The following is a 115,343-nucleotide window of genomic DNA, read 5'->3' on the forward strand; positions in this document are numbered from 1 at the left end:
CTGCTGTTTTCTAATCTTGTCGCAAGAAGTCTGATGAACTGAACGATCAGATCCTCATACAGTTCCTTAAAAAGACCTCCGTGTCCTATCCCCTCTCTTAAAACAATTTCAGCAGCTTCCGAATCCCTTGCAAAGACCTCAAGTGCACCCTTGATTATGGATTTAATTTTGGATTCAAGTTCTTCCTTGGAAGAAGCCTCAAAAAGATCACTATCAGCATCAAGAAGTCCCTGGAATTTAACCATGAAGCCTTTGCATATCTGGCGTGCAATTTCGTCCTTGGAAGGAAAATACAGATAGAAAGTACCCTGGGCAACTCCGGCAGCAGAAACAATATCCGATACCCTGGTTTTCTGGAATCCTTTCTCCCTGAAAACCTTTATGGCGGCATCGAATATCGCCTGTCTGGTGTTTGATTTATCCGATGTATTGACTGACATATCAGTCATATAAAATTATAAGAGTCATGCTGTCAAGAACTATATTTTTTATAATGGGAATGCAATTCAGGGCATAAGCTAAAAAGCATACTTCACATCGCCATAGTTTGAATGTTTCGAGATCACGCCCAGCTTTGTTTCTGAAACGACCCGCGAGTTGCCAAAAAATATTTTTTTACTACGAATCCATAAAGTTTTTGCGGAGCTTTTTCCAAAAAGCGACCCGCCGGAGGCACTCGCCATAATAGAGGTGTCATTAAATGTCCTTATGATTCCTGTTTATCTTTGGTTTATAAGGGTTACATTGCCTCCCCTGAGGCATCATGATCAATGTCGGAACGGACACAAAGGGCATCCAATCCGACCTTCGCATCTGGTATTTATGGCCAATACAGCCAGGTAATAAAGGACACATAGCCTTAGGCTTTAAGGTGTTCCGGCACAATAACCATTTTAAGAAGAAGGGGTTTCAGAAAGCTCCATCTTATCCCGATTTTATAGATTTCCTCCATATCACGGATGGCATCCCAGCAGTTATGGCAGGGGGCGATCACAAATTTTGCACCAGTTGCAAGGATCTGATCACGTTTTACGGTCAACGCTATATTTCGTTCCTTTCTATATTTACCTATGCCGTTGAATCCACCGCCTCCGCCGCAGCAGAAATTATGTTCCCTGCACGGCTTCATTTCCCTGAAATCCTCTGCGATATGGCTCATGATGATTCTTGCGTGGTCAGAAAGCCCCCCGTTTCGGATATAATTACATGAATCCTGATATGTTACAGGCTCCTTGATTTTTTTGGACGGATCGAGCTTCAGTTTGCCGGACTCGAGAGCGTCCGCCACCCATTCCACATAGTGGAAAGACTCCACTGGGGGTTCCCCTGTTTCGTATCCGGCCCAATATGGCCCTTCAATTACCGTGGCGCGGTAGGCATGACCGCATTCGGTTACGACCATTTTTTTGGGACTAAGGCGTTTCATGGCGGCATAGATAGTATCAACCTGAAGCTTGCAGGCGGCCCAGTCGCCCGCGAACATGGCGAGACTGGTTTCCTCCCATCCTACGCTCGGCACTGTCCAGTTTTCACCTGCGATGTGAAACAAAATGGCGGCCTCGGCGATATCTTCTGGATAATGCTTTGGCTCCCTGGCATTGACCGTGTACATGATGTCCGTGCCTTCCTTGTCGATAGGGATTTCCAGTCCTGGCCATTCTTCCTCGTTTTCCTCAACCATCCACTGACAGCTGTCCACCCAGTCCTCGGACGTGACATCCATCTGCGCCTGATATATCCTGTGCATGCCAGCGCCGATCTTCATTTCCCAAGGCACAAAACCCTGGGAAAAGCATAGCCCCCTCAAATATCCGTTCATGACCCCTGTGTCTATGCCAAACGGGCAATACATGGCGCAACGGTTGCAGTTGGTGCATTTTGACCATGCGGTATCCATCACCATACGCATGAAGTCGTTATCCACTTTCCCTTTCCGTCTGATGATTTCGCCTAGTGTGGATTGAATCTTGTAAGAAGGAACCTGTTTGGGATCTCTGTTGTTGGCAAGGTACAAAAAACATGATTCTGCGCAAAGCCCGCAGTGAGAGCATATTTTCAGCCAGGTTTTCATCCTGGATCTGCATGTTTTCCGGATTGTTTCCCATAATGCTTCATGATCAACATCGAGGTTTTTCATCTCCTCGTAATATTGTTTCCCGCTCTTGTCGGCCAGCAAGGCCTGAAGTTCCCCAAGAGTTTCCACAGGCTTTTTATTGCAAAGTTTTCCTTCAGGCATAATTTATATTTTCCCCGAACTTATCTAAGTTGACGACACGGCCAAAGCAGGTATCGTTTTGAAGGCGAATTGAATTACCAGGACAGATTCTTCTTCATCCCCCCACGCTTTATTCCGAAATCCATGCCTATCTGAGCCCTGGACATAAAAAACAGAACAAAATGGGACAGTTTGGTGAATGGTATTGCAATCAGCATGATTTCCCCGGAAAGGACATGGGCAACTATCCAGAACCTGTAATTTGAAACCTGATGATAGGCAAGCATTCCGGTTATGAAAGGCGCTGCCGAAATTGCTATCAGAAGATAATCATATGCGCTGGTTATGAATCTGACATGTTCAAGGGCAATTCTTCTGATAATAAGGAAAACGGCCGAAACAATCACGGCAAGAGTCAGAATATCTGCGTAGAAATCTGAAATGGTGAACAGACTGAATCCCCACCTTTCCCTCAGAATAAGATTATGGGCCTGCAAAAAAATCGGTGTGATCACCAGACCTATATGAAAAACAAATATAAAACAGGTAAAAACAGGGTTATTTCTCCAGCTTCGTGTGCCGTAAGGGAACAGCCAGAATAAAACTGAGCGCAAAGCTCCTTTTAAACCAAATGGGATATGCTGGGTATAGGCGACCCTGTCCTGTTTCCAGTCAAGTCCCTTGATATATTGCACAATATGAAAAATCACGCCTATAAGGAAAACTGAAAAAGAAAGCCATAAAAGAGGGCCGGTGACAAATTGATACATATTTTTTCCTTTAGTAATGACCTTTATAGTGTTCGTGATGCTCGTCCGAATGAGCATCTGGATGAAAATGGTGATCGCCCGTTTTTTCGTCTTCCCTTCCGTTCAAGAATCTCCAGAAAAGAACAAAACCAACCAGAAATAAAGGTATCAGCAGATACGTGATGCCTTCTGTTCTCGCCATATATTCCTGCAAAGTATAAATCATATTGTTTGGCTATGTCCCTCTAAATGTTGAAAACTAAAAAGATATACGGTTTCTTATTTGCAGAAGAATCCAGCTCAATTTATAGGCGCATGATTTTTGGGAACTTTTTGTAAAAAGTCTGCTCCCTCAAAACTTCATGGTTTAACTTTTTCGGCTCAGATGGCTCTACAATTTACCCTGCCATGCCATAATACCTAAAAGTTTTTGCGGAGCTTTTTTCAAAAAGCGACCCGCCGGAGGCACTCGCTTCAGCCACTTAAAGATAACCCAAACGGTCTGAGACAAATACTTAATTAGTTTAGGGCCTCAAAATTGCCTCCCCGGAGGCACACGCTTCTGGTGCGCAAGCCTTAGAGCTTGAGCACCCTACGAATCTGCATAATATAAATCATATTGTGTTCAGCTTTAATGTTCTTCAGGGTAGTCAGGATGCTCATAAAAAATCGGCATTCTGGTGACTATAAACCTGAAGACAAGAATCCCAAGTGTAACTATGAACAAGGAGATCCCGATTTCCATCCAATGAGGGAAATATCTTTCATTTGACGGAAGATGCCAATTAAAGGCAACCAGGGATACATTAAAACGATTCAGAATAATTCCGAGAACTGCCAGAAGAGATGTCCATTTGATCAGTTTAAGATTCCTGTCCCTGACTCCGATGGCATACAAAAGGCAAGGAAGAGCGACAAATCCTAAAAGCTCCACCAGAAACCATATGCCGTAAGGCGTTGCAAGAAGATGCCAGTTGTCTCCGGCAGAAACGCCGATAACCTTTATGGCAAAATATCCGGCAAGAACAACTGAGGCAGCCTTTCCAAATCCCAGTATGAGCTGATCTTTTCCTGCTATATGGGCAGAGTCCATCTTGTCTATGAAAAACCTGCTCGAAAGAGAGCTTTCAAATATCACCATGGAAAGCCCGGCAACAATGCTTGAAATAAAGAAAAATACAGGCAGGTATGGAGAATACCAGAGCGGATGGAGCTTGGACGGCGCTATCAAAAAAAGGGCTCCGAGCGAAGACTGGTGGAGGGTGGAGAGGATCACGCCGAAAATGGTCAGCACTATTGTCAGATTTACAGCCAGTTTGCGGGCCTTTTTCAGTCCGAGCCATTCCAGAGCAGCAGGAGAGAATTCAAGGAACAGGACTGTCAGATACAAAGACACACAGGCTGCGACTTCAAACAGAAGTGACGTTGTTCCGCTTTGCATAATAAACGGATATGGAAGCCGCCACGGCCTTCCCACGTCATAGGTCAGGGCTATAACTACGAAAAGATACCCCAGAAATCCGGTAAGCACGGCAGGCCGGACAGCAAAATGAAATCTTTTTAATCCGAAAATATATACGGCCGCAGAAGTGACATACCCGCCAGCGGCAAGCGCGACCCCCACCAGCAGGTCAAAACCGATCCATATTCCCCAGGGATTATAATCTGAAAGATTTGTTACGGCACCGAGTCCTTTTGTGAAACGGATTACAGTAATAATCAACCCCATCAGAACTATTATTCCGGAAACAATATTAAATGGAGTAAACAACCTCTTTTCTGGTGCAATAATGGCAATTTCGTCCATCAGGCAGCCTCCTCTGTATTGGCTTTGACGGCATTGTCGACCGCACTTTTGACAGCTTTTTCAACGATTTCTTCTTGCTCTTTTTCAGCTTTTGCAAGAGCCTCACCGATCTTTAATTCCGCGACTGCCTTAGTCGCTTTAATAGCTGAATTGACTGCCTGATTTTTTTCTTCGTTTTCAATTTTCTCTTTTCTCTTTGTAATGGCATATACCCCGGTCAGCAGAACAGGCCAGAGAGCCGCCACCATCGGAACCACGCTCAAAGCGCCGGAAGTAAGTTCAGGAGCTGGTTTTATTCCCAGATCCTCGCGCATACCGATCTTTTGAAAAGCAACTCCTGACAGATACATCCAGCTCGTTCCGCCCATTTCATGCTCGCCATAGATATGATCCACATAATTTTTCGGATATCTGGCTATACGATTACGGGCTATTTTAATCAGATCATCGCGTTTCCCAAAAACAAGAGCCTCCCTTGGGCAGGACTCAACACACCCCGGCAGCTTCCCCTCCAGGATTCTGGGCTGGCACATGGTGCATTTTACCACTTTGGGAGAAAGTGCATTGTCATATTCATAGGCTGGGATGTCAAAAGGACAGGCCATCATGCAGTATCTGCATCCAACGCATACACTTGCATCATATGTCACTGCTCCGGTCTTTGTTTTTTTGAATGCCTTTACAAAACATGCGGATGCACAGGCAGGTTCGAGACAGTGGTTGCACTGGGTTTTATTGAATACTGGCGCGATGCCGTCCTTCGCACGATCATGACGGTTTACCACTGTATAGGCTTTTGCAGTTGTTCTCCGTTTCTTATCCAATACCGAGGCATCGGAAAAAGGCTGATCAGGCTCTGGGAGATCATTGACCTTGTTACATGCCTCTTCACACTGCCTGCATCCGACACACCGAACCGAGTCATGTAATACGGCAAAGCTTTCTGGATAACCGGTAAAATGTTTATTAGAAGCAGCAAACACCGAGTTGCTCACGGCTGTACCAACTCCAGCCGAGCCTATCAATCCAAGAAATTTTCTTCGTGAAATGGACATTTTTAATACCTCAAAAGATTCAGCCTTTAGTATCATTATTTTTTCGGTTCATGCGCTTTTTCCTTGTGACAGTCTGTGCATGAAACAGGTTTTTCCATTCCCATTTCCTTATGACAGCCCATGCATTGCAAGTGATATGCCCCCATTAAGCCAATTTTAAACGAACCCTTATCCTGAGCCTGCTTTACATGACAGCTTACGCATCTCGGCGGCTGTTTGCCAGGAGGAGTATTGTGATGGCATCCCTGGCAGATCGTGCCTTTTTCAGCATGGAAATAACTGGCTAATTTATTGTTATTAATATTGTTAACAAGCGCCTTAACGATCTTCCGATGCGGGAATTCAACGGGTTCGTATTTATTCGATAAATCCTTGATTAGTATTTTCTCGGGAATATCTTCATCATTATATGTGGCGGTAATCGGAGTCCTTGACTTCAGCATCATCTCGGCAAGCCTGGCTGATTTGTCAGTTTTCGACTTGTGAGACGTAGTTGCTTCCTTCATATTACCCACCTGCTCCATATGACATTTGCCGCAGTTGGAGGAATTATTAGAATGCTTACCCATCAATTCATGGCAGCCTGCGCAATCTTTATCCTTCTTTTTAGATTCATGGCATCCGACACAGCTCTCTTTTGCATCAGGATTATGCATAACCTGTTCAAGACTTATAAACCCGCCTTCCTTTTTCCCTTCAATGGAATGACAACTTGAGCAGGAGGTCAAATCCTTGTGATGACAAACAATGCAAGAATCATTGTATCCCTCGTGGGCCTTATGATCGAAAGGCACTGAATCCATGACGCCCTTTTGTTCCTTGTCATTGACATCCGTTTTGACCATCGTGAAATCAGGTTGTTTGCGCTCCATCCGTGGAACATCGACAATATTTTTAATGTCAGTCCGGTTGATGGTATTCGGGCTGTCAGGATCATGACAGCCGCCGCATTGAACAGGGCCGGCTTCCATCTTATTTTTAAGTGTTTTCTGATGACAATCTATGCAGGCAATATGGGATGCCGATTTCATGGACATCCGGTTTTCTTCGTTTACATCCTTATGGCAATACCGGCAGGAGCCTTCTTGACCTTCCTTATATATTAGTTTTTTGGTGCTATTGTCGTATTCATGGTGACAAAGCTCGCATTTGTTTTCCTGACTCTTTGAATGACGATAATGGAGGGATTTGTCAAAAGTCGGAGGTTGACCAGAAGCAACATAAGCGGAAGTTTTTACATGACACTCGCCGCAAGTAGTTGGTCCTGATTTATCGCCTTTGCCTGCCACTTCCACATGACAACTAATACAGTTATCGTGGTAAATATTCATGACTTCATTTTTAGAGGTGTCTTTCAGGCGTTTAAATTTCAGGGACAGCTTGCTGTTGTCAGATAAGTGGCAGGCGGTGCAGTCTTTGTCAACTTTCTGCAATGCGCTGGTATGAAGATCATGAAGAAATACGACCCCGGATCTTTCGAGATTGCCAAAAGATTTCATCCCATCTATTTTTATGATGTCAGCCCTTTTCTGGCCGGAATCCTGAGATGGCTGATCAAACGCCTGGACGCTGCCATAAAGGATTACGGCAACCGCAAGCACTGTCAACACCACGGTCAGTCTGGTTATAACCATTCCATTCTCCATAACTATATCCCCAATCAATTCAAAGTGACATTTACCCCGTAGTTCTCATATTTTTTTACAACTAGTAAAATTAAAGTATTTTTTATTAGTTTCAATGATCAGTTTTCACATACACCCTTTTAAAAAAGCACAAGGCACGTGCAGTTATCAAAGCCAGACAAAACCAGCAAAGGTTCTGAATAATTAAAAAAAACAAAGCTCATGAAAATATATGACGCAACTGTCCCGACTCTATATTTCATGAGCTTTAAAAAATGAGCTGTAATGATTATCCTGGATTTTACTCGAAGAACTACGATTCGAAAGAATGGCTGATACGAAAACACTGATACCAGTAAAAGGCGAACCCGCCTGCTGTTTCCGAAGAATGCAGTGCGAATTTTAAATAATTTCAAACCTATGGTGCCACACCTGTTTTTCAGATTCGGCCCTTTTCAGAGCCAAACCGCTGAATTTTGATGGACTCGCAAAAAGTCCGATTACCGTCATTCCGGCAAAGGCCGGAATACAGAAGTAATTGAAAATACTGGATGCCGGATCAAGTCCGGCATGACTCCGACGCATTTCTTGACTTTTTGCAACCTTGTCAATTTTAATCTACTAATAATATTAATTTGACTACTTTAACTCACTTATCGAACTAACATATTTATCAGATGAATTCCATTACTGATATTTTCTGAAACCATTTTTTTACAAACCAGATCCAAAGTCTAAGGCCCAAGTCTGTAAAATCTGTTTGGAGTCATGGCTCCTGCAAGTTCATCCAGTCGCCCTTTCAGGGCTTTTATTTCATCAAAGCCCTGGGTTCTCAGGAATGCATAGCCCATTGCAGCTCTGAATCCTGAAACGCAGAAAAGGATGACGAATTTATCCCTTGGCACCTCATCAACCCTGTCAGGCAAATCGCTCAAAGGAATATGAAGCGCGAACGTAAAAACGAGATGATCATGTTCTTCCTTTGTTCTTACATCCAGAAAAACGAAATGACTGTTTCCAATGAATCTGGCTGCATCCTCAACGGTTATGCCATACTCACCCGATACCAGAAAGTCGATGTCCATTTCACGCAAAACATCGGCCATTGACATTGTTCCATTTGAATCCGTATTAGCCACTAGTATTGCCTCCAATAGCAGTCTTTATCAAAAAAACTCTTCAGAAAGCACACTTACTATAATTTCAAAAATAATAATGAAAAATATCTAAAATACAAATAACGATCCCTAAAATAGAAATGGAATAATATGCAAAAATGGCAATTGAGGTTTAACTGCTAAGCGACAAAAAAAGGCTCGGCTTCAATATTTTCAAGCCCCCCTTCTTCAGTTTTGAACTCTCTTTTCAAACCATCCATAACAATCCCCAGGTGTCTGTTAAAAGAGCTGATCAGATCATCTACAGAAGCTACCCCATTATCAATGGCTGACTCAAGTGCCCCGGACACAGTTGACAATTCTGCGGCCCCGATTGTAGCTGCCACGGATTTCATGGAGTGCGCCAATCTGCCCGCAGATTCTCTATCTCCACACGCAAGCCCTTTTTCTATTTCGTATCCGGTTTCACAATATGCTTCTGTAAACATATAAAGCAGCTCCCGGTATAGGCTTCTATCCCCAACCAGCATTTTAAGCCCTGAAGATACGCATATTCCTGGCAAATCAGTGGGCAATTCTATTTCATCACAAGTCTCACAGTCAGTAATTAGGGGTATATCTTCCCCAACAATTCTGGCAGAGCAGAGCCATTTCCCAAGAATTATAAACAGTTCATAACGATCGATTGGCTTTGTCACATAATCATTCATGCCCTCATCAAGACATTTTACCCTGTCAGAGGCCATTGCATGGGCAGTCATGGCTATTATCGGAAGATTTTCAAAACGGGGCTGGCAGCGTATGAGCCTTACAGCCTCGTAACCATCCATGACCGGCATCTGAATATCCATGAGTACAGCGTCGAAATTCTGAACATCCAATTTATCAAGCGCCTGCTGCCCATTTTCAGCAGAAGTCACGGTCACTCCCCATTTTGAAAGAAATCCGATGGCGACCTCCCTGTTCAATCGATTATCTTCAACAAGGAGAACTCTGCTACCCCTCAGGGAAACATCAGGATCAGTCATTCTTATTTTCCAAGGAACTTCAGCTTTTTGGGCTGATCCCTTGGCCGGGTTATCTTTCAATGCCTCGAAAAGAGCCTGAACAGTAATTGGTTTTTGTAAAAAGCCGTCCAGGCTGTCCTGCTCGATTATATTTTTCAGATACTCGAATCCTGAATCCGCGGTGAGATATATCTTGGTATTTGGATTGTAATTCCTGTGGTTTTTTATAAGTCTTGCAGCATAAACCCCATCAAGGCCAGACATTTTCCAGTCAACAACAATGAGATCGATAAATAAGATCCCGCCATTTTTTTCAAACTTATCCAGCCCTTGTTCAGCAGAGCCTGCAACTATTACGTCACAGCCCAAAGAGGAAAAAAACGCCTGAAATGAATCAAGAGAAACTTCATTATCATCAATTATCATTATTCGCTTGCCACTTATGATGGCCTTTTCTTCCGCTATCTCCTTTTGATTTTCTTCTTCAACTGCAAACACAGCCGTGAAAAAGAACTCGCTGCCAACATCTGGAGTGCTCTCAAACCAGATTTTTCCGTCCATCAATTCCACCAGCTGTCTGCTGATGGCAAGCCCAAGCCCTGTCCCGCCGAATAACCTTGTGGTTGATGTGTCAACCTGGGTGAATGGCTCAAAAAGTTTTTGACCCTGCTCGGCAGTCATCCCTATCCCTGTATCAAGAACAGAAAAAAGGAGAGTAACACGATTGTCATGGTCATCGCCCGGCAAGACCTGAACCGAAACCGTGATTGCTCCTTTATCAGTAAATTTAACCGCATTATTGCATAGGTTGGTCAAAACCTGGGCAAGCCTCAGAGAATCACCAATCAGTGTTTTCGGAACATCAGGAGCAATATTAATTAGAAATTCAAGATTCTTTTCCTTTGCTTTAAGTCCGACAATCATTTTTATGCCATCAAGAACATCCGAAAGCCGGAATTCAGCATTTTCCATTTCAAGCTTTCCAGCCTCTATCTTTGAAAAATCGAGTATGTCATTAATTATCTCAAGAAGGGACTCGCCCGCAAACCTGATTTTTTCCAAATAGTCTTTCTGCCGGGGCTGGGGTTCTCCATCAAGGGCCAGGCTGGCCATACCGATAACCGCATTCAAAGGAGTCCTTATCTCGTGGCTCATATTCGCCAGAAAAAGCCCTTTTGAAAGATTTGCAGCCTCCGCAGCATCCCTTGCCGCCCCCAATTCCGCAGTACGAATAAGAACCTGATCTTCAAGATGCTCTCTGTACATCCGAAGTTTTTCCTCTGTCTGTCTGCGTTCAGTTATGTCCTCGAATACTCCGAGAATTCCGTATGCAAGTCCTGTCGCGTCAATCAGGGGAATTTTTGTTACGCTGACCCATACGCGGCCACCGTCTGCGAGCTGAAAAGGCTGTATGACATTTCGCTTGGCGTGTTTACTTGCAATGACTTCACTGTCATCGGCTATATAGATCCGGGCATCCTCATTCGGCTGGGGCAGATCGAAATTGGTTTTTCCGGCTATTTCCCCAGGATCATCAAGACCAACGGCCCTTGCATAGTTTTTGTTGCAGCCAAGAAAAATTCCGTCACTGTTTTTCCAGAAAATTGCCTGGGGGATTGAGTTCAAAATATAAGCGAGCATGCTCCTGCTCTTATAAAGATCGTATTCTGCACGCTTTCGTTCATTCACCTCTTTTTTAAGCGCATGATTCAATTTTTCAAGATCAAGGGTTCTCTGCCGAACTCGTTCTTCCATTTCTTCATTTGCAGAGCGAAGACTGTCTTCGGTTTCCTTGAGTTCTCTGAAAATAAGTGAATAAGGCTCTTTGATACCGGTTACAACGATTGCCCTGCATATATAGTAAAAAGCTATAAGATTAAAATACTGACCGACCATTGTTGCAAATCCGAAAAAATTCATTGAAGAGGCAAACATTATCTCTGACAGAAATGTTGATGTTATAGACATAACCAAATAGACAGTGACCTTCACATCCAGCTCGGAACGATTTCTAATAAAACCGCACAAAGATACCAGCATGACTATGATTATTGAGTACTCGCTAATAATTTTAAAATCAGTAAACCCTTTACCTTCAAGATAACAATCAGGAAATACTCCTAAAAACACTGACCAGACAAGCAAAAATGCCAATAGAGTAAAGCCGGTAAAAATTACGTCGATACGTATTTTTTTTTCTGAAAGGAAGGGGGCCAGCATTAACGTAAATGCCTGGATATAACGGGCGCAGATCCAAAACTGTGAAGCGTGATTCAACCCAAGCTCATGAAAAATTCCTGAGCCTTCTTGTAAACTGAGCAAATAAAGAAGATCAGCAATTCCTGCCGCAGCGTAACCGGTCGCTATGAACGCCAAGCATGAATTGGCAAGATACTGCCTTGAATTCCAGATGATTATTACCATTGAAAACGCAACGGAAATGGTTGCTATCTCAATCAGAGAATGAAAAAAAATATAACTTTTGAGACTCGCAAAATAAAGACCTGCGAGTATAACAATAAGAGAGCATAAAGATGTGATTTTTCTTAAATTACCATTTATCAAAGTAAAATCATGACTTTGCATTTTTCAATAATATGTTCTCTTTAAGTGTGGGTGGTTTTATTATTCCGATAGCCATTTAATATTTTTGATGAAGGAATGGCTTCAGGAGATCATAAAATCAATAAGGTCTTGATCTAAAATTGATGGACTCGCAAAAAATCAAAAAAATGGAGTTAGCGTCATGCCGGACTTGATCCGGCATCCAGTATTTTCAATGATTCCCGTCATTCAGGCCTGCACCGGAATGACGGGAAAAAGGCCAGAGTAGTTATGCCTCACGCAAATACCATCAGACCTTAAACTGGTCGACCATTGTCCTTAATTGCTCAGAAAGCCTTGAAAGCTCCTGGGCGCTCGTATTTACCTGATTACTGCCCGCAGACATATCAGACATGGAAGCGCTCACACCTGCAATATCACCCGAAATTTCAGACACCACCCCAGAGCTTTGATTAACGTTTGCATTTACCTCCTGAATCCCTGCCGAAACCTGGGCAACATTTGAGGCAATTTCTTTTGTGGCTGCGGACTGCTCCTCAACAGCGGCTGCTATTGTAGACACAACCTCGTTAACTTCTACGATGACACCTGCTATTTCAGATATCTGGGTCACTGTCACAGATGTGGTTCTCTGAATACCCTCAACTTTCCCTTTTATATCCTGGCTAGCATCCGCAGTCTGCCTTGCAAGCTCTTTGATTTCATTGGCAACGACGGCAAATCCCCTGCCCGCCTCTCCTGCCCTGGCAGCCTCAATTGTTGCGTTAAGAGCCAGAAGATTTACCTGATCGGAAATATCACTGATCGTCTCTATGACCTTGCCTATTGCGTTGGCGGCAAGACCAAGCTGATCAATATTTACGGATGCTGATGTAGCCTTTTGAGATGCCTGACCTGAGATATTTCTGGCCTTTTCGGCATTTATGGCAATTTCGCTTATTGTCGAAGACATCTCCTCCGATGCAGTCGCCAACATATTAGTATTGGCCGCGGACTGCTCCATTGCCACTGCGACATTGCCCATACTTGCGCTCATTTCTTCAGACGCTGCTGCCACAGCCACAGCCTTTTCCGAAACAATTCCTGTTGACACTGACATACCCTCAGATATTACCGAAAGCTCCGTCGATGACGAAGCAAGGGTCTGGACTCCGCCTGAAATATCCCTGATTATGCCCTGAAGCTTTTCCATGAATATATTAAACCATCTGGCAAGCTCGCCCACCTCGTCCTTTGTTCTGACATCAAGTCTCTTGGTAAGGTCACCCTCGCCGCTGGCAATATCCTTAAGGCCTTCCACCGCGCTGTTGATTGGATTGACGATGGCTCTGGATGACAAAAAGATCACTATCCCGACTATCAGCATTGTAAAAAAGCCAACTATAAGGCTGACATTTCTAATTGAACTGGCTGCTCTCAAAAATTCTTCGGAATCCTGGGCGACATTGATTGACCAGCCATTAATGCCAACAGGGGCAAATCCTCCGATTTTATGAACACCATTGAACACATAGGACTCAACGCCTGATTTGCCCGCAAGCATCTGGCTGTTAATGCTTTCCATCCCCTTTAACGTGGAAGCCTGGAGCTTCAGCACATATTCCTGCTTGGGATGGGCAATGACAGTCCCGCTGCCGTTGATCATGTATCCATAGCCTGTATCACCTATCTTCCTGTCTGAAATAAGATGTGAAAAATATTCGGCTTTGATGACTGCCCCATAAACGCCTATTACCTGACCCTGATCCGACTTTATAGTTGAAACAACGGTGAGTATCGGGCTTCCAGTGACTTTGGATGTTATTACATCTCCGACAAATGTGTCTTCCCCCTTCATGGCCCTTGCAAAGTCATTGCTGTCAGAAATGTTTATACCCTTATATTCCTTTCCGCCTTCAAGAATTCCAGTGACAATATTACCTTTAGTATCTGCGACAAATATCCCCTGGTAAGAGTCACCCATCTTCTCAAATTTTTTCTTGAGATTATCAAAAAGGATTCTGACTGATTCAGGACTATTCTCCCCGCCGTTCTGCGTGATTATGCCCATGTGCTTGATGATGTTCTGGGCCGAGGAAAAAGTCCCGGCCAGCTTAACTTCATCATTTAAGGTTTTATTTACAAGACTTGAGAGATCCTGGGCGACCATTTGAACCGTTTCTTTTGACAGTTTCATCAGGGCGTCAGATGACTTTGATACGGATATAATTCCAACGGTTGCGAGCGGAACAAGAACCGAAACAAAACCGATTGCCATAAGCCTGAAACTGATTGATCTAAAATTCACATTCATTTGAACCCTCTATTATATTATTGCAACTCAATCTATTTGAACTCAAAAAACATTTTCAGAATCATTTCGGGCATTATCTGATGTGAGTAGGCTTCAGTCCTGGGTACATCCTCAGAATAAGAGCTGAAATCATCCTGGGGATCTGGAAAATAAATATTATTTCAAACCGCTTTATGTTCAGAAAGTTACCATTGATGATCTGGAAAGCATCACGCACATAAAAATCAGATGTTGCACAGATGTCGTTTTTCGTGGAAGCTGGCTTGAAGAAAATCAATATTCCAAAAAATCGGTTTATTAAGTATCTCAATCATGGATGATATTACAACAGGGGATAAACAGAGGTATAATGAGGGGCTAAAACCCCCTATAACAGATCCGAACTTCAGCAAAGGGCTTTAAGAAAAGTCTGTAAATTAGTTTTTTTGTTTGTAAGTTCAAATTTTTCACGGAGATTTTTTCTGTGCCACTGGACAGAGCTAGGCGAAAGCCCGAGTATATCAGCAATTTCCTTGGTATTTCTGCCACTTCGGATCAAGTCCGCTATTCTTATTTCTGTGGGTGTAAGATTTATGTACTTTGAAAAAATTGTATTTGAAATAGGTGCAACAAGTTCATTAAGATTGCTTTCTATTATGTTCAAATATGCTTTTGCATCGTTATCAAGACGGCATTTTGCAAGATCTGTAATATAAGGAAAAACAAATTTTTTCAGATTGGACAAAAAGCTTTCCTCAACCGCCCTCCTTTCAATTTCTCGATGATCCAGGGATGCAGTCAAAGCCTGATTAACCTTTTCAAGATAGCTTGTTTTTTCATCAAGCTCCGCCTCCCTCACTCTCAGGGCATTTATGAGCTGCTTTGTGGAGCTGATATCCCTTATAATTGCAAGAGCGTAGATACTTTCAGAAATCATTATTTTAGAAATACTTACACCTGCATCAAAAGAAGTCCCTTCTTTTCTTATGAAGCGCCACTCGAATGTAAGAGGTATGTCCTGATATACGATATTTGTCTTTCTTTCCATCTCGACACTTGATATTTCTCCTCCTGGTTGTATTTCAGGTGAAATATCAAGTGGAGAAAGCCCTATCAGTTCATCCATTGTGCACCTGAAAAGAAAAAGGGCTTTCTGGTTGCAGTCTTTTATTATTCCATGCTTGATAAGAAGTATTGCGTCATTCGCCGATTCGAAAAGATGACGGTACCTCTCTTCACTGGCCCGGAGTTCTTGCTCGGCCATTCTGATTTCAGTAACGTCCTGAAGTGTTGTAATTGCGCCTGTTATCTGACCATTACCGTCTTTGAGAGGAGACGCGGTATAAAAAAGAGTCTTTCCGCTGCTGCCTATTTCAGGAAAAAAATCCTCGCCCTCATAAGAATCAGGACTCTGGCCCGTTTTTTTTATTTTTCCGCCATAATAGCCGAAAATATCATCCATTGAAGCATTTCTGAGCAGAAGATCAGCAAGCAAGGGCCTTTTTGAGGAATAGAACACTTCTTGATGCCTGTCCGTACCAATGACATCATGACTACAATATCCGGTAAGAAGTTCACATGCCTTATTCCAGTGAGTAACCCTGCTGTCCGCCCCAATTACAAATGTGGAAATAGCGTTTGCGTCTATTATCTGGGAGAGTTTGTCAGCCTCTGCCTTGCGCAGATTTATTTCATTCTCGAGTTCCTGATATGTTTTAAGCATTTCCTCCTTGGCCGAATTCTCTTTAAGGTAAAAAGCTCCCATCTCCCCAATCATTCCGACAAGCAAAAGAAGTCTTTCCCTTAAAATATCCATCTGGGCTTCGGATATGACAGGGACTCTATCCAGTGCCCCAAGATATTCCTTGCTTTCAAAGCCCCATTTCTGAGCCTGATCCTTAAAAAAATTGACAACTGAAGCGTCCGGTTTTTCAAAAAGAATCTGCCCCCTCATAAAATTAGCTATATGTTCGCCATTTATTCTGATCGGGACAATTATGTTCATCAGTCCCAAAGGGCAAATATTGTTTATATAAGACAAGCCAGAAGCTAATTGAGCGTTTGCCTTTTCATATGCCAGGGAACAAATTTTAAGAGTATCCTGATTTTTCAGATGGAAAAGGGAACAGATATCCTGATTATCACTCGAAGCATATATTTTCCCATCCAAGTCGATCAAAGCAGATGATATGCCAAGCTGTCTGAAATGAAGATCAAAGAGCTTCTGCAATCTTTTTAGGTCAATCATTTTTTCCAGCGGAAATGCCATCATGGTCACTTAAAAAACGAGACAAAATAAAAGGCATGCAGCAAAGGCATGCCATCGAAACATACAAGAATATCCACTTATTTTGTTCTTGGCGACACAATGATCTTGTCAGCAGTAACCTTGGAATTAGGTATAACGGCAAGCTTCCCGTCCGCCATCTCGATTATGGTGGTGAAAATCTGAATTTCTTTTACTATGCCCGTTGATCCGGCTGTTTCGATCTCGTCTCCCACCTTAAAGGGCTGAAAAAGCACGAGAAGAACTCCTGCTGAAAAATTTGAGAGAGAGCCCTGGAGGGCAAGCCCGATGGCGAGGCCGGCAGCGCCGAGAACGGCAACAAAGGACGCGGTCTGAATCCCGAGCCTGTTAAGAACTGCGATGACTATAAATGCCATCAGGGCTATATAAAGAAGATTTTTTGCAAATGATATAAGAGTCGGCTCTACCTTTGACTTGATCATAACCTTTTCAGTGATGCTGGTGGCAACTTTTGCCGCCCAGCGGCCAATAAAAAAAATCAGTATGGCAGAAATCAGGTTAAGTCCGTATTTTGCAAGATATTCGTAGATGCTCCATAAAAAGCCTGTTGCAGATTCCATTATTCTCTCCTTAGCATTTTAATATAAAGATTATCGTAACGTTGAACACACGCCTAATTATATCATCATTATTCGTTTGGGATGAATTTTCTGTTATCCAATATTTTTCTAACTGCCGTTGAAAGAGTCTGCAATGTCATTGGTTTCATTATGAAATCTATAATACCAACTGAATTCATTTTCTCAGAAGCGACATTAGGACTATAACCGCTGCATAGAATAATAGGAATATCACCTTTAATTTCTATAAGTTTTTCTGATAATTCAAGCCCCGACATCAAAGGCATATTCAGATCAGTAATGACCAGATCAAAATTAGCCGAATGCCTGGAAAAATGCGATAGAGCTTCAAGGCTGTTGCTAAACCCTTTCACTTTGTATCCCAGTGAGGTTAGTTGCATTTTTACGACATTAACTATCTCCGCCTCGTCATCAATAATCAATATGCGTTCGTTTCCAGGCAAAGAAGCAAGAATCACTTCCTGGCCGTCAGCTTTTTCCCAATAAGCGGTTGGCAGATAAATCATAAAAGTTGAACCGTGCTTTGGTTCGCTATACACACGAATTTTCCCATTGTATTGCTTTACGATGCCGTGGACAACGGAAAGGCCCATACCAGTTCCCTGGTCAACAGCTTTAGTAGTAAAAAAAGGGTCAAAAATTTTTTCAATTACTTCCGGAATAATACCTTGTCCTGTGTCACTCACCGTCAGCCTTACATAGCTTCCTGGAGTTAAGGGATCACCTGTATCTAAGAATTCTTTGTCTATTAAAATATCTTCAACTTTTACAGAAATTTTTCCCTTATTATTATCAAATGCTTGGTATGAGTTTGTACACAGATTCATTATTATTCTATGAAACTCACATTCATCTCCAATAACAAAGGCTGAACTTTCAATTTCTTGTGCAATATCTATGTTTGATGGAATTGATGCACGTAACAATTTCACTGCCTCAGATACGACTTTTCCCAGCTGCACCGGTTCCATTTTTCGTTCTGTTTGTCTGCTGAATGTGAGGATTTGCATAGTCAGCTCTTTGGCTCTCATTCCAGCCTGTAAAATTTTTTTATTATACTCATATTCTTCAGAATTCTTATCCAGGGTTGCCATTGACAACTCGGAATATCCAATCACGGCAGTCAAAATATTATTAAAATCATGTGCAATTCCACCGGCAAGCGTTCCAATAGCCTCCAATTTATGTTTCTGACTAAGTTCCCTTTCCATTTTTATTCTCTTATTTTCAGAGATTATTCTATCTTCAATTTCTTTTGAAAGTTGTTCATTTGCCTTTGAAAGTGATAAAGTCCTCTCTCTAACCCGTTGATCCAACTCTAAATTGTTTTGAATGACTTTATTTTTTTCTTGTTCCAACCTGAAGCGAGAAAAAAAACGATTGCGAGTATTTAACTCCATAGAATAGCCAGCCAGCATGCATAAAATATTGGCTGAAACAAAGAAAAAATTATTATTTATCAGCATGATGCGAGGCGTATCAGCAAAAACAGCGCCAATTTCATAACCTGCAACAATAAGCCATGAGCAGGCCATAGCCCAAAAAAAACGCATCCTTATGAAAGTATATATGGTTATGAAAATAAGTATTATTCCAGCATAATAGGAGTAGCTCGCAGGCGGATCCGCAAGAATGACCATAAGCTCTATGCCGAGTCCTCCTATAAGGCACATGATAAAAAGACAGGGCTGATCATAGAATTCAAATTCAGGTCGGAAAGAAAACAAAAGTACTATGAGTGCAATTGGGCAAACCACTCCGTATCTAATAGCCCAAAATATGATTTTTTGCTCAGGGACAATAATTGCGTCAAGGAATCCAAAAATAGCGTAGAAAAATAGTGCAATAAGAATAGCGGTTCGTACTCGAATTAAAGATTCTCTAAAATTCGATTTTATAAATTCGGGCTCAAGGTATTCCCACTCTCCCGAAAATGACAGCGTAAAAAAATTGTAGGTCATCAATTCATTCCCCGGTTCTTTTGATTTTATCCGGTGCGAACCTAATATATAGGCGAAGCCATCGAATTACTGGTCCGAAACATTTTTAGCTGTTATATTTTGCTGACCTTGCAGTTAAGATATAATTAATAATGAATAGTCTAATATAAATACCATGTCTGCTGCTAATTAACTTGTTAAAAAAAGAGGGTTAATTGTGAAGGACTATCAAAAAGACAAAATAAGGCGTCATCGTCATGCCGGACTTGATATGGTATCCGAGTTAATCTGCCTTGTTAGAGCATTTTTTGCATCCATACAGTATCAAATATCTGACCATTTTTTTCCCAACCTTCTTAAATATCCCGCATTCGATAAAGCCATTATTCTTGTGAAAACTTATGCTGCCAGTATTTAGAGATGATATGTTTGCCAATATGGTTGTAATCCCTTTTTTACGTCCTTCCTTTTCGATGAAATCAAGCAGTTTTTTTCCAAGTCCTTTACCAGTGTGGTCGCTGTTGATAAAATAGGTTATTTCGGCTGTATGTGAAAATGCGGGCATTGGATTAAATGTCCGAAGCATTCCGAACCCAAGCAGTAGTTCTCCATTTTGGTGTTTTGGCGGTAACTGTCGGTAAATCTTTAGACATTTGCAAGAACATATCAAATGCCTGATACGGCAGTTTGTATTCCGGATATGCAGCAAATGAATTCTCAACATAATAGTTGAATATATCAATTATTTGTTTTCGATCTTCAGTTACTATTGGGCTGATTGAATACTCCATTTTTTTATATCCTTGATCTATCACAAATCTAATCGGCAGGTTTTTAGCCTTCCGGTTGAGCGCCGGGTTATTTGCATAATGTTGACAAGGTCGCAAAAAGTCCGATTACCGTCATTCCGGCGTGGCCTATCCCGGTCAAAACAGGGAGCCGGAATCAGAAGTGTCTGAATATACAAAAACGCAGGATCAAATCCGGCATGACGCAGTTGCCTTTTTTGTTTTTGCGAGTCCAACAATGTTGCAACTACAACACCTTCTGAAAACTGTTACTCCTTTAATTCATAGGTAACAGGAGTCGTATTCAGAATATTGTCACACATGGGACACCGGGAACTGATTTCCTGAAGAAATTTTTTCTTATCTTCGATTGACATGTCGGAATCAATCTTTGCAATGATCTTAAATCCTGTAAATCCGGCTCTTTTTTCCTGACTCATTCCCAGAGCCTTTTCAAAAGACAGTTCGCTTTCGACGACGGCCTCAATAGACCGCAGATTCATATTTCTCTGCATAGCAATTAAGCGCCCAGTTGAAACGAAACAACTCCCCAGAGCAAATGCCAAAGTTTCAGGCGGAGTTGGAGCAGTATTGCCCCCTCCGAATTCCTTAGGCTGATCGATATGAATGACGTGATCACGGACTTTGCCCTCAACTATCCGGTTTTTCACTTCTTTTACCTCTACTTTGACTTTGTATATCGTATCGGTCTTTTTGCCATCGTTCTCTTTATCTGTCTCGCCAAAGGCTGAACTGATTGTCAAAAAGAGACTCGCTGAGAGAATGACAGTTAAAAGGCCTGCATGTTTCATCTTCATAATTTTCACCAATTCTCCCTTTTCTTAAGCACAAACGATTCATTCATCAAAGGTTCCATGCTGCATAAATACTCACAGCTTGCTGTTATCATGGAGAACCTTTTTTAATTAAAAAGCATACAAACTTTTTTGGAAAAGCAAAAGGAATATTGATCTGGATCAGGCAGGACGCCCATGACAGACAAAAACTGAACTTATAAATTCCTATTCAGTTGCCAAGTCAAGCGGCCTTATGAAATTTTGAATCGCTCAAAGCGGTAAAAATTGGGATCATCTAAAGGTGATTAATCAAACAGCCCTATTGGCGCAATGGTTTTATTGCATTGATAATTGCAGATAACACATAATCATTAATATTGTTGCCTGGCGCCCATTCTCTAATAAATTTCCTGCTTTCATCCTTTGGAATAATTTTGATTTCTTTAAAACCTGAATTTTGAAGCATTTTTTTGATTTCAGGTATAGGGGAAGCGCCTGCAATGCAACCAGTATAAAGAGCAATATTATGTTTTGTAGTTTCAGGAAATTCGGCAATTGCAACAATATCAGAAATAGCGATTCGGCCACCCGGCTTAAGCACCCGAAAAGTTTCATTAAAGACTTCTTGCTTGTCAGGGGAAAGATTTATAACACAGTTCGAGATGACAACATCGACCGAGTTATTATCAACAGGTAATTTCTCGATTTCACCAAAACGGAAGTCAACGTTTCCAAAACCTCCTTTTAATGCGTTTGCCCTGGCTTTGGAAATCATTTCAGGAGTCATGTCAACGCCAATCACATGGCCATTTCTGCCGACTTTTTCTGCCGCAATAAAACAGTCAAAACCTGCTCCGCTCCCAAGATCAAGAACTGTTTCTCCTGCCGTTAAAGAAGCAAACGCATGAGGGTTTCCACACCCAAGACCGAGATTGGCACCTTCAGGAACAGACTTCATTTCAGCGTCCGAATACCCCATTCGCCCTGACATGTCAGGAGTTGGCGTTATGCAGCAGCCACCACCGCATCCACATCCTGACACAACTTCTCCATATTGATCTTTTACTGCTTGCCTGATTGCATCTCCATCCAGCCTGTCAACATTTTTTCTATCCATTAGTTCTGGCCTTTGACCCATTCAAATTTATTTTTAAAATACAGGGCCACGTTAACAAGCCCTATAAGAACAGGAACCTCTACAAGCGGCCCTATTACTGCTGCAAAAGCCTGTCCGGAGTTCACTCCGAAAACAGCCACGGCCACAGCTATTGCAAGCTCAAAATTATTGGATGCGGCGGTAAAGCTTAAGGTCGCAGCCTGGCCATAATTTGCCCCTACTTTTTTGGACATAAAGAATGAAATAAGAAACATGACCACAAAATAAATGCACAGAGGAATCGCGATTCTCACGACATCCAAGGGAAGCTGGACAATGTACTCACCTTTTAGTGAAAACATCACAAGAATCGTAAAAAGCAGGGCTATGAGGGTGACAGGGCTGATTTTGGGTATGAATCTATGCTCGTACCATTCCTTGCCTTTAAGCTTTATGCCGACAAATCTTGAAATTATGCCTGCGATAAATGGAATGCCAAGATAGATAAAAACGCTTTCAGCTATCTGTCCCATGGAAATATTCACAACAGCGCCGGAAAGCCCCATCAATTTCGGCAGAAAAGTAATAAAAAACCATGCGTACACAGAAAAAAACAGAACCTGAAAAATGGAATTGAATGCCACGAGTCCTGCGCAGTATTCGTTATCTCCGCCCGCAAGCTCGTTCCAGACAATGACCATGGCTATGCATCTTGCAAGACCTATGAGAATAAGTCCCACCATGTATTCATGATGTCCTGAAAGAAAAGCTATGGACAGAAGGAACATCAGCACAGGCCCTACTATCCAGTTCTGAACGAGGGAAAGGGCAAGAACCCTGAAATTCCTGAAAACGCTTCCAAGTTCTTCATATTTTACCTTGGCAAGGGGCGGATACATCATAAGAATCAGGCCAATAGCAATTGGGATATTGGTTGTCCCTGCCTGGAAGAAATTTATGAAGTTCTTTACATTAGGGTAAACCCATCCGCCAAGAACTCCTGCAAGCATGGCGAGAAAGATCCAGAGAGTTAGATAGCGGTCAAGGAAAGATAATTTTTTTATAATAGTCGTTTCCATACAGCCTCCATAAGGCCACCTCTAAAAATTGCCTTTTCGCGCGTTAGCTGCGTCAGCGTCGTACTCGAAGCCTCATTTATACCGCATAAACTCTGGTTCTCCGTGCGACACGTCCTTGCTACCACATCAAAAATTCTAATTTTTAGAGACACCCATAAATCTTAAAGATTTATCAGTACTTCAGGTAACGTTTCAACAAACGCCCTGATTTCATCCCTTACCCTTCTGTAGCAGTTCAGTTTTTCTTCTTCACCCTCAACTGCCTTTGCAAGCGCTGGAGGATCGTCAAAACCCACATGAACAACCTTTGCTTTTCCAGGAAAAAAAGGGCAGTTTTCATTTGCATGACCGCAGACTGTGACCACATAATCAAACTGAATATGAAGAAGGTCATTAACATTTTCTGACTTGTGGCCGGATATATCAACGCCAGCTTCTGCCATGACCTTAACTGCATTGGGATTAAGACCGTGGGTTTCTATTCCTGCTGAATAAGATTCGACAACATCACCTTTAAGATGCTTTGCCCATCCTTCTGCCATCTGGCTTCTGCAAGAATTTCCTGTACACAGAAAAAGGATTTTCTTTTTTTTATTGTCAGTCATTTATGAGCACCTTTATTTTTGGATATTTTATAATTTCGCTCACCAACTGGCGAACATCAGGAAGACATCATCTGCCCTTGGGATTTTTAATTGCACACGAACATCCGCCGGATTTCTTTTCCTCCATTATTCTTTCCAGAATAGAAGAACTTCCATTTTTCAAGACATCTTCAATAATATCCTGTCTGGAATAACCAAAACAGAAACAGATTTTTTCATTGCAGCTGTTGCTGTAATTTTCCACAAACCTAAAACCACTCCCATACTGAAACTTGAAAATACTGTTCCAGGATATAAAAAGCCCCTGCAAGAATAAAAACAGTACCTGTAATTCTCCTTGCCCAGATTTCAAAAACAGTCACTTTGTCAAAGGCATTTGCGACCTTGTTTGCGCCAAGGGCAACAAGAACGGCAAAACCTATTACAGGAAGACCAGTAGCGAGTCCATAAACAGCAGGAAGCATTACTCCTGACTGAAATTTAAGCGCCACAGGAATAAGGCTTCCAAAAAAAAGAGCAGCCGAAACAGGACAGAAGGACAGCGCAAAGATAATTCCAAGAACTATGGCCCCGGCCAGCCCCATCTTTTTAATTCTTTCCTGGAAACCGGCACTTATTCCACTCCCTGAAAAAAAACTGAATGATAGAGCTCCTGTCAGAACAAGCCCTGTTAAAATAAGAAGCGGCCCAAGAGCCTTGGGCATATAAGTCTGAAGGAAACTTGACACAGAAGGTGCTGAAAGCAAACTTGAGACAAGGGCTATTCCTATCAGAAGATAAGCAAAGGAACGACCGGCCGTGTATAGAACGCCTCCCATTAAAACCCTTGACGGACTTGCCACGTCCTTTCCGACATAAGAAATTGCCGCAATATTTGTCGCAAGCGGGCATGGGCTTATGGATGTGAGAATTCCAAGCCAGAATGCAGAACCAACGGCTATGGCAAATTCGTTCATCAGCTTTTTCCCTCAATCATTTTCTTTGTTTCATCCCTGACATATTCGATGAATTTATCGTGGTCACGCACAAGATTCCAGATCATATCCAGATTTTTCCATTTTACCTCTTTGCCATTAACTGTCTTAGAAAGAACAAGAGCCTTGCTGACAAGTGCGTAATCCCTGATATAATGACTGTTGCCATCTTGATCGACATTCAGGGGAATGAATTCCAGGGAGCCTTTTTTAATTTCTTCAGCAAATCCCTGATTGACAGCTTCTCCAGAGTATTCCTCAAGCTTCATGCAAGTTGGACAACGAACATTACCGTGAAAATAATATGCGATTACTTTAGCGCCTTCCTGTTTCTGTTGGACTTCGGATGAAGTGGCTTTTGCATCTTTGGGAGCTTCTGATTTTAAAACTGCGATCGTTTTTTTATCCTCTGCAGTCGCTTTCCGGCTGTCAAAAGCCATGAAGCCGCCAAAAGCGACCAAAGCAATTAGGCCTAAAACCATCAATGATTTTATCTTTTTCACTAATATACTCCTTTTGAAATCAGCTTTGCTCCTGCTTCTGCAATTTTTGCCACAGCATCTTCTGTCACAGGAGATTCTCCTTTCTGAAAACCAAGATCAGAAACAAGCAGGTGTTCGAAGTTTTTAAATCCGGCTTCTTCAAGGCTTTTACTGGCGCAGTTCAAGGCGCAACCGTCTATGGCAAGTATTGCTGCGGCAGCCTCGGTGTTTTTCATTATTCCGGAAATCCTTGCGCCAATTCCTGCAAGGCAGAACATCTTGCCGTTCCCATCCCTTGTCATCTTTCTTGCTGCCTGATCAGAAAGTGCGCCGACATCTGCCGCGCCCGAACAGGCAAAAATCAATTTTGGAGCTGTTGAACATTCGCATGCTTTAGATTCGCCCATATTTACCCCCGCCTTAAATACCTGAAATTATTTTCTTAATTTCTTCAACCGTCGGAACCTTGCCAACAATCTTTACTGAACCGTCTATGGCAAGAGCGGGAGTGGTCATGACACCCATCTTCATGATGTCCCTTATGTCAGTAAGCTTCTCGATTTCATAATCAGCGCCGAGCTGCTTTGCCGCTTCTTCAGCCTGTTTTGCCAGGGTGGAACATTTGGGGCATCCTGTTCCTAAAATCTGAATTTTCATGATTTGTTTCTCCTTTTGTATGTCCATGAAAGGTCGCTTTGTGAAAGCTCGCAAAAAACCTGTAAATTTTGATCCTTAAAAAATCATATTAAAAAGGTATCCGACAAAAAGAATCCCTGTTCCAACAATACCGATGAAAGTAGCAATCAACCTCATTTTAAGAACCTTTCTGAGAATAACGGTTTCAGGAAGGGAAAGCCCTATCACCGCCATCATGAAAGCGAGGGCAGTGCCGAGTGCAGCTCCTTTGCCCACAAGCGCCTGAACAATCGGAATCATGCCTGCAGCATTGGAATACATAGGGATACCTATTATTACAGCCAGAGGCACAGACCACCATGTGCCCTTTCCCATTATTGAAGCCATGAAATCCTGGGGAACATAACCATGTATTCCGGCTCCTACAGCTATGCCGGCAACAACGTAAGGCCAGACTTTAGCCACAATTTCACGAACAGCATCGATTCCGTAACGAATACGCTCTTCAAACGATATTCTCATATCTCCTGAATCAACCGCATTTGCTCCAGTTTCATAGACCCATTCTTCAACATATTTTTCCATTTTCAGCTTACCGATAACCCATCCAGAAAACATGGCGATAAAAAGACCGGTACCCATATAAATCAAAGCGGCCTTCCACCCGAAAAGGCCAAAAAGAAGAACAAGCGCAACCTCATTAACCATCGGAGCCGAGATAAGAAATGAAAAAGTAACTCCAAGCGGAACCCCGGCAGTCACAAATCCTATGAACAATGGAACCGCAGAGCATGAACAGAAAGGGGTCACAATGCCAAGAAGCGCAGCAAGAACATTGCCTAAAGACTCCCGCTTTCCGGCAAGAAATTTTCTGGTCCGTTCTGGAGTAAAAAAAGATCTTATTATGCCAACCCCAAAAACCACTATCACCAGAAGCATCAAAACCTTGGGAGTATCATAAACAAAAAAATTCAATGCGCTTCCGAGATGAGATTCAGGAGGAAGGCCTATCAATTTATAGGTAAACCAGTCTGCAAAAGGTTTCAGAAAAACGTATAGAGACAGCCAAGCAAGAATAAATAAAAAAAGCCTTAAAAAAATTATCCATAAGTTTTTTTTAAAACCCGCTTCAGAAACAGCTTCATTCTGATCTGTTGAAGCCGGAGTCCCAATAATTTGGTTGGACATTTTGCCCCCCACTCAATGGCTATTTGCCAAAAAAGCCAAATAAAAAAGTTTTTAAAAAATCACGCGATCATCTTCATGCGACAATCAGCCTCTGATTTTATTACCGCCTCTATGCAGCCCATGAAATTAAGAACGCATGGAACCTTCAAACGATAGTAAACCTGCTGCCCCCGCTTTTCATCAACAACAATTCCAACCTGCTTCAAAATGGAAAGATGCTTTGAAATGGTTGAAAAATCATGCCCCACAAGATCGACAAACTCGCAAACGCATTTTTCCCCATGGGCAAGTTCTTCAATGATAAAAAGCCTTGTGGGATGGCCCATTGCTTTAAGTATTTTTGCTTTTGCTTCTATCAGTTCAGAATTTTTTACAGCCATTTATTTCTCCATGTATTTATTTGGTAGTTTAGCCAAATAACCATACAAATGTCAAGAATGTTTTTAAATACAAATACTCCGATTGTCGCAGAATCAGCTTTTCTTCTTCAAGGCCCTGATAATCAATAATAACCCGGCAAGCGCAAAAGGAATACTCAGCCACTGCCCAACACTTATAGCAAAACCGGATTCATAGTCTGCCTGTTCAGTTTTTAAAAACTCCAGCGCAAAGCGTGCGGAAAAGACCAGAGCAAGAAAAAGACCGGACAAAAATCCTCTGCGTTCCGAGTATTTCTTAATCCTGTAAAAGAAGAACAGTATCCAGAAAACAGCCATATAAGCCAAAGCCTCATAAATCTGAACAGGATGCCTTGGCACCATGTCCACTCTTTCGAAAATGACCGCCCACCAGCCTTTAGTCTGAGTTCCAAGTATTTCTGAATTAAAAAAATTCCCTACGCGGATATACGAACCGCCAAGTGCCGTTGGGATGACCACTCGATCAAGAATCCACAGCAAATCCGGCATTCCGGGTTTCCTTGAATATAAAAACAGGGCCAGAATTATCCCGATCGCGCCTCCGTGGCTCGCAAGCCCACCTTCCCAGATCTTCAAAATATCGAGAGGATTATGGAGATAATACAAAGGCTCATAAAAGATACAGTGCCCAAGCCTTGCGCCTATTACTGTTCCTGCAAGCATATATGTAAAAAGTGATTCAAGCTCCTCAGCAGATCGTCCTTCTTGCCTGTAAATCCATTGCATAATCCAGAAGCCTGCAATAAAAGAGGTCGCAAAAAAAAGCCCGTACCATCTGAATGCAAGCGGGCCTATTCTCAAAATTTCAGGGTCAATATTCCAGATCATAAAAGCAGCCTATATTTTTTGTTAATAAATATTTGATGGACTCGCAAAAAGTCGAAAAATGGCTTTAGCGTCATGCCGGGCTTGACCCGGTATCCAGTATTTTCAGCTACTTCTGGATTCCGGCCTGCGCCGGAATGACGAAAATCGTACTTTTTGCGACTTTGTCATATTTAACAAGCAACCAAAGCCCCTCCGGGAGGCAGAGACACGTTAGTATATAATCACAACCAGCACAACTTTAACAGATTGCATCCTTGTTCATGATTTTTTAATTCCCGAGCAACTTGACTTTGATCAATCTGATAAGATATATACGCAAGGTTTTACTTGAAAAAATGAATTCAGCCTGTAATAAATCCGGATAATTATGAAGTTTTCCAATAAAAACAAACAAAAATCGAACTCTTGGGATGACGACCATTACACCCTTCTTGCCAGAAAGGAAAATTATCCGGCACGTTCGGTTTATAAGCTCAAAGAAATCCAGCAGAAAGTAAACCTCATAAAAAAAGGCCACAAAGTCCTTGATCTTGGGTGCGCTCCTGGCTCCTGGCTTATGTACGCAGCTGAACAGGTTGGCAATGCAGGCAGAGTAGCGGGAATTGATCTCAAACCAGTCGAGATACCATTACCATCCAATGCAACAGCACTTGTGGGAGATGTTTTTGAATTTGATTTCGGTCCATTCAATCCTCCGTTCGACCTTGTAACCAGCGACATGGCTCCGGCAACAACAGGGCGCAAGGATGTGGACGCTGCAAGATCATATGACCTGAGCCTTGCAGCGCTTGATGTAGCCTTAAAGCTTCTGAAGCCAGGAGGTTCTTTTGTATGCAAGATTTTCCAGGGCAGCGGATTTGATTCATTTGTGGCAACTGTAAAAACGAAATTCAAAACACAGAAAATATTCAAACCCCAGAGTTGCAGAAAAGAAAGCAAAGAAATTTATATCATCGGAATCGGAAAGAACGAGGAGGAATAAAAATATGGCAGGTCATAGTAAATGGGCCAATATCCGTCACAAAAAAGGCAAGGAAGACGCCAAGAGGGGCAAGGTTTTTACAAAACTGATCAAGGAAATTACTGTTGCGGCACGTACTGGCGGAGGTGATCCTTCTGCCAATCCACGCCTCAGAACAGCCATTGATGAAGCCAAAGCCAACAACATGCCCAAGGACAACTGGGAAAGGGCCATCAAAAAAGGGACGGGAGAACTTGAAGGTGTAAACTACGAAGAAAACACCTATGAAGGCTATGGCCCAGGAGGAGCTGCAATCATTGTTGAATCAATGACAGACAACAAAAACAGGGCAATAGCGGAAATCCGCCACATTTTCAATAAGTATGACGGCAACATCGGTGCAACGGGCTGCGTTGGCTGGATGTTCGACCGAAAGGGCCTGATTGTAATCAACAAAGAAGGCATTGATGAAGAAAAGGTCATGGAAACAGCCATAGAAGCAGGCGCCGAAGATGTGCGCGAGGAAGATGGCACTTTTGAAGTGATAACTGCTCCTGAAGATTTCGAAGCTGTCAGAGATGCTCTTGCAAATGAGAAGTTTCAGTTCGAAATGTCTGAAATAACCATGATTCCCCAGAATATGGCTCCGCTTGAGGGCAAGGATGCTGAAAAGATGGTCAAGATGATGGATGCCTTTGATGACTGCGACGATGTCCAGAAGGTTTACACAAACGCTGACATCCCTGATGATATAGCTAACGCAATGTAGCGCCACGCAATTCATTGCATTTAAAAGGGGAGCCTGCCTCCCCTTTTTATAATATAGATACTATTGTTTGTCAGCTGCGGCTTTCTTTATCTCTTCCATTTTTACAGAAATTTTGCCGGCCTCCTCATTCCTACCGGTCTTAGCTAATACTTCAGACAGATTTTGAAGAGTTGCCAGATATCTTGAGACAGGAGGGGCCGCCGCTCTTTCAAATATTGTTATTGACTTTTTGTAGCATTCTTCCGCTGCTGCGTATTTTTCCTGTTTTTTATACAGAGTTCCAAGATTATTATATGAAGAAGCAAGGTCAGGATGCATAGTTCCAAAGGCTTTTTCCCTTACCGCAATGGATTTTTTGTAATATTCTTCAGAGAGTGCGTAATCACCTTTTTCAGAATAAAGGGACGCAAGATTATTGTAAGAAGAGGCAATGTCAGGGCTGTTGGGACCAGAATTCTTTTCATCTATGGCAATCGCCCTTTTGTAAAGAGCCTCGGCTGCAGGGTATTTTTTCCATGACTGATAAAGAAGGGCAAGGCTGTTTATATCATTAGCAACAATGGGATGATCCGGGCCGTTTACCTTTTCATTTATTTCCAGGGCTCTTTTGAAAAGAGGCTCTGCCTCGGCATATTTTTTCTGCTCAAAATAAAGAAGGGCAAGATTGTTCAGGGAAGTTGCAATATCAGGATGACCGGGCGTCAGTGTTTTTTCACTGACTTCAAGAGCTTTCCTGAAAAGAGGCTCTGCCTCGGCATATTTCCCTTGAATTCTATATACTTCCCCAAGATTATTGGCTGAAACCGCGACTTTCTGACTATCCTTTCCATATTTTGCCTCAGCAATATCTATGGCTTTTTTCCCTGAAACAGCAGCCTGATCATACTGCCCCTGACCATACATATTCATTGTTTGCTGGCTATATTTAAGCCATTCATCTTCTTCTGCAAAAAGAGATGAGAATGAAAGAATGGTTAAACACAAAGAAAAAAATACGGTCTTTTGCCATGACATAATGCTCTCCCTGATTGCGATGTACTATTGTAAATTTATGGAGTTGAAACATGAGTCCAATAACAGGATATAAAATTAGACAACAATTTAATGTAAAAAGCTCAAATCCCCGTACCAGTTTCCTGATCACGGCATTCTTCATAAATGCTTTTTTTAAAAGGCGGCGTGCAGACCGCAAAGAATATCAAATCTTCAGGCCCGATGTTTGAAATTCTTTGTCTGCACATTGCAGGAATAAGTACGACATCTCCGGCCGAGACCATAACCGGCCTCTGATCGCCAATTTCCACAAACCCGGATCCTGACATGATCAAATATCTTTCTGAAGTTTCTCTAAGCCTATGCCATTTTGTGGTCACACCCGGTTCAACCCTTGCCCTGGCGATCGAGACATCAGGATCATCCCCTGAATTTGATATTTCAATTATGTGACAGCCCTCATCAAAAAAATATTCTGAGCAGATGTCTGATTTTTTTACGCATACATTCATATGTATTATTCAAGAATTATGAAAGAGGAAGTTTTAAAGAGGATATTGACTATTAGAAAAAATGCCCGGAGAAAACAGTCATTCCCCAGGCTCAAATATATTATTTTGAAAGATCGACCATGGCCTGGACAGACCTTAAAGCCGGTATTCTTATTTCTTCAGGTACCTTGACCTCTCCGCTCATATTCTCAAGACTCACTAAAATATCTTCAATTTTTATTTTTTTCATCTCAGGACACTCCATCCTCAGAGACGCGGGATAAAAAATCTTATCTGGGCATGTTTTTTTTAGGGGATAGAGAAGCCCGACTTCAGTTCCGATTATAAACTCCCTGTTCTTGGAACTGGCCGCATACCTGAGCATGCCTGAAGTACTTAAAACAGCATCGGCCATGGCAACTATTTCAGGAGGACACTCAGGGTGAGCTATGAACTCTGCCTCTGGATAAGCCTTTTTTACGTTTTCCACTTCCTGAACAGTCAGGGCGTTATGAAAAGGGCAATAGCCTTCCCATAAATGGATCTTCTTATTGGTCTTTGAAGCTGCATACATGGCGAGATTTCTGTCCGGAGTCATGAGTATCTCAGGGGCAGATATGCTGTTCACAACACTCAGCACATTTGCGGAGGTACAGCATATCGTTGAAATAGCCTTAACAGCTGCCGAAGAATTGACATAGGTCACGACTGGCAGATCGCCAAGTTCTGCGAGCCTGGTTTTAAGCTTTTCCGGCGTAATCATGTCTGCCATAGGACATCCTGCGTCCTTAACCGGAAGAAGCACCTTCTTGTCAGGAGATAATATTGACGCAGTTTCAGCCATGAAATGCACTCCGCAAAAAACTATCACATCGGCATCAGTATCTGCTGCCTTTATGCTGAGTTCAAGGGAGTCGCCGCAAAGATCCGCAATATCCTGGATTTCAGGCGGCTCGTAATTATGGGCCAGAATTATTGCGTTTCTTTCTTTTTTAAGTACTTTAATACGATCTTTCATTTTGCATCTCATCAAAAATCTTTTGCCGGCAACAGGTAAAAAATCAATCCTTTTCCTGACTGCCTAACTTAAGTTTGTGTACGCCTTCAGGTATTTTAAAATCAAATTCAGCATCGGACGGATTCAGTCCGAATTTGAGATCCTTGAAATTAAGTTCTGTTTTATCCTGATACTCATTTTCATATACGATCTTAAGGATATCGAATGACTGGGCAGAAATAACAAGGCCTGCTTTTGTAAGCGCTCCGGTCAGCTCCTTTGGCATCAGCTTGAGTTCATGATCGCCATTGGCGTTCTTTCCGGTATAGGTTACATCGAATTTTTTTCTTATCATCTTAACATCTGAGAGAAGACTTCCACCCTTACCATCTGCGAGGTAGCTTTCTGGCTTTCCAGTCATGACCTGGCTGTCTTCTGGCCTGTAAATCCATAAAGTAACTCCATCCGTTACAATGAGCTGCTTTTCAGGAGTTTCATATGTCCACTTCATTTTCCCGGGCTTTTTAAAAATAGCGCTTCCGGTCGCTTCTTCGGTCATCTGCATTGCTGCGAGATATGATTTCTGGGTAAAAACAGCGGAAAAACCGGGGCCGCCATATCGCGCCTCTATCTTCGACAGGATATCATCCACCTGGGACTTTGCCTTTTCAGCAACTTTTTCCGCAGCTGGTACAGAAACAGCTGAAAAAAGAATAAAGCAGGAAAGAAACATGATCATTGAAGCAGCAATATATTTTTTCATAATTTTAACAGATATTTATTTTAAATGTTTATGGTTAAAAGAAAACTTACTATCGCAATAAGTATTTTTTGTAAATACTAATAATCATGCGGCATAAGATCTCATTTTCAAGGTCATGATTAAAGCAAGCACGAGCATTTTATAAATTCTTGAAACAGACCAAGGCACAATAAAATCAAAGAAACTGCCTCATCAGTTTTCTGAGATCGCCCTTTGAAACAGCACCGACAAGACGCCCATCGGATGCACCTGAATCGAATGCCAAAAAAGTTGGAATGCTTGATATCTTGAATCTGGAAGATGTCATTTTGTTGTCATCAACATTAAGCTTGGCAACCCTGACTTTCCCTTTCCATTCTTCGGCAAGCTCCTCCATTACAGGCCCCATCATCTTGCAGGGCCCGCACCATGATGCCCAGCAATCAAGAAGAACAGGAAGAGGAGATAAAAGAACTTTGTCCTCAAAAGTCGCATCCGTAACTTTAACTACTTTACCGTCGAATATATTTTCCGTCTTGATTGGGGTCTTGCATTTTCCGCATTTTGGATTGTCTGAAACGCGTGCCTTGGGAATTTTATTGCGAGCCTTGCATTTCTGACATCTCAGAATAAGTTCGTCCATATCTTTCCCCTTTTTTAGTCAGCTATGCCATATTCTCTGAGTTTTTTATGAAGAGTCTTCCTTGTAATGCCCAACCTGCGAGAAGCTTCACTCTTGTTGCCGCCTGTCCTTTCAAGCATGCTTGCGATGGCCCTTTTTTCCATTTCGTCAAGGGGCTCGTCAGGACATTCGATTTCGGTGGGTATCCTGTATTGCTGCTGCTCAGTCGTGAGCCTGATGGAAAAATCATGTTCATCCAGCCATTCTGTCCTTGAAAGAACAACGGCTCTCTCAATCATATTCATAAGCTCTCTTACATTTCCTGGCCAATCGTACCTGACAAGTGTGTCCATAGCCCTCGGAGTAAAACCTTTTATATTTTTTTTGTTTTTCTCGGCAAAAGAAGCCATAAATCTTGACGCAAGAAGAGAAATGTCATCTCTTCTGTCCCTTAGAGGCGGAAGATTAAGGTCGACAACATTAAGACGATAATAGAGATCTTCCCTGAATTCACCATTTTTTACAGATGTGGCAAGATCCCGATTTGTAGCGGCCACCATCCTTACATCCACAGGAATCACCGAATCTCCGCCAACCCTTGTTATTTCTCTTTCCTGAAGAACCCTTAAAAGCTTTGCCTGCATTGGAAGCGGCATTTCTCCTATCTCGTCAAGAAAAAGGGTCCCACCGTTTGCCTGGACAAATTTACCTTCCTTTCTTTTATCAGCGCCCGTAAAAGCGCCCTTTTCATGGCCGAACAGCTCTGACTCAAGGAGGGTATCAGTAATGGCTGCGCAATTGATTTTAATAAGCGGCCCTTCTTTTCTGGGGCTGTTGAAATGAATGGCTGAAGCTACAAGCTCCTTTCCAGTTCCTGATTCGCCGGAAATAAGAACGGTGGCCTCTGATGGAGCCACCTGGGCGATTACTTCTGTAAGCCTGACAATGGCAGGACTCTGGCCTATTATGCGCCCCCGGTCAAACTGATCCATTAGACTGGCCCTAAGTCTTTTATTTTCCTCAATCAGACCGGAATGCTCAAGCGCCCTCTTCAAAGTCAACTTGAGCTTTTCAAAATCCAGGGGTTTTATCAGGTAATCCCAGGCTCCGCTTTTCAAAGCCTCAACAGCGGTCTCCACAGAAGAATATGCCGTCATGATTATTACCGGAATTACAGGATTAAAGGCCTTTATATAAGGAAGAGCTTCGAGGCCTGACATTCTGACCATTTTTATATCCATCAGAATAATGTCAAAAGCTTCATCTTTTACGGCTTTTATGGCTGTTTCGCCATCATCAGCCTCCCTGATATCATATCCCCATTCACGAATAAGGGTTTTAAGCATTGTTCTGTGTGCAGTATCATCGTCAACAATAAGAATAGTACGTGGTTTCTGTATCATAATAAATTCCAGCGAAACCGGCTAAAAACTTAAAACAAATACCGGATTCATTCTACCCTGCTCCTCTAAATTTTTAATTAATATCATATCAGCAAGATGGCTGAGGCAAGATAATAGAGACCTCTGTTCCGTATCCCGGAGAACTTGAAATCTTGATCTCTCCGCCGTGGGATTCCACAATGCTGTTGGTTATCGCAAGACCAAGACCCGTGCCCGTGGATTTTGTGGTGAAATAAGGGTCAAAAATCTGTCCGAGATCTTCGTCCTTGATGCCGCAGCCATTGTCTGTAATTGTTATTACAAGCCTTGATTCATCCCTCGAGGCCTTAATGGACAAAACGCCACTCTCGCCCATGGCTTCCACACTGTTAAGATAAAGATTAAGAAGCACCTGGCGCATCATATCTGAATCAAGGCAGGCTGTTTCAGGAAAAGATTCATGATCAACGACAATTTCGATTGATTTTGCCTTTGGCTGCCCCTCAAGTATGAAAATAGTTTCTGAGATAAAATTCTTCAGATCTGTCTCCCTTGGGGCGGGCTTTGCAGGCCTGGCAAATTCAAGGAGCTGGCTAACAACCCTGTTAAGTCTGTCTGTTTCCTGAATCATAATGGAAGCGATTTCCTGATCTTCAGGTCTTTCCTTGTATCTTTCCTTGAAATAGGTTGCAAAGCCCTTGATTGAACTAAGCGGATTTCTAATTTCATGGGCAACTCCGGCTGCCAGCTTGCCTACGGTAGCAAGTTTTTGTGAACGCACAACCTCATTCTGGAGATGCCGTAGTTCTGTCATGTCCTTGATAAGGATTATATGACCTGATATTTCACCTGAGTTATTGTACAAAGGAGCCGCGCTCACATCCAGAAACATTGAAACGCCGCCGACTTTGCATTCAAGAAGAGTAGCAGGATGAACCTTTTCATTGTTTTCTATATTATCTATAAAAGCAGAAATTTCTTCGGGCAACAGGGCAGACCGATGCTCCGGAAGAAGAGAATTTTCAATGTTAAGGATTGATCCCGCAGATGGGTTCATTGCTGTCACCATGCCTGAAACATCTATAGTAAGAAGACCTACAGGCATATTTTCTACAAGATTTTCCGAAAAAGCCTTTATTTTTGTAAGCGAGGCTTTTGTCTGACGATTGTTGTAAATCATGAACATAAGAAGAACGCCGGAAATGCCTATCAACAGAAGAACCCCGCCTGTAAAAAGCAGTTGGCGTTCATCTGACAAACGCGCAGTTTCGACATCTGTCATATCAAGTCCGACAAAAATATTAAGTTCAGGAGGAGTTATTTTTGCCTTTATTGTCTGGCCTGTGCCAAACAGAGAATTAATTATGATCTGCTGATTACCTTCCTGACCTCCGGGGAGGAATTTTTTATAAACCGTGAATATTTTTTTGCCTTCCGGGGTTTGATTAATCTGCCATTTAGCATCAAGTGACTTTTCCCAGGGAGGAAATCCTTCCCCAAGCTTTTTGCCGACATAGGCAGGATTATTATGCGCAACTATCGTGCTGCTCTCGTCTGCAACCAGGATATAAAGAATATCCCTTTGCTTGGCAGTTTCAGTAATGAGATTCTGGAGATGGGTTTTCCCCCACTGTCTCAAAATCATTCCGGTTTTTGTACCGGCCTCAAAAGACCTGATCAGTGCGGTCCCCTTTTCAAAAAGAAGTCTTCCCGTGCTTGAAGTCTGAATTTTGATATGCTGGTAGGTAAGGCCGGCAAAAAGAGGAAAAAGAAGAATTATTACGCTTGGTATTGCCCAGGGTGGAACAGGCAAAGTTCTGGCTTTTTTTTTTCTAATATTCATATTTTTTGACTTGCAAATTTAATGCCCTGCAAATTTAATATCCAAAGACAGTTCTATCTGTTCAGGATCGGATTGAACAGCACGGACAAATAAGAAACAAGGCAAAGAGCTCAAATAGAAGTTTAGTAAAACTGATACTTCAATGTTCGAAATATAATTTTTTCTATCATCTAAATCTAATCATATCCTGAACTTGCTCATACGTATTTGTTAGTCATTATCACAACTATTTCATTGTGCATACTTTTTCCACACTACAAGCACCATACAAGTGCAAATGTATATTTTTTATACACCACACACCTGCAAATCCTGCATTCATAAATGCATATTAAAAACAAAACACCCTAAATACAGTATATTACAAACCAAGCTTTAATACAAATCACATACGGCATATAGTTTGCATTAATAGTATATCAGAAATGATCTCCTTCATTTTCTCCTCTTCCTTTTTTGTGGCGGGGGGCACGGGCTCCCCGCATTGTTTTAATTAGGCTTTAACCGAAAAGGTTTTGCATATATAGGTGTCATCCCCTCTCTTCCTTGTTTTGCGGGCAGAAAAATTCTGCCCGCATTTTTTTTGCTCTGACTGATTTATTCTCGGTTTTAAGGATAGCTGAAGCAGCTTCCTAAATCAGGCGTGCAGATAGATCAGGGCTTACAATATACTTTTGATCGGCATGGTAGCTCAACAACCATAATCAGTTTTAATAGCTCTACAGATACTGGGTATTTTTTATACGCCATTCAAAACGAATCAAACTGGTGCATCCTTCCGAACAAATAAATATTTCTGATTGCAAAAACACCCAATTGCCGCATATATCAAGGCCATCGTTTTAAAACGTTTCAGAATAGTTTATATTGTGCTATCGATAAAGAATCTAACAAGACTAATAAATACCATGAATTCTTCATTAATACTTCAACTTCTTCAAAAGCATGATTTTTTTCAAGATTTCATCGATGAACTGCCAATTGGCATAGCCATCATTGATATTAATCTTCGCGTAATAACACTCAACAGGGCAATGACAGCGCTGACAGGCTATTCAGAGTCTATGGCTAAAAATGTTCTGTGCCGAGATATCGTAAGAGCAAGGGCATGCATTGAAAAATGTCCGGCAGCCAATCAGCTTATCAACCCTGGATCAATTTCCTGTGAAACAGATATAATAAATACTGAAAGACAAAAAATACCAATTAGGCTGACTACGGCTTCAATAAGAGGGGAAACAGGAGAAATTGTCGGGTTCATTGAAGCCGCTGAAGACCTCAGACAAATAAAGAATCTTGAGGTATCGAAGCACTCTGCTTATAATTTTTCCATGATTATAGGCAAAAGCAAGGAAATGGAAAAAATTTTCAACACACTCCCTGTTCTCGCCCTGAGCGACACATCAATTCTTATCACCGGTGAGACAGGAACCGGCAAGGATTTAATCGCAGAGGCCGTTCACATCGCTTCGCCCAGATCCAACGGGCCTTTTATAAAAATAAGCTGTGGCGCCCTTCCTGAATCGATTCTTGAATCTGAGCTGTTTGGTCACCAACGAGGCGCCTTTCCTGGTGCAATAGATAACAAGCCTGGGAAATTCAGACTGGCTCACAATGGCACTCTTTTTCTCACCGAAATTGGAGACCTGCCCGTCAATCAACAGGCCAAGCTGCTTGCTTTTCTCGATGGAAACCTGATTTATCCATTGGGCAGCCTAAACGCTTTTACAGCAAATGTTAGGATTATTGCTGCGACCAACAGGAATCTTGAAGAAATGGCAAGACAGGGGCTTTTCAGAAAGGACCTTTTGTACAGACTTAATGTAGCAAGGCTCGATCTCCCATCACTTAAAGACAGGATGGGTGATATCAGAATACTCCTGGAACATTTCAGACAGAACTTCAATGCAGAGGCAAAAAAAAGTATCAGGGCATTTTCAAAATCTGCATTGAATTTTCTATTGTCCCATTCATACCCCGGCAATATTCGCGAGCTTAGAAACATCACTGAATATGCAGTCAATATATGCCAAGGATCAGAAATTGAAATTGACCATCTGCCTACCTACCTTACTGAACACAAGGATTCTTTTTGCGGAACCGGGGATAATACTGATTCCCCCCCCCTTTCTATCGAAAGCACAGTAACTCTCATCGATCAAAATGCAAGCTCCCTCGATTCATGGAAAATTACAGAAAAAAGAATGATCCTTGATACCCTTGTAAAGACAGGTGGCAGAAAATCAAAGGCGGCTGACATTTTAGGGTGGTCTAGATCAACTCTCTGGAGAAAAATGCGAGAGCACAATATTGAGGACTAATAACGAGAAATCCATCATATGCTTCAAAAAATACTAATCCCGATAACAGGTAATGACATAGCTCCGAGATTTGATCTTGCGACTGAAATCCAAATAATAACTTTATCCAACAATATTGTTGAGGAAAGCAAGACAATTGTACTGCCGGCTGCATCTGCTGAAAAGCTTTGCCATCTGATAATTACAGAAAACACAAAAGTAGTTATTTGTGGAGGTATAGAAGATGAATATCATCAGTATTTGTCGTGGAAAAGAATACAGATTATTGATTCAGTAATTGGTAAATGGGAGTTGGCGATTGAATACCTGGTGAAAGGGAAGCTTTTGACTGGCGTTATTTTACCTGAAGCCACTATTTAATCATAGACTAATAACTTAAATCCTCCATAGCTGGCATAATAATCTGTATATTGGTCTATCACTTGATAAAAACATCGATAATGCTATAAAGATTTACCAAGTTATTTATAAAATTAGTCAAGGACTTAAACATGATTATTTCATATATTGAGAAGAGAGTTATTGCCGCCATTCAGGGGGATATCCCCATCTGCGAAAAACCTTATGAAAGACTGTCTAACGACATAGGTATAAGTGAAAAAGAATTTATTGAGGTTCTATCTAAACTCACTGAGAAAGGTCTTATCAGAAGATTTGGGGCTACACTCAGACACCAGAAATCAGGATTTTCCTCAAACGCAATGGTTGCCTGGAAAACCGAGGAAATACAAGTTGCGGACATTGGAAAAAAAATGGCGGCCTTTTCAGAGGTGAGTCATTGCTATAGAAGATCACCTGAGCACGATTGGAAATATAACCTATATACCATGGTGCACGAAGCAAACAAAAATAAATGCCTTGATAAAGTGGCTCAAATATCAAAAGCAACAGGAGTTACAGATTATGAAATATTATTCAGCGTCCGTGAACTCAAAAAAACCTCAATGACTTATTTTAGCAATGCACATCTTGAGGACGAGGATGACTAAAAAAGTTCAGATTTTTTTTGGAGAGTACGAGGTATATTAAATTAAAAAGAGCCGTTTATCCACAATAGATATAACGGCTCTAATTATTTTAAAAGGGAACTATGCTTCTGGGGATGTCGAAGTCACATCAGATGAAGCCACAGGTGGATCGACAAGCTCAATAAGTGCTATCTGAGCTGCGTCACCGGGTCTGAATCCCATTTTGACAACTCGTGTATAACCGCCCTGTCTTCCAGAAAATCTTTCAGTTGCTTCAGCAAAAAGCTTATGAACAACATCCTTTTCACGGATGACTGCAAGAGCCTGACGTCTGGCATGAAGATCACCTCTCTTTGCGAGGGTTATCATCTTGTCTGCCCATCTGCGAAGCTCTTTTGCTTTTACATCAGTGGTCTTAATACGATCATGCTTGAACAGCGAAGTCACCATATTACGAAACATTGCATCGCGATGACTTGATGTTCTGCCTAATTTTAATCCGGCTTTTCTATGTCGCATGGAATATTACTCTCCTTCCTCGAAATTATCCTCAGGGGGTTCAAAACCATCAATTTTCATCCCCAGGGAAAGGCCCATCTCTTCCAAAACTTCCTTGATCTCATTCAGAGATTTACGTCCAAAATTCTTAGTTTTGAGCATTTCGCTCTCGGTTCGCTGGACGAGTTGGAATATTTTTGTAATATCAGCATTCTTAAGACAATTTGCACTGCGCACTGAAAGCTCAAGCTCATCTACACTTCTGTAAAGATTTTCGTTATAATTTGTCTTAATCGGCTCTTCAGATTTCTCTTCGACAGTAGGCTCAATTTCTTCATCAAAACTGATGAATGAATTCATCTGCTCCTTAAGAATTTTCGCCGAGAAAGCCACGGCGTCAACAGGAACAATGCTGCCATCTGTCCAGACTTCGAGTGTAAGCTTGTCATAGTCAGTACGCTGACCGACACGTGCATTGCCAACAGTATATCGAACCCTTTTTATGGGTGAAAAAACAGAATCTATGGAAATGGTACCAACAGGTGCTCTTTCATCTATGTTCTCAGATGCGAGTGCATATCCCTTTCCAACTTTTACAGTCATCACCATATTAAGTGTACCACCATCATTTAGTGTAGCAATATGCTGAGATGGATTCAGCACTTCTACCCTTCCATCAGGAGATACAATATCGGCCGCGGTTATTAACTTCGGACCAGTCGCTTCTATTGTGATGGTTTTTGGTTCAGGATCGTTGACTTTCAATCTGACTTCTTTAAGATTGAGTATAATCTCCGAAACGTCCTCAAGAACATTTGGAACCGCACTAAATTCGTGCATAACCGATTCAATATATACAGAAACAATTGCAGCACCATGAAGCGATGACAGGATTGTCCGCCTGAGCGCATTGCCGATTGTCGTTCCGAAACCTCTTTCAAGAGGTTCGCAGACAAATTTCCCATAATCCGGCGCACCAGTTACCTGAATTCTTTCAGGACTGATCATATCACGCCAATTCATAAACATGAGTTCATTAGAGGATGATGACATTTTTAATCTCCAGAGCTATCTCAGAGGAAGATATTGTACACAGATATCCGATTAATTCTGATTCTCCAGAAATTTCTTACTTCGAATAAAGCTCGACAATCAGCTGTTCCTGAATTGGCATGGTTATATCATCTCTGACTGGTATTGATCTTACAATACCCTTGAAGCCTGATTTATCCAATTCGAGCCACTGGGGAATACCTCTGCGAACAACTGCATCCAGAGCATCATTTACAACCTGAACACTGCGGCTGCCTTCCTTGAGTTCGATAACATCATTTGGTTTGATTACATACGAAGGTATGTTAACCTTTCTGCCATTAACTAGAAAATGGCTGTGACGAACAAGCTGACGAGACTGTGCTCTCGAGCTTCCGAAACCAAGTCTGTAAACCACGTTATCAAGTCTGCGCTCAAGAGACATAAGAAGATTTGCGCCTGTTACGCCTTTGAGTCTATCAGCTTTAAAAAAAGTCAAACGAAACTGTTTTTCTGAAAGTCCATAATTTCTTTTAACCTTCTGCTTCTCGCGCAGCTGGATTCCATACTCAGACAGTTTTGTGCGTCTCTGTCCATGCTGACCAGGTGCATAACCTCTTCTGTCAAAAGCGCATTTATCTGAGTAGCAACGATCGCCTTTCAGAAAAAGCTTCATATTCTCACGTCTACAAATCCTGCAGACTGATTCACGATATCTTGCCAAATCTTCCTCCTTATGATCCTTTTATAAGATTTCTAAAAGTGATCTTATACACGACGACGCTTTGGTGGCCTGCATCCGTTGTGAGGAACAGGAGTTACGTCTCTTATAAAGGTAATATTGAATCCGGCTGACTGAAGAGCCCTGATTGCAGACTCTCTTCCTGCGCCTGGGCCCTTCACGTATACCTCTACATTCTTCATTCCGTGTTCCATAGCTTTCTTGGCAGCGTCCTCTGCAGCAACCTGTGCAGCAAAAGGAGTACTCTTACGTGATCCCTTGAAGCCATGTGCACCCGAACTTGACCAGGAGATTGCATTCCCGGCAGTATCAGTCACTGTAATAATGGTATTATTAAAAGTAGACTGAATATGGACAACGCCACTATAAATATTTTTTTTGACCTTCTTCTTTGTGGTCCGGACTTTCGCCATGAGTTATTCTGCTCCTATTCAGCTATTTTTTCTTTTTGACGGAAGCTTTTCTAGGCCCTTTTCTTGTCCTGGCGTTCGTCTTGGTTCTCTGACCACGAACAGGAAGTGCCTTACGATGACGAAGTCCTCTGTAGCAACCAAGATCCATGAGTCTTTTTATTCCCATGGAGACCTGGGCTCGCAACTCTCCTTCGACCGTATATTCGGTATCTATCGCTTTACGAATCAGACCGATTTCAGCTTCAGTCAACTCATCAGAATTTCTGGACGGATCAATATCAAGCCTGGCAAGAATATCCTTGGCAGTGCTCCGGCCGATCCCATAGATATAGGTTAAAGCAATATCCATGCGCTTACGTCTAGGTAAATCAACACCCGCAATACGTGCCAAACCTAAGCCCCCCTTTATCCTTGCTTCTGTTTGTGTCTTTTGTCTACACAGATAATTCTAACAACGCCCTTACGGCGAACAACCTTACACTTGCTGCAAATTTTCTTAACCGACGTCCTAACCTTCATTATAAACTCCTTAGCTATTCACTATAGATAATCATCGGCTATTTGGATCGATATGTAATTCTTCCGCGAGTCAGATCATAAGGTGAAAGTTCAACTGTAACTGTATCACCGGGTAGAATTTTTATGAAATGCATTCGCATCTTTCCAGATATATGGGCAAGTATTTCATGCTTATTCTGGAGCTGAACTCGAAACATTGCGTTCGGCAATGTCTCAACTACTGTGCCCTGAACCTTTATAGGTTCTTCTTTTGCCATAATCCACTCCGTTTCTAATCCTTACTGATTTGATTAAGCCATCAGCTTCGGACAGAATTAATATCTTCCTTTTACCCTTGTGCTGCCTTTTTTCAGGAATCCCTCATAATTTCTTGAAATCATGTGAGACTCAAGCTGCGCCATAGTGTCAATAGATACACCAACTACAATCAGGAGAGCTGTCCCCCCAAAGTAAAAAGGCGCGTGCAACTGGGTAGCCAAAATAGTCGGCAACACACAGACGGCTGATATATATAAAGCACCGCCAACAGTAATTCGGGTCAATACCTTATCTATGTATTCAGCTGTTTTAACACCTGGTCGTATCCCAGGAATGAACCCGCCATTTCTTTTCATATTTTCAGCAATCTCGTTAGGCTTGAATATGACAGCCGTATAGAAAAAGCAGAAAAAGCAGATAAAAGCAACATAAAATACATTATAAAATAAAGAACCTGGATGTAAGAAGCTTAGATAATCTTTTAGACCAGGTGCAAAATTGGCCAGAGTTGCTGGAAACATAAGGAGTGACGAAGCAAATATGGCAGGAATTACACCCGATGTATTTATTTTCAATGGTAGATGAGTATTTATGCCACCGTAGACTTTCCTACCAACAACCCTCTTTGCATACTGAACCGGTATTCTTCTTTGCGCCTGTTCCATAAAAACAATGGCAGCTATAACGCCGACAATGATTACAGCAATAAGAATAAGAGAAAAAACACCGATTTCACCGGCAGAAACCATCTTAAATGTATTACTTACAGCAGCGGGCATTCTGGCAACAATACCCGCGAATATAATCAATGAAATACCATTACCAATACCGCGCTCAGTAATCTGCTCACCGAGCCACATTATAAATGCGGTTCCTGAGGCAAGAGTGAGAGCTGCAAGAATCTTAAACCCAAGACCTGGAGCTACAACAATGGGAGCACCACCTGGGGCAACCATACTTTCAAGCCCCACAGCTATCCCAAATCCCTGGAAAAGACTCAGAATAACTGTAGCATAGCGAGTATACTGGGTAATTTTCTTACGACCTCTTTCACCTTCCTTGGAAAGCTGCTCAAGATGGGGTATGGCAACAGTCAATAGCTGAAAGATAATAGAAGCCGTAATATATGGCATAATTCCAAGCGCAAAAACAGAAAGTCTTTCAAAGGCTCCGCCAGAGAACATATCGAACATTGCAAACAATGTCCCGGACTGAGATTTGAAAAACGATGCAAGAGCGGCAGTATCAATTCCAGGTGTAGGAATATGAACACCAATTCTATATACGAATATAAGAACGAATGTTGTAATAATCTTACGTCTTAATTCTGGCAGCTTCGAAATATTCTCCATTATATGGCTTGCCATATGGATTAAACCTCTACGCTTCCGCCAGCCGCCTGGATCTTATCCACAGCCGCCTTACTGGCTTTATCGACTTTGACAGTCAATGGAACTGTTATTTCTCCAATTGCAAGAAGTTTAATACCATCGCGAGGGCCTTTTACAATTCCGGCCGCACACAGTGACATGGCATCAACTACCGAGCCTGGTTCAAAAATAGAAAGATCCCTTAAATTCACAAGTGCATAGACTTTCTTAAAAAGGTTATTGAAACCTCTCTTAGGAAGACGTCTGTGAATAGGCATCTGACCGCCTTCAAACCCAGGCCTAGTTCCACCACCGGATCTGGCTTTCTGACCTTTGTAACCACGACCAGCTGTTTTACCTAGGCCGGATCCTATGCCACGACCTACGCGCTTGCGTGGCGTATTTGAACCTTTAGCTGGAGTAAGATCATGCAGTCTCATATTATTTCTCCACTACTTTTACAAGGTGGCAGACTTTGTCTGCCATACCCCTGTTTGCAGGTGTATCAGATATGGTTACAGTCCTGTTGACCTTGGTCAGCCCAAGGCCTTCAAGTATTTTTCTATGCTTCTCAGGCCGTCCTATCATGCTCTTAACTAAAGTTATTTCTAGCTTCTCAGCCATTTTTTCACTCTCCATTAAAGCTCTTCAGGACTCAGGCCGCGTCTTCTTGCCACCTGATCCCGTGTCTGAAGCATACGAAGGCCATTTATTGTGGCTTTGATAACGTTATGCGGGTTGTTGCTGCCAATGCACTTTGTCAGAATATTTCTGACTCCGACAGCCTCAAGAACTGCACGTGCAGCTCCACCAGCAATAAGTCCCGTACCTTCAGAAGCAGGTTTGAGAAAAACTTTTCCGGCGCCAAAACGACCTGTTATCTCGTAAGGTATGGTACCATTAATGATGCCCACCTTAGACATATTTTTCTTGGCCTGTTCAACACCTTTACGTATTGCCTCAGGAACTTCTGTGGCTTTACCAAGGCCGTAACCGACACTGCCTTCGCCGTCGCCTACAACTACAATTGCACTAAAGCTGAATCTACGACCGCCTTTAACAACTTTGGCAACGCGGTTAATGTGTACAACTTTATCGATTAACTGCTTTTCTTCCTTAAACAAGGGAGCCTCCTAATCTGACTAGAAATCCAAACCGGCTTCACGGGCGCCATCGGAAACTGCCTTGATACGTCCATGATAGATATATCCGTTTCGATCAAAAACAACCTTGTTGATCCCCTTGGCCAGAGCTCTCTGGCCAACGATTTTGCCAACGAGTTGAGCCTCTGCCTTTTTATTACCAGAATCAGGAAGTGCCTTGATTTCCTTATCAATTGTAGAAGCGGAAACCAGAGTTGTTCCAGTTGTATCATCTATTATCTGCACGTAGATATTACTAAGACTTCTATACACGCACAGACGAGGTTTATCCGAAGAACCTTTTATCTTTTTCCGGATCCTTATCTTTCTTTTAAGGCGTGCATCATTTTTTGAAATATTTGAAGCCATTTCGCCAACCTCATAGCTAATTTAGAAAATCAGCGCTAATCCCAAGAACAAGTCCTAAAGATTATTTCTTGCCGGTTTTACCAGCCTTACGCTGAATTGTTTCTTCCAGAAATTTAACGCCTTTACCTTTATAGGGCTCTGGTGGACGCAGTTTTCTGATATTTGCTGCTATCTGACCCAAAGTTTCCTTGTCATAACCGGACAGTTTGATCTGATTCTTATCAACACTGGCGGTTATATCTGGAGGCAACTTGAAGTCCACAGGATGCGAATACCCAAGACTGAAGGATATGACATCATCCTTAACTTCAGCCTTGTAGCCGATTCCATTTACTTCAAGAATTCTCTCAAATCCGGTTGTCACGCCTGTTACCATATTTGCTATAAGAGCTCGTGTCATGCCTTGAAGAGCACGAGTCTGCCTGCTGGCATCAGCAGGAATAACATTAATGATATTATCTTCAATTTTCAGTTCAACTGATGAGTGAACTGTCCTCTCAAGCGTACCTTTAGGACCTTGTACTTTGAACACGCTGCCATCAAAGGTAATCTTCGCTTTATCAGGTACTATAACCGGTTTTTTACCGATACGAGACATGGTCACACCCCTCTTACCAGATTTTGCAAAGGACTTCACCACCGACATTCTGCGTTCTTGCCTGCTTGTCGGTCATGATGCCTTTTGAAGTGGAAAGAATCGCAATACCAAGCCCATTCAGAACAGGTTTTATATCCTGACTCTTAGAATACATTCTACGGCTAGGCTTGCTAACTCGCTCAAGACCATATACGGCATGGGTTTGTTTTTCATCATATTTGAGATATAACCGGAGAATTCCCTGCTTGTCATCCTCAATAATTTTGTAATTCTTTATATAACCCTGCTCCTGCATGACCTTGGCAATTTCTATCTTCAGCTTGGAGCCCGGAACATCAACGCTTTTCAATTTGGCTTTCCCGGCGTTACGGATGCGGGTCAGCATGTCCGCAATTGGATCAGTCATCGCCATAGTCTTCTCCGTATTTGAAACTGCAATTTATTTCAGACATAAAATTATAGCCATTATACTGGATTTACCAGCTTGATTTAGTAACGCCTGGCAGCTGGCCCAGCGATGCGAGATTTCTAAAACAGATACGGCAAGTTCCGAATCTGCGCATATAAGCCCTGGGCCGACCACAAATCTGGCACCTGCTATATCCCCGAACCGAGAACTTAGGCTTTCTTTTTGCCTTTTCGATCATTGCTGTTTTAGCCAAAACATCCTCCTTTATGATTCAAGCCGGCAATGTTGCGCCAGCACCGCTCATTAATTTCGGAACGGCATTCCAAGAAGTTTCAAAAGCTCTTTTGCCTCTGCGTCCGTCTTTGCAGTCGTCACAACGGTAATATTGAAGCCTTTGATTTTTTCTATCTTATCGTAATCAATTTCAGGGAAAATTATATGTTCCCTTATACCTAATGTATAGTTGCCTCTACCGTCGAATCCCTTACCTGATACGCCCTTAAAATCACGTACACGGGGCAGAGATATATTAATAAGTCTGTATAGAAAATTATACATCCTATCTCTGCGGAGCGTGACAGAGCACCCGATAGGCATTCCTTCACGAAGCTTGAACGCCGCAATTGACTTTTTGGCTCTCGTAACAACTGGTTTCTGGCCAGCTATCAGCATGAGCTCATCAGCTGCTGCATCAATTATTTTGTTATTGTTTACCGCTTCTCCAAGGCCCATATTCAGAACAACTTTAGTGATCTTGGGCACTTCGTTGATATTCTTATATTTATAAGTATCAACAAGTTTTGGAATTATTTCTTCATCATATACTTTTTTTAGTTCTGACATGATCATCCTCCGGCAAACGCTCGAAAGCGGTCATTCTATCCGTCGATAAGTTCATTGCATTTACCGCACATCCGAACTTTCTTACCGTCATCGAGTATGCGCATTTTAGCTTTCATGGCAGACATGCAATGATTGCACATGAGCATCACATTGGAAAGATGAATCGGTGCCTCTTTATCAATTATTCCGCCTTGTCTGTTCTGAGCGTTTGGCTTAACGTGTCTTTTTACTATGTTTACATTCTCGACAATAACCCGGTTGTCCTTGCGGATAACACTGAGAACCTTGCCGATTTTACCATTGTCTTTACCGGCAATTATCTTGACTTTATCGTCTTTTTTGATGCAAGTTTTATAAGCTTCCATTGTTCATTTCTCCGCCGAATGAAATCTACAGCACTTCGGGCGCCAGAGACACAATTTTTGTAAAACGCTTTGCGCGGAGTTCCCTTGCCACAGGCCCGAAGATACGCGTGCCGATGGGCTCACGGTTTGCGTTTATAAGAACCGCCGAGTTGTCATCAAAGCGTATCACAGAACCATCAGGTCTCGACACAGAATGCTTTGTACGCACAACGACAGCTTTTGCCACATCGCCTTTCTTTACTTTTGAATTCGGCAAAGCTTCTTTCACGGAAACTACAATTATGTCGCCAACAGTTGCGTATCGTCTCTTGGTTCCACCGAGAACCTTAATGCAATACACTTCCTTGGCACCTGAATTATCTGCCACCGTCAGTCGGGTTTCTGTCTGTATCATTTCCGTATTCCTTATCTAAAAATCAAGCAGCCTTCTCAACGATCTGACTTACCCGCCATCTTTTAGTTTTGCTTAAAGGTCTGGACTCTATGATTACTACCTTGTCGCCTACCTGGCAAGAATTCTGCTCGTCATGCGCTGCGAATCTTTTATAGCGCTTGACAAACTTCTTGTAGAGAGGATGCTTTACCGTTCTTTCCACAAGGACGACGACAGATTTTTCCATCTTGTCGCTCACGACAGTACCGAGCAACTGCCTTTTCATCCCTCTTTCTTTCATATTGCCACCATAATCTTTAATTTTTGAGTTCGACTTCACGCATAATTGTATTTATGCGGGCTATATCGCGCTTAGCAGCTCCAAGCAATCTGTCATTCTCAAGCTGTCCGATACTTTTCTGAAATCTCAGTGTGAAGTGTTTCTCTTTCAGCTCGTTAACCTTGGCAGCCATTTCCTCTAAAGTAAGCTCTCTTATCTCTTTAGATTTCATTATATTTCTCCCCTTTCGACAAATCTCGTTTTGAGAGGGAGTTTATGCGACGCCAATCTAAAAGCTTCCATGGCCACTTCTTTTGAAACCCCTTCCATCTCGTAAAGGATTCTGCCGGGTTTTATTACTGCAACCCATGAATCATGAGGCCCTTTACCTTTACCCATACGAACTTCAGCTGGTTTTTTTGTTATGGGCTTGTCAGGGAAAATTCTGATCCACATTTTACCGCCACGTTTAGCAAATCTTGTCATTGCAATACGAGCAGCTTCAATCTGGCGTGAATTTATATATCCGCATTCAACCGCCTGCAGAGCGAACTCGCCAAAAGCGACTGTTGCACCTCTGGTAGCCTGCCCAGTCATACGACCACGCATCTGCTTGCGGAATTTTACCTTTTTAGGACTCAGCATTACTTCTTCTCCTTAATCCTAATTACCGGCGGCTGCAAGAGCTGGAGAATCTTTCTTGAGAACTTCACCATTGAAAACAAAAACCTTAATACCAATAAGACCGTATGTGGTTTTTGCCTCAGCGAATCCGTAGTCTATATCCGCTCTTAGTGTATGCAGAGGTACTCTTCCTTCTCTGTACCATTCGGTACGCGCCATTTCAGCACCGGCAAGTCGTCCTGAGCATATTATCTTAACGCCCTGTGCACCGAAACGCATTGCAGACGAAACGCCTCTCTTCATTGCACGCCTGAAAGCTGTTCTTTTCATAAGCTGCAATGCTACGTTTTCTGCAATTAGCTGTGCATCAGCTTCTGGCTTTCTGATTTCCTGAATATCAATCAGAACGTCCTGAGTAGTTAGCTTGCTTATTTCATCTTTAAGCTGGGCAATTTCAGTTCCCTTTTTACCAATGACTATACCTGGCCTGGCTGTAAAGATACGCAGCTTGATGCGCTTTGAAGAGCGTTCAATTTCTACTTTTGAAACGCCCGCATGGGATAGACGCTCTTTAACAAATTTCCTTATCCGAATATCCTCAAGGATATAATTCGAATAATTCTTCTTATCGGCGTACCAGCGGGAATCCCACGTTCTGATTACCCCTATTCTCAATCCAACAGGATTTACCTTCTGGCCCAAGCTTCGGTCCTCCTTTAAGCCATATCATCAGCAACAGTGATGGTAATGTGACTTGTGCGTTTAAGTATCCTTGCGCCTCTGCCGCGAGCTCTGGCCCGGAATCTTTTCAGCATTGGCCCCTGATCTACCACGATATTCTTAACAATCAGCGAATCAATATCGAGATTGTTATTATTCTCCGCATTGGCGATGGCAGAACGCAAAATCTTCTCAAGTAGAGTTGCAGCCTTCTGGGGCATGAACTTCAATGTATCAAGTCCGGCACCAACTGGCTTACCCTTAACTGTTCCAAGAACTTTGCGGACTTTCTGAGGAGAAATGCGCACATATCGAGCTACAGCTTTAACCTCCATATCCACACCTTTATTTCTTCAGTTTCGATTTCTTATCGGCTGCATGGCCGTAGTAGGTGCGCGTCGGAGCAAACTCACCGAGCTTATGACCCACCATATTTTCTGTCACAAAGACAGGGATGAATTTCTTTCCGTTATGCACTGCCATTGTGGCACCAACCATTTCAGGCAGTATGGTCGAACGTCTCGACCAAGTCTTTATTACTTTATTGCTTCTATTGTCATTTGCCGCTAGAACCTTTTGCATCAGCTTTTGGTCAACAAAAGGACCTTTCTTTAACGACCGAGGCATGTCTACTCCTGCTTGTGACTTCGCCGCAAGCGGCTCTCTTGTTAGTTGTTATTTAGTCCGACGCTTTACTATAAAACGATCAGTAGCCTTGTTATTTCTGGTCTTACTGCCCTTGGTAGGTTTACCCCAAGGAGAACAAGGATGACGGCCACCGGAAGATCTACCTTCACCACCACCCATAGGATGGTCAACCGGGTTCATAGCAACACCGCGTACGCTCGGACGTACCCCAAGCCAACGAGTTCTACCTGCTTTACCTATACTAATATTTTCATGGTCTTTATTGCCAAGCTGACCAATGGTTGCACGGCATTTAAGATTGACCATTCTTACTTCACTTGATGGCAACTTTACAAGAGCATATTCAGTTTCTTTTGCCATAAGCTGGGCATAAGCTCCAGCACTACGAACAATCTGACCGCCCTTACCGCTCTTAAGTTCAATATTATGTATCAAAGTACCTAAAGGTATCTTTTCAAGAGGCAGCGTATTACCAAGTTTAATATCTACTGAAGGACCTGATTCAACAACATCACCAACCTTCAAGGCAAATGGAGCAAGTATATAACGCTTTTCACCATCTGCATAATTCAGAAGGGCAATACGCGCTGAACGATTTGGATCATACTCTATTGTGGCAACTTTTGCTGGAACTCCGTCTTTATCACGTTTAAAATCGATGATTCTATAGTGACGACGGTTTCCGCCTCCCTTGTGACGGCAGGTAATTCTACCATTTACATTTCTTCCGCCGGTTTTCTTCAATGTGCTGAGGAGACTTTTTTCCGGCTGATCAGTCGTAATATCATCAAAAGCCGAATATTCCTGAAAACGCCGGCCTGGCGATGTCGCCTTTACTCTCTTAATAGCCATAGTTTACTCCCAGTTTAAACACCCTCAAAAATATCTATTCGCTCACCCGGCATGAGCGTCACGACAGCTTTTTTCCAGTCTCTTCGCTTACCAAGTATTCGGCCTCTCTGTTTGCGCTTACCCTTTACCTGGATAGTGCGTACATCCTTGACCTTTACCTTGAAAATCTGCTCAACGCTCTTTTTGATCACAATCCGGTTGGCTCCACAATCAACTTCAAAACTTACCTGATTAAAATCTTCCTTCAGGATATTTGTTTTTTCAGTGTTGAGTGGTCTCTTTATAATGTCATAAGCATTCATTCGGAAAGCCTCCCTTCTATACCTGAAACCGAAGGCTCAAGAAGCAATAGGCTCTGGTATTTAAGAACATCATAAACGTTAAGGCCTTCAGTCCTCATAACCTTGACGCTGGCAACATTGCGTGATGAAAGCTCGAGATTCTCATTTTCACCTGAAGTTACTATAAGCACATTTTCAAGCTTCAGTGCATTCATTACATCCAGAAACTTCTTGGTCTTGGGAGTATCAAAATCCATGCTGTTCAGAACAATAAGTTCCTTGTCCTGAAATTTGCTGCTTAGAGCCATTTTCAGTGCAAGACGGCGAACCTTCTTTGGAACACTGTAAGCATAAGACTTTGGTTTAGGACCAAAAACAACACCACCGCCACGCATAACCGGCGACTTTATATCGCCACGTCTTGCCCTGCCAGTTCCCTTCTGGCGGTAAAGCTTGCGGGTGCTGCCTTTAACATCCGAACGCCTTTTTACTGAGGCCGTACCTGCACGTCTGCATGCAAGCTGCATCTTAACCACTTCGTGAAGAACCTCGGACTTGACTTCAATGTTGAAAATGCTGTCCGAAAGATCAATCTGAGAGACCTTATCCCCAGCCATATTCTGAACATCAACGACAGCCATACTAACCCTCGTAAAAATAATTAACGGGCCAAAAACCCGAAAATATTAGTTAACCTTTTTTATTTCAACTATACCCATATTATGGCCAGGAACTGCTCCCTTAACCAGGATAACGTTGTATTCAGGACGGATATCCATAACTACAAGATTTTTAACAGTAGTACGGTCAACTCCAAAACGACCAGGCATTTTCTTGCCCTTGATTACCTTACCAGGCCAGGTTGCACAACCAATTGAACCTGGTTCTCTAACATTACGGCAACCGTGGGTTTCTGGACCTCTTGTGAATCCATGCCTTTTGATTGTACCTGAAAAGCCCCTGCCCTTGCTCAAGCCACTAACAACCAATTTTTCACCAACGGCAAAAATATCGGCTGTCAGAGCCTGCCCAAGTTTGTAATCCGCAGGATTATCGATACGGAATTCCTTGAGAGCTGAATAAAAAGTTCCACCGCTTTTCTCAAAATGGCCCTGAAGAGGTTTGGTTGTTTTTTTTGCTTTCTTTTCACCAAAACCTATCTGAATAGCTTCATAACCATCTTTTTCATTTGTCTTTATCTGGGTTACTACGCAGGGGCCTACCTCAAGGACGGTTACAGGAACCAACCTTCCATCTGAGGTAAACAGACTGGTCATACCCAGTTTTTTGCCAATCATACCTTTACTCATGGCGCCTAAATCCTCACCTACAGTTTGATCTCAACATCAACACCGGGAGACAGGTCTAGCTTCATCAGAGCATCTACTGTCTGCTGATTTGGCTCAATTATATCAATCAGTCGCTTATGCGTTCTGATTTCAAACTGCTCCCTTGACTTTTTGTCTATATGCGGCGAGCGCAGTACACAAAACTTATTAATTCTAGTTGGCAAGGGTATTGGACCAACTATTTTAGCCCCCGCCTTTTTTGCCGTATCCACAATATCCAGAGCAGCCTGGTCCAGGAGCTTGTGGTCATAAGCCCGGAGTCTTATTCTAATTTTGGTGTTCATCATAGCCTAAAACCCAAATTGCTAACGTTATTATGATTAAAACCACATCCGTCAGGCAGCCTTATAGAGCTGCGGATTGATGAAAGCCGTACAATCCGGTCCGCTCATACCTGCAGAACCTCAATACTTTTCAGCACAAGAGGGCCCTGACGGATGGATCACCAACCGCCAATGCCCTTCACGGCTATTCAATTCCGACATGCGTTAAAAGACTGCCGGATAAATTAACTACCAGCGGTAATGAGCGAATGCCTTGTTAGCTTCGGCCATCTTATGGGTGTCCTCACGCTTTTTAACCGCTGATCCACGGTTATTATACGCATCAAGGAATTCTCCCGCCAGCTTGTTAGCCATACTCTTCTCACCACGCTTTTGTGAATACGTGATAATCCAACGAATAGCAAGCGCTGTTCTTCTGTTCGGACGAACTTCAGTTGGCACCTGATATGTTGAACCACCGACTCTGCGCGATTTAACTTCAACATGTGGGCGAACGTTTTCCATAGCCTTTTCAAAGACCTGAAGCGGAGACTCACCGGTTTTCTGGTTAAGTATTTCCAATGCGCCGTACACAATCGACTCTGCGACACTTTTTTTCCCGTCATTCATTATACAGCTGACAAACTTTGAAACAAGCCTGCTGTTGTATCTTGAATCAGGAACAACTTCTCTTTTTGGAACTTCTCTACGTCTTGGCATAATTCACACCATCTCTAAGCATAAGCAGTATTACTTGGGTTTTTTCGCGCCGTATTTAGACCTGCTTTTCCTGCGATCTGCAACACCCAAAGTATCCAAAGCACCACGTACAATTGTATAACGAACACCTGGTAAGTCCTTTACACGACCACCGCGCACGAGCACAACTGAGTGTTCCTGAAGATTGTGACCAATACCAGGAATATATGCAGTCACTTCCATTCCTGTGGTCAATCTGACTCTCGCTACTTTACGTAACGCTGAGTTTGGTTTTTTAGGCGTCGTAGTATAAACGCGAGTACATACTCCACGTTTTTGAGGGCCGCCTTTGAGAGCCGGAGTATTAATCTTAGTCTCGGCTCTCTTTCTACCCTTGCGAACCAACTGGTTAATGGTAGGCATCTTAAGCTCCTTCTAGTAACACCTTTGCGATACCACAATTCGGCAAATGTTTGACCATATATATATTTAGTGATGTTGTCAATAAAGTTATTAAAGCCTAATAATCATTAGCCTCATCAACAACTTCAACCTCTGTACCGTAATAACCAGGAAAGCCAGTGCCTGCAGGAATAAGACGACCCATGATAACATTTTCCTTAAGCCCTTTAAGGTAGTCGGTCTTACCCTTAATCGACGATTCTGTCAAAACCTTTGTTGTTTCCTGGAAAGAAGCAGCAGAAATAAAGCTGTCAGTAGAAAGCGAAGCCTTGGTAATACCCAGGATCAGAGGCTCGCCGTAGGCAGGAGTTCCGCCCTTGTTTATTATCTCCTGATTTATCTCTGCAAATCTTGCACGGTCAATTTGTTCATCAGTAATGAAATCAGTATCACCAGGATCATGGATTTTTACGCGTCTCATCATCTGACGGACAATTACTTCAATATGCTTGTCGTTAATCTTAACTCCCTGAAGTCGGTAAACTTCCTGAACTTCATTAACAAGGTAAGTGGCCAAGGCAACCTCACCCTTGATATTAAGAAGATCCTGAGGGTTTACAGATCCGCCGATGATCTGCTCACCTGCACGGACGTAATCACCATCATAAACATTAATATGTTTACCACGGGGAATCTGGTATTCCTTTTTCTCACCGACATCAACAGGACTAACAACCACTCTCTGCTTTCCTTTAGTACCCTTGGATATTGAAATATATCCGTCGATTTCTGAAAGGATAGCAGTTTCCTTAGGCTTTCTTACTTCAAAAAGTTCAGCAACTCGAGGAAGACCGCCGGTAATATCCTTGGTCTTCATTGTCGCCCTTGGAAGCTTTGCAATAACGTCACCGGCTTTTACAGTGTCATGTTCATCAACAAGAAGAATTGCTCCGACCGGAAGTGTATACCGACCAATGGTTGTTCCGTCAGTCTCGTCCTTAATTGAAATTCGTGGGCGAACATCAGCTGTAAGTTTCGATTCAACAATGGTTCTACTTGACTTTCCGGTTACAGAGTCGAGTTTTTCCATCATTGTCTTACCTGCAACAATGTCTCCGTATTTTGCAGAACCTGATACTTCGGCTATGATCGGTGTGGTGAAAGGGTCCCAGCTCGCAATAAAATCTCCTGCTTTTACCCTCTGGCCATCCGCGACCTTTAACTGAGCTCCGTAAATAACAGTAAAGCGTTCGAGCTCACGGCCGGTTTCACTCACTATTGTGAGCTCACCACCGCGCCTGTTCATAACGATCTGTTCTTTATGAGCATTTTCGATAATCTTTGCGTCGAGAAACTTGACAGTTCCATCAACACGGGACTTTACATCGGCCTGCTCGACCTTACCGCTGGCAGTACCACCTATATGGAAAGTACGCATCGTAAGCTGGGTACCAGGTTCGCCGATGGATTGAGCAGCAAGTATACCAACTGCCTGACCAATCTCGACAATCTTTCCATGCGCGAGATCTCGTCCATAGCACTTTGCACAGACACCGTTTTTGGCATTACATGTCAGTACTGATCTGATTTTTACAGTTGTTATTCCGGCATCTTCAATTGACTTGTAATTTTTTTCATCAATCTGTGTTCCGGCCGCGACAATAACCTCGTCAGTGAATGGATCCAGAATGTCTTCAAGCGGGAAGCGTCCTAAAATTCTTTCACCGAGACGCTGAATAATTTCACCGCCTTCGGTCAGTGCTTCAACTTCGATGCCCATGGTTGTTCCACAGTCAATTTCCATGACAGTACAATCCTGGGCAACGTCAGCAAGTCTACGAGTAAGATAACCGGAGTTTGCTGTTTTAAGAGCGGTATCCGCAAGACCTTTTCGGGCACCATGAGTAGATACGAAATACTGTAAAACCGTTAAGCCTTCACGGAAATTTGCGGTGATCGGAGTCTCGATGATCTCGCCCGAAGGCTTGGCCATAAGTCCGCGCATACCAGCTAGCTGGCGCATCTGGTCCTTACTACCTCTCGCGCCTGAGTCAGCCATCATGAATATGGCGTTGAGCCTTGCATTGGCAGGATCAGTAACCTCCCCTGAAATGACAGGAGGCTTTTTCATCGACTCCATCATGGCGTTGGCAATATCATCTGTCGATTTTGCCCAAATATCCACAACCTTATTGTATTTTTCACCTTGGGTAATCAAACCTTCTGTGTACTGTCTGCTTATTTCAGCTACTTTGCCTTCTGACTGACGGATTATTTCCCATTTATTTGCAGGGATGATCATGTCCTTGATGGCAATTGAAAGGCCACCAAGGGTTGATTCTGTATACCCGAGGTCTTTAAGCCTGTCTGCAAGTATAACAGTATTTTTTGCGCCTATGTTTCTGTAGGCATAGTCGACAAGATCTCTGAGCGCGCCTTTGTCCATGACCTTATTGATCATCTTGAAAGGGATATTGCTTTCGCGCCCTGTTATTTCAAAAATATAGGCAAAATCACGGCCATTTACCACAGGGGAATAATGTCCATTTTGAACTGATGGTATCTTCCTTAATGCGTCCTGGGTAAGATTGAAAAAGCTTTCAAGCTCATCTATACAGAGAGATCCATTTCTATCACTGGTGAGTCCTCTTCCTGATCCTGCATATTTAGATGCAATATCCTGGATGGCGGCGCCTGCTTGCAGTTCCTCATAAGCAGCGGCCATTTCTTCTCTGTTTCCTGATATGATATGTCCGATTGAATATATTTCTTCAATTGGCATTACTTCCCAGAAGAGAATTCTTCCAACTGTTGTCTCGACTCGTTTGCCTGCCATGCGAACTGTAATTTTTGCATGTCTGCTAACAGCGCCTGCGTCAAAAGCCGAGCGGACCTCGTCAGTACTTGAAAATACCTTTCCTTCGCCTTGTGCGCCTTTAATACTCTGGGTCAGATAGTACAATCCAAGTACTATATCCTGGGTTGGCACGATAACTGGGCTGCCGTTCGCAGGAGACAGAGTATTGTTACTTGCAAGCATCAAAACCCTTGCTTCTATCTGCGCCTCAACTGAAAGCGGAAGGTGAACTGCCATCTGGTCACCGTCAAAGTCGGCGTTAAAAGCCGTACAGACCAGAGGGTGAAGCTGAATAGCCTTTCCTTCTATAAGAACTGGCTCAAAAGACTGTATACCAAGTCTGTGAAGAGTTGGTGCTCGATTCAGAAGCACGGGATATTCACGTACAACTTCATCAAGGGTATCCCAAACTTCCGGAGTCTCCTTCTCAACCATCTTTTTTGCGCTCTTGACAGTTGAAACCAGACCTTTCTGCTCAAGATGATGATAGACAAATGGTTTGAATAGCTCCAAAGCCATTTTCTTGGGCAAGCCACACTGATGAAGTCTCAGTTTAGGACCAACAACAATAACGGTACGACCTGAATAGTCGACGCGCTTTCCAAGAAGGTTCTGACGGAAACGACCCTGCTTGCCTTTAAGAGTATCACTCAATGATTTGAGCGGACGTTTATTGGTTCCGGTTACAACCCTGCCATGTCGACCATTATCGAAAAGAACGTCGACAGCTTCCTGAAGCATTCTTTTTTCATTTCTGACGATGATATCCGGTGCACGCAGTTCCATAAGTCTTTTCAGACGGTTATTTCTGTTTATAACCCTGCGGTAAAGATCATTAAGATCCGATGTTGCAAAGCGACCGCCTTCAAGCGGTACAAGAGGTCTTAGATCCGGAGGAAGTACAGGGATACATTCCATTATCATCCAGGCAGGACTGATTCCTGAAGTACGGAACGCATCCAATATTCTGAGACGCTTAGCCAGTTTCTGTTTTTTAGCCACAGAAGTTGTATTATGAAGTTCTTCTCTAAGCTCTATATAAAGAGTCTCGAGATCAAGCTCTTCAAGAAGTTTTTTTACAGCTTCGGCACCAATTCCTGCATCAAATTTTGTACCATAAAGGTCAAGAGCTTCACGATACTTGTCTTCTGTAAGAAGCTGGTATTTTGTGAGCCCTGTTTCCTTTGGGTCAAGAACTATATAACAGTCAAAATAAAGAACCTTTTCCATGCTCTTCAATGTTAGGTCGAGCAGGTTTCCAATTTTACTCGGAAGACTCTTCAAAAACCATATATGAGCAACAGGGGTAGCCAGCTCAATATGAGCCATGCGATCCCTTCTGACTTTGGACTGAATAACCTCGACACCGCATTTTTCACATACTACACCGCGGTGTTTCATTCTTTTATATTTACCGCAATTACATTCATAGTCTTTGGTCGGGCCAAAGATCTTGGCACAGAACAGACCGTCGCGTTCCGGCTTGAAAGTTCGATAATTAATGGTTTCCGGTTTTGTTATCTCACCGAACGACCATTCCCTTATCTTCTCAGGAGAAGCCAGAGATAACTTGACACCAGTATAGGTTCTTGGGTCAACGGGCTTGGCGAAGAAGTCATAAATAGTATCCAAGACAATCTCCTTATACTTTGCCTTCAATCAAATTTATATCAAGTCCAAGGGCCTGCAATTCCTTGATCAAAACACGGAATGATTCCGGGAGACCTGGCTCCAGAACGTTCTGACCCTTGACTATTTTTTCATACATACGAGTACGACCAGCCATATCATCCGATTTTACAGTGATGAACTCCTGCAATGCATGAGCCGAGCCATATGCTTCCATGGCCCAGACTTCCATTTCACCGAGTCTCTGACCGCCGAACTGGGCCTTACCGCCAAGAGGCTGTTGTGTAACAAGCGAATATGGACCAATTGATCTTGCATGGAGTTTATCATCGACAAGATGATGAAGCTTAAGAATATACATGGTACCAACTGTGATTGGGCCGTCAAAACGATCACCTGTTCTTCCGTCATAAAGCACGGCCTGGCCGGTTGTACTGACACCAGCCTCTGTGAGGAGGTCCTTGATCTTCTCCTCGCTTGCACCGTCAAATACAGGAGTGGCTGTACACACACCGTTTTTGTAAAGCTTGGAAAACTGAACGAGCTCACTTTCTGTCAAGGCATCTATCTCAGCATCAACATTCTGCTCAGGGAATATACGCTTGTATTTTTCCCTCAGCTCCTGATATTTCTTCTCCTCGACCATGGCATTAATCTGGTCACCCAGACATTTTGCGGCGCGACCGAGGTGAATTTCGAGTATCTGGCCGACGTTCATACGAGAAGGAACGCCAAGCGGATTCAGAACCATGTCCACCGTGGTTCCATCTTCAAAATATGGAAGATCTTCCACTGGCAATATGCGAGAAACAACACCCTTGTTCCCGTGGCGTCCGGCCATCTTGTCACCGACTGAAAGTACACGTTTCATGGCGACGTATACCTTGATCATCTTGATAACGCCAGGAGGAAGATCATCACCTTTTTCGTATCTGCTAACCTGCTCCTCAAATTCTCGACGGCATTTATCAGTATGTTTCCTGCAGCTTGCAAGAATTGAATGTATTCTCTCGGTAAGCTCCGAATCCTCAAGCACTATGCTTTCAAGTGCGGAGATTGACGCATCGGCAAGATCTTCATGCTGAATAACAGATCCGGAATTCAGAATTACGTTCTTGCCTCTTCTGACCGGAGCTGTACAGACCTTGCCCGAAGCCATGTCTATAATCTGCTTCTTTGCCATATTCTCGATCAGACGGATCTTATCCTCTCTGTCCTTTTCAAGAGCGGCAATTTCAGAATCCTCAATGTATCTGGTGCGATCATCCTTGTCGACTCCTCTTCTGGAGAAGACTTTAACATCTATGACAACACCTTCAATTCCAGGTGGAACTCTCAGTGAAGTGTCTTTTACATCACCAGCTTTTTCACCAAAGATAGCGCGAAGAAGTTTCTCTTCTGGAGACAGCTGGGTTTCACCCTTGGGAGTAATCTTGCCAACAAGTATATCACCAGGCTTCACATCAGCTCCCAAGCGTATTATTCCGCTTTCGTCGAGATCTTTGAGAGCTTCTTCACCAACATTTGGTATGTCTCTTGTGATCTCTTCCTTTCCGAGCTTCGTATCTCTGGCTACGGTCTCAAATTCTTCTATATGGACGGATGTAAAAACTCCGTCTCTTACGAGTCTCTCACTGACAAGAATTGAATCTTCAAAGTTATAGCCGCCCCATGGCATGAAAGCCACTGTGACATTCTTCCCGAGGGCAAGTTCGCCTTTGTCAGTGGATGGGCCGTCAGCGATTATCTCACCGGCTGAAACCCTTTGGCCTTTTTTAACAATCGGCCTGTGGTTGAAGCAGGTGTTCTGATTCGATCGGGTGAATTTATTAAGATTGTGTATTGTTACGGCATTGTCCGAGTTAGTACCTTCAGACTCATGGAGAAGCACTATTCTCGAAGCATCGATCTCGGCAATCACAGCATCTCTGTCTGCAACAACTGTTACTCCCGAATCCTTGGCAACTACATGCTCAATACCTGTTCCCACAAGCGGAGCCGCGCACTGCATAAGAGGAACAGCCTGACGTTGCATATTTGAACCCATGAGAGCTCGGTTGGCGTCGTCGTTTTCAAGGAACGGAATCAGGGAAGCAGAGACGCTGACCAGCTGATTTGGTGAAATATCCATCAGCTCGACATCTTCCTGCAAAACCATCTGGTACTCACCCTCTACACGGGCAGTAATCAGTGGGACAGCAAATTTGCCATTTTCATCAACTGGAACGTTCGCCTGGGCAATCGGAGACTTCTTCTCCTCAAAAGCGCTGAGCATCCTGACTTCTTTTGATACCTGACCTTCTTTGACGACTCTGTATGGAGTCTCGATAAAACCGAAATCATTTACCTTGGCATAGGTACACAAAGAAACAATAAGGCCGATGTTTGGACCTTCGGGTGTTTCAATCGGACAGATTCTTCCGTAATGCGAAGGATGTACGTCACGGACTTCAAAGCCTGCTCTTTCTCGCGTAAGACCCCCCGGTCCAAGTGCACTCAATCTTCTTTTATGAGTTGTCTCTGAAAGAGGATTGGTCTGATCCATAAACTGGGAGAGCTGACTTGTTCCGAAAAATTCTTTTACCACTGCTGAAACAGGCTTAGGATTAACAAGATCATGGGGCATGAGAGCATCGACTTCCTGCATGCTCATACGCTCCTTGATGGCTCTTTCCATTCTAACGAGACCGATTCTGTACTGGTTCTCGAGAAGCTCGCCGACAGCCCTGACGCGCCTGTTTCCTAAATGGTCGATATCATCAACAGCGCCCTGGGTATCCCTGAGATCAATAAGGGTTTTAGCAGTGAGAAGGATATCCTCTTTTCTGAGCGTATGAATATCAATCTTGGTATCAATTCCGAGACGATGATTCATTTTAAGTCGTCCAACGCCTGAAAGGTCATAATAGGACGATTTAAAGAAATGATCGTCCAATGAGTTCTGGGCGACTTCAGGTGTTGCAGGGTTACCCGGTCTTAATCTTCTGTATATGTCAACAAGCGCATCTTCGCGCCTTGGAAGCTTATCCGCAGCAAGGGTCTTTCTTATACAGTCCGCACTGAAAGCTGCGTCAACATAAATGATGTCAAATTCGCTGATACCTGCTTCAGCAAGATTCTCAACTATTTTCTCATCGATTACGTCTCCGGCTTCGGCAAAGACCTCTCCTGTTTCAGGAAATAAAACTTTTCCCGCGAATGATTTGCTCAGGAGGTCATCAATATGTATTGGAACGTGCTTCATCCCGGAAGCTTTAAGCTGACGAATTGCACGCTTGGTAAATGCACGGCCTTTCTTAACTATTATTTCGCCAGTGGCAGGATCTTTTACATCAAAACTTGATCTTTGGCCCTTAAGATTGGTCTCGTCAAAAGTTTTGAAATAGCTGCCTTCTTTTACAACGATCCGCTCTTTTATATAGAAATAATTCAATATATCTTCAACAGAATAGCCAAAAGCCTTGAATAGAGTAGTTACCGGGAACTTTCTTCGGCGGTCTATCCTGATATATACAACATCTTTATGGTCAATCTCCATGTCGATCCACGAACCACGGACAGGAATTATCCTGGCGGTATACACAACTTTACCGCTTGAATGGGTTTTGGCTTTATCGCGATCGAAAAAAACGCCTGAAGATCTGTGGAGCTGACTTACAATAACACGTTCAGTACCGTTAATAATGAATGTTCCTCTTCTTGTCATAAGAGGAATAGTGCCGAAATAAATTTCCTGTTCTTTAATATCTCTAATGCTTGATATGCCGCGGTCCTTGTCTACATCAAATACAACAAGTCGAACACGAATTCTGATGGGAATTTCATAGGTCATCCCTCTGTGTATGCATTCTTTTTCAGAGTGCTTTGTTTCAGCAAATGAATAGGAAACAAACTCAAGGGAAGCACTACCTGTAAAATCCTTGATGGGAAATACAGATTTAAACACTGCCTGAAGACCTGTTTCAGTTCTATTATCAGGCTGAACATTCATCTGGAGAAAACGTTCATAAGATTCTCGCTGCATACCAATCAGATCTGGTATATCAACGATTTTATGCATGCTTCCGAAGTTTTTTCTCAGTCTGCGGTTCGCCAACGGGCTTGCGGTCATGTCGTCTCCAAAAAAATAATTTACGCAATTACAAAAAATGGCTTACGCCATTTTTGTAATTGCGATTATAATAAAAAAAATTAGCTTGTATTTGAGGAGTTATTTCAGTTCGACTTGAGCACCAGCTGCTTCGAGCTGTTCTTTGTATTTCTGGGCGTCTTCTTTAGATATGCCTTCTTTAACTGGCTTTGGAACTGCTTCTACAAGATCTTTTGCTTCTTTAAGACCGAGTCCTGTAATAGCGCGAACTTCTTTGATTACGTTAATTTTCTTCTCACCTGCATTAACAATAACAACGTCGAATTCAGTTTTTTCTTCAGCCGATGCTGAACCTGCGCCTGCATCTGCTGCTGGAGCTGCTGCAAAAGCCATTGGGGCTGCTGCAGTTACGCCAAATTTTTCTTCAAGCTCTTTAACAAGCTGAGAAAGCTCAAGAACTGACATATTAGCAATAAATTCAACTACATCTTCTTTAGTAATGTTTGACATGACATTCCTCCAAAAAAATCGGATCTATATAATTATCTAAACTAAGCGGAAGCTTCTTTTTTGTCCTTGATCGCCTGAACGACTTGAACAAGACTACGCGGCACAGCGCTGAGCACATTGACAAACGATGTTGGTACGGCCTGCATTGCAGACAGAACCTGAGAAAGCAGTGCTTCGCGGGAAGGCAACAGCGAGAGAGCTTTTATATCTTCAAAATTGAGAACTCTGCCATCAAGTGCTGCTACGCGAATTTGAAGCTTATCGTTAGTCTCTGCAAACTTTGTAAGAACTTTAGCCGGAGCAACAGGGTCCTTATAGCTGAACGCTATAGCACTCGGGCCGGTATAGTACTCAGAAATAGCAGCTGCACTAGTGTTTTCAGAAGCGCGTCTGAGAAAGGTATTTTTTACAACCTTAAACTCAACTCCTGCTGCTCTAAGCTGATCACGTAGCTTAGTGACAGACTCAACATTGAGCCCTTTGTAGTCAGTTAGGATAACAATCGCAGCTTTTTTAAGTCGCTCATGAAGATCCTCGACAATTTGTTTCTTTTCGTTAAGATCCAATCAGTCCACCTCCCTCCTAGTTTGTATCTGGAGGCGCCATAGCATACATAGCTTATAATTACAGCTGTCTATGTAGGCCGGCGGCGCCGATTATACACATTTTATGTGCACCTACTGTCTTTGACAGTTAAAATGCCTATTATTTCAGGTCTTTTACAAAACTTGTGTCAACTTTAATGCCAAGACCCATTGTTGTGGAAACTGTTACGGTTTTTACGTATGTTCCCTTGCTCGTAGATGGTTTGAGCTTAATAATAGTTTCCAGAAAAGCAGTAATATTTTCCTGAAGTTTTTCCGGGCCAAAGGAAGCCTTGCCAACTGGGACATGAACGATTCCGGCCTTCTCTACCCTGAAATCAATTTTACCTGCTTTTAGCTCTTTAACAGCCTTATCAACATCAAACGTAACAGTACCTGTCTTGGCATTTGGCATGAGCCCACGAGGTCCGAGGACACGGCCTATTTTACCTACAATACCCATTACATCAGGTGTCGCGACAGCTTTATCAAATTCGAACCAGCCGCCCTGAATCTTTTCCATCAAGTCTTCTGCGCCAACATAGTCAGCGCCTGCATCACGAGCTTCTTTTTCTTTTTCGCCCTTTGCAAAAACAAGCACGCGAACATCTTTACCGAGACCATTTGGCAGAACCACGGTTCCACGAACCATCTGATCAGCATGGCGCGGATCGACACCAAGACGTACTGCCACATCAACAGTTTCATCAAATTTGGCGTATTTGCATTCAAGGGATTTTGCTATCGCTTCGGACAGGAGATATCTTTTCTCGCTGTCTATATTTTTTCTGAGTTCGATGTATCTTTTCCCGTGCTTTGGCATGTCTGTCTACTCCTTATATTAAACCACTTCTATACCCATGCTACGGGCAGTACCGGCAATGATCCGGAAGGCAGCATCCATATCAGTAGTATTCAGGTCAGGAAGTTTAAGTTTTGCGATTTCTTCCACCTGCTGAACAGTTACCTTACCCACTTTGTTTCTAAGTGGATTGCTTGATCCCTTATCAAGCTTGGCTGCTTTTTTGATCAGTATTGAAGCAGGAGGTGTTTTAGTTATAAAAGTAAAAGACCTGTCCTGATATATTGTAATCACAACAGGTATTATCATGCCAACTTCATTCTGGGTACGTGCGTTGAAAGCCTTGCAGAACTCCATGATATTGACGCCATGCTGGCCCAGAGCGGGTCCAATGGGCGGAGAAGGATTAGCTTTTCCAGCCGATACCTGTAATTTTACTTGTGCGACAACCTTCTTGGCCATTTTGTATTACTCCCACTATAGCTTTGTAACCTGTACAAAATCTAGCTCAACGGGTGTTGAACGTCCGAAAATACTGACAAGCACCTTAATCTTACCTTTTTCCGGATTAACTTCTTCAACTATTCCGTTGAAATTAGTAAAAGGTCCGTCAATTACTCTAATCTCGTCACCGGCCTCAAAGTGAAATTTTGGTTGAGGCTTCAGTTTTCCAGCTTCTATTCTGCCAAGTATTTCCATGGCTTCCGAATCTGGTATTGGTGCTGGTTTATCCCTGCCGCCAAGGAAACCGGTTACTTTTGCAGTGCTGGTAACAAGATGCCATGTTGCGTCATCAAGCTCCATCCTTACAAGAATATAGCCGGGATAGAATTTTCTTGATGATTCCTTTTTTTCGCCCTTGACCAGCTCAACTACTGTTTCAGTCGGCACCAGAATATCACCAAACTTTTCAGGATCTACATAGGAAGCTATTTTCTCCTCAAGGGAGCGTTTGACTTTATGCTCGAATCCAGAATATACGTGGACTACATACCACTTAAGAGCCATATTGGCTTCTCCTAGAGGTCAAATCTCTAATATGCCAACTTGATGATCCAAGCCAATAAACTATCCGCAATCCCAAGAAAAACAGAAATAATGACAACAAGAACAAGAGCAACTGCGGTTGAGAGCATAGTTTGTTTTCGAGAAGGCCATACAACTTTTTCAAGTTCGATTTTTACTTCCTGAAAAAATTTTGAGGTCTTTTCGAAAAAAGTATCTTCTCTTTCAGCTATGGATTCAGATTTAATAGTTGTTCCTGTCTTTTGTGATTCAATATACTGTTTTTTCTTCTCTTCTTTAGCCTGAAGAGCCTTGGCTTGGTATTCGTCCTGTTGAACAACATGATCGGTTAAACGGTCATCTTTCTTTTTCCGTTTTTCAAGCTCTGTCTTTTTTTTCAGCAAGCGACCCATTTGCCACCTTAACTGCCCTAATTTTTGGCATATAAGCAAACACCACAGGCTTTAAGCCAACGGCTTCGTTACCATATAAAAAATGGCAGGCCAGGAGGGATTTGAACCCCCATCCATCGGATTTGGAGTCCGCCGCTCTACCGTTAGAGCTACTGGCCTGCAAATTCTCCGGTCATTATAACCGGAGAATTAAACTATTTCGTTTCCTTATGAGCAGTATGCTTTTTACAGAATCTGCAATACTTGCTGAACTCAAGCTTATCCGGTGTGGTTCGCTTATTTTTAGTCGTGGTATAATTACGACGCTTACATTCGGTACACGCCAACGTTATTATAATTCTCACGGATAAACTCCTTCTTCACCGCTTACGCGATAATTTCAGCCACAACGCCAGCCCCAACAGTTCTGCCGCCTTCACGGATAGCAAAACGAAGCTCTTTTTCCATAGCGATTGGCGCAATAAGCTCGACTATGATTGAAGTATTGTCGCCAGGCATGATCATCTCAACGCCTTCGAGCAGATTGAGAATACCTGTAACGTCAGTTGTTCTGAAGAAGAACTGAGGTCTGTAGCCAGTAAAGAAAGGAGTATGACGACCGCCTTCTTCCTTGCTAAGAACGTAAACTTCAGCCTTGAATTTTGTATGAGGTGTAATTGAACCTGGTTTTGCAACAACCTGACCACGCTCAACTTCTTCACGCTTTGTACCACGGAGAAGAAGACCAACGTTGTCGCCAGCACGGCCTTCATCAAGTATTTTTCTAAACATTTCAACGCCGGTACATACGGTGGTGATGGTTGAACGGAGACCAACGATTTCAACAGTCTCACCCTGCTTGATTATACCGCGCTCAACCCTACCTGTGATAACAGTACCACGACCTGATATACTGAAAACGTCTTCAACAGGCATAAGGAATGTCTTATCAACGTCACGGACTGGCTCTGGGATATAGCTGTCTATTGCGTCCATAAGTTTCTGGATGCATTCATTTTCAGGAGCCTTAGGATCTTCACTGTTAAGAGAGTTAAGGGCGCTACCATGAATGATAGGAGTGTCATCGCCTGGAAAATCATATTTATCAAGAAGCTCGCGAAGTTCCATTTCAACAAGTTCGATCAACTCAGGATCATCAACCATGTCACATTTGTTGAGGAAAACAACTATCTTAGGAACACCGACCTGACGTGCAAGCAGAATATGCTCACGGGTCTGAGGCATAGGACCATCGGTTGCAGCAACAACAAGAATTGCGCCGTCCATCTGAGCAGCACCGGTAATCATGTTCTTGATATAGTCAGCATGGCCTGGGCAGTCAACATGTGCATAATGCCTGTTGTCTGTTTCATATTCAACGTGTGCTGTATTGATTGTAATACCGCGCTCTCTTTCTTCAGGAGCTTTGTCGATATTATCATAATCAATTTTCTGGCCATAGCCTCTCATTGATGCATACTTGGTAATTGCCGCCGTAAGTGTTGTCTTTCCATGGTCGATATGGCCAATAGTTCCAACGTTGACATGCGGCTTGGTTCTTACAAATTTCGCCTTACCCATTTGTTTTTACCCTCCTACAAGATTTTGGTTCTTTTAAATTAGAAAAAACCCAACACCCGGCCGCACACTTCGAGACGCGCTTGAGTCCTCACAAATAACAGTGGAGCCCACGACCGGAATCGAACCGGTGAACCTCTTCCTTACCAAGGAAGCGCTCTACCGACTGAGCTACGTGGGCCTTTTAATCCGGGATATTTAAGCCATTGCCTTAATAACTACGTTAATTGGAGCGGGAGACGAGATTCGAACTCGCGACTTTCAGCTTGGAAGGCTGAAGCTCTGCCAACTGAGCTACTCCCGCGTTATCCCATTAGCATGTTTTTATGCAGGGATCCTTGTAGTCAAACGGTCCACTTAAGGACCTCCTACAACCGACCGAGTCAGGATGGTGGTGGGGGGAGGATTCGAACCTCCGAAGGCTGTGCCGTCAGATTTACAGTCTGATCCCTTTGGCCGCTCGGGAACCCCACCATACCGCCTAAAACTATATATTTGGAGCCAACGGAGGGAATCGAACCCCCGACCCGCTGATTACAAATCAGCAGCTCTGCCTGGCTGAGCTACGTTGGCTTCGCAAGCGGTTGATTTCTTCAAAAAAAGAACTTCTCTAACTAACAAAAACAAAATCTGATTACAAGCTTTTTTTTCTCAGTATTTCAGATTCTGAATAATGAGATTTTCTTTCTTTGGCAAACTCATCGTTCGGAAGGCAGATATCACAGCCTTCTTTTTATTGCAAGAAAAAAAATGGCACCCCCGACAAGAATTGAACTTGTGCACATGGATTAGGAATCCAATGCTCTATCCACTGAGCTACGGGGGCTTTAAAATCATTCTACGTGCAATGACTGCCCTGGGAATATTTTAGTATCCTTGGGAAGCCTATTTAAAGCGAGAATCCTGTCCACTGAAATATTGTGCTGTCTTGCTATGGAAAAGATGTTATCGCCCTGCTTTACCTTATACGCCGCCTGACTGGTTGAAGCTGTGCTCTTTACAGGCGTCTGCTTCGAAGGCTTCTCTCTGTTATCAGACTTTGCCTGTGCAGAAGATTTAGCATCCGGTGATGAAACCGTTAATCCTGGATCAGCAACTGCATCTATCTTAATTACACTGCCCACCCTTACAGAGGAGCCGGATAATTTATTCATAGAGATTATACGGTCAGGCGTCGTACCATAATTTTTGGCTATTGTCCATACAGTATCGCCTTTTTTTACTTTATATTCGACAGAAGTCGACCTTATCCCTGATTTGGCGACGGGCTTGGCAGAATCATCTTTTGACGCAGTTTTTTGTTGGCTTTTAGTATCCGCCCCATCAGGAATCCTGACTAATTTACCGGCTGATAGTTTTGACTTTTTGTTCAGATTATTGGAACTGATCAATTCATACACAGACTTGTTATATTTGCGGGCTATTGAAGCGATGCTCTCGCCCTTGGAAACCTTGTGGTATGTTCCGCCGCCACCGCCATTTGATGAAGCTGCGGTCACTTTTTCAGGCCTTGGCGGCGCGGCATCCTGAAGAACTGTCACACTGGCGAGAATCTTGTCGCTGTAATTTACAGGAACCTTCAAGGGGTATGTTGAGGGGGGCAAAATACCATGCCTTAACTCAGGATTGAGATCACGAAGCACGCATTCGGAAACACCGGAAGCGCTTCCAAGATCCTTTAATGACACACGCTTTGAAACCGTCACAGTCTCAAAATTAACAGGAGCTTCATACGCGACATCTGCAAGATCATAGTCTTTTAAATTGTTTATTATATGGATGGTGGCAATAAAACGAGGAACATACCTTGCTGTTTCAACCGGCAATTGTCCGTAAAGATCCCAAAAATTATCAAGGTAATTTATATTCTGGGTTCTTATTGTCCTTAAAACCCTTCCCTCACCGCAATTATATGCCGACAGAACAGTTTCCCAATCACCAAACATCTGATGTAGTTCTTTTAGATAAGCTATGGCCGCATCAGTGGATTTTTCGGGATCCATGCGCTCATCGATATATTCATCGCGTTTCAGACCATACCTGTGACCTGTCGAAGCTATGAATTGCCACATGCCGAGCGCCCTCGCCGAAGAGTATGCGCTGACCTTGTATCCACTCTCAATTAAAGGAAGCCAGGCAAGCTCAGCAGGTATGCCAGCTTCCTTGAGCTTTGCAACTATCATAGGGCGATATTTAGCAGATCTTGAAAGAGCTGCGACAAAAAAACTTCTCTCGGTAGTGGTCAGAGACTTGATTTCCCGGTTCACATGAGGATTTAAAACTATTGGTATTTCATTTTTAGCAGCTATTCCACCCTTATTCCTGATCGCATATATTTCCATAATTCTTTTGGAAATCATGAATCTCAAATCTTCTATCTGCTGAAATTCGCCGCCTCTTTCTTCAAGATCAATCTTAAGAAGCTTTGAATACGCCTCATCAAGAGCGGTCAAAGCTTTATCATAATCCTTTTTTTTCAGGTGCTCTCCGGAATTTGCATAAAGGGACTGACTCTGGGCCACGAGTTTTTTTGTCGCGCCGCTCAGTTCCCCAGACTCCTCATCAGGGATATCAGCATATTCACTGTCACAGTTTTCACCAGCGGCGACTTGATCAGCCTTGGCATCTGGTTTTTTTGTGCTGCGGCTGGCACCACCGCATGAGGACAGAATCGTACACAACAGCAAAAGTATAAATATTCTTATGCAAACATATTTTTTCATGGCTATTCACCGATTTTATTGACATTTAAGCATTAATAAAAAAACAAATATATATAATTGAAAAGTACTGTCAAGAGCGAAAAGCCATCAGAGAAGGCAGATCGACGCGACCCGTTAAAATAAAAGATATAAATTCAGATAGTTAACGAAAAACCCATTACAAATCAAAATAACAATCGTCTTCACACAATTATTCGTTACCTTATTATACAGTCAGCAGGCAAAAAATAGGTACGTCAGTCTTATAAAACTTATAACGGACTTTGTGATAGCCCTACAAGCAATTTTGCCTGCTTTCTTCTATATATCAAAAATCAAATTGAATCCTTTTGATACCGGTGTTATTTGAAATCCTGAATTGTATAATTTCAAATCATCAATAGCGGATAAACATGAAAAAAGTAGAATTACTCGCACCGGCAGGCAATTGGGAAAAACTCGAGATTGCCATAAATTATGGCGCTGATGCCGTCTATATGTCAGGCCCTGATTTTTCCCTCAGAAACTATGCAGGAAATTTCAAATCCGAGGATTTGCCCGCTGCTGTCAAATATGCGCATTCCAATGGAAAAAAAGTTTACGTTACTTGCAATATCTACCCGCGAAACAATGAACTCTCTGGGATAAGATCATTTCTTAAAATTGTTGGAGACTCTGGTGCAGACGGAATTATTATATCAGATCCAGGCGTAATACTTGATGCCAAGGAAATTATTCCGCAGATCCCAATCCACCTTAGCACCCAGGCCAATACTACAAACTTCAGGAATGTTCAGTTCTGGGAAATGCTCGGAGTGGCACGAATAAATACAGCACGAGAGCTAAGTCTTGAAGAAATATCCGAAATCAGAAGAAATGTCGGTATAGAGATCGAAGCCTTTGTTCATGGAGCAATGTGCATATCATACTCAGGCAGATGCCTGCTCAGTTCATTTATGGCCAACAGAGACAGCAACAGAGGGTTATGCTGCCATCCGTGCAGATGGAAATACTCCGTTGTCGAGGAAATGAGACCGGGTTTTTATTATCCGCTAGACGAGGATTCAAGAGGCACTTATATTTTTAACTCCCGTGATATTTGCATGATTGAACACATACCGGAGCTTATTGCTTCAGGACTGGATTCTCTCAAAATTGAAGGCAGAATGAAGGGGATCAACTATCTGGCACCGGTTGTAAAAGCATACAGAGAGGCCATCGACTCATACTATACTAATCCAGATGGGTTCAAAATAAAAGACGAGTGGATCAAAGAGCTGGAAAGCGTTAACAACCGTGGCTATTCAAAAGGATTCTATTTGAACGAAGAATCCGATTCTGCGCCCAATCTGTCAAACATTAAAGGCGAAAGTGATTATCTTCTTGTGGGCAAGGTTGCAACAGATACATCAAACGGAAAAACAGAAGTATTTGTCAGAAACAAAATTTGCGTAAACGACAAACTTGAAATCCTCAGTCCTTCAAAGCCAACAAGTATTGACACAGTAAGCGCTATTGTAACTGACAAAGGTATCAATACGGATATTGTTCAAAACGGAAGCATTGCATCGATGATACTTCAGGGATCATACAAAAAAAATGATATAGTCAGAAAAAAAGTCTCGTGAGCAACCCTGAATTAGATATTCTATAGACATAGATATAAATTGTCGTAAGATTAACTTAAGAACATAATTTTCAGTATTAAAAAAAATATATTGGTGATATATTAAAGAATCTTTCGTTATTTGATATGGTCAAACCAAAAATACTTCTTATGGGACTCCTTAAGAATTCCTTAATTTCTTTTCACATAAAATACATCCATAAAGATTCCTTGGAAATATTTTTTGTAACTGCTAATACCTATTAGATCTTTAAGAAATACTTACATAATAATCTGGAGGCAGCGATGATATTTGAAGATGATGAAACCCTAAGGATGTACGTTGAAGAATCCCTGGAACATCTCTCAAACATCGAGAATGATCTTCTCAGTATTGAAGAGTCAGGCGAAGACATAAACGAAGAACTGGTGAACAACGTTTTCAGAGCCGCCCATTCCATAAAGGGTGGCGCAGGTTTCATGGGACTCAGCAAAATCAAGGACATATCCCATAATCTGGAAAACATCCTTGGACTAATCAGAAGCAGAGAGATGGTTCCGACTCCAGACATAATAAGCATTCTTCTCAAAGCGTTTGACAAACTCAAGGATTTGATTGTTTCGGTTGAAACCAGCAATGATGTCGACATAAGCGAATATGTCTCCGCCCTGATGAGAATAACCGAGGCATCTGTATCCGATGAAGAAAAAGAAAGCCTTTCAAGGGAACTCCTGATTTGCCATCCAAGCACGAAAGCCGAAATTGATGCATCGGAATTCGACATACTTCAATGTGACAAGCAGGGTAAATACGTCTATCTCGTTGAATATGATCTGATAAACGATATCCACAAAAAAAACACAACGCCGCTTGAAGTTATAAACTCTCTTCTAAAAAGCGGAATTATTATAAATTCCAAAATTGATTTCCAGGCTGTGGGGACATTGGACGACGATCTCCCAATGCGAATCCCCTTTGTCGTTTTATTCGCTTCCATAATTGAGCCTGACATGGTGCCTATTCTGGTAAACCTCGATCAATGCTATGTCCACACAATCACGAAGGAAATGTGGGAATCTGCGCCTGAATACAAATCGGGCATGCAAAGTGCTCCGCAAAAAACATCCGTCCAGGAGCCGCTTTGGACACCCCCGGCCGTTAAAAACATAGTCTCTGATGCAAAATCCGAAGCAGCGGAGGTACAGACCATGCAAATAGAACCAGTCCCAATCAATGAACCAGTTCAGATGACACCGGCAGCATCTTCAAGACCGGTCATCCAGGACAACATACCGGCTTATAATCAAAACTCGGACGACATTTCAACCCAGGATCTGCTCGACGAAAAAAACTCTGAAGGCAAATCAGCAATAGCGCAGCAGACGTCTCTGCGCGTCAATGTAAATCTTCTTGATACGCTAATGACCCTGGCAGGCGAGCTGGTTCTAACAAGAAACCAGTTAGTGCAAAGCATATCAGCCTCAAATACGCGGGCAATTGAGACCTCAAGCCAAAGAATCGACATGATCACATCCGAGCTGCAGGAAACAATCATGCGTACAAGAATGCAGCCAATTTCCAACGTATTCAATAAATTCAACAGAGTTGTACGCGACCTCTCAAAAGACCTGGGAAAGCAGGTTCAGCTCACACTTGAAGGCAAAGACGTTGAACTTGATAAAACAATCATCGAAGCCATTAATGATCCGCTTACTCACCTTGTAAGGAATTCGGTAGACCATGGCATTGAATCGACGGAAATACGACAGAAAACCGGCAAGCCTGTATCTGGTTATATCAAACTCAAGGCATACCACGAAGCAGGCCAGGTAAACATCGAAATTGAGGATGACGGAAAAGGCATCGACGGCAACGAAGTAGCTTCGGCAGCAGTAAGAAAGGGCCTCATAACAGAACAGGATGCCTCGTCAATGGGCATAAAGGAAAAGATAAACCTTATTTTCCTGCCTGGCTTTTCAACTGCAAAAACAATAACAGACGTCTCTGGAAGAGGCGTTGGAATGGATGTTGTAAAAACCAATCTGGATAAACTTGGCGGGATAATTGATATCGAGTCGAACGCAGGGAAAGGCACCAACATAAGAATCAAGCTGCCTCTTACACTTGCAATCATTCCTAGCCAGATAATCGCAGTTGGAAGAGAAAGATATGCCATTCCCCAGGTAAACCTCAACGAGCTTGTCAGAATACCAGCTTCCCAGGTTAAGGACAGAATTGAAAAGGTCGGGACATCTGAAGTCGTTCGCCTACGCGGAGCCCTCCTGCCGCTGTTAAACCTTTCCGAAGTTCTTGGTATCCAGAGAATCTTTATTGATCCTGAGACAGGCGAAGAGAAACAGGACAGAAGACAAAATATTGCGGACAGAAGATCAAGGCAGCTTTTAACAGGCAGGGAAGAAACAGAAGAAATCCCTGATGACGGTATACAAAGAAAAAGAACGCGTTCGGACAGAAGATACAGGGCCGAAAGCGCCATTAATATAGCAGTGGTTTCTGCCGGCAGCTTCAAATATGGCCTGGTGGTCGATCAATTGAGAGATTCTGAAGAAATTGTTGTAAAGCCGCTTGGCAGACATCTCAAAGATTGCAAAGGATACGCCGGAGCTACAATCATGGGCGACGGCAAAGTAGCACTAATTTTAGATGTTGCGAGTCTTGCCCAGATGGCAGAACTTTCAGTTGTAAATGCCGCTGCAGCCAAGAGCCAGGAAGAGGCACTCGCTTCTGAAAAAGAAAAACATGACAAAATTTCACTTCTTCTCTTCAGAAATACGGAAGAAGAGCAGTTTGCGGTGCCTTTAAGCATAGTTGAAAGAATCGAAAGAATCATAGCCAATGAAATAGAAGACGTTGGTGGCAAAAAAGTGATTCAGTACAGAGGAGGCTCACTACCTCTTTATGAACTTAGTCAGGTTGCAAATGTCAAAAAACTTCCTGAAAGAAAACAACTTGAAGTAATTGTATTCAAGCTTAGCGGAAAGGAAGTGGGACTAATGGTCACTCCTCCTGTTGATGCCGTTGAAGTTGCTGTAAAAGTTGATGAATCGACTCTAAAGCAAACCGGTATTATTGGATCATCCATCATAAACAGCAGAACGACCCTGATGGTAGATATATTTGATGTGGTCAAATCATTAAATCCGGACTGGTTTGCTGAAAAGAAGGCAGAAACAGTCAGAATACATACAGGCCGCAAAAAAATTCTCTTTGCCGAAGACTCGGCTTTTTTCAGAAATCAGGTTAAAAGATTTATAGAAGATGAAGGCTATGAAGTAATCTCAGCTGAAGATGGTGAGGTCGCCCTCGCGCTTCTTAAAGAAAATATTGAAGATATCGGAATAGTTCTAACAGATCTTGAAATGCCAAGAATGAATGGATTTGAATTTACACAAATAGTTAAAAATGATCCTAAGCTAAAACATCTCAAGGTTATTGCCCTTACATCCCTTGCTGGTGAGGATGATATGGCAAAGGGTAGATCAGTGGGAATAGATGATTACCAGATCAAGCTGGACAGAGACAATCTTATGATTTCCATAAGACAGCATATCCTTTAATAAATTATCTCAAATCCTTTTAAGGAGTGAGCTATGGCCGAACCAAGAAAAACCGCAAAATCCATAGATGGCATGCTGGAACTGGCAACCTTCTATGTCGGAGACGCCCTTTGCGGAATCGACATTCTTAATATACAGGAAATAAACAAGCACACGGAAGTAACCATAGTGCCTCAATCCCCTGAGTATGTACGAGGTGTGCTTAACCTGAGGGGAAAAATCGTCACAATAATTGACCTTGGTAAAAAATTAGGTCTGGAACCCATAGTCAAAAGTAAAGACAACAGAAATATCATCGTTGAGTCCAATGAAGAGCAGATCGGGCTTTTTGTCGAATGCATCAGCGATGTTCTGACAGCGGATCCGACCAAGATAGAACCACCGCCATCCAATATAATTGGAACCCAGGGACGTTTTTTTACGGGAGTTTTCAAAACAGAAAACAAACTCATTGGAATCCTGGATATAGACAAAATCCTTACCGAATAATTACGGATACTTAAACAAGACAAGGTCGCAAAAAGTCTGATTATCGTCATTCCGGTGAAGGCCGGAATCCGGAATCCGGAAATAACTGGAAATACAAAGTGACGGCTAAGCCCTTTTTGACTTTTTGAGAGACCATCAAATAAGAGAAAATACAGAATTGAATATCCCTCGCAAATTAAGAGCAATGGTTGTGGACGACACCATCCTTTACAGGAAAGTGGTGAGCGATGTATTATCCACGATACCTGACGTGGAAGTTGTGGGTACTGCCAGCAGTGGTAAAATTGCAATATCAAGATTACCAGTTTTAAAACCTGACTTCATTACTCTTGATATTGAAATGCCGGAATTAAATGGCATTGAGGTATTGAAATATCTTCAAAAAAATATGCCCGAAGTCGGAGCTGTCATGCTCAGCACCCTGACCCAAGAGGGAAGCGATATGACGATCAAAGCCCTTGAGTTGGGGGCATTTGATTTTATAGCAAAACCTCAGACAGGGACACTTCAGGAAAACACCAAATTTGTTCACGATGCCCTTGCTCCGATGGTAAGAGCATTTAAACGCCAGCTCGAAATCAAATCCATATTAGGCAGAAAACCTGGCACTGAAAGATCTTTTCCAACAGCTCCGGCTACTGCCTTAAAATCCCAGCCCCAGGCGACAGGGAAAACACCTGCAAGCATAATGGACAGGATGAGCCGGATAGTAAAGCCTCATGCAGGTATTCCCTCTTCAGAACTCGTGGCAATTGGGATATCGACCGGCGGCCCGAATGCACTGGGAAGAATGATGCCTATGCTGCCAGCGGACATAGGAGTACCGATTTTAATAGTTCAGCATATGCCGCCTTTATTTACCCAATCTTTGGCAAAAAGCCTTGACGCAAAATGCGCCATCAAGGTCAAAGAGGCGGCAGAAGGAGATATACTGACTCCCGGAACAGCCTATATAGCTCCTGGTGGCAAGCAGATGAGAATTGCCGCTGCGCCGGACGGCAGAAACAGAATGATAAAGATAACGGACGATCCACCGGAAAATAGTTGCAGACCATCAGCTGACTATCTGTTCAGATCTGTGGCAGAGCATTATATAGCCAGATCCACCGGAGTAATAATGACAGGGATGGGATCCGACGGAACCGCCGGACTTCGGTCTATGAAACAAAATGGATCAGTGATAATCGCCCAGAATGAGGCATCCTGCACAGTCTACGGTATGCCCAAGGAACCAATTGAATCAGGAATTGCGGATATTGTGGCGCCCTTGGATGAAATTGCCGGGGAGATACTAAAAACTCTCAAACGGAATAAATAAGACGGGTAATAATGATAAAAGTAACTCCTGCAGAATTCACCCTTTTGGTGAAATATATTCATGACATTTCGGGAATTGCCCTGGATCCGGGCAAGGAGTATCTTATTGAAACCCGTCTTAGTCCGCTGCTTGAGCAACTCGGATGCAAATCCTATACGGAGCTGCACCAGAAAGCCAAGACAGATCCGCTTAAAGCCATAGAAAGAAAAATAATTGACGGGATTTCCACAAACGAGACATATTTTTTCAGAGATAAATCTCCGTTTGACCTTCTTCAGTTCAAACTTCTACCTGATATTATCGACAGAAGAACAGACGGAGGAAGAAAGCCAAGACAGGTGAATCTGAGAATCTGGTCAGCAGCAAGTTCCACGGGCCAGGAAATCTACAGCATTGCCATGATTATCAAGGAGCTTGGCCTTGACCCTAAAAATTACAATATAACTCTCATAGGTACGGATATATCCGATGCTGTAATAGCCCAGGCAAGTTATGGAAAATATAATAAATTTGAAGCGACACGGGGACTTTCCCAGGGCTTTTTAAACAAATACTTCAATCAGGATGGCGAATGCTGGAGGATAAAGGATGAAGTCAGGGCTATGGCGCAATTCAGAAAAATCAATCTGATGGAATCTTTTGCAGCCCTCGGCAAATTCGATATTATTTTCTGTAGAAATGTTGCCATATATTTTTCACCAGAGACAAGAAAAAATCTGTATCAAAAACTATGCGGGGCATTGGAGCCGGATGGGTATCTTATTATAGGCTCAACTGAATCCCTTTCCAATGACACAACACTTTTCAAGCCGCAGAAATATCTTAACTCTATTTTCTACCAGAGAAGCGATTACTCTCCCAAGTAATTTAAAATAATTTTATATCAAGAGGTTGTATGACCATCAAAGAATCTGATTTCATATCGGAATTACAGTTTTGCATATCAGAAAACGATCTTATCAAGGCAAAGGCTCTTTTGCAGTTTTTTTCTGAAATTTCGCCCAAAGGACAAATCAGATCCCTATTCGAGATAAGCAAGGTACAGGATAAGGTTGCTCTTTACCTTCTGGCCTTTGTTAACGAGCAGCCAATATCTGATGAAAATATACAGGCCAAGTTGTATGAACTTTTGATAGACAAAGCATGTAACGCCCATGACACGATAATTGAACTGATTCAGATCCAGCAGCTAAAAAAACGAAATATTCTTATCAGGATATCCGGGGAGCTCCAGATCAAAAAGGCTCTTCCTATACTGATCGACCTTCTGCTCAAGGAAACAGACGTTGAAGTGCTGAAGGAAATAATCAAGGCACTCAGCTCTTACGGCGCAAGTTCAGGTATAAGGGCAATAGCTGACTTTATTTATTATGGTAATGAGGAACTGAAGCAGGAAGCGATATTCGCACTTGCTGAAATTGGTGGCCCTGCGGCAATTCATCAGCTTGCAGAAGCAATTCGTGGAGACAGCCCGACTGACAAACTCATTATCGAAGCTCTCGCTGAAATCCAGGACAAACTTGCCATAAGCAAACTCTGCTCTCTTATGAGCTCTCATTTCACGAGCATAAGAAACTGGGCCATTGACCATCTTGTTGACATAGGTGCAAAAGCTGTCCCAGAAGTCATAGAAAGCCTTAATATCAACGATGAGGACACAGTAATTCATACCCTTCATGTTCTTGGAAGCATTGGAGACAAGTCAGCTATACCAGCTGTCGTAAAACTTTTAGCGACCAGACCAGAAAATGCAAACATAAGATTCACGGCGTATGAAGCTCTGGAAAAAATGCCTTCCACCAAATCAGCCATAAGTCTTGCAGTCGGCCTTGAAGATACCGAAGAGCATGTACGTCTGGCAGCTGCCAGGGCAATAAATAAAAACATGTCACCTGTTCTGGCTGCCGGTCTGAAAAATATGATATCTCCGTCAAATCCACTTGCCGAAACAATTGCTGCAACGCTTCTTGATGCAGAGGCGGACAATATTTTTGACAGCATAATAGAACATGAATATTTTTCAAAATTTGCGGTTAATTATGTAACCCAGAAAACCCATCCCGAAGCCAAGAAAAAATATGCCGAAAAATTCAAGGCAAAAGGACTTGATTCTTTCGCAAATATGATTGAGCAGACAATATCCGAAGTCCAAGCAGAAGGAGCTATCAAAGTTTATGCTGTGGACGACTCAAAGATGATGCTCAGACTTTATATGAAAAAAATCCACAAACTTGGATATGAGGTTAAAATCTTTGAATTCCCGGCTGACGCAATCAAGGAAATAAAAAAGTCCAAGCCAGACCTTGTGATTACGGATCTGAACATGCCTGGAATAAATGGCCTTGAAATGACAAGAATTATCAGGGAGAAATATACAAAAGACCAGCTTCCTGTTCTCATGATTACAACCCAGAGCGATTTTGTCGGAACCAAGAGTTCAAGAAATGATGCCAAGGTTGATAATGAAACCATCATGCAAACTGGCGTAAATATGATAATGCATAAGCCTTTTGATGATGATCAGTTTGATACCAATGTCAAAAAACTCATCAAACAATAAAGGCTATTTTTTTCTTGGAGATCTGACCGAATTGGTTTAATAGCCAGACAATTTCCCAAAATTCAGGCATCTGTTTTTGGGCCTTGTTTTATATGGCGCGCTGAATGGATTTAAAATATTTTTAAATAGTGGCAGGGAAGCGATGATAAGAAAGGCTGAAATAAAAGATATAAAAAAGATTTATAATCTTCTTAAATTTTTTGGTGACAAGGGAGAGTTGCTTCCTCGTCCCCTCACCCAGCTTTATGAGCAGGTCAGGGATTTTTCTGTATTTGAAGATCAGGAGACAGGCGAGATACTCGGCTGCTGCGCTCTCCAGATATGCTGGGAGGATCTTGCTGAAATAAGATCTCTTGCCGTGGATGAAAAAAGCCAGAAGAAGAAAATAGGATCAGTGCTCGTCAACAATGCCCTTGATGAAGCTATTGCACTGGGCATGCATAAAATATTCACCCTTACATACAAGCCTGATTTTTTTAAAAAATTCGATTTCAGAATCACCGACAAATCAGAACTGCCCCTCAAAATATGGTCAGACTGCATTTTATGCGTAAAATTCCCGGACTGTGATGAAACTGCAATGATTAAAAACCTACAGTAAAACATTTTTTCCGTATGAATCTGCCTCATTTCAGCTTAACTTTTTTAAAATACGATGATGAAAGCTAATGTCAGATAATTATCATTATCGGACATTAGCTTTCCTGACAATCCAACCGGACAAGCACCATCATTTTTTAATCCTTTCCGTACACCAGACTGACTGAAATCGGAGGATACTTCCACACTCCGGGTTTGGGCATAATCTGTTCGGCTCCGACAGTTATCCAGTACGAATCAGGCTTTATCTCCCTGAGCTTCCCGTCATCCGGAACCCTGGCGTGGTTGGTGTGAATATAATGAATCTGGAATATGAAAACTCCGTCTGCGCCATCTCTGTCAATCTGATAATTTTTTCTGAATGTTGTGACTGATATACTGTTTTCTTCTGCGAGTCTGTTAACCTCTTCCCTGTTAAGCTTGACAAGAATACTTTTTGCAACCCCGCGCTCGGAAAATCTCATCACAGCCCTTGACTCACAGCTCCCCACAAAGACGGTTGATATACATGGGATTTTCCTGAGATACTGGGCAGCGACTATGGCAGCGCTTCTTCTCCCTCCGACCATGAATGGAAGACCATAAAACTCAAAGAATTTTTTCTGCATATCTTCCGCGTACTTGTCACCTTTTTCATAAAGATCTTTTGAAATATACCTGAGAGTTTTTCCGAGATCTTCGGCAGCATCCGCAATAGGCCAGTCAACTTTAACATGAAAATGACTTACGGAATATCTGTCCCTCGCCCTGCTGGCAGGATCTCTTTGAATTAAAAGCGCAAAGTCCACTGGAAGAAGCCTTTTAATTGTGTCTGTAAAATAAACTGAATCCAGATATTTGTAGGTACGATCAAAATTCTCGTCCAAAGATACCGCGTCTGTTTTAAGAAGGTTAACTTTGGTTGTTTTATTATCATCAAAAAAACGGATATATTTTTTATGTATGGACGGAATGGTGTCTTCCACAAAAATCACAAGAAAAACTTTCTGACATTCATGCTCTAGGGCCGGTATTCTAGCTTTTGGCTTCATTTCCCTTCTTTCCACAAAAGGATAAGGGATGTTCTTTAATTTAAAATTCAAGTATGAATCAACAAGGCCATAATCCAGCACGACCTGCTCAAGATCGTCCCTAAGCAATTCATAATATGAACGCCTGAGCCTGTTGGCATAACTTAATTCTTCCCTGAAGCTCCAGAATGTCAAGCAGGTTTTCCTTTCAAAAGTAGCAGTGTCAAATCAATTACCGGAGAAGAGGGTTTCCGGTTTGCAACGCACAAAAGGATAAAAAAGGGGACTTTCAGATTTAACTGATAGCATTAGTCGCTTAATTCGTCAATGCACTGAGTATGAAGAGCTCACATTTACTTATTTTTTAACTGGTAAAAAATCACGGGTCAGAAAGAACTCTTAAAAAACAAAAAGAAACATCAAAGGGGATTAAAGAGCGCGTATGAAATATTTAAGAAGCCATAAGCTAAAAGTTCATGGCTTCTTTTGAACAAAGCATGGGGCTATTTTTTCTCTGATTCCTCAAGAGCTGCGACAGCAGGAAGAACCTTGCCTTCAAGGAGATAAAGGAAAGCACCGCCGCCGGTTGAGATATAGGTAATTCTTTCGGTTTCACCAGTCTTGTGGATTGCAACGTCAGTGTCACCACCGCCGACAATGGTCATTGCGTAGCAGTTTGCGATATCGTGGGCCAGAGAAATAGTTCCTCTGCTGAAGGCGTCAATCTCGAAAACACCCATCGGGCCGTTCCAGAGTACGGTTTTGGCGTCATATAGAACTTCCTGGAAAAGCCTCGATGTTGCGGGGCCGATATCGAGTATCATCCAATCGCTTGGAATTTCCTGAATTGGAACAACCTTAGTTTCGGCCTTTTGATTGATTTCACGGGCAACAACAGCATCGACAGGCAAATAAAATTTGATTTTCTTTTCTTTTGCAGCTTTTACTATTTTCAAGGCAGTTTCAAAAAGATCCGGCTCAACCATTGAATTACCTACTTCTACGCCCTGGGCAGCAAGAAAAGTACTTGCCATGGCCCCACCAATCATTATCTTATCCACGTTCAGAAGCAGATTCTCAAGAGCCTCGAGCTTGCTCGAAACCTTTGATCCACCAACTATTGCGACAAGAGGACGCTGGGGATCCTGCATCGCTTTTTTGAAATAGGTAAGCTCTTTTTGAAGAAGAAATCCGGCTGCTGATTCAGGGGCATACTTGGTGATTGATGACACAGACGCATGCTCACGATGACACACGGCAAAAGCATTATTTATATATACATCACAGTAAGATGCGAGCTCTTTAGCAAAATCGTCATTATTTTTCTGCTCGCCTGGATTGAATCTGAGATTTTCAAGGAGAATGATATCCTGGGCCTTCATTTCCTCGACCATCTTCTTTACTTCAGGGCCAATGCAGTCAGGTGCGAGCTTGACTTCTTTACCTATCAGCCTTGCAAGCCTTTTTGCGACAGGCTTCATGCAAAGTTCAGGAACGACTTTCCCGCCCGGACGCCCCATATGCGACGCTACGATTATCCTTGCATCATGATCCAGAGCGTACTGAATAGTTGGAAGAACAGCTCTTATGCGGATATCATCAGTAATATTCTGTTCTTCATCCATGGGAACATTCATGTCCACACGAATAAAAACCCTTTTCCCACTTATATCCAGATCCTTAATCGACTTCATTTGACTCCCCCATATCTATAATAATTAAAAACTATTTTTGTAACTATTCAGCATTTTGGAGATTTTTGCCTCAAAACAAATATAAGTTTAAAAATCAAGCAGATCTCACCAAACATTAAAGTTTTTGCTGAGCTTTTTTCGAAAAGCGACCTGCCGGAGGCACAAAATAAACACAGACAAACATTAGTAAATAGCCGCCTATTTTTTGCTGTTTGTGCTAAGTGTTTTCTTTTTTGACCATCTCTCAAAAAAACCTATCTTACCTGACCCGTAATTTCTATCCAGAACCTCTTCCTGGACAAAATCCCCCATAGAACCTTCAAGTGCCGATCTCAGACATTCGGTTCTGAGATCGCATTCAAGACGACACGAATCAGGAGAAATCCTGAGACCGTCATCTCCCATGGGAAATACTGATTCAAGATTCCCGTAGCAGGATGGTTTTTTCTCTTTTTCTGAATCCATACTCAATACTATAAATAATAATTATTTCAAGACCAGGATTTCATAATCCTTTTCAAACCCTGCGATATGCCCTGAGTCAGCAAAACTGAAATATTTTTTACCGCCCATTATAAGATGTTCAAGAACACTGATATCAACAAGACGGCAAGCAAAAGTAAGCCTTCGGGTTATTTCCATATCAGCTTTTGAAGGTTCTGGATCCCCGGAAGGATGATTGTGGGCAAATATAAGCGAAGCGGCCTTCTTCTCCATCGCATTTTTCACAACTTCTCTTGGATATACCGCACTTGATGTGAGAGTACCTTCAAAAAGAGTTTCTACGTCAAGGACCCGATTCTTGGCGTTAAGATAGACAACGCTGAAGTATTCCCTGTCCCTGTTGCCCATATGCATGTTCAGATAATCAAAAAGGACAGAAGGATTCCGGATGATGTCATCCTCAAATACCCTGTCCTTTAAATATCTTTCGCAAATAGCCTTTATTAGCTTTATCCCGAAGACATTTACATCGCCTACCCCGTTTATTTTCATGAGGGCTTCGGAACTTGCCTCCATGACGCCCGTAATATTCTTGAACCGGGTTAAAGCTTCCTTGGCAGCGGGTTTGCAGTCCTTCCTCGGAGTTGCGACAGTTAAAAGCAACTCCACAACTTCATAATCATGGAATCCATCAAGACCGTCCTCAAGGAATCTCTCCCTGAGTCTCTGCCTGTGCCCTTCGTTATGACCATCATTTACGGAAGCCATCAATCCCCAAACTCATCCTTGAGAGATCTTGTCATGAGTCTGTGGACAGCGTCCCTTGGAGAATAGCCATCATAGAGAATATGATAAACCTCTTCACAGATGGGAAGCTCGACTTCAAGCTTGATTGCGAGATTATATACTGACTTGGCTGTCTTAACCCCTTCTGCCACCATTTTCATTTCCGAGAGTATTTTATTTATGGATTTACCTTCTCCCAGAAGCTTGCCGACAGTATGATTGCGGCTCAGTTCTCCGGTACATGTAAGAAGAAGATCTCCAACACCTGAGAGACCAAGAAAGGTATTTGGGTCAGCTCCGAACTTGAGGCCAAGTTTTCTTATTTCTGCAAGTCCACGTGTTATTACGGCAGCCCTGGTATTAAGACTCAAATCAAGTCCGTCTGAAATTCCGGCTGCAATTGCGATCACATTTTTTAACGCACCGCCAAGTTCTACACCTACTACATCCGTATTTTTATAAACCCTGAAATATGGAGTCGCAAAAATCTGCTGAACAAAACCGGCAACATCAGAATCTGAAGACGCCGCAGTTACGACAGTTGGAGACATTTCGCCCACTTCCCTGGCAAAGCTTGGGCCTGAAAGAGCAGCGAAATTCTTTTCAGGAACGCCTGTCAAAACTTCCTTCAATACGCCGCACATTGTCAGGTATGTCTGATTTTCAATACCCTTCGACGCTGAAACAAAAACTGTATTAACCGAAACAAAAGGCTTCATCTTTTCTGCCGTCTCCCTCATCACATGGGAGGGAACAACAAGAAGAATCATATCCTTGTCTCTGGAAACTTTTTCAATATCACCCGTAGGCTTTATATTCGGAGAAAGTTTTATACCCGACAAAAAACTTTCATTTTCCAGTTTTTCTTCAATCTGACGTCTGACATCATCCTCAAAAACCCAAAGATCTATAACAGCGCCCTTGAGAGCCAGCAGATTGGCAAGTGCAGTCCCCCAGCTTCCTGCCCCAACCACGCCAATTTTATATTTTGTAATATCTATTAAATTTTCCATATACCCATATAAAAAGCCCTGGACTATTCAAAGTGCCAGGGCAGATATTCATATCATTGATATAGCTATTCCCCGGATTCTTCATCCTCAATTTCGTCCAAATCCGAAGACTCCTTGTCGCCTGCGCTGCCTTCCGCAATTCTGGCAGCAGCAATCAGTCTTTCACCCTTGTCAAGGCCAATAAGCTTCACGCCCTGGGTGTTTCTGCTTATCACGGATATTCCTGCAACTTCCATTCTTATAAGCCTACCTGTATCAGTGATAAGCATTACTTCGTCACCATCATCCACGAGATGCATATCAACCACCTGGCCATTTCTCTCGGAAGTCTTTATTGCAATAACTCCTTTTCCGCTTCTGCGTTGAACAGGGTATTCGTCGATCAATGTCCTTTTGCCGAATCCGTTTTCAGTTACGGCGAACATGGTCTGTCCATGACTTAGAACTTCCATACCCACAAGCCTGTCGCCTTCTTCAAGGTTTATACCGATAACGCCCCTGGAAACCCTTCCAGTCGGACGCACATCAGTTTCCTTGAATCTTATGGACTGACCGCCAGCTGTTCCAAGAAACACGTCCATCGCGCCATCTGTTATTCGGGCAGAAATCAGTTCGTCGCCTTCGGCAAGATCAAGTCCGATTATTCCGCCCGCCCTTGGTCTGCTATAAGCCATGAGATCTGTTTTCTTTACAAGGCCTTCACGGCTCGCTGTCAGAATGTAATGATCCGCCTTGAATTCAGGAACTGCAAGAACAGCAGAAAGCCTCTCGCCTTCACCAAAATTGAGGAGATTCACAAGAGCTTTGCCCTTGCTTGTCCTGCTTGCCTGGGGAATTTCATAGACCTTGAGCCAGTATACCTTGCCAAGGTTTGTAAAAAACAGGAAAGTATGATGTGTTGAAGCAACAAAAAGATGCTCAACAAAATCCTCTTCCTTGGTTCCCATGGCAGTCTTGCCCTTCCCTCCCCTTCTCTGGCTCTGATAGAGGGTAACCGGGCTTCTTTTAATATATCCGTCCTTTGAAACAGTAACAACCATATCTTCTTCGGTGATCATATCTTCTATGCTGATCTCTCCCGAAGCCTCGATTATTCCGGTTCTTCTTGCATCAGAGTAACTCTTCCCGAGGTCAGAAAGTTCGCCTTTTATAATGCCAAGAACCAGACTCTCGTTTCCAAGTATTTCCCTGTATCTTTCAATATCCTTCAATATCTGGTGGAACTCTTCAATTATCTTGTCCCTTTCAAGACCGGTAAGTCTCTGGAGCCTCATATCGAGAATTGCCTGGGCCTGAATAGCAGAAAGAGAAAACGTTTCTATAAGCCCTGCCTTGGCTTCTCCTGGTGATGCTGAATTTCTTATCAGGGCAACAACGGCATCAAGATTATCAAGGGCGATCTTGAGTCCTTCAAGTATATGGGCTCGTTCCTCTGCCTTGCGGAGTTCGAATTTTGTCCTTCTGACTACAACTTCCTTGCGGTGATAAATAAATTCCTGGAGAGCCTCTTTCAAGGAAAGAAGTTCAGGCCTGTTGTTTACAACTGCAAGAAGAATTATTCCGAAACTGGACTGAAGCTGGGTGTGCTTGTAAAGCTGATTGATTATAGGCTCCGCCATCTGATCGCGCCTGATTCCTATGGCTATTCTCATGCCCTCTCGGTCAGACTCGTCACGGACAAATCTTATACCTTCTATTTCCTTTGCCTTGACAAGCTCCGCGACCCTTTCTATCAGCCTGGCTTTGTTGACCTGATAAGGAATTTCTGTAATTACTATCGTTTCCTGATCATTTTTTTCATCTGTCTCAACTTCGACCTTTCCCCTGACCTGAATTATACCGCGACCTGTCTCGTAAGCTTCCCTTATTCCATTTGTACCATAGATTATTCCACCTGTAGGGAAGTCAGGACCAGGAATAAACTGCATCAGCTCAAGGGAGGTCATTGAAGGATTTTCGATAAGTGCTACAAGGGCGGCAAGGGTTTCCGAAAGATTGTGGGGCGGTATGTTTGTTGCCATACCGACTGCGATGCCTGAACTGCCATTCACAAGAAGCGCGGGAAATTTTGATGGAAAAACAGCCGGCTCATAAAGGCTGCCGTCGTAGTTGGGTGTAAAATCAACGGTTTCTTTTTCGAGGTCTGCCATCATTTCATGGGCAAGCCTCGTCATTCTTACTTCAGTATAACGCATGGCTGCCGGCGAGTCGCCGTCAATTGAGCCGAAGTTTCCCTGACCGTCTACAAGCATATAGCGCATGGAAAAATGCTGGGCCATTCGCACCATTGTATCGTAAACAGCCGTGTCTCCGTGGGGGTGATACTTACCGATCACGTCCCCGACAATACGGGCTGATTTTTTGTAAGGTTTGTTCCAGTCGTTACTGAGTTCATGCATGGCAAACAGAACACGCCTGTGTACTGGCTTCAGACCGTCACGGGCATCAGGCAGAGCCCTGCCTATTATGACGCTCATGGCGTATTCGAGGTAAGACTGTTTCATCTCACGCTCTATGCTGATTTCATGCCTTGCTTCGTTTTGCATGCGAAAATGCCCCTAAGTTATTTGTTCAGATTAATCGATCCAAACAGCTAAGATAGTTTTAATTTTGCGGATATTCAACAATTTTCTGGTAATTTGCTCTTATATGGCAATCAATTAAAAATGTCTTTAAATGAAAGGGCTCTGAGGGGTCATTTTTTTAACAAAAAACCCTTCTTGCCTAAACTAAAAGGTCAAGAAGGGTTTTTACAATCAAGCTAAAACCGGGTTTTATCTAAAAAAAATTCTTTTCAGATTGCCCGTTATCTTTCCACAATCATGGCCATACCCATACCGCCACCTATACACATTGATATAAGGCCGGTGGACATATTATTGCGTTTCATATGGTGCATACATGTAACCATCTGGCGCGCGCCTGTACATCCGATCGGATGGCCGATGGAGATACCGCTGCCCACAGGGTTTGGTGTGTCAAAATCAAGACCGAGTTCCATCATGCAGCCGATTGCCTGGCCTGCAAAGGCTTCATTCAGTTCTATATTCTGAATGTCCTTGATGGTCATGCCGGTTTTCTTGAGAACCTTTCTGATTGCAGGAACAGGACCAAGGCCCATATATGCAGGATCAAGACCGCCTGATGCAAATGCCTTTATTTTAAGAAGAGGCTCAAGACCAAGTTCTTTTGCCTTTTCAGCGCTCATCATAAGAACAGCTGCAGCGCCGTCGTTAACACCAGACGCGTTGCCGGCAGTAACAGATCCGTCTTTCTTGAATGCAGGCTTCATTGCAGCAAGTTTTTCAAGGGTAGTTGCCACTGGTCTTTCATCTGTGTCAACTATTACATCACCCTTGCGTCCCTTGATAACTACAGGAGCAATTTCATCCTTGAACCAGCCGTTCTTTATTGCTGCAACAGCGCGGCTTATACTTGTGAAAGCAACCTTGTCCTGATCTTCACGGCTTATGCCATACTTAGCGACTATGTTTTCTGCGGTTATACCCATGTGGTAGCCGTAGAAAATTTCATAGAGACCGTCATAAACGAGAAGGTCATGAATCTCGCCAACTCCTGTGAGTTCCATTCTGTGTCCCCATCTGGCTTTTTTAAGAGCCATAGGGATATTGCTCATGCTTTCCTGGCCACCTGCGAGAACCACATCAGCGTCACCATTCATGATGGACTGAGCGCCAAGCGCAATTGCCTTGAGCCCAGAACCGCATACCTTATTAACCGTAAAAGCTGGTGTCTCCTTTGAAATACCGGCTTTTATCATAGCCTGACGCGCCGGATTCTGTCCCTGCGCAGCAACAATAACATTACCCATGATAACTTCATCAATGGATATTTCTTTTGCATTGTCGTCCCACTGAGCGCCTTTTTTTTCAAGCTCGATAACGCCCTGATCCTTCAGCTTGTCAGGAGCAATAGCATTCATCTCCGCGCTTGGCACCGGCTTAAGGCCTGCCTTTTTAAGGGTTTCCCTCATTACTACAGCGCCAAGATCAGCAACAAGTACATCCTTGAGAGCGCCGCCAAAAGAGCCGACAGCAGTTCTTGCACCACTTACTATTACAACTTCCTTCATCTCCTTGCCCTCCGTTTAATAAATAGCTTAATGAAATTAAGGTTGTCGTTCCCTATAAAACTTCCTACACTGCAAAATTGAAACTTTACTGATAATTTGGAGTTAAACGTACAAACAACGTAAACCAAAGTCAACGATTAGCCATGTGCCTGATTCTTTTTTCATACAAAAAACACAAAAAATACAAATTAATTCTCGCAGCAAACAGAGACGAGTTTTACGCAAGACCAACAGACCCTGTTTCCAGATGGAACAAAGGAAGCGGAATAATCGCAGGAAAAGATCTTGAGGCTGGCGGAACATGGATGGGAATATCGGAAAACGGCCGTTTTGCGGCCCTTACAAACTTCAGGGATCCCAAATCAATTAAAAAAGATGCGCTTTCAAGAGGCCTGCTTGTTTCAGATTTTCTTGAAGGGAAAAACAGTTCTCCGGAAGAATACCTTAACCATGTTGCAGCACAAAAAAATCTTTACAATGGATTCAATCTTCTTGCAGGAGACAGGGACGATCTTTACTATTTTTCAAATCATGAAGGTATTGTCAAAAAAATAGAGCCTGGGCTACACGGCCTTTCAAATCATTTGCTTGACACGCCCTGGCCTAAAGTTGAAAAAGGCAAAAAATACCTGGAAAGCCTTATAAACTCAGAATGTTTTGAAAACCATGAAAAGGTTTTCGCTTTTCTAGAGGATTCCAAAATTCCGCCTGACCAACTTCTTCCTGAAACAGGAATGGGGATCGATTGGGAAAGGATACTCGCGCCCCTTTTCATTAAAAGCGAAGTATATGGAACAAGATCATCCAGTTTTCTATTGATCGGATATGATGGCAAAGGGATATTCACCGAAAAGACATGGATCAAGGCCGGTGCCAGCGTCATGGCTGGAGAAACGAGAGTGATAAACTTTTAAGTAAAGTAATAGCTGTAAAAAACTGGAATAGGCATTCGGCTGAATATAGCTCAAAAAAACCTCATCCCCCACTCTTGAAGGGGGAGGATGAGGTTCTCACACCTTGTATTTTAAATAAACGCCCGACAAAAATTATCAGTCTTAATTCTTCATCTTAATCAACCATATCATCCTGGATAAAATCATCCGGCTTAAGGTTCGCGTATTCATTAAGAGCTGATCTTATTTCTTTTGAACCCTTTTCAACAACGGAACGAACAGCACGGTAATGAACCTCGAGCGGAGACAAGGCATATTTACCTTTTGTCCTTATAATATAGTCCCGCACATAGCCTTTTACAGAATTCCAGGTATCCCTTCTTGCCTGGGTCTTAAGATTGGTCAGATTGTCAAGCTTTTCAAGCTGTTCCTTTTCAAACCTGGCTTCAAGGCTTTTCTGAGCCATGGTTATCCATATGAAAAACACTCCGACTGCGGCAGCTGCCCCTGCAGAGGCAAAAATCTCGAGCACAGGGAATCCGGCGAAAAACAATATTCCTGATGTTGCCGCTCCAGAAATCAGAGCGAGCAGTATTCCAAGCAAGGTGAATTTTGTCTTAAAATTCCTGAGCCTCTTTTTATAGATAATGAGAGAACCCAAAAGATGTGAAAGCCTCTCACTGTTTACTTCCACGAATGTTGCAATATTATCCAGCTGATACCTCGGAGCGTCCTGAATGGCCTTTTTAAGCTCCTCCCTCTGATTCTCAAGAAGATGCAGATACTCGGAATCATAATGTGTCTGACTTTTATTGCTGGCATGCTGGGAATATGTCAGATGAATCATTGGAATGTCTTTCCGGCCGGTCATCTGGGAAAGATTCCAGCAGAGGGTTCCATAGACCCTCAAGAGATCGGGCAAAGAAGCGCATTCATCAATACGGTTCAGAACAAAGAGTAGCCTGTCTTCAAAGGTCTCTTTTGGTAGGGTGTCCCGCAGGCTTTCATGGGCTTCTCGTCCGGTTCCTGCCTTGTGGGGATCGAAAAGTACCAGTATCAGGTCGGCGGTTCTTGCAAGATCTCCTATTGCCTCCTGATAATTGTAACCACGGTCTCGCTCTGTAATGCTGTCTATCATTCCAGGCGTGTCAATCAATGCAAGATGCTTCAAAAATGGAGAATTGACCTTTTTTAGGCAAAAATGGGCTGCGAATCTCTGTCCGTGGCGTTTGAGGGACTCGAAAGGATATTCCGGGTCGTTCATCAGGAACTTGCCATCCCTTTCATCTGTAACCCTTATGCCCGCTTCCTCGGGAACAGAATCATCATAGGTCAGGATAGTAAAGGAGTCATCTGTCGGAGCCTGGCCTGTTTTCTGAATGGTTGCCCCAAGAAATTCGTTTATGAGTGTGGATTTTCCTGAAGAATAATTACCTATTACAAGAACCTGGGGTTTCCATTTGATAGCTGACTCAAGCGGTGTCTCGCTGTATCCGTAAAGCTTTGCAGCAGGCGTCAGCTTGCCTGACACCATTTCAATTATTTCATTTTTAAGAGCTGTAAGATAATTGTCACGATACATGGCCGCCTCATTCATATGGTTCAATTATGATTGCATTTTAGGCCACCTCTAAAAATTGCCTTTTTGCCAAAGCTTAATCAGGCAGCGTCAGCGTCGTACTCTAATCCTCATTTATACAGTATAAACTCCGGTTCTTAGTGCGACACTGCTGATTCCCTTGCGCTATCAAATCAATAACTCTAATCTTTAGAGGCACCCTTTAAACTGTTTTAAAAGGAATAATAGACCTCGACTACCACATACGCAGAATGTTTTCAAACCCATAAAAAACAAACGCTAAAAGCAAATCAATAAAGCCAGGTTCTGAGCATACCAAGTAATCTGTCCTCATCCACAGGCTTCACGAGATAATCATTGGCCCCGGCCTTTAGACAGTTGTCCCTTCCCTTCAGGTCACCGCGTTCACCTGTCATTGCAATCAAAGGCACACCCTTGAACTCCGGTGAATTCTGGAAATGCTCGACAAACTTCATGCAATCTGAAAGCATGAGCCCTATATCCATGAGAACAAGATCAAAATGCTCGTTTTTTCTGACTATGGCGTCCAGCTTGGCTGCATCCCTTGCGATAAAAGGCACAAGGCCGCTGTTTTCGAGGATACTGGAAATAATGAACACATGACGCATGTCATCGTCCACGATAAGAACACGTTTATCCTTAAGAATCTGCCTGCTATCGTGAATGGAATAAAGAAGATTACGCCGCTCAGGCTTTATGTCAGTGTCCCTGCAATGCAAAAACAGGGTCGCGTCATCAAGAAGCCTTGGGAGAGACTTGGCTCCTTTGACAATAATTTTTTCAGCATAGTCATCTATTGTTATCTTTTCATCACTTACCAGTTCACGGCCAGTATAAATAATGATTGGAATATGTGATATCCTCTCACTCGATCTGATTTTATTTAGAAGATCTATCCCTGACATATCAGGCAGACCAAGGTCGAGTATCATACAGTCGTAATCGTCGTGATCCAGAAGAAATGCCGCCTCTGCCGCTGTTTCGGCAAGAGTTATATCAATTTTCGGACTGTCAATGATCTTTGAAATAAGACTTTTCTGAACAGGATCATCTTCTATGACAAGCAGTTTTCTCTGGCGGTTATAATCAGAATATTTTTCAACTTTTTCAAAAAAGGATTTAATGTCAATATCTTCAATCCGTCCCTCAATTACAAATCTGGCGCCAAGCTTTATAGCATAGACCCTGTCTTCGGCTTTTGCCACAACAAAAATAGGTATATGCCTTAGAGAAACATTTTCCTTTATCCTGGCAAGAATCCCCCAGGCATCTTTCTTGTTCACAGTGTCAAGCACCACAGCAACCCGTGGGTATGCCTCAAGCGATGATATAATCTTGCTGTTATCAAAAAAACGGGCCACCGAGTAATTATAGGTTCGGCTGTTTTTTTCAAGAAAGCTTACAAGATCTGGATCATCGGAAATTACTGCTATGGTATTTTCAAAAACAACTATTTCTTCAGCCTCCTCAATTTCCACAAAGCTGCCTAACGCTTCGTCCGGCACGACCAAAGTCTCATGCACCGATATTTCCATGGTATCACATCCATCCATGGTCTCAGGGAGAACAAGAATAAACTCGCTTCCTTTTCCAGGAAGACTCTCAAGCCTTATCTCTCCTCCAAGAAGCACGGCAATTTTTTTCGAGATCGAAAGTCCAAGTCCGGTTCCTCCATATTTTCTAGATATTGAACCATCGGCCTGAATAAAAGCATCGAATATTGCATCCTGCTTATCAGGAGGTATACCGATCCCTGTGTCCCGAACCGAAAAGGAAAGGAACTTTTTGCCGTTCACCGTATGGCCGGAGATTGCTACCTTTATATGTATCCCGCCCTTTTCGGTGAATTTGCAAGAATTGGAAAAAAAATTTTTCAGAATCTGTTCAAGCCGGTGCTGATCTGTAATGATGGCGGCGGGAACATCCTCTCCAACAAATACGGTCAGGTCGAGGTTCTTTTCTTCAGCGAGATGCCTGCACTGTCTTGAAAAATAATCGACAAAAGTCCTTATATCTATCAGGGAAGGGCATACGTCCATCTTTCCTGCTTCAACCTTGGACATGTCAAGCACGTCATTGATGAGCTTGGAAAGATCATTAGAAGCATTTATGACTGTTTCAATAAAGTCAATCTGGCGGGGGTTAAGATTTTTCTCCCTGTTCTCCGCAATGAGTTTTGACAGAACAAGAATGCTGTTCAGGGGAGTCCTGAGTTCGTGGGACATATTGGCAAGAAATTCGGATTTATAAGTACTGGCCGCCTCAAGGTCTCTAGCCTTGTCCCTGAGCTGTTTCTGAATTTCCTCAAGCTCTTTGTTCTTTAACTCCATGCTTCTTTTCTGGCTTTCAAGCTCACTGGCCTGGGCCTCGAGATATCTGTTTGTCTTGAGAAGAGCCTCATGCTGCCTGCGAAGAAGATCCTCGGCTCTTCTTCTAAGCGAAATATCCCTCACTGTTATGAGTGCAAATATCTTGCCTTCAAGCTGAACCTTACTGAAAGACACCTCAACCGGGAACTCGGCTCCATTCTTCTTTTTGTGCTCAAACTCGTAAATCCCGCTCACATCATCTGCGCTTATCTGCCAGTAGACATCAGGATCTGCAAAAAGAGAAGAAATAACCATTGCTGAAAATTCCCTGCGGGAATAAGCATACATGGACATTGCAGACCTGTTTGCCTCCATGATGAACCCAGTCTCATCGTCCACGATAAAACAGGCATCAGATATGAATTCAAAAACCCTGGCATAAATCTCACCACTTTTTATCTTGCGCGGGCCATAAAGTGGAATTATATGGGATTTTTTTTTCTCGTCACTCAGTTTGAGTATATCGAAAATTTTTTCATTGATGGATTTTTTCTTGGGCAGATAGTCGTCCGAACCTGCCTTCATGGCTTCCACAGCCTTTTCATATGAAGGTGAGTCCGAAACAATGACAAAAGGTATCTCAAAGATTTCTTTGATTTTCCTGCAAAACTCTATTCCGGAACCTTTTGGCATCTCATCTTCGGCAATAATAAAATCCGGTCTCAGGCTTTCGACTGCAATTTCGGCATCATCAGGATCTGAAAACTGAAAATGATTGACTATAAAATCAAGATTACTGCAGTATTCATGCAGAGTCGTTCCAAATCCTGTTTTGTTACTCAGAATCAGAATATTCATGAACGCATGGCCAAAAACATAAAAACATTTCTCATATGCTGCCCCTGTAAACAACCTGGTTACGTCCCCTCTGCTTGGCAATGTAAAGAGCCTTGTCAGCCGAAGAAATAAGGTTTTCCGAAGTTTTGTAATCAAGCCGATCAAGATCTGCCAGCCCGACGCTCAAAGTAACATGGATAATAGTATCGCCGTAGGTAAAATCATATCCGCCAATCCTGTTTCTGAGGCGTTCACAACCGATCACTGCCTTTTCAGGACTGGTATTGGGCAAAATTATGGCAAACTCCTCGCCGCCATACCTGCAAATAAGATCGCTTTCCCTTATGACATCCTTAAGAAGCCTTCCCATTTTTGAAAGAACCGCATCTCCGGCAGGATGGCCATATGTGTCATTGATCAACTTAAAAAAATCCAGATCGACGATACAAAGAACCAGAGCACTCCTGAATCTCATTGCGCGGGCTACTTCCCTGTCCAGGGCTTCACTGAAATATCTTCTGTTATAAAGACCTGTCAGTTCATCCCTTGTACTCATTTCAGCCATTTTGGCCTGGGCCTGGAGTGCGGTTTTTTTCAGTTCAGCCTTCTGAATTGTATTTGAAATAATTCTTAATAAAGTGATCGGGCTGATTTTTGATTTAGGGATATAATCGTAGGCTCCGAGCTTGATCATTCTTGTGGCGATTATTTCATCACCGCATCCTGTAATCACGACGCTTGGAACATCAATGGCCTCTTTTCTCATGGTTTCCAGAAAATCTATGCCGTTACCGTCAGGGAATCTGAAATCCATCATTATCAGATCATAGTGTTCGATTTTTAAAAGGCGTATCGCATCGGCAATTGTTGAAACTCTCCTGAAAATGATATTGGTGCTGTCAATGAGCATGCCTTTGATAATCTCAAAATCATTTTCGCTACTTTCCACGGATAAAATGGACAGATGACGTTCAATATTATGTATGCCACGGACATCTTCCGTGGTTTTTGTCTCAAAGATCTGGAAAACCTGCATTCTGTTGATTGTATTATCTATCGTGGCACCGGCATCCTTGATAATTCTCATGTGATCACTGAGAAGTTCAGGGTCTTCAAGATCTTTTTCAAGCATGGCTATGCCCCCCAAAAGGACATCGAGCGGCTGTCTTAGATCCTGGGCAGTGGCACCTGCCATCTGAAGAAGCATCTTTAGGCGCTCTTCTTCAATAAGCGACTGCTGCTGTTCAAGAATTTTTCTATTGGCAAGGTCAAGCTCGGTTACTATTCTTTCAAGGGTTCTGGCGGTCTGCTCAAGGGATCTTTTCTGTTTGTAGAGTTCTATGAACACAGAAACCTTATTCCTTAAAATGGCCGGATCCAGAGGCTTGAAAAGATAATCAACTGCTCCTGTTTCATAGCCCTTAAAGACCTGCCTTGCGTCCTTGCTTATTGCAGTTACAAAGATGATTGGAATACGCTTGGATTTTTCACTTGAACGCATAAGCTCTGCGATTTCGAATCCATCCATGTGAGGCATCTGGACATCAAGCAGAACAACTGCAAAATCATGCTCCAGAATCATGGCAAGGGCATCATTGCCTGATGTCGCCTTAAAAAAGCATATTGACGGATCATCAAGAATACTTTCCAGAACCATGAGATTCTCTGGTTTATCATCGACAAGCAGAATATTGACAGGAAGGTTGCTGCTCATATGGCTCCGATTTTAAAAGGCGTTGAGGGAATCAGACATTAATAGATCAGCTGACCGATTATTTGGGTTCACTTAATGACATTAACATTAAAAACAGTAAATTTGCAAATTCGATAGCTTTTTGTGGTTATGCTCAATTCTCAGTAACATTTGAAAGTTCATGGGCTTAGCATTTTTAAAACTCTAAAAATATCCGTTTTTTGCCTATTAACAAAACCATAAAGTTTTTGCGGAGCTTTTTACAAAAAGCGACCCGCCGGAGGCACTCGGCTTAACGTCGGATTACGGACAAAGGGCGTCCTAATCCGACCTACGCATCACACTTTTTTGATGACAAATTAACCATAAAAGGCACTTCTTAACTGAAAATCAGGCAAAGCCACATAGCTTTTTGATTTATTGAAGCCTGAAGAATTAATGAGAAGCTAATTTCCTTAATGGATTGATCTTGAACATTTCTTGAAAAGTCCACTTAGAAAAAAATTTGTAGCTTAGCCGGCAAATAAAACAGATGAGAAAAGGGGCTCTTTTCAAAAGCCCCTCCTTCTTTTTTTACTTCAATCTTATTCGCACAGAATTAGCATGAGCCTCCAGGCCTTCAATATCAGCCAGCCTCATAATATCATCAGCCTCTTTAATGAAAGCATCCTTGGAATAATTGATCAGACTTATTCTTTTTGTGAAATGCTCCACTGATAAGGCTGAGGCGAATCTCGCTGTCCCTGATGTAGGAAGAACGTGATTTGGCCCTGCTATGTAATCGCCCACTGGCTCAGGAGTATATCTGCCCATAAACACTGCGCCTGCGTTTCTAATTTTCCCGAGAAATTCAAAAGGCGTTTCAACCTGAAGCTCAAGATGCTCAGGAGCTATCCTGTTTGAAAGCTCAATTGCAGCATCCATATCCGGGACAATGAACGCGCCTGCAAAATTATTGACAGATTCAATTGCAATTTCTTTTCTGGGAAGATTCTCAAGCTGCTTCCTGACCTCTTCCACTGTTTCCTCTGCAACTTTCTTTGAAACAGTAACAAGGATACTTGACGCCATCGTATCATGCTCTGCCTGGGAAAGAAGATCAGCAGCAAGATGAGCCGGATCTGCCTTCTCGTCCGCAATCACAAGAATCTCGCTTGGGCCTGCAATCATATCTATGCCAACGGCTCCTGAAACAAGCTTCTTGGCAAGTGTCACATAAATATTTCCCGGGCCTACGATCACATCCACTTTTTTTATTGTTTCTGTCCCATAAGCAAGTGCGGCAACGGCCCAGGCGCTTCCTGTCTTATATACCACATCTGCGCCTGTCATTTTAGCAGCAACAAGAAGATATGGATTGATCCCGCCGTCTTTCATCGGAGGAGTTACCATGGCGATATGCTGAACGCCTGCTATCTTTGCAGGAACGACGCCCATTATTACGGAAGAGACAAGCGGAGTCATTCCGCCTTTTGCTCCAGGCACATAAACCCCGGCAGCATCAACAGGTTTTATCATCTGACCAACGATAACTCCGTCTCTTGGTGTGTCTATCCAGGAATTCTTTGTCTGGCGGGCATGAAATTCACGCACCTGATTTATTGATCTTTCTATGGCTTTTATGAACTCAGGGCCTGCTTTTTTCTCGGCTTCAGCAAACTCCGCCTCTGTAACAATGAGGCTATCAGCCTTTAGATCCGGAGAGTCGAAACGGTTGGTATAGTCAATAACAGCTGAGTCGCCTCTTTTTCTGACATCATGAATTATATCGAGAACTTTTTTTTCGTCTTCTTCTGTAAAATCAACGCTTCTCTTTTCTGTAAGATCTTTTATCCAGACTTCTGCGTCTTTTGAAGGATAACTGAATATTTTCATTTCAACTCCATGTTTACGGAATAGTATTTTTCTATTATTAGACTGTTTATGAATATATTTTAAATACTCTAACCAGACAATTCATATTTCAGATAAAAACAGTCTGTTTCAGGAGAAACAAATGGAATACAACAGAATATACAATTTCAATCCGGGTCCAGCTGTTCTGCCAGTTGAAGTTCTTGAAGAAGTCAGGGACAATTTCATGAATTTCAATAGTTCAGGAATGTCCATAACAGAAATCAGCCACAGATCCAAACTTTTCGAGGCTGTGCTTGATGATGCGATTTCAAGAACAAAGCGGCTTCTCAACCTTGGGCCAGAATATCATGTTATTTTTGTACAGGGCGGAGCAAGCATGCAGTTCTGCATGATCCCCATGAATCTTCTGGGTGAAGGCAGAAAGGCTGATTATATAAATACGGGTATATGGGCCACAAAAGCTATTCAGGAAGCAAAAAACCTCGGCAAAAATGTCAATGTTGCCGCGACATCAGAAGATCGCAATTTCTGCTACATCCCAAGACAATTTAATCTCTCAGATGACGCTGATTACGTTTACATTACTACAAATAACACCATAAAAGGCACTCAGTGGCATAATTTCCCAGATACAGGCAAGATCCCGCTCATTGCAGACATGTGTTCGGACATCTTAAGCCGTCCGCTTCCCATTGATAAATTCGGGCTCGTCTACGCAGGCGCCCAGAAGAATATAGGGCCTGCCGGAGTCACCATGGTCATAATCAGGGATGACATGCTGAAAAAGGTGGATGAAAAACTTCCTACCATGCTCAAATACACAACGTATGTAAAAAACAATTCAATGCACAATACTCCTCCGTGTTTTGGAATCTATATGGTTGCCCTTACGCTTAAATGGCTTGAAGAAAAAATAGGCGGTCTCGGACAGATGGAGACAATAAATAAGAAGAAAGCTTCCATCTTATATGATTTCATGGACTCAGGGTCTTTTTACAGAGGTACGGCAGACAAAGACAGCAGATCTCTCATGAATGTGACATTCCGTATGCCAACTGAAGAACTTGAAAAAGAGTTTGTAAAAACCGCCCTTGAAAATGGTTTTGGAGGACTCGCCGGACATAAGTCTGTTGGAGGCTGCAGGGCTTCAATTTATAATGCAATGCCTATAAAAGGCGTTGAAGAGCTGATAAAGTTCATGAAAGAATTCGAAGAAAAAAAAGGATAATTCCATAGTTCCGGTTATTGATCAGAAATATCGGGGGTTGTAGTACAAGCCCCCGCGATCATAAAGTCACGCCCAATAAAGGCAACAAATTCTTTTGGGTGCCCCTAAAAATAAGGCACTGTTCCAGTTAAGCATGGAATTATCTTTATTCCAATATTTTACCAATATTTCAAATAAAAAGCTGCCACCGGCGAAGCCTGTCCCTGTAAAAACCGGGAGCCGGAATCCAGAAATGTCTAAAAAGACAATGAGCCTGATCAAGCCAGGCATGAGGCCAGCTTTTTTTTGACCTTTTGCGAGTCCATCAAATTTTATCAAATAATATTTATTCCATTCATGAGTGCATTTTTTGTTCATTGTTTGATATAACTGTTCAGTAAAAATTCAAAACAAATCAAACATCCAATTTTCAGACTAATAAACCAACAAAAGGAGAATGCATGAAAAGGATTTTTTTAATAATAGTATTTTTAAGTATCCACTCGCCCTCTTTTGCCTCAGTGCTCGAAGGGACTTACACATCCCTTGCTGACAACGGCACATGGACAATGTATCTGAATGACTCAGGCAGCGAAGGCACTCTTTATATGCTCTCAGCCAGATATTTCTTCATCAGATATGGCACAGGCACATATAATTCTGTTACAGGAGAAATTTCAGTACCATCCATGTCTTCTCCGCTTGGCGACACATCCAGCATGACAGCAAACCTTACAGGATCTTCGGTTACAGGCGTCTGGCAGTCAAGCACTTTTGGACGAGGTACCTTGACAGGTGATAACAGAGCCCTTGATTTTTATTCTGGTTTCAAAGGTTACAGAAATCTTCAGGTGAATGATCCCCAGGGCGCTTTCATGACTCTCATTCAATTCTCGGACGAAGGCAAGGCTACCCTGTATGATAGATACGGGGCAACCATTGGCAACGGATTCATCAACAGCAACGGCACGATCGGTGTTGCCGTAAGCGGAACTGACGTTACGCTTGTGGGTACAATTGCAAACGGAGCTTTGACAGGAGGCTACTGGGCATATTATCAGACTGGATCAACCCAATGGCCCACTGTAACTGAAGTAACCTGCAATGTAATCCCCAATTATGTCCAGATGAACCAGAGCACATTCCCAAGAGTCGGCGAACGTGTGACCTTTAATACCAGCACTATTTCCGAATGCCCAAACACCTCATCCTATTATCAGTATTTCTATTGCCCGGACTACGGATCTGCAAGCTATGATCCCAATTTATGGGTTAGCATGAATTCATTTTCAACTGAAAGCAGTCTTACTTACGCCTTTGACTCAGCTGGATATTATGTCGTTGTTGTCTGGACGAGCGCAAAGCCGGTTCATCAGAATCCTGCCACCCAGGGAGGCTTTACAATTCTTGTAAAAAATTAGCCTGAGGCATTTTCCTGCTCAGGATGAATCCATAGTCTTTCATTGCCTATGGTATGACCTTTTCCCAAAGCAGAATAATGAAACCTGATTGATTTATTCCTGTTTTGATGGACTATCAAAAAAGGACACTGGAGCCATGCCTGGTTTGATCCGGCATCTTTATTGAGGCTTGGGGTTTTTCACCGGTTTAAATAAAGAGAACGTTTGTTTGCTTGGTTTTCGGCTGGTCGCTTTATAATAGAAATAGAATTACACAGCAAATTGCATTGCACTTTTTCAGACTTTTCGGCAATCACAGTGCCGGGAAAAATTATGCGGACGAATAAAAAGGGGCCGATCCTTTCGGATCGGCCCCTTTTTTATTTATGATCTAAAAGCTGTTAAGCTGATTAAACCATTTCGAAGATAGCGCAAGCGCCCATACCACCACCGATACACATAGAAACTATACCATATTTACCATTGGTACGTTTGAGATGTGCAAGGAGAGTAGCGGTAAGTTTTGCACCAGTACATCCCAGTGGATGGCCAAGAGCAATAGCACCACCGTTAGGATTTACTTTTTTCATTGCGTCGGTTCCCCATATTCCGAGTTCCTTGAGGCAATGAATAGCCTGGGAAGCAAAAGCTTCGTTAAGCTCAAAGCAATCGATCTGATCTATGGTAAGGCCAGCGATCTTGAGAGCCTTTGGAATTGCATATTTAGGACCAACGCCCATTTCTTCTGACTTGCAGCCAGCAACCGCATAAGCAACAATCTTTGCGATTGGCTTGAGGCCAAGACGATCACAAGCTTCTTTTGAAGCAACGATTGTAGCAGCAGCGCCGTCAGTTGTCTGTGAAGAGTTAGCAGCAGTAACACCGCCGCCGAACTTGAAAGGAGAGCTCAAACGAGCAATACCTTCCGGGGTTGTTCCACCGCGTACGCCATCATCTGCAGAAATAATTTTGCTGGTTTTCTTGAAGGTTCCGTCAGCCTGTGGCTCATAGTAGTAAGCTGGAGTAGGAACTATTTCAGTGAAAACGCCGGCAGCCTGAGCAGCAGCAGCCTTTGCGTGTGAATTGCACGCAAATTCATCCATTTCAGCGCGGGTAATGCCATATGATCCAGCAACATTTTCAGCGGTTACACCCATTGAAATGTATGCTTCTGGTTCAACTTTTGCAAATTCTGGGTGAGGGCGTGGAGTATTTCCACCCATTGGAACATAAGTCATGGACTCAACACCACCGCCCATTGCAACTTCTGACCATCCTGCCTGAACACGAAGTGACGCAAGAGCAATCGCTTCAATGCCAGAAGAGCAGAAACGGTTAACGGTAGCGCCTGAAACTTCATTTGGGAAGCCTGCCATACGTGCAGCGATACGGGCTACGTTAATGCCCTGCTCACCTTCTGGCATAGCACAACCGATCATGCAGTCATCAATTTCAATTGGATTGATGCCTGCTTTTTCAGCGCAAGACTTCATGATGAAGGACAGCAAATCTTCAGGACGAGTTTCACGGAATGCGCCCTTCTTGTTTTTGCAACCCGGAGTTCTTACGGATTCAACAATATATGCTTCTCTCATTTATATTCTCCTTAAAATCTTTACATGGTTGATAACAGGTTTACACTCGATTAGTTACGGAGCGGTTTGCCAGTTGTCAACATATGCTCGATACGTGCGAGGGTCTTGTCTTCTTTAAGGAAGTCAACGAAAGCATCTCTTTCGAGCTTGAGGATCAGTTCTTCTTCAACCTCTGTACCATACTTAACGTCGCCACCAGCAATAACGAATGCAATACGTTTTGCAAGGAATGCATCGTATTCGCTCATGAATCCGCCGTTGAGCATGTTGTAAAGCTGAGCAACGATCATACCCTGACCTTCACCACCAACTACACGGAGTTTTTCTTTTCTTGCAGGAGCATATCCGTCTTCAACCATACGGAGAACTTCTTTCTTGGCTTCGCCGATCAGAAGGTCACGGTTGAAAATGATGCGGTCTGTCTGAGCGCTGAGGTGACCGTTAGCAACCGCACCAGCAGCTGACATGGAAACTTTAGCCATAGCGATTGCCATGAAAGCGCTGATATAATATTTGGTAAGGTCAACTTCTTTTACGCTGCCTGCAGGAAGAGCATTGAGCATCTTCTTGTAGAGGTTAAGACAACCACCGCCAGCAGGAAGAAGACCAACGCCTATTTCAACGAGACCCATGTAAAGTTCAGAATGAGCTACCATCTTGTCCGCAGAACCAATACAAGTTTCACAGCCACCGCCGAGAACCATTCCGTAAGGAGCAGCAACGATCGGGAAGCTTGAGTATCTTGCATTCTGGAGACCGTACTGTGCCTTCATGAGGAATGCGTCGATTTCTGCATATTTCTTGTCTTTGGCCATGCCAAGAACGAAAGAAAGGTCAGCACCGGCAGAGAATGCACCTGGCATACCAGGAGCCTGGTTACCGATAACAAGACCAGCACCATTTGCATCTACAAACTCAAGAGCCTTGCCAATGAAATCAATGATTTCACCGTTAAGGGCATTCATCTTTGTGTGGAATTCACAGCAGAATACATCATCACCAAGGTCGATAAGTGAAGCAGAAGCGCAGGTCATTGCAACTTTCTTAGGATCTGCCTTTACTGCCGCAAGGGTGATAGCTGTTTCGCTTACCTGAACCGGCTTGTAACCGCCAGCTACCAGGTCATAATAAAGACGCTTGCCATTTTCTACCTTGTAGAAAGAAGTTGCGCCTGAAGCGAGCATTTTTTCAACTGCTGGAGAAACAGCAAGACCTTCTGCTTTCATTCTGTCAACAGACTTCTTAACGCCGATCATGTCCCAAGTTTCGAAAGGACCAACTTCCCATCCATAGCCCCATTTCATAGCGTTGTCGATTTCAACAAGGCTGTCAGCTATTTCAGGAATTCTGTTTGCACAGTAGGTCATTGCGTTTGCGGAACATTTCCATACAAATTTTGCGCCCTTGTCATCGCCGTAAACAACGGTCTGAACTTTTTCAGCAAGGGTAGCAACTTTCTTTGCAGCGTCAAGACATGGGAATGAAGGCTTGCCTGCTTCAACATATTCGCCGGTTGCAGGGTTAAGCTGCATCTTGACGTTCTTGCCAGCTTCATTCTTGACTTTCTTGTAGAAACCAGCCTTGGTCTTGTTACCAAGCTGACCATTCGCTACCATCTTCTTGAGGTACTCAGGAACAGCAACTGTGTCTCTCATTTCATCAGTCGGGCACAGGTTGTAGGAGTTATCCGCAACGTGTACCATTGTATCGAGACCTACGAGGTCAGCTGTACCGAAGATAGCTGTTTTTGGACGTCCCATGGATGCACCGAAAAGAGCATCTGCTTCAGCAGGAAGAATTCCGTCTTCCATGATCGCCTGGAGAACCTTTCCAATTCCCTGGATACCGATACGGTTACCAATGAAGTTAGGAGTGTCTTTCGCCCAAACGATACCTTTTCCAAGCATAACTTCGCCAAACTTGGCCATGAAATCAAGAACTTCCTGTTTGGTTTCTGCGCCAGGAATGATTTCAAGAAGATGCATGTAACGTACTGGGTTGAAGAAATGGGTTCCAAGGAAATGAGCCTTGAAATCAGCTGAAAAGCCGTCGGAAATCTTCGCAAGTGGAATACCTGAGGTATTTGAAGACACGATAGCGTCTGCTTTTCTTATACCTTCGATACGTTTGAAAAGGTTTCTCTTGATTTCGAGGTTTTCAACGATAACTTCGCAGATCCAGTCACAGTCTGCAAGCTTGTTGAAATCGTCTTCAAGGTTGCCAAGCTCGATAAGAGAAGCATCTTTCTTGGTCATGAAGAGTGAAGGTTTAGCAGCAAGAGTAGCTTTCATACCTGCTTCAACCATTCTATTGCGAGCTGCCTTATCTTTCTTTTCTTCATCTGTGAGATTGAAAGGAACGATGTCGAGCAGAAGCACTTTTACCCCAGCACCAGCCAGGAGAGCAGCAATACCGCCACCCATAATACCTGAACCGATAACTGCAGCCTTTCTGATTTTTCTTACCATGATTTCCTCCTGTATATACGTAAGATTGCACGAACACCAAAATAATTATACTTATCCTATATACTGAATAAACATCCAGATCATTAACAAAGCCTGTCTGAGGCTGTCAAGAAAAAAGCTTGTTCCACAGTAAAATGAGAAGTAAAAATAAATATATTTAAATTCAAGAAGTTAAACACAACACTTGAATTTTCCCCAATATGCAGCTCCGGCCCAAAATGCCAGAAAGCTTGCTGAACAATGCTTCGCAAATATGGAGCAAATGGTGTGTCAGATGACTAAAATTGAACAATTATTCAATTACACCGTTTTTGTGACAATATCAAACGCCCCATCTTGATGAAACTGCATTTGGAATTCCGATATGGTCAAGAATCCTTGATACAACAGTATCCACAAGCGCTTCAATTGAAACGGGAAAACTGTAAAATGACGGAGAAGCCGGCATTACCGTAGCTCCGGCCACTGAGAGCGTCCTCATATTTTCTATATGAATGAGATTAAGAGGGGTTTCCCTGATAACAGCAACCAGGGGTCTTTTTTCCTTAAGACACACATCCGCTGCCCTGTGAATCAGATTCCCGCCTATGCCGTTTGCGACAGAGCCGAGTGACTTCATGGAGCATGGAACTATCACCATTCCTGAATTAATGAAAGAACCACTTGCCGGGGGTGCAAAAAAATCATTTTCAGCATAAATTTTTAAACACGAATCAGGATGCTTATCAGTACAACACCCAAGCAAAAAAGCATAAATGTTTTCACCGTCCCATCCGCTTTCATGCATGAGAAGCATTTTCCCTGATTCAGACACACAAAGATGAACCTCAACTCCTGAGGCCATCAGCGCCCCCAGAGTCCTGATTCCATAGATGACACCTGACGCGCCTGTAATTGCCAGCACGATTTTTTGGGGCTCTATGGCGCTTTCAACGGCATATCCTCTTGGCATCATCCGATCATCCTCCCAAACAGCAGGTCACCTGCAATGCCAAGCAAAAGCACGACGGAAATAACACTATTGATATGAAAAAAGGCAATGTTGACCTTTGACAAATCATTGGGATTCACCAGCCTGTGCTCAATAATCAGCAGAAGCCCGATAATTAGTGAGGAGACATAATAAATAAGTCCGAGTCCGGACGCAAAACCTATGGCCACAAAAAATACAAAAGAAGCAATATGAACATATGTCGAAATATCAAGCGCTTTAGCAACACCGAGCTTTGCCGGTATTGAATGCAATCCCTCCCTGGAATCAAATTCATAATCCTGGCAGGCATAAAGAATATCAAAACCAGCAATATGAGTCATTAGTGCCAGGGAAAACAAGACTGGAATCCAGGAAAAAGTCCCTGTCATTGCAACCCATGCACCTGTCGGAGCAAGCGAAATGGCAAAACCAAGATAAAAATGGCAGAAGAGTGTGAATCTTTTCGTATAGGAATATCCTAATAAAACAGCCAAAACCGGAAAGGAAAGATAGAAGCAGAGATTCCCCAGCATTGCCGAAGCAATTATAAAAACAATAGAGGACGCAACTACAAATAATGTTGCTGATCCGGCGGATATCTCTCCTTTAGGAATTTCACGAACCGCAGTCCTTGGATTTGAGGAGTCCATCCCTGCGTCCACTATTCTGTTGAATCCCATGGCCGCTGATCTCGCACCGACCATTGCCACAATGATCCAGAATAACCTTGAGAACGAAAAGCCAAAATCCCTTGCTGCAATAATAACTGCGGAAAGCGCGAACGGAAGGGCAAAAATGGTGTGACTGAATTTGATCATCCTGCCGAACACAACGGCCCGTTCGAGGAGAACCGAAAGCTTCTCCTTTTTAAAAGAAAGCATCATTAAAGTCCTGTTCAGATATTTTATATGGAAAGAAAACAAATCATGAAGCCATGGCAGATTCAATGATATGTCCATGGCAGATCAGCAATTATCAGATACGCCTGTTTTTTTGAAGAAAAAACAAGGGTCTGAAAAATCACGGCATGTCAAGGCCATCAAAAGGAATTCCGCAGCCCGGACATTTGCCGTTATTTACCCTGATGGCGTCGATCCTGTAGCCGCTTCTTTTAATAAGAATTTCCCCGCACGAAGCGCAGAAGGAGTTTTCTCCTTCATCACCCGGCAGGTTGCCGGAATACACATACATCAGCCCCTTATCAAGGCCGATATGCCTTGCCTCGGCTATGAGACCCTGCGATGTCGAAGGCCTGTCAGTCATTTTATACTGGGGATAAAATCGTGAAATATGCCAGGGAGTTTCAGGGCCAAGCTCTTCTGCGATAAAAGAAGCAAGGTCAGACAATCTAACCCTGTCATCATTCAATCCAGGTATCAGAAGAGTTGTAATCTCAACCCATATCCCGGCTTTTTTCATAAGCCTTAGAGTATTTTTAACTGGCTCAAGCCTTGATCCGCAGTATTTTTTATAAAACTCGTCATCATATGCCTTCAGATCAACGTTGGCTGCATCAAGAAAAGGTGAAATCATTTCAAGGGCGTCAGGGCTCATATAACCATTGGTTACCATTATATTCCTGAGACCTTTTTCTGAGGCAATCCTGGATGAAGCAAGAACAAGCTCAAAAAAAACAGTAGGTTCAGTATATGTATAAGAGATGCTCCTGCAACCTGACGAAATGGCCTTTTTAACAATCACTTCAGGATCTGCCCTGTATCTTGAATCACTCATTTCAAAACCAGGATCTGAAAGTCTCTTTGGGAATTCCTGAGCTATTTCCCAATTCTGGCAGAACAAACACCTGAAATTACAACCAGGAGCAGCAATAGAGTATGAATGAGAGCCGGGAGCGACGTGGAAAAGCGGTTTCTTTTCTATAGGATCAACTGAAGCAGCTATAAGCAGATCAGAATTCAGAGAAAAAAGCGATCCTCCCATATTTTTCCTGACCCTGCAAATCCCCACTCCACCTTCGGGCACAGTACAATAATGATTACAGAGTCTGCATTTTACCCTGGAATCGTCAATTTTTTCATAAAGAAGCGCATCCATCATTATTCACCTCCATTGCCGCTCCACACCCATTTAGAACAACCGGAGATCTGCCAGTCACAGTAAGTGAAAGCGGCTTAGTTCTGAATTTGGGGACAAGAAAAACACGGAGACCAATAAAAACACCGAGCGGAAAACGCTGGGCTATCCTGCTGTTTTCGGCGGCTATTGCAAAAGCGTTTTTTGATGGAGAGATCATATAAACCGAACGGCCAAACATAGGCACATTACCAAGCATCTTCTTAATCATTTTCCTGATTTCCCATATGCTGAAAAACTCGGCATTCTCATAAGGCGCTGAAAGCTCGGGAAAAAACTCACAAATACGCCTTCGTGTCCCTCCAATGGCATATTTGTTCCAGAATCCTATATACACACTGTCCTTTGTGACCCGGAACGCTTCTTCAAGCATTTTTTCAGGATTCTGGGCAAACTCTAATGTAGATACTAATATGGAGTGGTTGAAATAATTATCCTCATATGGCAGATCCTCACCGCATCCTCTTATAAATTCCGCCCTGCTTCCTATGTGGGATTCTGCGAGGTCAAGCATATACACCGAAGGATCAATGCAGGTAAGCCTTGACCCCATTTCAATAAACGGAATAGAGGCGGCTCCGGTTCCACAGCCTATATCAAGGACATTGTCTCCGGCAAGAGGCCTGATCAGCCCCATTGCGAGTTTCTGCAATATGCCTGATATCATGCCTGAATATGCATGATGGCATTTGTCGCTAAGAACAGAATCTTCAAAATTAAATATATATCCCATAAGTATAATTTAGACAAAAAATCCAAGATTGCAACCGTGGGAAGATGTTGTCCCCGGTATAGTTCAGAGCAATGCGACAGTTAATCAGCCTTTTCTCTGTTTAAGATATTCAAGAGCCTGCCTTATAGGCAGCTGCACGGTGGACGGCCCGCTTCTTATGTAAAAAGCCTCTTCGTTCTTGTTATTCAAAAAAACAGGATTCTTTGAAGGTTCGCAGGTAACCATTCCTACATTCCCATATTGAGTCCTGTAAAGATTAAACCTGATATTTGGCACATGCTCAATTCCGATATGCTGGTGAATAAGATTTTTAAAATGGAGGCAGCATTTATCGTCATTTTCAAAAACATCCGCGTCAAGCCCAAGAATATTTCCGCCATCATCCACGCCAAGAAGAATGATCCCTCCTTCTGTGTTAAGGAATGCAACGACGGTTTTCAGCCATGCGATCTCAATCTCTTTACCTGGCTTTCCAGTATGAAGATTCATTCTCATGGTCGATTTAAACTCTAAATCTGCACCCTCCCCCTTTGATATAATCCTTAAGATATCATCATCCTTTAACTGGCCGGAATCAAGAATAGAGGCGAGATCTTTTATTTGATGGCTGTATTTGTAAGCTATCATAAGAAAAAGAAAAATGCTTGCAAGAACTATCGACCAGGCAATCAAAACAAACCCGACACCTCTGCCTGCTGCGAGATCGAAAAGATCAGGATCAGGAGCCACAATCCCAATAAGCATATCAAGTTTTCCTGAACTGACATAGGAAAGGGATGCCCAGTATTTTTCCCCTGAAAATTCAAAAGAAATGGAATCTGATGGTCTGCCTGAGCTGATCCATTTATTTGCGGCCAAAGCCTCATAATCGACAGCGAGATTTTGCTGGTTTGTAATATCTACAATATCAAATTTATTTTCGGCCTTTTCTTTTAAACTGGAAGCAGAAAACAGATATTTTTTACCGTCAAAAAGAAAAGAGTCGACACCGCCAATTTTTATGGATTCGATCTGTCTAAAAAAATCACCAATCTGTACATCAACAGCCGCAACCATTATTGCGGAGTTGCTTTCCGGCTTATGAAAAGCCACACTGAGCGTAGAAACCATTTCCTTGCCATAGGCAGGCACATAAGGCTTGTTCCAGACAGCCTCTCCAAAAGATTCTGATGCTTTTCTGTACCACAGGGGCTCTTTCAGAACCTCTTTTTCCCGGCTCATTTCAGGAGCTATGTTTTTAAACTTAAACTCCTTGCTCCACTCCTGAAGCTCGATAACGCCATCACCCCCACCCTTCAGTATAGCCACAGAATACCCATCAGGGCTATTGCGGATCATGAAAAACCCTCCGCCGTCATCCGCGAACTTGAAAGCCCTTATCAGGGGGACAGCATCCATGACAGGACCGAGGAGAGACACCATGCCTTTTACATCTGATATTCTGAAAAACCCTTCTTTCCCCCACATTTTAAGCATCTGGGCATAAGAATTAAGATTATTTAAATCATTTGAAAGGGTCAGCCGCTTATTTTCAACCACATCTTTAAGTTTCATCTGGACATATGTTTTTTGAACCGCATTACCACGAAACCATAAAAGACCACCCATCAGAAACAATGCCGCAAAAAAAACCAGCAAAATGTCCCGGACGAGCTTTACCCTGAACTTACGCTTTAAAAGATCCCCGGAAAACTGATCGTTATTCTTGTTTTTCAATCTCAATTCCTTGCAATTCATAAAATACGGAAATAATTAAATGATAAAGATCCCAAAAGATCAATCTTGCCAATGCGTGCCAGTGTGATTGTCAGCTTAATTCCACTATACCGGATTTGTCATTTTTTTTTCATTACAAATTACGCATGTCGAACCTGAAAAGTCGCAAAAAATCCGATTCTCGTCATTCCGGCTAGGCCGGAATCCATAAGTACCTGAAAGTAATGGATGCCGGATCAAGTCAGGCATGACGCTAAAGCTATTTTTAGACTTTTTGCGACTCCATCAAGACTGTCTATTTGAAAATCTTTTCCGGTAAATACGCTCCATAAATAAAAACATGTTCGAAAAAACCATAATTGTATTATATTATTGTTTACTGAAGAAAGACAATAACCCTCCAACCAATCTGAGCCACACGGAGGCATGATGGAATATGGCGGCATAGACCTTTTTAAAAGCCGGGAAATAATACTGGATCTCCTGATCGAAATCCAGCTGTTTCAAGAACTTACGCCCAAAGAACTCGAAATCATCTCAAAATACATGACGTTTTTCGAGATAAACGAAGGAGAAGCTCTTTTTCGTGAAGGAGACACAGGGGACTTCATGTGTTTTGTTGTAAAGGGAAGCGTGGATATCCTGAAGGAATCCGCAAGCGGACGGACGGTCGTCATTGCCAATCTTGGAAGAGGAAGAAGCATAGGCGAGATGGCCATAATTGACAAGACGCCCAGATCAGCGACAGTGAAAGCAAAGACATTTACAACCCTTCTGGTTCTCTCAAGAAAGGGTTTTGATACAATAGTTGAAAAGCACCCTGGAATTGGAATTAAAATACTTAAAGGACTTGCGAGGCTTCTAAGCCTTAATATGCGTGCGACTTCAAGCAAACTTGCGGATTATATGAATCCTATATAATTATCTCACTATAGTTGTGTCATATCTTCTTGGTAAGAATTATTCGATTGCCTTTTTCATTAAAAAAACAAGAACTGAAATAACTCTTCATTATCGCCAGCCCCCTGCCTGATTCCTGATCAGGTTCGGGAGCATCCATTTCCATAAGCTCCTTCCACACGAACCCTTCTCCCTGATCAATTATATCAAGCACGATGGAATCATCATCAAGATAGATATGATATGCTACGAGCTTGGTGTCATCCGATCTGTTACCATGCCTTACCGCATTGGTAAGTGCCTCGCGCATTACAAGACAAATTGCAAAAGCATGGGAGCCAAGGCTCATGCGGGCCAGGAATTCCCTGGTGGCGGCATCAACCACATCGATATTTGACATGATGGACGAGAATTCAATTCTGAGCCCATAAGGCTCTTTTGTCATCTCAAAAACCATATAAAAACTCCGGATTTGTCATTTGTGGAAATATGGCCGCAAAGTGATTATAAACAAAAAACTGCGGATCAGACTTCAAAGCCAAGGATAGCCATGTCATCCTCTGGTATAAAATCATCTCCGAAAATATCTGTGATGATCTTTCTGGGAGCTGAAGAAATTTCAGTATCTTTTGCATTCGCGCATGCTTCAGCAAAAAATTTTGCGCCTTCAGACCACATAACCCTTCGCTTGCTGGATTCGGTAACTCCATCGGAATACAGATAAAACCTGTCGCCTACAGATACGTCGATCACCTCACTTCCGAAATAGACGTCCTTAAAAAGGCCAAGAATATCGCCTTCAAGATTTATAAGCCTTACTTCTCCTGAAACAGACACATAAACCACAGGAGGATGTCCGCAGCTTACAATAATCACCTGCTTGGTCCTTCTGTTCAGTCTGACATAAGAAGCAGTCAAATATTTGCCTTCTGGAAGTATTTCGGATAGCACGTCATTTATCATCTTCATGCTTTCCATAGGCTGATAAACAGTATTGCAGTTCTGTCTCAGGAGGGCTTTGACTGAAGAAGTCATATAACTGGTTTTTATGTCGTGACCTGAAAAATCCGCCACAAAATAACTGAAAATATTTTCTGATATTCTGAGAACATCATAGAAATCCCCGCCTGCTTCTTCCAGGGCCTTGTAATAAACACCGAATTTTGCTTCTGGCAGCATCTCAGGATACGCGAGCATGGATTTCTGAGCTTCTTTTATCTGCTTTAGCTTGGAAGCCTGACTTGCGATAAGGGAGTTTGTCGCAATGGACATCTTCAGATGAAGCCTTACCCTGGCAAGTACTTCAAGGGCTTGAAAAGGCTTAATGATATAGTCAACTGCGCCGAGTTCAAAACCTGTCAGCTTAGAATCAAGTTCAGATTGGCCGGTCAAAAAGATAACAGGTATTGAAGTGGTGGATGAATGATTCTTGAGATATTTAATTACTGAAAAGCCATCCTCTCCTGGCATAACTATATCGAGAAGAATCAGATCAGGCCTTTTCTGGACAGCCTCTATTTTAGCAGCAGCAGCATCCTTGGCCTTGTATACCGTATATCCTTCCTTGGACAGAACTGTGGAAATATAGGTCAGGTTCACAGGGTTATCATCAACCGCGAGTATGCTATATCCTTGGGTTTCATTATTTGAAGTCATAAGAAACTGTTTTTCGCTTTTTTAAAATTGGTCATGGAACTCCGGACTCCCAGACAGTCATTCCCTTAAAAAACAAAAAGCCGAATAAATCAAAAATTATGTCATAAGTGAAATAATATTAACTGGGAGCGAGATAAATCTTTGGGCCTTCCGATAGCTCCGGTCTTTAGATCAGGGCAAAGTACCTTGATACAACTCAGGTGATCAGGAAATGACAACTTTAATCTTTTCGATCTCGCAGGAAATATTCACTGAATAAGAATCAAGATCCGTAAGATCGCTTTTCCTGGCATTTTGCTCGATCCTTGATGCGAGGTCAGCTATTGCAGAAAAGCCGAGATTTCCCGAAGATCCCTTGAGTGAGTGCGCTGCTTCTGCAACCGCCTTGGAATCACTCACGCTAAGAGCATTATTGAGTTTCTGAATATCTTCTTCTGCAGAAGACACAAAAATATCCACAAGCTCCATGAACTCTTCTTTTTCAAGTCCAAGCCTTGCTCCCATTTCTTCAAAATCCATGAGCAGCTCCTTTCTTCAAATCAGAATGTATAGTGCAAAATGAAAGGCACTTGAAGGCAAATATAAAGAAATCAACTATGAGGGTAAATATTGAAACGGTTTTTTCTTTAAAGAATATACCCCATACAGCCTTTAAGCCGCAACATAATTTTCCATGCTTTTAAAGTAAGACTAAAGTACCGCTGGTTCTGCTATGGGAGACATTTACGGGAATGCTGCAAACTAAGATTAAACAAGCAGATTCCAGTCATTCCGGCGGGGCCTGTCCCGGTGAAAAGAG

Annotated in this window: 112 protein-coding genes and 6 tRNA genes (1 of these 118 only partly in view); 16 read left to right on the forward strand and 102 right to left on the reverse strand. The window is 42.7% G+C overall.

What is annotated here, in order from left to right; genetic code table 11:
- The 26 genes from K245_RS26085 to lgt form a co-directional block, all read right to left on the reverse strand.
- Positions 1–440 carry the 5' portion of a TetR/AcrR family transcriptional regulator gene (locus tag K245_RS26085; RefSeq protein WP_198013778.1) on the reverse strand. Its footprint begins 172 nt before the window's first position, so only the first 440 of its 612 coding nucleotides appear in the window; its start codon is at positions 438–440; the stop codon falls past the left edge of the window.
- Positions 441–859: 419 nt separating this feature from the next.
- A complete protein-coding gene (gene hmcF / locus K245_RS0100265) occupies positions 860–2,236 on the reverse strand; it encodes a sulfate respiration complex iron-sulfur protein HmcF (protein WP_027357699.1) in 1,377 nt (458 codons plus the stop codon).
- Between the two features lie 74 nt (positions 2,237–2,310).
- The gene (hmcE, locus tag K245_RS0100270; protein ID WP_027357700.1) at positions 2,311–2,985 is read right to left on the reverse strand and encodes a sulfate respiration complex protein HmcE; all 675 of its coding nucleotides are present in this window, start codon (positions 2,983–2,985) and stop codon (positions 2,311–2,313) included.
- Positions 2,986–2,995: 10 nt separating this feature from the next.
- A complete protein-coding gene (gene hmcD / locus K245_RS22375; RefSeq protein WP_035276246.1) occupies positions 2,996–3,190 on the reverse strand; it encodes a sulfate respiration complex protein HmcD in 195 nt (64 codons plus the stop codon).
- Between the two features lie 405 nt (positions 3,191–3,595).
- Complete coding sequence (hmcC, locus tag K245_RS0100280; protein WP_035276247.1) at positions 3,596–4,771, reverse strand: sulfate respiration complex protein HmcC; 1,176 nt, start codon at positions 4,769–4,771, stop codon at positions 3,596–3,598.
- Positions 4,771–5,826, reverse strand: coding sequence for a sulfate respiration complex iron-sulfur protein HmcB (gene hmcB, locus K245_RS0100285; protein ID WP_198013780.1), 1,056 nt, complete (start codon positions 5,824–5,826; stop codon positions 4,771–4,773). The genes hmcC and hmcB overlap by 1 nt, the downstream gene beginning before the upstream one ends.
- 35 nt (positions 5,827–5,861) lie before the next feature.
- On the reverse strand, positions 5,862–7,460 hold the full coding sequence (hmcA, locus tag K245_RS0100290; protein WP_051283716.1) for a sulfate respiration complex hexadecaheme cytochrome HmcA: 1,599 nt from the start codon (positions 7,458–7,460) through the stop codon (positions 5,862–5,864).
- Between the two features lie 725 nt (positions 7,461–8,185).
- Positions 8,186–8,590 (reverse strand): rhodanese-like domain-containing protein, encoded by a 405-nt coding sequence (locus tag K245_RS0100300; RefSeq protein WP_232223774.1) that lies wholly within the window; start codon positions 8,588–8,590, stop codon positions 8,186–8,188.
- Between the two features lie 158 nt (positions 8,591–8,748).
- The gene (locus tag K245_RS26090; protein ID WP_198013781.1) at positions 8,749–12,141 is read right to left on the reverse strand and encodes an MASE3 domain-containing protein; all 3,393 of its coding nucleotides are present in this window, start codon (positions 12,139–12,141) and stop codon (positions 8,749–8,751) included.
- Between the two features lie 289 nt (positions 12,142–12,430).
- The gene (locus tag K245_RS0100315; RefSeq protein WP_035276248.1) at positions 12,431–14,434 is read right to left on the reverse strand and encodes a methyl-accepting chemotaxis protein; all 2,004 of its coding nucleotides are present in this window, start codon (positions 14,432–14,434) and stop codon (positions 12,431–12,433) included.
- A 385-nt stretch (positions 14,435–14,819) separates the two neighbouring features.
- Positions 14,820–16,661 (reverse strand): PocR ligand-binding domain-containing protein, encoded by a 1,842-nt coding sequence (locus tag K245_RS0100325; protein WP_198013782.1) that lies wholly within the window; start codon positions 16,659–16,661, stop codon positions 14,820–14,822.
- Positions 16,662–16,759: 98 nt separating this feature from the next.
- Complete coding sequence (locus tag K245_RS22385) at positions 16,760–17,281, reverse strand: mechanosensitive ion channel family protein (RefSeq protein WP_035276275.1); 522 nt, start codon at positions 17,279–17,281, stop codon at positions 16,760–16,762.
- A 68-nt stretch (positions 17,282–17,349) separates the two neighbouring features.
- Positions 17,350–19,263, reverse strand: a complete 1,914-nt coding sequence (locus K245_RS22390; protein WP_084156069.1) for an ATP-binding protein — start codon at positions 19,261–19,263, stop codon at positions 17,350–17,352.
- A 262-nt stretch (positions 19,264–19,525) separates the two neighbouring features.
- On the reverse strand, positions 19,526–19,966 hold the full coding sequence (locus tag K245_RS28445) for a GNAT family N-acetyltransferase (protein ID WP_269545256.1): 441 nt from the start codon (positions 19,964–19,966) through the stop codon (positions 19,526–19,528).
- Between the two features lie 333 nt (positions 19,967–20,299).
- A complete protein-coding gene (locus tag K245_RS22400; protein WP_156906659.1) occupies positions 20,300–20,848 on the reverse strand; it encodes an OsmC family protein in 549 nt (182 codons plus the stop codon).
- A gap of 298 nt (positions 20,849–21,146) precedes the next feature.
- The gene (locus K245_RS0100350) at positions 21,147–21,944 is read right to left on the reverse strand and encodes an arsenite methyltransferase (protein ID WP_027357709.1); all 798 of its coding nucleotides are present in this window, start codon (positions 21,942–21,944) and stop codon (positions 21,147–21,149) included.
- Positions 21,944–23,002, reverse strand: coding sequence for an ACR3 family arsenite efflux transporter (gene arsB, locus K245_RS0100355; RefSeq protein ID WP_027357710.1), 1,059 nt, complete (start codon positions 23,000–23,002; stop codon positions 21,944–21,946). The genes K245_RS0100350 and arsB overlap by 1 nt, the downstream gene beginning before the upstream one ends.
- A gap of 161 nt (positions 23,003–23,163) precedes the next feature.
- Positions 23,164–23,607 (reverse strand): arsenate reductase ArsC, encoded by a 444-nt coding sequence (locus K245_RS0100360; protein WP_027357711.1) that lies wholly within the window; start codon positions 23,605–23,607, stop codon positions 23,164–23,166.
- Between the two features lie 67 nt (positions 23,608–23,674).
- Entirely contained in the window at positions 23,675–23,851 is a 177-nt protein-coding gene (locus K245_RS22405; RefSeq protein ID WP_035276250.1) for a bacterioferritin-associated ferredoxin, read from the reverse strand.
- Between the two features lie 4 nt (positions 23,852–23,855).
- On the reverse strand, positions 23,856–24,563 hold the full coding sequence (locus K245_RS0100370) for an aromatic aminobenezylarsenical efflux permease ArsG family transporter (protein ID WP_027357712.1): 708 nt from the start codon (positions 24,561–24,563) through the stop codon (positions 23,856–23,858).
- The gene (locus K245_RS0100375; RefSeq protein ID WP_027357713.1) at positions 24,563–25,084 is read right to left on the reverse strand and encodes a nitrophenyl compound nitroreductase subunit ArsF family protein; all 522 of its coding nucleotides are present in this window, start codon (positions 25,082–25,084) and stop codon (positions 24,563–24,565) included. The genes K245_RS0100370 and K245_RS0100375 overlap by 1 nt, the downstream gene beginning before the upstream one ends.
- Complete coding sequence (locus tag K245_RS0100380) at positions 25,084–25,470, reverse strand: putative zinc-binding protein (RefSeq protein WP_027357714.1); 387 nt, start codon at positions 25,468–25,470, stop codon at positions 25,084–25,086. Before K245_RS0100380 ends, K245_RS0100375 begins: the two co-directional genes overlap by 1 nt.
- A gap of 13 nt (positions 25,471–25,483) precedes the next feature.
- Positions 25,484–25,720 carry a thioredoxin family protein gene (locus tag K245_RS0100385; protein ID WP_035276251.1) on the reverse strand — a complete coding sequence of 79 codons (237 nt, stop codon included), beginning with the start codon at positions 25,718–25,720 and terminating at the stop codon, positions 25,484–25,486.
- A 75-nt stretch (positions 25,721–25,795) separates the two neighbouring features.
- The gene (locus K245_RS0100390) at positions 25,796–26,887 is read right to left on the reverse strand and encodes a permease (protein WP_084156070.1); all 1,092 of its coding nucleotides are present in this window, start codon (positions 26,885–26,887) and stop codon (positions 25,796–25,798) included.
- Between the two features lie 59 nt (positions 26,888–26,946).
- Positions 26,947–27,267 (reverse strand): ArsR/SmtB family transcription factor, encoded by a 321-nt coding sequence (locus K245_RS0100395; RefSeq protein WP_027357717.1) that lies wholly within the window; start codon positions 27,265–27,267, stop codon positions 26,947–26,949.
- Positions 27,268–27,360: 93 nt separating this feature from the next.
- Positions 27,361–28,134, reverse strand: coding sequence for a prolipoprotein diacylglyceryl transferase (gene lgt / locus K245_RS0100400; protein WP_027357718.1), 774 nt, complete (start codon positions 28,132–28,134; stop codon positions 27,361–27,363).
- 367 nt (positions 28,135–28,501) lie between these two features.
- Between lgt and K245_RS0100405 the strand changes: the two genes are divergently transcribed.
- Both K245_RS0100405 and K245_RS0100410 read left to right on the forward strand, forming a co-directional pair.
- Positions 28,502–29,116 carry an RlmE family RNA methyltransferase gene (locus K245_RS0100405; protein WP_027357719.1) on the forward strand — a complete coding sequence of 205 codons (615 nt, stop codon included), beginning with the start codon at positions 28,502–28,504 and terminating at the stop codon, positions 29,114–29,116.
- A 4-nt stretch (positions 29,117–29,120) separates the two neighbouring features.
- Positions 29,121–29,864, forward strand: coding sequence for a YebC/PmpR family DNA-binding transcriptional regulator (locus K245_RS0100410; protein ID WP_027357720.1), 744 nt, complete (start codon positions 29,121–29,123; stop codon positions 29,862–29,864).
- 60 nt (positions 29,865–29,924) lie between these two features.
- Here K245_RS0100410 and K245_RS22410 read toward each other — a convergent pair whose 3' ends face one another.
- The 7 genes from K245_RS22410 to K245_RS0100445 form a co-directional block, all read right to left on the reverse strand.
- Positions 29,925–30,878, reverse strand: coding sequence for a tetratricopeptide repeat protein (locus K245_RS22410; RefSeq protein WP_051283720.1), 954 nt, complete (start codon positions 30,876–30,878; stop codon positions 29,925–29,927).
- A 101-nt stretch (positions 30,879–30,979) separates the two neighbouring features.
- Positions 30,980–31,369, reverse strand: a complete 390-nt coding sequence (locus K245_RS0100420; RefSeq protein ID WP_027357721.1) for a cupin domain-containing protein — start codon at positions 31,367–31,369, stop codon at positions 30,980–30,982.
- A gap of 100 nt (positions 31,370–31,469) precedes the next feature.
- Positions 31,470–32,366, reverse strand: coding sequence for a quinolinate synthase NadA (gene nadA / locus K245_RS0100425; RefSeq protein ID WP_084156080.1), 897 nt, complete (start codon positions 32,364–32,366; stop codon positions 31,470–31,472).
- Between the two features lie 43 nt (positions 32,367–32,409).
- Positions 32,410–33,108: a LolA family protein gene (locus tag K245_RS0100430; protein WP_027357723.1), complete on the reverse strand. Its 699-nt coding sequence runs from the start codon at positions 33,106–33,108 to the stop codon at positions 32,410–32,412.
- Between the two features lie 175 nt (positions 33,109–33,283).
- Positions 33,284–33,730 (reverse strand): thioredoxin TrxC, encoded by a 447-nt coding sequence (gene trxC / locus K245_RS0100435; protein WP_027357724.1) that lies wholly within the window; start codon positions 33,728–33,730, stop codon positions 33,284–33,286.
- Positions 33,731–33,744: 14 nt separating this feature from the next.
- Positions 33,745–35,112, reverse strand: a complete 1,368-nt coding sequence (locus K245_RS0100440; protein WP_027357725.1) for a sigma-54-dependent transcriptional regulator — start codon at positions 35,110–35,112, stop codon at positions 33,745–33,747.
- Positions 35,113–35,200: 88 nt separating this feature from the next.
- Entirely contained in the window at positions 35,201–36,934 is a 1,734-nt protein-coding gene (locus tag K245_RS0100445; RefSeq protein ID WP_051283721.1) for an ATP-binding protein, read from the reverse strand.
- Positions 36,935–37,842: 908 nt separating this feature from the next.
- Between K245_RS0100445 and K245_RS0100450 the strand changes: the two genes are divergently transcribed.
- The 3 genes from K245_RS0100450 (at position 37,843) to ahbB (ending at position 40,244) form a co-directional block, all read left to right on the forward strand.
- A complete protein-coding gene (locus K245_RS0100450) occupies positions 37,843–39,255 on the forward strand; it encodes a sigma-54 interaction domain-containing protein (protein ID WP_027357727.1) in 1,413 nt (470 codons plus the stop codon).
- Between the two features lie 18 nt (positions 39,256–39,273).
- On the forward strand, positions 39,274–39,615 hold the full coding sequence (locus K245_RS0100455; RefSeq protein ID WP_027357728.1) for a NifB/NifX family molybdenum-iron cluster-binding protein: 342 nt from the start codon (positions 39,274–39,276) through the stop codon (positions 39,613–39,615).
- Between the two features lie 131 nt (positions 39,616–39,746).
- Positions 39,747–40,244 carry a siroheme decarboxylase subunit beta gene (ahbB, locus tag K245_RS0100460; RefSeq protein WP_332248648.1) on the forward strand — a complete coding sequence of 166 codons (498 nt, stop codon included), beginning with the start codon at positions 39,747–39,749 and terminating at the stop codon, positions 40,242–40,244.
- Between the two features lie 99 nt (positions 40,245–40,343).
- On the opposite strand, the gene rplQ is transcribed toward ahbB, so the two are convergent.
- The 48 genes from rplQ to K245_RS22420 form a co-directional block, all read right to left on the reverse strand.
- Complete coding sequence (gene rplQ / locus K245_RS0100465; RefSeq protein ID WP_027357730.1) at positions 40,344–40,742, reverse strand: 50S ribosomal protein L17; 399 nt, start codon at positions 40,740–40,742, stop codon at positions 40,344–40,346.
- Between the two features lie 6 nt (positions 40,743–40,748).
- Positions 40,749–41,774, reverse strand: coding sequence for a DNA-directed RNA polymerase subunit alpha (locus tag K245_RS0100470; RefSeq protein ID WP_198013784.1), 1,026 nt, complete (start codon positions 41,772–41,774; stop codon positions 40,749–40,751).
- A 76-nt stretch (positions 41,775–41,850) separates the two neighbouring features.
- Positions 41,851–42,477, reverse strand: coding sequence for a 30S ribosomal protein S4 (rpsD, locus tag K245_RS0100475; protein ID WP_027357732.1), 627 nt, complete (start codon positions 42,475–42,477; stop codon positions 41,851–41,853).
- 44 nt (positions 42,478–42,521) lie between these two features.
- Positions 42,522–42,908, reverse strand: a complete 387-nt coding sequence (gene rpsK, locus K245_RS0100480; protein ID WP_027357733.1) for a 30S ribosomal protein S11 — start codon at positions 42,906–42,908, stop codon at positions 42,522–42,524.
- A gap of 22 nt (positions 42,909–42,930) precedes the next feature.
- On the reverse strand, positions 42,931–43,299 hold the full coding sequence (gene rpsM, locus K245_RS0100485) for a 30S ribosomal protein S13 (RefSeq protein WP_027357734.1): 369 nt from the start codon (positions 43,297–43,299) through the stop codon (positions 42,931–42,933).
- A 14-nt stretch (positions 43,300–43,313) separates the two neighbouring features.
- The gene (gene rpmJ, locus K245_RS0100490; RefSeq protein ID WP_027357735.1) at positions 43,314–43,427 is read right to left on the reverse strand and encodes a 50S ribosomal protein L36; all 114 of its coding nucleotides are present in this window, start codon (positions 43,425–43,427) and stop codon (positions 43,314–43,316) included.
- A 38-nt stretch (positions 43,428–43,465) separates the two neighbouring features.
- On the reverse strand, positions 43,466–43,684 hold the full coding sequence (infA, locus tag K245_RS0100495; protein WP_027357736.1) for a translation initiation factor IF-1: 219 nt from the start codon (positions 43,682–43,684) through the stop codon (positions 43,466–43,468).
- Positions 43,685–43,741: 57 nt separating this feature from the next.
- Positions 43,742–45,052 carry a preprotein translocase subunit SecY gene (gene secY / locus K245_RS0100500; protein ID WP_027357737.1) on the reverse strand — a complete coding sequence of 437 codons (1,311 nt, stop codon included), beginning with the start codon at positions 45,050–45,052 and terminating at the stop codon, positions 43,742–43,744.
- Between the two features lie 5 nt (positions 45,053–45,057).
- A complete protein-coding gene (gene rplO, locus K245_RS0100505) occupies positions 45,058–45,495 on the reverse strand; it encodes a 50S ribosomal protein L15 (protein ID WP_027357738.1) in 438 nt (145 codons plus the stop codon).
- A 1-nt stretch (position 45,496) separates the two neighbouring features.
- Positions 45,497–45,679: a 50S ribosomal protein L30 gene (rpmD, locus tag K245_RS0100510; protein WP_027357739.1), complete on the reverse strand. Its 183-nt coding sequence runs from the start codon at positions 45,677–45,679 to the stop codon at positions 45,497–45,499.
- A gap of 14 nt (positions 45,680–45,693) precedes the next feature.
- Positions 45,694–46,179: a 30S ribosomal protein S5 gene (gene rpsE, locus K245_RS0100515; RefSeq protein WP_027357740.1), complete on the reverse strand. Its 486-nt coding sequence runs from the start codon at positions 46,177–46,179 to the stop codon at positions 45,694–45,696.
- Positions 46,180–46,197: 18 nt separating this feature from the next.
- A complete protein-coding gene (rplR, locus tag K245_RS0100520) occupies positions 46,198–46,566 on the reverse strand; it encodes a 50S ribosomal protein L18 (RefSeq protein ID WP_035276253.1) in 369 nt (122 codons plus the stop codon).
- Positions 46,567–46,627: 61 nt separating this feature from the next.
- The gene (rplF, locus tag K245_RS0100525) at positions 46,628–47,164 is read right to left on the reverse strand and encodes a 50S ribosomal protein L6 (RefSeq protein ID WP_027357742.1); all 537 of its coding nucleotides are present in this window, start codon (positions 47,162–47,164) and stop codon (positions 46,628–46,630) included.
- Between the two features lie 13 nt (positions 47,165–47,177).
- A complete protein-coding gene (gene rpsH, locus K245_RS0100530; protein ID WP_027357743.1) occupies positions 47,178–47,576 on the reverse strand; it encodes a 30S ribosomal protein S8 in 399 nt (132 codons plus the stop codon).
- Positions 47,577–47,640: 64 nt separating this feature from the next.
- Positions 47,641–47,826 carry a type Z 30S ribosomal protein S14 gene (locus K245_RS27105; RefSeq protein WP_084156071.1) on the reverse strand — a complete coding sequence of 62 codons (186 nt, stop codon included), beginning with the start codon at positions 47,824–47,826 and terminating at the stop codon, positions 47,641–47,643.
- A 50-nt stretch (positions 47,827–47,876) separates the two neighbouring features.
- Positions 47,877–48,416: a 50S ribosomal protein L5 gene (gene rplE / locus K245_RS0100535; RefSeq protein WP_027357744.1), complete on the reverse strand. Its 540-nt coding sequence runs from the start codon at positions 48,414–48,416 to the stop codon at positions 47,877–47,879.
- Positions 48,417–48,451: 35 nt separating this feature from the next.
- A complete protein-coding gene (gene rplX, locus K245_RS0100540) occupies positions 48,452–48,781 on the reverse strand; it encodes a 50S ribosomal protein L24 (RefSeq protein ID WP_027357745.1) in 330 nt (109 codons plus the stop codon).
- Between the two features lie 25 nt (positions 48,782–48,806).
- Positions 48,807–49,175: a 50S ribosomal protein L14 gene (gene rplN, locus K245_RS0100545; protein WP_027357746.1), complete on the reverse strand. Its 369-nt coding sequence runs from the start codon at positions 49,173–49,175 to the stop codon at positions 48,807–48,809.
- A 22-nt stretch (positions 49,176–49,197) separates the two neighbouring features.
- Positions 49,198–49,455, reverse strand: coding sequence for a 30S ribosomal protein S17 (gene rpsQ / locus K245_RS0100550; RefSeq protein WP_027357747.1), 258 nt, complete (start codon positions 49,453–49,455; stop codon positions 49,198–49,200).
- A 16-nt stretch (positions 49,456–49,471) separates the two neighbouring features.
- Entirely contained in the window at positions 49,472–49,666 is a 195-nt protein-coding gene (gene rpmC / locus K245_RS0100555) for a 50S ribosomal protein L29 (protein WP_027357748.1), read from the reverse strand.
- Positions 49,666–50,079: a 50S ribosomal protein L16 gene (gene rplP / locus K245_RS0100560; RefSeq protein ID WP_027357749.1), complete on the reverse strand. Its 414-nt coding sequence runs from the start codon at positions 50,077–50,079 to the stop codon at positions 49,666–49,668. The genes rpmC and rplP overlap by 1 nt, the downstream gene beginning before the upstream one ends.
- Positions 50,080–50,097: 18 nt before the next feature.
- Positions 50,098–50,760, reverse strand: a complete 663-nt coding sequence (gene rpsC, locus K245_RS0100565) for a 30S ribosomal protein S3 (RefSeq protein WP_027357750.1) — start codon at positions 50,758–50,760, stop codon at positions 50,098–50,100.
- A 14-nt stretch (positions 50,761–50,774) separates the two neighbouring features.
- Positions 50,775–51,113, reverse strand: coding sequence for a 50S ribosomal protein L22 (gene rplV, locus K245_RS0100570; protein ID WP_027357751.1), 339 nt, complete (start codon positions 51,111–51,113; stop codon positions 50,775–50,777).
- A 10-nt stretch (positions 51,114–51,123) separates the two neighbouring features.
- On the reverse strand, positions 51,124–51,405 hold the full coding sequence (gene rpsS / locus K245_RS0100575; RefSeq protein ID WP_027357752.1) for a 30S ribosomal protein S19: 282 nt from the start codon (positions 51,403–51,405) through the stop codon (positions 51,124–51,126).
- Positions 51,406–51,453: 48 nt separating this feature from the next.
- Entirely contained in the window at positions 51,454–52,278 is an 825-nt protein-coding gene (gene rplB, locus K245_RS0100580) for a 50S ribosomal protein L2 (protein WP_027357753.1), read from the reverse strand.
- 14 nt (positions 52,279–52,292) lie between these two features.
- Positions 52,293–52,580, reverse strand: coding sequence for a 50S ribosomal protein L23 (rplW, locus tag K245_RS0100585; RefSeq protein ID WP_027357754.1), 288 nt, complete (start codon positions 52,578–52,580; stop codon positions 52,293–52,295).
- A complete protein-coding gene (rplD, locus tag K245_RS0100590) occupies positions 52,577–53,200 on the reverse strand; it encodes a 50S ribosomal protein L4 (RefSeq protein ID WP_027357755.1) in 624 nt (207 codons plus the stop codon). The genes rplW and rplD overlap by 4 nt, the downstream gene beginning before the upstream one ends.
- Positions 53,201–53,245: 45 nt before the next feature.
- Positions 53,246–53,869: a 50S ribosomal protein L3 gene (gene rplC / locus K245_RS0100595; RefSeq protein ID WP_027357756.1), complete on the reverse strand. Its 624-nt coding sequence runs from the start codon at positions 53,867–53,869 to the stop codon at positions 53,246–53,248.
- A gap of 17 nt (positions 53,870–53,886) precedes the next feature.
- On the reverse strand, positions 53,887–54,195 hold the full coding sequence (rpsJ, locus tag K245_RS0100600) for a 30S ribosomal protein S10 (protein WP_027357757.1): 309 nt from the start codon (positions 54,193–54,195) through the stop codon (positions 53,887–53,889).
- Positions 54,196–54,420: 225 nt separating this feature from the next.
- Entirely contained in the window at positions 54,421–54,891 is a 471-nt protein-coding gene (gene rpsG / locus K245_RS0100605) for a 30S ribosomal protein S7 (RefSeq protein WP_027357758.1), read from the reverse strand.
- A gap of 30 nt (positions 54,892–54,921) precedes the next feature.
- Entirely contained in the window at positions 54,922–55,293 is a 372-nt protein-coding gene (gene rpsL, locus K245_RS0100610; protein ID WP_027357759.1) for a 30S ribosomal protein S12, read from the reverse strand.
- A gap of 97 nt (positions 55,294–55,390) precedes the next feature.
- Complete coding sequence (rpoC, locus tag K245_RS22415) at positions 55,391–59,761, reverse strand: DNA-directed RNA polymerase subunit beta' (protein WP_035276257.1); 4,371 nt, start codon at positions 59,759–59,761, stop codon at positions 55,391–55,393.
- A gap of 10 nt (positions 59,762–59,771) precedes the next feature.
- On the reverse strand, positions 59,772–63,869 hold the full coding sequence (gene rpoB, locus K245_RS0100620) for a DNA-directed RNA polymerase subunit beta (RefSeq protein WP_027357760.1): 4,098 nt from the start codon (positions 63,867–63,869) through the stop codon (positions 59,772–59,774).
- A gap of 99 nt (positions 63,870–63,968) precedes the next feature.
- Positions 63,969–64,358: a 50S ribosomal protein L7/L12 gene (rplL, locus tag K245_RS0100625; protein ID WP_027357761.1), complete on the reverse strand. Its 390-nt coding sequence runs from the start codon at positions 64,356–64,358 to the stop codon at positions 63,969–63,971.
- Positions 64,359–64,399: 41 nt separating this feature from the next.
- Complete coding sequence (rplJ, locus tag K245_RS0100630; protein ID WP_027357762.1) at positions 64,400–64,924, reverse strand: 50S ribosomal protein L10; 525 nt, start codon at positions 64,922–64,924, stop codon at positions 64,400–64,402.
- Between the two features lie 139 nt (positions 64,925–65,063).
- Positions 65,064–65,765: a 50S ribosomal protein L1 gene (gene rplA, locus K245_RS0100635; RefSeq protein ID WP_027357763.1), complete on the reverse strand. Its 702-nt coding sequence runs from the start codon at positions 65,763–65,765 to the stop codon at positions 65,064–65,066.
- 18 nt (positions 65,766–65,783) lie between these two features.
- Positions 65,784–66,206, reverse strand: coding sequence for a 50S ribosomal protein L11 (gene rplK, locus K245_RS0100640; protein ID WP_027357764.1), 423 nt, complete (start codon positions 66,204–66,206; stop codon positions 65,784–65,786).
- Between the two features lie 15 nt (positions 66,207–66,221).
- On the reverse strand, positions 66,222–66,752 hold the full coding sequence (gene nusG, locus K245_RS0100645; protein WP_027357765.1) for a transcription termination/antitermination protein NusG: 531 nt from the start codon (positions 66,750–66,752) through the stop codon (positions 66,222–66,224).
- Positions 66,753–66,778: 26 nt separating this feature from the next.
- The gene (gene secE, locus K245_RS27110; protein WP_084156072.1) at positions 66,779–67,162 is read right to left on the reverse strand and encodes a preprotein translocase subunit SecE; all 384 of its coding nucleotides are present in this window, start codon (positions 67,160–67,162) and stop codon (positions 66,779–66,781) included.
- An 83-nt stretch (positions 67,163–67,245) separates the two neighbouring features.
- A tRNA-Trp gene (locus tag K245_RS0100655) sits at positions 67,246–67,321 on the reverse strand.
- A 35-nt stretch (positions 67,322–67,356) separates the two neighbouring features.
- On the reverse strand, positions 67,357–67,506 hold the full coding sequence (gene rpmG / locus K245_RS27115) for a 50S ribosomal protein L33 (RefSeq protein WP_084156073.1): 150 nt from the start codon (positions 67,504–67,506) through the stop codon (positions 67,357–67,359).
- 22 nt (positions 67,507–67,528) lie between these two features.
- Positions 67,529–68,722 (reverse strand): elongation factor Tu, encoded by a 1,194-nt coding sequence (tuf, locus tag K245_RS0100660; RefSeq protein ID WP_027357767.1) that lies wholly within the window; start codon positions 68,720–68,722, stop codon positions 67,529–67,531.
- A gap of 101 nt (positions 68,723–68,823) precedes the next feature.
- Positions 68,824–68,900, reverse strand: a tRNA-Thr gene (locus tag K245_RS0100665).
- Between the two features lie 47 nt (positions 68,901–68,947).
- Positions 68,948–69,023: transfer RNA gene (locus K245_RS0100670), tRNA-Gly, on the reverse strand.
- Positions 69,024–69,108: 85 nt separating this feature from the next.
- Positions 69,109–69,193, reverse strand: a tRNA-Tyr gene (locus K245_RS0100675).
- A gap of 22 nt (positions 69,194–69,215) precedes the next feature.
- A tRNA-Thr gene (locus tag K245_RS0100680) sits at positions 69,216–69,292 on the reverse strand.
- A gap of 178 nt (positions 69,293–69,470) precedes the next feature.
- A tRNA-Arg gene (locus K245_RS0100685) sits at positions 69,471–69,545 on the reverse strand.
- Between the two features lie 7 nt (positions 69,546–69,552).
- Positions 69,553–71,442, reverse strand: coding sequence for a LysM peptidoglycan-binding domain-containing protein (locus K245_RS22420; protein ID WP_051283722.1), 1,890 nt, complete (start codon positions 71,440–71,442; stop codon positions 69,553–69,555).
- Between the two features lie 392 nt (positions 71,443–71,834).
- Here K245_RS22420 and K245_RS0100695 point away from each other — a divergent pair, with 392 nt between their 5' ends.
- From K245_RS0100695 to K245_RS0100725, 7 genes are all read left to right on the forward strand, one after another.
- Positions 71,835–73,049 carry a peptidase U32 family protein gene (locus K245_RS0100695; protein WP_027357768.1) on the forward strand — a complete coding sequence of 405 codons (1,215 nt, stop codon included), beginning with the start codon at positions 71,835–71,837 and terminating at the stop codon, positions 73,047–73,049.
- A 284-nt stretch (positions 73,050–73,333) separates the two neighbouring features.
- Entirely contained in the window at positions 73,334–76,606 is a 3,273-nt protein-coding gene (locus tag K245_RS0100700) for a hybrid sensor histidine kinase/response regulator (RefSeq protein ID WP_027357769.1), read from the forward strand.
- 33 nt (positions 76,607–76,639) lie between these two features.
- Positions 76,640–77,095, forward strand: a complete 456-nt coding sequence (locus K245_RS0100705) for a chemotaxis protein CheW (protein WP_027357770.1) — start codon at positions 76,640–76,642, stop codon at positions 77,093–77,095.
- A gap of 157 nt (positions 77,096–77,252) precedes the next feature.
- Positions 77,253–78,413: a protein-glutamate methylesterase/protein-glutamine glutaminase gene (locus K245_RS0100710; protein ID WP_027357771.1), complete on the forward strand. Its 1,161-nt coding sequence runs from the start codon at positions 77,253–77,255 to the stop codon at positions 78,411–78,413.
- Positions 78,414–78,424: 11 nt separating this feature from the next.
- Complete coding sequence (locus tag K245_RS0100715) at positions 78,425–79,279, forward strand: CheR family methyltransferase (RefSeq protein WP_027357772.1); 855 nt, start codon at positions 78,425–78,427, stop codon at positions 79,277–79,279.
- 29 nt (positions 79,280–79,308) lie between these two features.
- Positions 79,309–80,973, forward strand: coding sequence for a HEAT repeat domain-containing protein (locus tag K245_RS0100720; protein WP_035276260.1), 1,665 nt, complete (start codon positions 79,309–79,311; stop codon positions 80,971–80,973).
- Positions 80,974–81,115: 142 nt separating this feature from the next.
- Positions 81,116–81,574, forward strand: coding sequence for an N-acetyltransferase (locus K245_RS0100725; protein ID WP_027357774.1), 459 nt, complete (start codon positions 81,116–81,118; stop codon positions 81,572–81,574).
- Positions 81,575–81,710: 136 nt separating this feature from the next.
- Here the strand turns inward: K245_RS0100725 and K245_RS0100730 are convergent, their stop codons facing one another.
- The 7 genes from K245_RS0100730 to K245_RS0100760 all read right to left on the reverse strand — a co-directional run bounded on the left by K245_RS0100730 (position 81,711) and on the right by K245_RS0100760 (position 90,613).
- Positions 81,711–82,778, reverse strand: coding sequence for a hypothetical protein (locus K245_RS0100730; protein WP_027357775.1), 1,068 nt, complete (start codon positions 82,776–82,778; stop codon positions 81,711–81,713).
- A gap of 308 nt (positions 82,779–83,086) precedes the next feature.
- On the reverse strand, positions 83,087–84,277 hold the full coding sequence (locus tag K245_RS0100735; RefSeq protein WP_027357776.1) for a phosphoglycerate kinase: 1,191 nt from the start codon (positions 84,275–84,277) through the stop codon (positions 83,087–83,089).
- A 198-nt stretch (positions 84,278–84,475) separates the two neighbouring features.
- Positions 84,476–84,742, reverse strand: coding sequence for a hypothetical protein (locus tag K245_RS0100740; RefSeq protein WP_027357777.1), 267 nt, complete (start codon positions 84,740–84,742; stop codon positions 84,476–84,478).
- A gap of 21 nt (positions 84,743–84,763) precedes the next feature.
- Complete coding sequence (gene radC / locus K245_RS0100745; RefSeq protein WP_027357778.1) at positions 84,764–85,489, reverse strand: RadC family protein; 726 nt, start codon at positions 85,487–85,489, stop codon at positions 84,764–84,766.
- Positions 85,489–86,520, reverse strand: a complete 1,032-nt coding sequence (locus tag K245_RS0100750; protein WP_027357779.1) for an NAD(P)H-dependent glycerol-3-phosphate dehydrogenase — start codon at positions 86,518–86,520, stop codon at positions 85,489–85,491. Before K245_RS0100750 ends, radC begins: the two co-directional genes overlap by 1 nt.
- A 65-nt stretch (positions 86,521–86,585) precedes the next feature.
- Positions 86,586–89,066 carry a DNA gyrase subunit A gene (gene gyrA / locus K245_RS0100755; protein WP_027357780.1) on the reverse strand — a complete coding sequence of 827 codons (2,481 nt, stop codon included), beginning with the start codon at positions 89,064–89,066 and terminating at the stop codon, positions 86,586–86,588.
- A gap of 260 nt (positions 89,067–89,326) precedes the next feature.
- Positions 89,327–90,613 carry a thiolase family protein gene (locus K245_RS0100760; RefSeq protein WP_027357781.1) on the reverse strand — a complete coding sequence of 429 codons (1,287 nt, stop codon included), beginning with the start codon at positions 90,611–90,613 and terminating at the stop codon, positions 89,327–89,329.
- Between the two features lie 143 nt (positions 90,614–90,756).
- Between K245_RS0100760 and K245_RS22425 the strand changes: the two genes are divergently transcribed.
- Entirely contained in the window at positions 90,757–91,527 is a 771-nt protein-coding gene (locus K245_RS22425; RefSeq protein ID WP_051283723.1) for an NRDE family protein, read from the forward strand.
- Positions 91,528–91,681: 154 nt separating this feature from the next.
- Here the strand turns inward: K245_RS22425 and K245_RS22430 are convergent, their stop codons facing one another.
- The 4 genes from K245_RS22430 to hisD all read right to left on the reverse strand — a co-directional run bounded on the left by K245_RS22430 (position 91,682) and on the right by hisD (position 99,820).
- Positions 91,682–93,088: a dynamin family protein gene (locus tag K245_RS22430; protein ID WP_198013785.1), complete on the reverse strand. Its 1,407-nt coding sequence runs from the start codon at positions 93,086–93,088 to the stop codon at positions 91,682–91,684.
- Between the two features lie 287 nt (positions 93,089–93,375).
- Positions 93,376–96,273 (reverse strand): response regulator, encoded by a 2,898-nt coding sequence (locus K245_RS22435; RefSeq protein WP_156906661.1) that lies wholly within the window; start codon positions 96,271–96,273, stop codon positions 93,376–93,378.
- Between the two features lie 31 nt (positions 96,274–96,304).
- Positions 96,305–97,966, reverse strand: a complete 1,662-nt coding sequence (locus tag K245_RS26095; protein WP_051283725.1) for a diguanylate cyclase — start codon at positions 97,964–97,966, stop codon at positions 96,305–96,307.
- A 552-nt stretch (positions 97,967–98,518) separates the two neighbouring features.
- A complete protein-coding gene (hisD, locus tag K245_RS0100790; RefSeq protein ID WP_027357783.1) occupies positions 98,519–99,820 on the reverse strand; it encodes a histidinol dehydrogenase in 1,302 nt (433 codons plus the stop codon).
- Positions 99,821–99,941: 121 nt separating this feature from the next.
- On the opposite strand from hisD, the gene serC reads away from it, so the two are divergent.
- Both serC and K245_RS0100805 read left to right on the forward strand, forming a co-directional pair.
- Positions 99,942–101,030, forward strand: coding sequence for a 3-phosphoserine/phosphohydroxythreonine transaminase (serC, locus tag K245_RS0100795; RefSeq protein ID WP_027357784.1), 1,089 nt, complete (start codon positions 99,942–99,944; stop codon positions 101,028–101,030).
- A gap of 440 nt (positions 101,031–101,470) precedes the next feature.
- Positions 101,471–102,430, forward strand: a complete 960-nt coding sequence (locus K245_RS0100805; RefSeq protein WP_027357786.1) for a hypothetical protein — start codon at positions 101,471–101,473, stop codon at positions 102,428–102,430.
- A 389-nt stretch (positions 102,431–102,819) separates the two neighbouring features.
- On the opposite strand, the gene K245_RS0100815 is transcribed toward K245_RS0100805, so the two are convergent.
- The 7 genes from K245_RS0100815 to K245_RS26105 form a co-directional block, all read right to left on the reverse strand.
- On the reverse strand, positions 102,820–104,004 hold the full coding sequence (locus K245_RS0100815; protein ID WP_027357787.1) for a thiolase family protein: 1,185 nt from the start codon (positions 104,002–104,004) through the stop codon (positions 102,820–102,822).
- Positions 104,005–104,054: 50 nt separating this feature from the next.
- Positions 104,055–106,472, reverse strand: a complete 2,418-nt coding sequence (locus K245_RS0100820) for a 3-hydroxyacyl-CoA dehydrogenase/enoyl-CoA hydratase family protein (RefSeq protein ID WP_027357788.1) — start codon at positions 106,470–106,472, stop codon at positions 104,055–104,057.
- 322 nt (positions 106,473–106,794) lie between these two features.
- Positions 106,795–107,427, reverse strand: coding sequence for a UbiX family flavin prenyltransferase (locus tag K245_RS0100825; protein WP_232223775.1), 633 nt, complete (start codon positions 107,425–107,427; stop codon positions 106,795–106,797).
- Positions 107,424–108,329, reverse strand: coding sequence for a UbiA-like polyprenyltransferase (locus K245_RS0100830; RefSeq protein WP_232223776.1), 906 nt, complete (start codon positions 108,327–108,329; stop codon positions 107,424–107,426). The genes K245_RS0100825 and K245_RS0100830 overlap by 4 nt, the downstream gene beginning before the upstream one ends.
- A gap of 136 nt (positions 108,330–108,465) precedes the next feature.
- On the reverse strand, positions 108,466–109,503 hold the full coding sequence (gene amrS / locus K245_RS0100835; protein ID WP_027357791.1) for an AmmeMemoRadiSam system radical SAM enzyme: 1,038 nt from the start codon (positions 109,501–109,503) through the stop codon (positions 108,466–108,468).
- Positions 109,481–110,272: a class I SAM-dependent methyltransferase gene (locus K245_RS26100; RefSeq protein ID WP_051283726.1), complete on the reverse strand. Its 792-nt coding sequence runs from the start codon at positions 110,270–110,272 to the stop codon at positions 109,481–109,483. The genes amrS and K245_RS26100 overlap by 23 nt, the downstream gene beginning before the upstream one ends.
- Before the next feature lie 84 nt (positions 110,273–110,356).
- The gene (locus K245_RS26105) at positions 110,357–111,988 is read right to left on the reverse strand and encodes an AlbA family DNA-binding domain-containing protein (RefSeq protein WP_051283727.1); all 1,632 of its coding nucleotides are present in this window, start codon (positions 111,986–111,988) and stop codon (positions 110,357–110,359) included.
- A gap of 426 nt (positions 111,989–112,414) precedes the next feature.
- Here K245_RS26105 and K245_RS0100850 point away from each other — a divergent pair, with 426 nt between their 5' ends.
- Positions 112,415–112,909, forward strand: a complete 495-nt coding sequence (locus K245_RS0100850) for a cyclic nucleotide-binding domain-containing protein (RefSeq protein ID WP_027357792.1) — start codon at positions 112,415–112,417, stop codon at positions 112,907–112,909.
- A gap of 19 nt (positions 112,910–112,928) precedes the next feature.
- Here K245_RS0100850 and K245_RS0100855 read toward each other — a convergent pair whose 3' ends face one another.
- From K245_RS0100855 to K245_RS22460, 3 genes are all read right to left on the reverse strand, one after another.
- Entirely contained in the window at positions 112,929–113,345 is a 417-nt protein-coding gene (locus K245_RS0100855) for an ATP-binding protein (protein WP_035276264.1), read from the reverse strand.
- A gap of 68 nt (positions 113,346–113,413) precedes the next feature.
- Positions 113,414–114,544: a PP2C family protein-serine/threonine phosphatase gene (locus tag K245_RS0100860; protein WP_027357794.1), complete on the reverse strand. Its 1,131-nt coding sequence runs from the start codon at positions 114,542–114,544 to the stop codon at positions 113,414–113,416.
- A 204-nt stretch (positions 114,545–114,748) separates the two neighbouring features.
- Positions 114,749–115,063: an Hpt domain-containing protein gene (locus tag K245_RS22460; protein WP_051283728.1), complete on the reverse strand. Its 315-nt coding sequence runs from the start codon at positions 115,061–115,063 to the stop codon at positions 114,749–114,751.
- Positions 115,064–115,343: the final 280 nt, after the last annotated feature.

This window comes from Desulforegula conservatrix Mb1Pa (genome assembly GCF_000426225.1).
Taxonomy (GTDB): Bacteria; Desulfobacterota; Desulfobacteria; order Desulfobacterales; family Desulforegulaceae; genus Desulforegula; species Desulforegula conservatrix.

Excerpts from the sequence above, each read along its gene's own strand:
- K245_RS0100455 (WP_027357728.1), top strand. The coding sequence starts at position 39,274 with ATGCTTCAAAAAATACTAATCCCGATAACAGGTAATGACATAGCTCCG.
- rplN (WP_027357746.1), bottom strand. The coding sequence starts at position 49,175 with ATGATACAGACAGAAACCCGACTGACGGTGGCAGATAATTCAGGTGCC.
- rplQ (WP_027357730.1), bottom strand. The coding sequence starts at position 40,742 with ATGCGACATAGAAAAGCCGGATTAAAATTAGGCAGAACATCAAGTCAT.
- K245_RS22435 (WP_156906661.1), bottom strand. The coding sequence starts at position 96,273 with ATGAATATTCTGATTCTGAGTAACAAAACAGGATTTGGAACGACTCTG.
- rpmC (WP_027357748.1), bottom strand. The coding sequence starts at position 49,666 with ATGAAATCTAAAGAGATAAGAGAGCTTACTTTAGAGGAAATGGCTGCC.
- K245_RS22425 (WP_051283723.1), top strand. The coding sequence starts at position 90,757 with ATGTGCCTGATTCTTTTTTCATACAAAAAACACAAAAAATACAAATTA.
- K245_RS26100 (WP_051283726.1), bottom strand. The coding sequence starts at position 110,272 with ATGGGATATATATTTAATTTTGAAGATTCTGTTCTTAGCGACAAATGC.
- K245_RS22410 (WP_051283720.1), bottom strand. The coding sequence starts at position 30,878 with ATGTCATGGCAAAAGACCGTATTTTTTTCTTTGTGTTTAACCATTCTT.
- rpsL (WP_027357759.1), bottom strand. The coding sequence starts at position 55,293 with ATGCCTACCATTAACCAGTTGGTTCGCAAGGGTAGAAAGAGAGCCGAG.
- lgt (WP_027357718.1), bottom strand. The coding sequence starts at position 28,134 with ATGATCTGGAATATTGACCCTGAAATTTTGAGAATAGGCCCGCTTGCA.
- K245_RS0100740 (WP_027357777.1), bottom strand. The coding sequence starts at position 84,742 with ATGGATTCAGAAAAAGAGAAAAAACCATCCTGCTACGGGAATCTTGAA.
- radC (WP_027357778.1), bottom strand. The coding sequence starts at position 85,489 with ATGGCTTCCGTAAATGATGGTCATAACGAAGGGCACAGGCAGAGACTC.
- K245_RS0100450 (WP_027357727.1), top strand. The coding sequence starts at position 37,843 with ATGAATTCTTCATTAATACTTCAACTTCTTCAAAAGCATGATTTTTTT.
- rplL (WP_027357761.1), bottom strand. The coding sequence starts at position 64,358 with ATGTCAAACATTACTAAAGAAGATGTAGTTGAATTTATTGCTAATATG.
- hmcA (WP_051283716.1), bottom strand. The coding sequence starts at position 7,460 with ATGGTTATAACCAGACTGACCGTGGTGTTGACAGTGCTTGCGGTTGCC.
- infA (WP_027357736.1), bottom strand. The coding sequence starts at position 43,684 with ATGGCAAAAGAAGAACCTATAAAGGTTCAGGGCACAGTAGTTGAGACA.
- K245_RS0100440 (WP_027357725.1), bottom strand. The coding sequence starts at position 35,112 with ATGATACAGAAACCACGTACTATTCTTATTGTTGACGATGATACTGCA.
- rpmJ (WP_027357735.1), bottom strand. The coding sequence starts at position 43,427 with ATGAAGGTTAGGACGTCGGTTAAGAAAATTTGCAGCAAGTGTAAGGTT.
- K245_RS0100380 (WP_027357714.1), bottom strand. The coding sequence starts at position 25,470 with ATGGGCGAATCTAAAGCATGCGAATGTTCAACAGCTCCAAAATTGATT.
- K245_RS0100430 (WP_027357723.1), bottom strand. The coding sequence starts at position 33,108 with ATGAAAAAATATATTGCTGCTTCAATGATCATGTTTCTTTCCTGCTTT.
- secY (WP_027357737.1), bottom strand. The coding sequence starts at position 45,052 with ATGGCAAGCCATATAATGGAGAATATTTCGAAGCTGCCAGAATTAAGA.
- rpsH (WP_027357743.1), bottom strand. The coding sequence starts at position 47,576 with ATGGCGATGACTGATCCAATTGCGGACATGCTGACCCGCATCCGTAAC.
- K245_RS0100695 (WP_027357768.1), top strand. The coding sequence starts at position 71,835 with ATGAAAAAAGTAGAATTACTCGCACCGGCAGGCAATTGGGAAAAACTC.
- trxC (WP_027357724.1), bottom strand. The coding sequence starts at position 33,730 with ATGGACGAACTTATTCTGAGATGTCAGAAATGCAAGGCTCGCAATAAA.
- tuf (WP_027357767.1), bottom strand. The coding sequence starts at position 68,722 with ATGGGTAAGGCGAAATTTGTAAGAACCAAGCCGCATGTCAACGTTGGA.
- K245_RS0100750 (WP_027357779.1), bottom strand. The coding sequence starts at position 86,520 with ATGGAAAATTTAATAGATATTACAAAATATAAAATTGGCGTGGTTGGG.
- hmcD (WP_035276246.1), bottom strand. The coding sequence starts at position 3,190 with ATGATTTATACTTTGCAGGAATATATGGCGAGAACAGAAGGCATCACG.
- K245_RS0100420 (WP_027357721.1), bottom strand. The coding sequence starts at position 31,369 with ATGAATGTATGCGTAAAAAAATCAGACATCTGCTCAGAATATTTTTTT.
- K245_RS0100410 (WP_027357720.1), top strand. The coding sequence starts at position 29,121 with ATGGCAGGTCATAGTAAATGGGCCAATATCCGTCACAAAAAAGGCAAG.
- K245_RS0100705 (WP_027357770.1), top strand. The coding sequence starts at position 76,640 with ATGGCCGAACCAAGAAAAACCGCAAAATCCATAGATGGCATGCTGGAA.
- rpsS (WP_027357752.1), bottom strand. The coding sequence starts at position 51,405 with ATGCCTCGGTCGTTAAAGAAAGGTCCTTTTGTTGACCAAAAGCTGATG.
- rpsG (WP_027357758.1), bottom strand. The coding sequence starts at position 54,891 with ATGCCAAGACGTAGAGAAGTTCCAAAAAGAGAAGTTGTTCCTGATTCA.
- rpmD (WP_027357739.1), bottom strand. The coding sequence starts at position 45,679 with ATGGCTGAGAAGCTAGAAATAACTTTAGTTAAGAGCATGATAGGACGG.
- K245_RS0100390 (WP_084156070.1), bottom strand. The coding sequence starts at position 26,887 with ATGTCCAACCAAATTATTGGGACTCCGGCTTCAACAGATCAGAATGAA.
- K245_RS26095 (WP_051283725.1), bottom strand. The coding sequence starts at position 97,966 with ATGAGCAGCAACCTTCCTGTCAATATTCTGCTTGTCGATGATAAACCA.
- rplB (WP_027357753.1), bottom strand. The coding sequence starts at position 52,278 with ATGGCTATTAAGAGAGTAAAGGCGACATCGCCAGGCCGGCGTTTTCAG.
- gyrA (WP_027357780.1), bottom strand. The coding sequence starts at position 89,066 with ATGCAAAACGAAGCAAGGCATGAAATCAGCATAGAGCGTGAGATGAAA.
- hmcB (WP_198013780.1), bottom strand. The coding sequence starts at position 5,826 with ATGTCCATTTCACGAAGAAAATTTCTTGGATTGATAGGCTCGGCTGGA.
- rplK (WP_027357764.1), bottom strand. The coding sequence starts at position 66,206 with ATGGCCAAGAAGGTTGTCGCACAAGTAAAATTACAGGTATCGGCTGGA.
- K245_RS0100850 (WP_027357792.1), top strand. The coding sequence starts at position 112,415 with ATGATGGAATATGGCGGCATAGACCTTTTTAAAAGCCGGGAAATAATA.
- K245_RS0100385 (WP_035276251.1), bottom strand. The coding sequence starts at position 25,720 with ATGAAAATTCAGATTTTAGGAACAGGATGCCCCAAATGTTCCACCCTG.
- K245_RS22385 (WP_035276275.1), bottom strand. The coding sequence starts at position 17,281 with ATGGAATCTGCAACAGGCTTTTTATGGAGCATCTACGAATATCTTGCA.
- nadA (WP_084156080.1), bottom strand. The coding sequence starts at position 32,366 with ATGAAAGATCGTATTAAAGTACTTAAAAAAGAAAGAAACGCAATAATT.
- rplA (WP_027357763.1), bottom strand. The coding sequence starts at position 65,765 with ATGCCAAAGCACGGGAAAAGATACATCGAACTCAGAAAAAATATAGAC.
- rplC (WP_027357756.1), bottom strand. The coding sequence starts at position 53,869 with ATGAGTAAAGGTATGATTGGCAAAAAACTGGGTATGACCAGTCTGTTT.
- rplF (WP_027357742.1), bottom strand. The coding sequence starts at position 47,164 with ATGTCTCGTATCGGTAAAAAACCGGTTATAGTACCTGATAAAGCGAAG.
- serC (WP_027357784.1), top strand. The coding sequence starts at position 99,942 with ATGGAATACAACAGAATATACAATTTCAATCCGGGTCCAGCTGTTCTG.
- rplR (WP_035276253.1), bottom strand. The coding sequence starts at position 46,566 with ATGGCTTCAAATATTTCAAAAAATGATGCACGCCTTAAAAGAAAGATA.
- K245_RS22460 (WP_051283728.1), bottom strand. The coding sequence starts at position 115,063 with ATGGATTTTGAAGAAATGGGAGCAAGGCTTGGACTTGAAAAAGAAGAG.
- rplV (WP_027357751.1), bottom strand. The coding sequence starts at position 51,113 with ATGGAGGTTAAAGCTGTAGCTCGATATGTGCGCATTTCTCCTCAGAAA.
- K245_RS0100725 (WP_027357774.1), top strand. The coding sequence starts at position 81,116 with ATGATAAGAAAGGCTGAAATAAAAGATATAAAAAAGATTTATAATCTT.
- rplX (WP_027357745.1), bottom strand. The coding sequence starts at position 48,781 with ATGGAAGCTTATAAAACTTGCATCAAAAAAGACGATAAAGTCAAGATA.
- K245_RS0100325 (WP_198013782.1), bottom strand. The coding sequence starts at position 16,661 with ATGATTGACCTAAAAAGATTGCAGAAGCTCTTTGATCTTCATTTCAGA.
- K245_RS0100350 (WP_027357709.1), bottom strand. The coding sequence starts at position 21,944 with ATGGATAGAAAAAATGTTGACAGGCTGGATGGAGATGCAATCAGGCAA.
- K245_RS0100315 (WP_035276248.1), bottom strand. The coding sequence starts at position 14,434 with ATGAATGTGAATTTTAGATCAATCAGTTTCAGGCTTATGGCAATCGGT.
- K245_RS0100860 (WP_027357794.1), bottom strand. The coding sequence starts at position 114,544 with ATGACTTCAAATAATGAAACCCAAGGATATAGCATACTCGCGGTTGAT.
- rplO (WP_027357738.1), bottom strand. The coding sequence starts at position 45,495 with ATGAGACTGCATGATCTTACTCCAGCTAAAGGTTCAAATACGCCACGC.
- hisD (WP_027357783.1), bottom strand. The coding sequence starts at position 99,820 with ATGAAAATATTCAGTTATCCTTCAAAAGACGCAGAAGTCTGGATAAAA.
- rpoB (WP_027357760.1), bottom strand. The coding sequence starts at position 63,869 with ATGACCGCAAGCCCGTTGGCGAACCGCAGACTGAGAAAAAACTTCGGA.
- rpsK (WP_027357733.1), bottom strand. The coding sequence starts at position 42,908 with ATGGCGAAAGTCCGGACCACAAAGAAGAAGGTCAAAAAAAATATTTAT.
- rplE (WP_027357744.1), bottom strand. The coding sequence starts at position 48,416 with ATGTCAGAACTAAAAAAAGTATATGATGAAGAAATAATTCCAAAACTT.
- K245_RS0100720 (WP_035276260.1), top strand. The coding sequence starts at position 79,309 with ATGACCATCAAAGAATCTGATTTCATATCGGAATTACAGTTTTGCATA.
- ahbB (WP_332248648.1), top strand. The coding sequence starts at position 39,747 with ATGATTATTTCATATATTGAGAAGAGAGTTATTGCCGCCATTCAGGGG.
- K245_RS0100820 (WP_027357788.1), bottom strand. The coding sequence starts at position 106,472 with ATGGTAAGAAAAATCAGAAAGGCTGCAGTTATCGGTTCAGGTATTATG.
- hmcF (WP_027357699.1), bottom strand. The coding sequence starts at position 2,236 with ATGCCTGAAGGAAAACTTTGCAATAAAAAGCCTGTGGAAACTCTTGGG.
- K245_RS22430 (WP_198013785.1), bottom strand. The coding sequence starts at position 93,088 with ATGTATCGTGACAATTATCTTACAGCTCTTAAAAATGAAATAATTGAA.
- K245_RS28445 (WP_269545256.1), bottom strand. The coding sequence starts at position 19,966 with ATGTTGAGAATTCATTTGCTGCATATCCGGAATACAAACTGCCGTATC.
- nusG (WP_027357765.1), bottom strand. The coding sequence starts at position 66,752 with ATGGCTCTTAAGTGGTATGTAGTCCACGTATATTCTGGATTCGAGCAT.
- K245_RS0100470 (WP_198013784.1), bottom strand. The coding sequence starts at position 41,774 with ATGTCATCATCCTCTAATGAACTCATGTTTATGAATTGGCGTGATATG.
- K245_RS0100825 (WP_232223775.1), bottom strand. The coding sequence starts at position 107,427 with ATGATGCCAAGAGGATATGCCGTTGAAAGCGCCATAGAGCCCCAAAAA.
- K245_RS0100395 (WP_027357717.1), bottom strand. The coding sequence starts at position 27,267 with ATGGCTGTAAAAAATTCTGAACTGATAGAAGCAAAAGCAAAAATACTT.
- rplP (WP_027357749.1), bottom strand. The coding sequence starts at position 50,079 with ATGCTGAGTCCTAAAAAGGTAAAATTCCGCAAGCAGATGCGTGGTCGT.
- K245_RS22390 (WP_084156069.1), bottom strand. The coding sequence starts at position 19,263 with ATGACCTACAATTTTTTTACGCTGTCATTTTCGGGAGAGTGGGAATAC.
- rpsJ (WP_027357757.1), bottom strand. The coding sequence starts at position 54,195 with ATGATGAACACCAAAATTAGAATAAGACTCCGGGCTTATGACCACAAG.
- K245_RS0100360 (WP_027357711.1), bottom strand. The coding sequence starts at position 23,607 with ATGACTGACAATAAAAAAAAGAAAATCCTTTTTCTGTGTACAGGAAAT.
- K245_RS0100855 (WP_035276264.1), bottom strand. The coding sequence starts at position 113,345 with ATGGTTTTTGAGATGACAAAAGAGCCTTATGGGCTCAGAATTGAATTC.
- rplW (WP_027357754.1), bottom strand. The coding sequence starts at position 52,580 with ATGAATGCTTATGACATTATAAAGAGACCACTCAACACTGAAAAAACA.
- K245_RS0100405 (WP_027357719.1), top strand. The coding sequence starts at position 28,502 with ATGAAGTTTTCCAATAAAAACAAACAAAAATCGAACTCTTGGGATGAC.
- rpsQ (WP_027357747.1), bottom strand. The coding sequence starts at position 49,455 with ATGAAAGAAAGAGGGATGAAAAGGCAGTTGCTCGGTACTGTCGTGAGC.
- K245_RS0100760 (WP_027357781.1), bottom strand. The coding sequence starts at position 90,613 with ATGAAGGAAGTTGTAATAGTAAGTGGTGCAAGAACTGCTGTCGGCTCT.
- rplD (WP_027357755.1), bottom strand. The coding sequence starts at position 53,200 with ATGGCTGTCGTTGATGTTCAGAATATGGCTGGGGATAAGGTCTCTCAG.
- K245_RS0100815 (WP_027357787.1), bottom strand. The coding sequence starts at position 104,004 with ATGAGAGAAGCATATATTGTTGAATCCGTAAGAACTCCGGGTTGCAAA.
- K245_RS0100370 (WP_027357712.1), bottom strand. The coding sequence starts at position 24,563 with ATGAACGAATTTGCCATAGCCGTTGGTTCTGCATTCTGGCTTGGAATT.
- hmcC (WP_035276247.1), bottom strand. The coding sequence starts at position 4,771 with ATGGACGAAATTGCCATTATTGCACCAGAAAAGAGGTTGTTTACTCCA.
- K245_RS22400 (WP_156906659.1), bottom strand. The coding sequence starts at position 20,848 with ATGAAGATGAAACATGCAGGCCTTTTAACTGTCATTCTCTCAGCGAGT.
- K245_RS0100735 (WP_027357776.1), bottom strand. The coding sequence starts at position 84,277 with ATGAAGTCGATTAAGGATCTGGATATAAGTGGGAAAAGGGTTTTTATT.
- secE (WP_084156072.1), bottom strand. The coding sequence starts at position 67,162 with ATGGGTCGCTTGCTGAAAAAAAAGACAGAGCTTGAAAAACGGAAAAAG.
- K245_RS0100445 (WP_051283721.1), bottom strand. The coding sequence starts at position 36,934 with ATGAATATTAGAAAAAAAAAAGCCAGAACTTTGCCTGTTCCACCCTGG.
- arsB (WP_027357710.1), bottom strand. The coding sequence starts at position 23,002 with ATGGAAACGACTATTATAAAAAAATTATCTTTCCTTGACCGCTATCTA.
- K245_RS0100700 (WP_027357769.1), top strand. The coding sequence starts at position 73,334 with ATGATATTTGAAGATGATGAAACCCTAAGGATGTACGTTGAAGAATCC.
- amrS (WP_027357791.1), bottom strand. The coding sequence starts at position 109,503 with ATGATGGATGCGCTTCTTTATGAAAAAATTGACGATTCCAGGGTAAAA.
- K245_RS0100830 (WP_232223776.1), bottom strand. The coding sequence starts at position 108,329 with ATGATGCTTTCTTTTAAAAAGGAGAAGCTTTCGGTTCTCCTCGAACGG.
- K245_RS0100715 (WP_027357772.1), top strand. The coding sequence starts at position 78,425 with ATGATAAAAGTAACTCCTGCAGAATTCACCCTTTTGGTGAAATATATT.
- K245_RS22420 (WP_051283722.1), bottom strand. The coding sequence starts at position 71,442 with ATGAAAAAATATGTTTGCATAAGAATATTTATACTTTTGCTGTTGTGT.
- hmcE (WP_027357700.1), bottom strand. The coding sequence starts at position 2,985 with ATGTATCAATTTGTCACCGGCCCTCTTTTATGGCTTTCTTTTTCAGTT.
- K245_RS0100805 (WP_027357786.1), top strand. The coding sequence starts at position 101,471 with ATGAAAAGGATTTTTTTAATAATAGTATTTTTAAGTATCCACTCGCCC.